Origin of the sequence: Pseudomonas sp. CFBP 8758 (assembly GCF_014841725.1) — a bacterium.
GTDB classification, from domain to species: domain Bacteria; phylum Pseudomonadota; class Gammaproteobacteria; order Pseudomonadales; family Pseudomonadaceae; genus Aquipseudomonas; species Aquipseudomonas baltica.
This window is the reverse complement of record NZ_JACYUK010000009.1, coordinates 1-115343: the sequence shown is the minus strand read 5'-3', so window position 1 is coordinate 115343 and position 115343 is coordinate 1. Positions and strand designations below refer to the sequence as shown.

Sequence of the window (115343 nt, the reverse complement as noted above, 5' to 3'; positions counted from 1 at the left end):
GCAGATGTCAGGCTCGAGCTTCCTGCGAGAGACCGGGCAATTTGAGAGAGGGCAATTCAATTGATGGCAAAATAACATCACCCTAAATACTTGCCAAGCGTCATCTGCCCGATAGCCGGTCCGCGAGCATCGGAACTGCCATCCGACACTGCTACACTGCGGCAAACCCTGGGATGGAATGGACGATTCATGCTCGAAGCCCTGCTGTTCGACCTCGATGGCACACTGACTGAAACCGACGCCTTGCACCTTCTCGCCGTGCAGCAATTGCTGGCCGAGGAAGGTCGCGAATTCACCCATGAAGAGTTCCAGTTGCATGCCAGCGGCCGGGCCAATGCCGACATGTGCCAGTACCTGTTTCCAGAGCGCTCGGTGGCGGAGCACGAAGCGTTCGCCGATCGCAAGGAAGCGCGCTTTCGCGAACTTGCACCGCAACTTGCGCCGATTGCCGGGCTGTTGCGTTTGCTCGACTATGCCGAGCAGGCGCAACTGGGCATGGTGGTAGTGACCAACGCACCGCGTGCCAATGCCGAACACATGCTCGATGCCCTGGGCCTGGCCGAGCGCCTGCCGACAGTGGTGGTTGCCGAAGAGCTGGCACGCGCCAAACCCGATCCGCTGCCCTACCTTACCGGCCTGCAACGCTTGGGCGCACGCGCCGAGGCAGGCATTGCCTTCGAAGATTCGGTACCTGGGGTAACTGCTGCGGTTGCGGCTGGGCTGTTCACCGTGGCGCTGTCGACCAGCCAATCGGCGCAGACCCTGCGGTCCGCCGGGGCTAACCTGGTGATCGAATCCTTCGAGGATGAAAACCTCTGGATTCATATCGAAAAGATGCGCAATCCCCTGTAACCGCGAAACCGCCGACGCGGCTCGCCATCCCCCGTAGCAGCGGCGCAAGCCGCGTCTGGGCTTACCGCGTTGGGCCAGATGCTCAGCGGATACCGCCGACGCGGCTCGCGCCGCTGCTACAGGGGGTTGTCGAGCAAGAAATTCCCCGGTCGCTGCGGGGCGTCGTTTTCGATTTCCGGTACCAACGCTTCATCCTTGAGGTGGACGCCCGACAGCTTGCGTTGCCAGGCCTCGCGCATCAGGTACTGCAACTTGTGCGCAGCGGTGGCGTAGCTCAGGCCCTGCTGGCGAACATTGGAAATGCAGTTGCGCGCGGCATCGTTCAACCCCACTCGCGGGGCATAGGTGAAATACAGCCCGAGGCTGTCGGGCGAACTCAGGCCCGGCCGCTCACCGATCAGCAGTACCACCATGCGCGCGCCCAGTGCCTGCGCTACCTCGTCGGCCACGGCCACCCGTCCTTGCTCGACCAGGCACACCGGCGCCAGGCTCCAACCCTCGTCACCCGCAATCTGCTCGATGCGTTGCAGCATGGGCAGCGCATGCCGGTGCACAGCCAGCGCGGAAAGACCGTCGGCGATCACCACCGCCAGGTCGAACCCTGCCGAACTCTCGCCGGCGTGAGTGAGCAGCTGCTGCAGCGAAGCCTCGTCCAGGCGCCGACCCAGGTCAGGACGCTGCAGATAGACATGCCGGTCAGTCGCCGCGCTGTGCAGGCTCAAACTACCGGGACAAGCCTCGGCGAGCGCTGCCTTGTCGAACGGCAGGTGCACGGCATCGCGGGCTTGCGCATGGGCGTACTGGAAGTCCAGCTGTGCGCTGCTGGGCAAGCTGGTGCCGGCCCGGCCCAGGGCTATGCGCGCCGGTGTCAGTGCACGCAGCGCGCTCCAGGGGTCGCCTCGGGTGGGAGTGTTGTCGTTCATGGCTCACCTTCGAGCAGATGGATAGCGTTAGCCAAACCTTGGCCCGTCAACCCAGACGGGCCAGGGCCCTGCCGAACAACGGCGGAACAGCCGTACCCAGGCGCAGCTGGCCGTCCTGCTGCTGCAGTATGTCCATGCGCGCCAGCCAATCTTCGAACTCCGGTGCCGGCCGCAGGCCCAGGGTCTTGCGCGCATACAAGGCATCGTGAAAAGAGGTGGTCTGGTAATTGAGCATGACGTCGTCCGACCCCGGAATGCCCATGATGAAATTGATACCGGCCACGCCCAGCAGGGTCAGCAGCATGTCCATGTCATCCTGGTCAGCCTCGGCATGATTGGTGTAGCAGATGTCGCAACCCATGGGCACACCCATCAGCTTGCCGCAGAAATGGTCCTCGAGCCCTGCGCGGATGATCTGCTTGCCGTTGTACAGGTATTCAGGGCCGATGAAGCCGACCACGGTATTGACCAGGAATGGGTCGAACCGCCGTGCTACCGCATAGGCCCGCGCCTCGCAGGTCTGCTGGTCGACCCCATGGTGGGCGTTGGCGGACAACGCACTGCCCTGCCCGGTTTCGAAGTACATCAGGTTGTTGCCCTGGGTGCCGCGCTTCAGGCTCAGGCCTGCTTCATGGCCTTCCTGCAACACCGCCAGGCTGACACCGAAGCTGCTGTTGGCCGCTTCGGTGCCGGCGATGGACTGGAACACCAGATCCAGCGGCACGCCGCGCTCGATGGCGGCTATCGAAGAGGTCACATGGGTCAGCACGCAGGATTGGGTCGGTATGCCGTAATGCTGGATCACGCCGTCGAGCATCTTCAACAGCTCGCTGATGGCGCTGAGGCTATCGCTGGCCGGATTGATGCCGATCATGGCATCGCCGTTGCCATACAGCAGGCCATCCAGAACACTGGCAGCGATACCGGCCGGATCGTCCGTGGGATGGTTCGGCTGCAGCCGGGTCGACATCCGCCCACGCAGCCCTACCGTGTTGCGAAAGCGCGTGACCACGCGAATCTTCTGCGCCACCAGGACCAAGTCCTGTACACGCATGATCTTCGACACGGCGGCGGCCATCTCCGGCGTGATACCGGGCGCAAGAGCACGCAGGCTGCTTTCGGTGGCGTCGTCGCCGAGCAGCCAGTCACGAAAGCCGCCCACGGTCAGATGGCCGACTGCGGCAAAGGCCTGGGCATCGTGGGTATCGACGATCAAGCGGGTGACTTCATCGTCCTCATAGGGGATCAGCGCCTCGTGCAGGAAACGCTTGAGCGGCACGTCTGCCAGCGCCATTTGCGCCGCCGCCCGCTCGGCATCGCTGCCGGCGGCGATCTCGGCCAAATAGTCCCCCGATCGCGCCGGACTGGCCTTGGCCAGTAATTGCCGGAGGCTGTCGAAGCGCCAGGTCTGCCCGGCGACGCTGTGCACGAAACTCATGCTGCCCTCCTCACTCGCTGGCCAGTACGGGGTGGCTGTCGCCGCGGCTGCGCACGAATACGCAGAACAGCGAGCCGAGGCACATCAGACCGATGAAGATCCCGCAGATCATCGCATTGAACCACACCATCGCCACCAGACACACCAGCGCCAGCACCAGCGCAATGGCCGGCACCAGCGGATAGCCGGGCGCGCGGAAGGAACGCTCGAGCTGAGGTTCGCTGTGGCGCAGCTTGAACAGGCTGAGCATGCTCATGATGTACATGACGATGGCACCGAACACAGCCATGGTGATCATTGCCGCGGTCAGGCTCAGCCCCTGCAGGTTGACCAGCCCATCGCTGAAGATCGCCGCGATGCCCACCACCCCACCGGCGAGGATGGCGCGGTGCGGGGTGTGGAAGCGCGATAGCTTGGCCAGGCCCTTGGGCAGGAAACCCGCCCGTGCCAGCGCGAAGAACTGCCGTGAATAGCCCAGGATGATTCCGTGAAAGCTGGCGACCAGCCCGAACAGACCGATCCATACCAGCATGTGCATCCAGTTGGAGTTATCGCCCACCACGCCTTTCATGGCTTGCGGCAGCGGGTCGTTGATGTTCGCCAGGGCGCGCCAGTCGCCGACGCCGCCGGCGAAGATCATCACGCTGATGGCCAAGGTGACCAGGGTCAGGATCCCGGCGATGTAGGCCCGGGGAATGGTGCGTTTGGGGTCCTTGGCCTCCTCGGCGGCCATGGCCGCACCCTCGATGGCCAGAAAGAACCAGATGGCGAAAGGAATCGCCGCGAACATGCCGCTCAATGCACCCAGGCTGAACGTGTCGGACCCGGCCCAACCGCCCAGGGCGAAGTTGCTGAAACTGAACGCCGGCGCCACCACGCCCATGAACACCAGCAGTTCGAACACCGCCAGGATGGTCACCACCAGTTCGAAGGTGGCCGCAATGCTCACGCCGACAATGTTGAGGCTCATGAACACGGCATAGGCACCGACCGCGGCCCATTTGGGATCGAGTCCGGGAAACTGCACGTTGAGGTAGGCGCCGATGGCCATGGCGATGGCCGGCGGGGCGAAGACGAATTCGATCAGGGTCGCCAGCCCGGCAATCATGCCGCCTGCAGGGCCGAATGCGCGCAGGCTGTAGGCAAATGGACCACCCGCATTGGGAATGGCCGTGGTCAGTTCGGTGAAGCTGAAGATGAAGCAGGTGTACATCACAGCGACCATCAGCGTGGTGCAGAGGAAACCCAGGGTGCCAGCACTGCCCCAGCCATAGCTCCAGCCAAAGTATTCACCGGAGATCACCAGGCCAACGGCGATACCCCAAAGGTGCAGCGTGCCCAGCGTAGGTTTGAGTTTCGAAACGGTCATGGGGTGTGCCCTCGAAGACGGATGTGCGCATAGGAGCGTTCCTGAAGGGTAACCATAGGCGCCAAGTGGCTACTTGACGCCTCGAAAGTGAAAGCAGCCCTACTCTCGATGGTCGAACCGCTGCGCCAGTCTGGGGCTTGCCGCGATTGACTGCCCCGATCCAACGCACCGATGCCCACACTTCCCGGACGGCGCAGGGCTGGGCCCTCAGGAACGCCATTTCCTTGAAACATCTGCACACATCAAGCCAGTCCAAGCCTCTGCCAGGCATATCCTGGTTCGCTCATCCCGCAGAATGGCGAACCCAGAGCCACACTCATGGTCGCACTGAGGGAGCGACGTGCTCGGTCCGGGAGTTACCCACTCATGTTTCGCTTATTGCGCAGTTGCTTGACCCTGGCACTTCTGGCCGGCATAGCGGGATGTTCGCTGTTGCCCTCCAGGGATCCGGTTTCCATCAGTGTGGTGGGCATCGAGCCCTTGCCTGCGCAAGAGCTGGAGCTGCGCTTCGCCATCAAGCTGCGGCTGCAGAACCCCAACGAAACCGCCATCGACTACGACGGCATAGCGGTGAACCTGGACGTCAACGGCCAGCCGTTGGCCAGTGGCGTCAGCAGCCAGCACGGTCGTATCGAACGTTATTCGGAGGAAGTGCTGGCCGTGCCTGTGAGCGTGTCTGCGTTTACGGCGTTGCGCCAGGCCGTGGGCCTCAATCCCGCCCAGAGCCTGAACGGCATGCCCTACCGATTGCATGGCAAGCTTGCCGGCGGACTGTTCGGAACGGTGCGCTTCAGCGACAGCGGTACCTTGAGCCTGCCGGCTGCAGCGGGCTATTGAAACCCGACGCTTGTGCAGGCGAATCCGGCAGCCCCTGGCTCAGCGTGCCGCAGCCATCAGCTTGTTCACTTCGGCACGCACCATGTTGGCGTACTCAGGGGGAGACATGCCGTCCAGCTCGGCGCGTACCCACTCGGCCCAACGACCCTTGCGTTTGGCCTTTTCCCCGATGAGTCGGGCAGCGTCGGCCTTGGCCTTGCCCAGGTTGGCTTGCCACAGCTCGTAGAGACGGGCCTTTTCATCCTCGATCATGGCGCGCTCGGCCAGCGAACGATTAGCGAGATTGAAGCTCATTGCGAGTACCTGCCAGCAGAAAAAACAGGCGACATCTTACACGTCTGGACATGAAAACCTGTAGGAGCAAACGCTGCGCCTGAGCGCTGCATGCAACTTTCCAGGGCGCCGGGACTCAATCTTGCACTGCCTTAAATAAACACCAGGAGTGAGTGAAATGGCCCGTAGATCAAGTGCTGAATCGGCCGAGGATCAAATCAAGGATCAAGTTTTCAGCGAGCTGCTGGCGTTGATCGAAGAATCGGAAAAAATGCTCAGGGACGGCGCCTCCCTGGTGGGTGATGACGCCAATAGCCTGCGCGCGCAAGTCAATTCCAAGCTGGAGCACGTTTCGTACTCCCTGGCCGGGCTGCGCGAGCGCGCCAAGCCAGTGGTCGAAGCCACGCAAACCTACATCGGTGGCCATCCTTGGCAGACCGTTGCTGCTTCGGCAACCTGCGGCCTGTTGCTGGGGCTGCTGCTGGGCCGTCGCGACTGATCAGTCCGCACTGCACCCACAGATTTCACCCGTGTTCTCGCATCGTTGTTCCGGGCCGTCGATCGCAGCGGCCCTTCCTGCATCATTCTCCAGCCAAAACCCGCAATCTTTCCAACTCTTCGACAGGCATCGAAATGCCCTGAGTCCTTGCCAGTGCGCGCTGGCGATAGCGCCTGTCGCCCGAGAGGCGCGATTGCCCGGCTTCATGCATGCGCTCGACCAGCTCGCGGCTACGTTCGGCAAAGTTCTGGCCAGCACGCTTGTCGGGGTCGATGACGATGATCAACTGCCCGGTCCAGGGTGTCTGCGCACCGGGATGACGTGTCCAATCGAACTCGAAGGAAAAATTTCCACCGGTGAGGGCCGCTGAAAGCAGCTCCACCATCATCGACAACGCCGAGCCTTTGTGGCCACCAAACGGCAGCAGCGCCCCGCCATCGAGAATTGCCGCCGGGTCGGTCGTCGGCTGCCCGTGCTTGTCGACACCGGCACCGACAGGCACGGGATGCCCGGCCCGTGCCGCGATCTGCACATCACCGTGGGCCAGTGCGCTGGTTGCCATGTCGAAGACCAGCGGATCCTTGCCTGCGCACGGCGCTGCGAATGCGATCGGATTGGTGCCGAACAGCGGCTTGGTGCCTCCATGGGGAACGACGCAGGTCATGCTGTTGACCACGCTCAGGGCCACCAGGCCTTCGGCAGCGAACGGTTCGACATCTGGCCAGAGCGCAGCAAAGTGATGGGAATTGCGAATCGCCAGCACGGCGATACCTGCCTCGCGCGCCTTGCTCACCAACAGCCCGCGCGCCGCGGCCAGTGCTGGCTGGGCAAAGCCACCGGCGGCATCCACTGCCACATAACCACTGGCAACGTCTTCGACCTGCGGACGCGCCTTGCCGTCCACCCAGCCGCTGGCCAGGGTGGAAAGGTAACCGGGAATGCGGAATGTGCCGTGGCTGTGGGCCCCGTCTCGTTGGGCAGTTGCACAGTTGTGAGCAAGAATGTCGGCCACCTCGGCAGAGGTGCCATGACGCAAGAAGATCTGACGCAGCAAGTGCGTCAGATCTTCGAAGGACAGCGATTGAACGGCGGGGTCGCTAGCAGGCATCGGGCATTTCCTGGCGTCAACGGAACGAAGCCCTAGTACGCCACACCCACCCGCCTCAGGACAAGCCCGCGGGCATCAGTCCTTCTGATCGCGCAGCACGTTGCCCGACTGGCCGTCGATACGGAACTCGTAGGCTACGCCGTCGGCTTTCTTGCCCTCACCTTCCCAGTAGCCGTTGTCGTCAGCTTCGATTTTCCACACTTCCGTGTAACCCTTGGACTTGGCGGTCTCGATGGCTTTCTCGATGGTGATCCAACCAGCGCCGGGCTTGTCGGCCAGCGCCAGGCCAGCGGTCATCAGGGCGGAAGTTGCAACGACGGCAGTCAAAGTCTTCTTGAACATGGGGCACTCCATAACAGTGATTGGTTTGTGCTGCACTGTCTTGGAGCGTCACCTCGAAAAATTAGTTCAAAGGCCGCCCGCTTACGGTCGCTTGACCTTGCGACGCAGCACACCGTTGATCACCACCACCAGTACGGCGATACCCATGGCAATGTACTGAAAGAGTTTTTCGGTGATGACGCCCTGGGTCTGCAGATAGGACAGCCCGAGCATGATCAGCAAGACCACCAGGGCAATCAGCAAGGAATATTTGATACGTTGAGCTTGAGTCATGTAGAGGTCCTGACAGTCGTGTTGGCCCGGATTCTGTTGCCGGAATGTATCTGTTTGCATGCCATGTTACATCGCCAGGGACCACCGAGGCACAGTGTTCGAGCACATCGCCACGGCCAATGTCATGCCAATCACGGTATGGATTTCCCACGCAGTTGCCGGAACCTGCCCACAGCCAGAGACCTCTTGACTCCTAGAGCCTCAGGGGCGCCTGGACAAGAATGACCTCCGGCCGGATTGGCCAAGTGCTGCCACAAGGAAGTCACCATGAACACCCAACAGCTCCAGCAGATCGACGTCGAGCAACTTCCCCATTCGCTGCAGGTATTGATCGAATGCATCGGTGTCGAACAGGCCTACCGCCTGACCCAGCTCTACGGCGGACGCCCGCGCTACATCCCCAAACACCCGCAACGCACCGCCTTGGCGGAACATCTGGAAGCCGCAACGGTAGTGGCGTTGATCCAGCGCTTCGCCGGCATGGCCCTGGAAATTCCCAAGGCCGACCATTTCCTGCGCCAATGGCGCAACCAGCAGATCCACCACGAGACGCGCAACGGCACATCTCGCAGCGAACTGGCACACAAGTACGGCCTGAGCCAGCGGCAGATCGGCAATATCCGCCGAACCCTGGCCCTTTGAGCCTTCCCCCAGGCCCGATTCGCGGGCCCGGGGTAGCCATCAGAAGTCGCGTTTGTAGAACAGATCCAGCGAGCTGGCGACGCCGCTGGCCACTTCCAGATACAAACGCTTGCTCAACAGGTAGCGCAAAGCGATGGTATTGGCCGGCTCGAACACACCTACGCCATAGCGCAGGCTGAGCTTCTCGGAAATGTTGCCGCTGGCGACCACACTGGTGTCATCGCCGCTGCCTTGGGTGTCGAGCTGGAAATCTTCGATGCCCAGGTCGGTGGCCAGTTTGCTGGTCACCCCCGAGCTGCCCATCAAACCCAGCCCGAGCGCCGCCTGGGCGAGCATGTTGTTGTCCTCGCCGCCGTTGCCCAATGGCCGGCCCAACACCAGATAGGAGAGCGCCTGTTCCTGGCTCATGGTCGGTTCCGAGAACACTTCGCTGGTGGGTTGCTCGGCATTGCCGGTCAAGCGGATCCCGGCGATCACATCACCGGTGGTGCGGATCGCCTCGATGTCCAGGTACGGCTGACTGATTGGCCCGGCAAACAGCAGGCGCGCGCGGCGTATGGTCAGACGTTGGCCATAGGCGTTGTAGCGCCCGTCATTGAGGGCCAGTTCACCCCGGGTGTCCAGGTTGTCGCCGATATGAACATGGCCTGCCAGGTTGGCGCTCAGGCCGAAGCCGTTGAACGTGAGTTTTTCCTGGCCCACTTCCACATCGATATCAATCGCCATGGGCAACGGCGTCTTGCCCTGCTCGGTCTGGTTGCCGACGATGACCACGTCATCGGACAGCTTCACGGTGGACGGCGGCAATTGCCGAACCACGATGGCACCCTTGGGAATGAACACCTTGCCGACCACGGCAAGACGCTCGCCATTCATCTGGATGCGCAGGTCGGGCGCCGCTTCCAGGGTTGCATAGGGTTCGACATTGATCGGCAGCCGCGAGCCCTTGAGCTGCACGTCTACATCCAGGGCATCGGCCCAGGCGACGGTGCCGCCCAGCGACCCTTGGCCGGTCTTGCCGCTTTTCCAGCTGCCCTGCAAACGCACGCTTTCACCGGCGATCTGCGCCTGCAACTGCAGGTCTTCAAGGGTGGTCGGCAGTTCCGGGCCGGCTATTTCGCCACCGCTGAGACGGACGTTGCCGTTGACCTGCGGTGCCATCAGAGAACCTGTGATCTGTCCGCTGCCGTCGAGCTGCCCCTTGAGGGTTTCGACCATGGGCACGAAGGGCCGAGCGATGGAAAGGTCGAGCCCGGCCAGGCGGAAACTGCCGGTGACAGGCTTGCTCTCCGGGATCGGATCGATCTGCGCAATCACCTGCAATTGCCCCAGGCGATCCCCGCGAAAATTGAGCTCGGTATCGATTCGCTTCGGGTTCAGACGGCTGGTCAGACGCAGGGTTTGATAGGGGAAGTCGACCCACTGCTGGTCGTTGCGCACCCGCAAGGTGCCGTTGCCGGCATCGACCGTGATCTCACCGGCCGGACCGCTGGCGGGCACATCCACCGCCACGTCGGCATTGAGCAGGCCCTGCCAGGCGAAATCCTTCGGCAACCACTGGGCCAGGCTGTCCAGCGGGAACTGCTTGAGGTGGTAGCGCAGGCGCGGCTCGGGCGCCAGGCGCTGGTCTTCGCCACACAGGCTGGCCTGTCCTGAGCGCCAACAATGGGCACCGAAGTTGACCTGCCCGCCAGCCAGGTATTCCAGTCGCGCTGGCGCCTGCAGACGCCAGTCCTGGCCACCGGCCTGCACCGAACCGCTGGCCAGTCGCCCGCGCCAGCTGCTTTGTGCGGTGAAGCCTTTGTCCAGCGCACCGTCCAGACTAGTCGCCAGGGCAAGCTGAGGTCCCTTGAGAGCCAGTTGCACTTGCTGTCGCTTGATATCGCCCGAGGCCTTGGCGCTCAAGGTGCCCAGGTCGGTTGCACCTGCGCGAATGCCCGCAGCGGTCAAATCCAGCGTGCCGCGCTGGGCCCCATCGAGGCCGGCGTCCAGGGTCAGGTTCTGCAGACGGTTACTGTCCATTGCCAACTGTTGGCCCACCAGCTTGAGCTTGCCTTGGGGTGCCTGCAGGGTACCTGCGGCATCCATCTGACCTTTCAACCGACCCTGCAGCCCCGGCCACAACTGCCCCAGGCGGGCCAGGTCGATGTCCAGCCGACCCTCGACTCCCTGCTGCAGGCTGCCTTGACCCTTGATGCGGTTATCACCCAGGCGAACGTCGAGGTTGCCCAGCGTCCAGCGTTCGCCAGCGCCTTGGGCCTTGGCCTGGAGCACGGCCGGTTGCCCGCGCAAGCGGCCCTTGAGGTCCAGGTCGGCATCGAGGCTGAGTCGTTCGTTCTTGAATTCACCCGTACTGCGCAGAGGGCCGGCGAGGCTGCCGGGCATCTGCGCGACCCAGTAGGCCGGATCGATGGCGCTCAAGGCGAGTGCCGTGTCCCAGGCGATGCCGTCGGCAAACTTCACGTTCAAGTGACCTGCCGCCTTGCCCTGCCCGGCCACCAGTTCCAGCTGGGGCAGGAAGACCTGCTGCAGGTCGCCGCTGAACGGCGTTACCAGGGTGAATGCACCGGCCGGGCCATCGAAGGCACCTTTCAGGTTGCCCAGGTACTTGCCGTCGCTGTAATCGATCTCGCCGTTGAAACGCCGCACCTTCACGGCTGGCTCGGCAATGACCGGGTACAGGCGGTGCCAGGGGAAGTCCAGCCAGTCGATCCTGGCCTTCGCCGCCAGGGCCTGTTGCCAATCCAGAGAGCCAGACAGCCGCAGGTGCTGTTGAGCGCTGGACGAGATGTCCAACGCCTGCACCACGGCACCCTTGGCATCCACCCGCGCGCCAAGCAACAGGGTCATCGGCGACTGCTCGGCCGGCAGACTGGCCCGGCCATCGATGGCATAGCCAGCCTGCAGGTCACCCTTGGCAAGGAGTTCCAGCTGATTGAAAGCCAGGGTGTCGGGCAGCCCGGCGCTGGGTTTGAACGCCTCGCTTTGAATGCGCAACTGCGCAGGCAAATGCTCGGCCAGCGGCTGCACCGTGCCGGTGATCAGCGCGGGCAGGTAGCCGCTGCTCTCCCCGTCCAGGGTCAGTGTGTCCAGCAGATCGCCCGTGGCGTTGAGGGTGACCTGCCAGGGCTTGTCGTCCACTGCGGGCAGTTGCACCTGGGCGTCGAGATCGAGCGGCCATTGACCGCCAGGACGCAGAGTGCCGTGCACATCCAGCACCAGTTCATCGCGCTGCAGGTGGGCTCGGTCGATCTTGAGGCCGTCGGCGGTCCAGTGCGCCGCCAGCTCCAGACCGCTCAGCTGTTGCACCCCATCCAGCTCCAAGCTATCGATACGCACATCGCCAAGCTCTATCGCGACGGGCAATTGCAGATCGGGCAGTACGATCGGACCGCTGCCGGCAGGCTCTTCGCTGGCAGGTAACTGCGCAAGGATGGCGCCGGTGTGCAAGGTGTCGATGCACAGGGTCATGCGCCACAGGCAAGCGGGTGACCAGGCCAGCTCAAGCGCCTGCACCTCGACTCGGGTCGCCTGCTGCTGCCATACCAGCCTGTCGGCCTGCCAATGCCCGCCCAGCCTGCCACTGAAGTTTTCCAGGGTCAGTCCGGGCACGCGAGCCAGCGCCCAGCGGCTGCCGGCTTGCGTGCCCAATACCAGCGACACGGCCACGATCACGGTCAGCAGCACGGCTGCGACCGCGCCTAAGGAGATCAGCAGACCTCGTTTCACTGCGGGCTTCATAGTTCCGGCCCCATGGAAAAGTGCAGGCGCACGCCACCGTCGTCATCCATGGCGTGGGCCAGGTCGAGACGAATCGGGCCTACCGGGGAGACCCAGCGTACGCCCACGCCGATGCCCGTCTTGAGGTCGGCGAACTTGAGGTCGTTGAACGAGTTGCCCTTGTCGATAAAGGTCGCCAGGCGCCATTTCTCGGCAATCGAGTACTGGTATTCCACGCTGCCGGCCACCATGTAGCGTCCACCGATGCGGTCGCCATCGGAGTTTTCCGGAGACAGGGTCTGGTAATCGTAGCCACGCACGCTCTGATCGCCACCGGCAAAGAAGCGCAGCGAAGGCGGAACGGATTTGTATCCGTTGGTGGCGTTGCCGCCCAACTGCACCCGGCCAAGCAAGCGGTGATTCTGCGCCACGGTGGTCAAGCCCTTGAGCATTACGTTGCCATGCAACAGGTTGGTGTCCGACATCAGCCCTTCCTTGGCCACTTGCGCATCGAACTGCACACGGTAGCCATTGTGCGGGTCGACCTTGTTGTCGCTCTTGAGGTAGGTGTAGCTGATGCCTGGCATCAACAGGGTACTCAGGCCGGTGTCGTCGCCCAACCGGTATTCTTCGCGTTGCCACTTCAGCGAGATGACTCGCTGCCAGCCGCTGGGTAGCTTGCTGTGCCATTCCGGGCCGAATGTCAGCAGTTTGCTCAGGCTGTCGGTGTCGGCCAGCTCTTCGTATTGGTAGCCACCAGCCCAGCGCAGTTTGTCGGTGAGGGGCGGATCCAGGGGGATGTCATACCAGAGCCCGACGTTCTGCCGAGGCGCGGAAAGCTCCATTTCCGCACCATAGCTGTGGCCCTGGGGATTGACCCAGTGGCGGGTCCAGTTGGCTTTGCCGCGCGGCCCCACATCGGTCGAATAACCCAGGCCCAACCCCATGGTCCGGGGCTTGCGTGTGGTCAGTTGCACGTCCACGGGAATGACCCGCTCGGTGGCTGCCGTCGGCGCCGCGTCGACCCGCACGCCTTCGAAATAGCCACTCGATTGCAGCGCCTGGTTAAGCTCGGCAATCAGTTCGGAATCGTAGGCGGTGTCTTCCTTGAAGGGCACCATGCGCTGCAGCAGTTCATCGTCGAAAGGCGTGTCGCCCTGGAAACTGACCTTGCCCAGCTTGAACCGCGGACCGCTGTTGTACACCAGTTCGATGTCGGCCAGGCCTGCCCGTGGGTCGACGGCCAGGCGCTGCTTGCTGAAGGTGCCACTGAAGAATCCATAGCGCGAGGCCTGGTTCTGGATCAGCTGCTTGGCATTCTCGTACTGACCGTGGTTGAGCACCGCGCCAGGAGCCAACTCGCGACTGTGCGGCACGCGGAAGGCCTTCATTTGCGCCGCCGGACCTTCGACACGTACGGTGACGTTGCGCAGATGTATAGGCTCTCCCGGCTCTATGTGCAGCAGCAGGCGGGGATTTTCTCCCGGCTGTACTTCGCTGCTCACTCGCGCCTGGTAATAGCCCAACGCCTGCGCCGCTTTCTGCGCCTGCTCCTCGGCCCCGCGACTGAAGCGCAACAGTGCCTCGCCGTCACGATCGCCCAGGCTGCCGATATAGCCTTCGACATTGCTCTTGAGCGCCGCATTGGCAGGGTTGATGCGCACATCGAGTACGCTTTGGGCCTGAGCCGCCATACATGCAACCAGTAGCGCCAGGCTGCCGGCCAATCGTCCTGAATAGTTCATAGGCGAATGCTATCACGACCTGTACGTCGATTTGGACCCTGCCAGGCGTCGTGGATGACTGGAGTTCAGCCTTGTGCGTAACCGACTGTTTCAGAACTGCGGACCGTTTCAGGGCTGGGATGGAAGAACACGTGCTCGACCACCGGGCCCAGTGCCACTTCGCCGATCTGGGTATAGCCTTGCCGTTCGAAGAACGCCAGATACCGCGGATTGCCGGTGTCCAACACCACGCCTTCGGACGTCGGGTCCTGGGCGCACCAGTTGTGTACCGCCGTCAGCAGTTGCTCTGCCAGTTCAGGGCCCTGGTAATCGGGATGCAGCCCCATCAGCGGCAGCACATGCACCGCATCCGAAGGCAGGCAATGCTGCACGGCGTGATGGTACTCAAGATAACGGCGGGTACCTTCCACGCCGGTGCCCAGCATCATCCGCCATTGCCAGGCCCAGCTCTCGGTGATGCCCAGGCGACGCTGGGGTGGCGCTACCAGCGCAACGCCGGCCAGACGGTCATCGAAGAACAGGCCCAGCGCCGGCAGGTCCTGGAGGAAGTGCTGATTGACCAGTTGCCGCACCGTGGAACGCACGCGGCGCTCGAACCCAGGACGATCGGCTTCGAACAGATAGGCAAAGGTCGGGTCAAGCAGGTAGGTCTGGTAGAGCAGCGCGCGGGTTTCCCGAGCGTAACCACCATCGAGCTGACGTACTTCTGCAGCGGTGGTCGAGGTCTGGAGCATGGAGGTCTGTCCTTGGCGAGTGCAACGAGTAGTCAATGGACGATGCGCGGCGGCAGGGGTTCCGTGCCCGGGGCAGGCAAATCACGCTGGATTGCACGCCGCCGCGCTGGTCGCTCGCGCCACACTCCGTTAGCATCGCGCATTTGCCAGGATCCGCGACCATGAAAATCGTCTCGTTCAACATCAACGGCTTGCGCGCCCGCCCGCATCAGCTGGCGGCCTTGATCGACAAGCACCAGCCCGATGTGATCGGGCTGCAGGAAACCAAGGTGTCGGACGAGCAGTTTCCGCAGGCCGAGGTCGAGGCGCTGGGCTATCACGTGCACTTTCATGGGCAGAAAGGGCACTACGGGGTTGCGCTGCTTTCTCGCGCCGCGCCGCTGAGTATCGACAAAGGCTTCGCCGGTGACGAAGACGACGCTCAACGCCGCTTCATCCGTGGCACATTCGCCGATGCCCAGGGCCAGGTCGTCACGGTGATGAACGGCTACTTCCCGCAAGGTGAAAGCCGCGATCACCCGACCAAGTTTCCTGCCAAACGACGCTTCTACAGCGACCTGCAGAGCTTGCTGGAAAGCGGCTTCAGCAACGATCAGCCATTGATCGTGATGGGCGATGTGAACATTTCGCCCCAGGATTGCGACATTGGTATCGGGGCGGACAACGCCAAGCGTTGGCTGAAGACGGGCAAGTGCAGCTTTTTGCCCGAAGAACGCGAATGGATGCAACGGTTGCAGGATTGGGGCTTGGTCGATAGCTTCCGCCATCTGCACCCGGAAGTGGCCGACCGGTTCAGCTGGTTCGATTATCGCAGCCGCGGCTTCGAAGACCAGCCCAAGCGCGGCCTGCGCATCGATGTGATTTTGGCATCCCGCGGGCTGCTGCCGCAGGTTCGGGCCGCCGGTATCGACTACGACCTGCGCGCCATGGAAAAACCTTCCGACCATGCCCCGATCTGGTTGGAATTGGGGCCCTTGTAACGACCGTACGCGGATTGGCGCTGCGCCCGGACGCGGCTTGCGCCGCTGCTACAGGGTTGCGTGCGTTTGCTGGGTTGCTGGGCGCTGGGGGTGTGGTGTTTGTAGCAGCGGCGCGAGCCGCGTCGGCGGTGCATGGGATTGGCCTGCAGCATCGCCGTACGGCTTTTGAGGTGGGGGTTATTGCGTCTTGGCCTGCTGATCGAGCTGGGCGCGAAGTTCCGGGGCCAGGTTCAGGGCGGCTGCCAGTTGGTCGAGCCAGGCCCGCTCGCCGGCATCCTGCTGCCCCATGAGCATCACGCTGGCGAGGTACATCTCTGCTGCCATCGCTGGGCCATCCGCGGCACTGGCCAGCTCTTGCGCGTCCAGCGGCCGCGCCAATTCTGCGTCCAGCCACTGCTGCAACTGCGCATCCTCGGCATGCTCGGTCAATTCGGCGCGAATCGCGGCTTCCTCTTGTGCATCCACCCGGCCATCGGCCTTGGCCGCGGCAATCAACGCCCGCAGAATCGCATGGCTGTGACCTTCCACCTCGGACTCGGACAGCTGATCGACCGTACGCAACGCTTGTTGGGGTGCGGCTGCCTGCTGTTGCTGCCAGGCCTGATAGGCCTTGAAAGCCATCATTCCCAACGACGCCAGGGCAGTGTACTTGCCCGAACCGGAACGACTGCCACCGCTTCCGCCCAGCATGCCACCCAGGCCACCCAGCAAACCGCCGAGCCCACCCAGCCCGGCGCCGCCCGATGCGCCGCCCGATGCGCCGCGGCCGCCACCGAGCAGTCCGCCCAGCAAACCGCCCAGTCCGCCCTGCCCTTTGGCAGCGCCAGGCTGGCCGGCAGAGGATTGTCCGCTGCGACCGCGCAGCAGTTGTTCAAGTAGATCACTGGTGTTCATGGCAAGGCTCTCTCTGTGTGGCGATAAGGAGTGCAACACCATAGATCATCGAGCGGGCGGGCGGGTTCAGCGCAACCTGTAGGCGCCGCCCTCAGAACCAGCGATCGTTACGCTTGCGACCACGCGTCATCATCGGCAGGATCAGCCCGGCCAGCAAACCAGCACCGGCAATGCTGCCGCCATAGACCATGTAGCTCATCATGACGTGCTTGTTTTCATCACCCAACTTCGCCTGGGTGCTGCGCAATTCGGACTGGGCATCGCTGAGCTCGGCGTTCAGCGCCTTGCTGCGCGCTTCCAGCTCGTCGATCAGCTTCTTGCGCGCATCCAGGGTTTCCTGCATGCCCTGGACTCGGTTCTTCCAGCTGTCATCGATGGACTGCAGCTTGCCGCTCAGATCGGCCACCTGCTGCGTCAGCAGCGGAACGTGTTCGGCAGGGCCGGGGGTGGGTTGCAGGTCGCTGCTGGGGATCCAGACACTGGAACCGCCCTCGCCGCGCACCTGGCTGTAGTCACCCTGAGTGGAAAGCAACTCGACTTTCTGACCGGACTTCAAGCTGCCGACGATGCGATAGCCATCGGTCGGGCCGCTGCGCACGAAGGTACTGAGGTTGTCGCTGACCCAGCGGCTGGTGTCGGGTGCTTCTTCGCCATGCGCAGGGCCGACAGTGAACAACAGCCCGGTGAACAGGCCGGTGGCAACCAGGCGGGTGCGGCTGAATACGGTAGAAAGACGTTGAGATGAGGGCATGGCGATCTTCACATGAATAAGAAAAAAGGCCCCGATGAACGGACCATTCGAAAGCGGGACAACAATGTCCCGCGGGCGGGGCCTGCACCGGTCGTGCCTGTCGCTACTACCGCTACGGGTGGCTACTACTTGCGAAGAGTGGCGATGAAAAGCCTCTCCTGGGCCTATTGCCCGGCATGCCGTCGGTTCAAGCCGCCAGCTGAAAGACCACAAAAAGGTGGCAAGGTTCACAAAAAGACTGTGACTGGGCGCACGGCTCGAGCGTGTTCCGGCGCTAGGCGTCGCCCAGTTGCACGGCAAAAAAACAGCCGTGCGGCTCGCGACTGCTCAGGCTCACGTGCCAGCCCTGGTTGACACAGATGCGCTGCACCAGGGACAAGCCCAGGCCCAGACCCTCGCCGCGCTGCTCGTCCCCGCGCACGAATGGCTGAAACATGGCGTTGCGCTTTTCCTCCGGAATGCCGATACCGCTGTCCTCCACGTGGAACCCGGTATCGGTCAGGGTCAGGCGCACGAACCCGGTGTCGGTGTAGTGCCATGCGTTGCGCAGCAGGTTGCCCATTACCGAATGCAGGAATGCATGGTTGTAGACCTCGCTCGAATGGTTGTCTGCCACATAGATGAATTCAAGGCCCTTGGCCTCTATCTGGCGCCCCCAGATCTCGACCAGTTCGTCGGCGGTCCGGCGCAAGGTGGCAGAAGGATTGCCATGGCTGGCCGCATCACGGTCGCGTGCCAGCAACAGGAACGTTTCGACCAGTTGGCTCATGCCGTCGGTGGCCCGTGCAATCCGCGCCACTTGACGGTGCGAGCGCTCATCCAGCTCGGTGGCCAGCAGCAGGTCGCAGGAACTGGCGAGAATCATCAACGGCGTGCGCAATTCGTGGCTCACATCGCTGGTGAACATCTGCTCGCGATTGAGCGCCGCGCGCAGCTTGCTCAGCGTTTCATCGAAGGAGCGCGCCAGTTCGCCGACTTCATCGTCGGTGTAATCGGGCGACAGCGGCGGAGCCAGGCCGAGCATCTTGTCGCGATGGCGCACCTGCCGGGCCAGACGCACGACCGGCGCCATCACCCGGCGGGCCAGGAGTCCGCCCAGCATGATCGCCAGGGCGATGCTCAGCAGAAAGCCAGCGCCTACCACGATGAACAGCACATTGGCACGCTGCTCCATCCCCTCCTGGTCACGCAGCAATACGTACTGGCGATTGTCGACGCGGGCGACCATGGCGTAGTAGGTGCGCGGCCCGAGCGTGAGCTTCTGGAAACCGATCGGCAGGGTCTTGAGCTCGTTGGGCATGCTCAGGTCGCCGTTGCCACCCTCGATGTAGAACAGCTCGTCTTTCTCGGGTCGGTGGCGCCAGTCGTCCGCATTGTCGACCAGCAGCAGGCGATGCATGTTGCCGCTCAAACTCATGGTCGTCAGCTTGCGCTCCACCAGATGCACGGTGGCCACGATGCCCACAGCGAATACGCCGGCGACGAAAGCGCTCATCAAGGCAAACACGATGACGATCCGTCGACTCAGACTCTGCTTGAACTCCATACGGCTCCACTGGGTACTTGCACAGGACGCACCTTCTGCGCTCGGGCCGAGCATGATTATGGGAGACGCTCGAACAATCAAGCCTTGCCGGGGCTTTCATGGGCCTGAGCGAGGGCAAGGCGCTGAGCTGCGTATTTCAAACACCGTGTAACGGGAACCACGGACGCCGGAGCAGGCCGGAATGCGTGACTTGCAGGTCATAAATAAAATATGTAGTGCTGACGGAAAAGTACTACATAACCATTGACGCGACTCGTTGCGACTTGCATGATGAGGCCGTCTCCCTGATCGGGAACAGAGCAGAGGCGTAACCAGCCCTGCTCGATGAGCCATCGAGTCACTCCGATGTGATCCGCGTACCCCGCGGGTAGGTGCATCCTGAACGCCATGGCTTTCATGTAGTGATGGTTTCAAGCACTACACATCGAGCTCGAGCCAGTACTGACCTAGACGGACAACACGTGAAGCGTACCTGCCGACCCGTGTTGGGGACCACAACCTGACAGATCACACAGAGCTCAAGGAGCGTACACATGAACCTGAACCAACAGCCCACCGTTGACCAGCTCGCCCGCATTCTGGCAGCCGGCCGTGACAGCCTCGACGACCACATTCTTTGGGTCTGCCAGCGGGGCGATGTACATATCGACGCCCTCGCCAATGACGCCGACGGCGAGGATTTCGAGCGCAGCCATCCCGAACTGCGCGCGCGCATGCCGATCTACCGCCGCGGCAAGGGCTACGTCGGAAAGAAAGCGGCGGCCGATCGGCAGTTCGTCAACGATGTGTTCCAGACCCTCAATCGCGAGTGGACCCTGGGCCAGGGACAGGGCCAGGTACGTCGGATTGCCAGCTATTGCTGATGCAGGTGTACAAGCGCATCAAGCCGGACGCGGCTCGCGCCGCTGCTACAGGAGATGAGGTTCTGTAGCAGCGGCGCAAGCCGCGTCGGCGGCAACACAGTAAGCCTGTACAACCGCATCAAGCCAGACGCGGCTTGCACCGCTGCTACAGGGGATGGTGTCATTCTTTAGCAGCGGCGCGAGCCGCGTCGGCGGCCACCGCTGTATACCTGTTCGCCGCATGGATTTGACGTTGGGGGTGGGTTTATCCAAAGTAGCCGCCTCTTATCGCTATCAGGATGCGTTGCGTGACCCATTTCCGTTTCCCCTGGCGACGCCTGCTCATCGGCGTCGTGCCGGCGCTGGCGCTGTTGTCCGCCTGCGACAACGACAACAAGCCCGTGCCCCCCACACAACCCGTCGCCACCTACGCACCGGCCACCTGGGATGATTTGCCCAAGGTCAGCGACAGCGACCTGCAGGCCGGCTTCACTGCCTGGCGCTCGGCTTGCCAGCGGCTGGCCAAGGATGCGATCTGGGGCGCCACCTGCGCCTCGGCGCAAGCGGTGGACACTGCTCCCACCGCGATCCGCACCTTCCTCCAGGCACAACTGCAGGTCTACGGCCTGCGCTCTGCGGAAAAAGGCGAACACGGCCTGATCACTGGCTACTACGAGCCTGTCTATCCCGGCAGTCTCAAGGCCGACGCAGGGCATCCGGTACCTGTCTACGGTGTACCGGCAGACATGATCAGCGTGCAGTTGGACAGCCTTTACCCCGAACTCAAAGGCAAGCGCCTGCGCGGGCGGCTCGACGGCCAGGTGCTGCGTCCCTATGACGACGCGGCCACCATCCAGCGTCAGGGCATCGACAACGCGCCCGTGGTGGCGTGGATGCGCGACCCCATGGACCTGCAGTTCCTGCAGATTCAAGGTTCGGGGCGCCTGCAGCTGGATAACGGTCGGCAACTGCGCGTCGGCTACGCTGACCAGAACGGCCACCCGTACCGTCCGGTCGGCCGCTGGCTGGTGGACCAGGGCCTGCTGAAGAAAGAAGAGGTGAGCATGGGCCGCATCCGTGACTGGGCCGTGGCCAACCCCCAGCGCGTGCCGGAACTGCTCGCCAGCAATCCGAGCTACGTGTTCTTCAGCCTTCGGCCGGACAGCAACGAAGGGCCGCGTGGCTCGCTCAACGTGCCCCTTACCGCAGGCTACAGCGTGGCGATCGATCGCAAGGTGATCCCGTTGGGTAGCCTGTTATGGCTCTCGACCACGCGCCCCGACGGCACCCCGGTCATTCGCCCAGTGGCCGCGCAAGACACCGGTGGCGCCATTGCCGGCGAAGTGCGTGCCGATCTGTTCTGGGGGACGGGAGCAGAAGCCGGCGAGCTGGCCGGCAACATGAAGCAGGAAGGTCAGGTGTGGTTGCTCTGGCCCAAAGGGGCCGCATTGCCAACCCCCTGAAGCAGACGGCGAATGCCTACAAACAAAATGCCTGCAAACAAACAGGGCACCTGACCGTCAGGCCAGGTGCCCTGCTCTTTCAGGCCAGCAGTTCCTGAATCTGCTCGTGCAGCGTATCCAGGTCGAACGGCTTGGCCAGGATCGGCGCCTTGCGCGCGATCGGGCTGTTGGTTTCGAGGATTTCCGCCGGATAGCCACTGATGAATATCACCTTCAGGTCCGGCCGCAGCAACACGGCGGGCTCGGCGATCTTCACCCCGGAAATGCCACCGGGCAGACGATAGTCGGTGACCATCAGGTCCAGGTGCGGCTTGGTCGACAGAATTTCCAGTGCCTGCTCGCCATTCTCGGCTTTCAGGACGCGATAGCCCAGGCCGGACAAGTAGTCTGCCAGGACCATCAATATCAACGGTTCGTCCTCTACGATGAGAACGACATCTTGTGCATCTTCACTCATGGGGAAGCCTATGTACTTATATGTTTCGCTGCCATTACGACCATGACCTGCGACAGAGGTTGCGTGTGAGTGCGCTTATTCCTAAAGCGGCAGGCTGACCCGGAACGTCGCGCCGTCGCCCAGAGCGCTGTCGACTTCGATGCGCCCGCCGTGGGCCGCCACGATCTGCTCGGAAATGAACAGGCCCAGGCCCAGGCCCGCTACCACGTTGCTGCCCGACACCCGCTCGAATTGCTGAAAGATGCGCAGCTGGTTTTCCTTGCTGATACCGATGCCATGGTCCCGCACTTCCACGCGCGCCCAGCCGTTGTGCCCGTACACCGTGACCTCCACCGGCCCCTTGCCGCCATAGCGCAAGGCATTTGAGATCAGGTTGCTGACCACTTGCTCGATGCGGAACTCGTCCCAGATGCCCAGCACCGGCTCATCCGCACGCAGGCTGATGGTGCAGTCGGCGGCAGCCACCTGAGGCGCAAAACTGTCGACCAGATTGCGCACCAGTTGCGCCAGATCGAACTGGGCAGGACGGATGGACAGCTTGCCGGTGCGGATGCGCGACACATCGAGCATGTCCTCGATCAAGCGGATCAGGCTCTTGATCTGGCGCTCGTCGCGTTCGACCATGGCGCGCATCTTGTCGAGGGTGAAGGCATCGGCGTTATCGCGCGCCAGGTGCAGTTTGCGCAGTTGCGTTTCCAGGATCAGCCCATTGAGCGGGGTGCGCACTTCGTGGGAAACGATCGACATGAAGTCGTCGCGCATGCGCACGGCGTGCTCCAGTTCGCTTTGGGTCACTTGCAGGCGCTTGAGCAGCACCTCTTGTTCCTGACGCGAGCGCTCCAGCGCATCGAGCTGTTCCTTGAGGGTCTTGCGCTGGCGGTACAGGTCGACGAACACGCTGACCTTGCTCTTCACCGCCTGCATGTCCAGCGGCTTGTGGAGGAAATCCACGGCGCCGCTTTCGTAGCCCTTGAAGGCATAGTTGAGCTCGCGCCCGGCGGCGCTGACGAACACGATCGGAATGTTCTTGGTCTTCTCGGTGCTGCGCATGAGCTCGGCCAGCTCGAAGCCGTTCATGCCGGGCATCTGCACATCGAGAATGGCCATGGCGAATTCGTGCTGCAACAGCAGCGACAAAGCTTCGTCGGCCGAGAGTGCCTTGTGCACCTCACGGCCGGGGCTGGCGATCAACGCCTCCAGGGCCAGCAGGTTCTCCGGCAGGTCATCGACGATCAACAGTTTTGCTTGGACGTTGCTTAGCATGTGCTTCGTTCCAGCTCGGCAAGCAGACAGCCAATGCCGTGGAGTGAAAGAATGTGATCAGGCGCCTGCAGGCGGATGGCCGCCTGCGGCATGACCGCGACCCGCGCCTCGGCGGGGTCCTGGACGATGGTCAAGCCACCTTTGTGTTTGATGCTGGCCAGACCTCGCGCGCCGTCTTCGTTGGCCCCCGTCAACAATACCCCGATCAACCCGCTGCCATAGGCATCGGCGGCCGAATCGAAGAGAAAGTCTATGGCTGGACGCGAATAGTGCACCCGCTCCTCCTGGCTCAACGACAGGCTGAAATCGCGCTCGACCGACAGGTGATAACTGGGGCCGGCAAAGTAGAACATACCGGGTTCGATGGGCTCCTTGTCACGGGCCTGGCGCACCGGCCGGTTCAAGCGCCTTTCGAACACTTCCGCCAACTGGCTGTGACGCTCGTCCGGCAGGTGCAGCACGGTCAGCACCGGTAGCTTGAAATCCATCGGCAACTGCCCGTACACCCCCAGCAGTGCCTCGACGCCACCGGCCGATGCGCCCACCACCACCGCTTGGAAACGACTCATGACTTGCGATAGATCCGTTCGGGGCGCGTCAGGGTTTCGAAGCGCGAACTGTAGGCCGAGAAATCCAGGGTTTCCTTGCTGCCGAGCATGAGAAAGCCGCGATGGCTCAGGGATTCGTGGAACAGCCCGAAGGCGCGGTCCTGCAGGCCTTTGTTGAAATAGATGAGCACATTGCGGCAGGACACCAACTGGGTCTCGGAGAACACGCTGTCGGTGGCCAGGCTGTGGTCGGCGAAGGTCACGTTCTCGCGCAGGCTGCTGTCGAAGATGGCGTTACCGTAGGCCGCGGTGTAGTAGTCGGCGAACGAGCGGGTGCCACCGGCGCGCTGGTAGCTCTGGGTATAGGCGCGCACGCTCTCCATGGAGTAGATGCCTTGCTTGGCCTTTTCCAGGGAGGTCGGGTTGATATCGGTGGCATAGATGATGGTGCGGTCGAGCAGACCTTCCTCGCGCAGCAGAATGGCCATGGAGTAGACCTCTTCGCCGGTGCTGCACCCGGCGATCCAGACCTTGAGCGATGGGTAGGTCTTGAGCAGCGGCACCACCTCACGGCGCAGCGCCAGGAAGTGCTCGGGGTCACGGAACATCTCGCTTACCGGAATCGTGAGGTACTGCAGCAGCTCCATGAACGCCGTAGGCTCGTGCAGCACCCGAGCCTGCAGCGACGAGACGCTGCTGCACTCCATCTGGCGCAGCGCGTGCAGGATGCGACGCTTCACCGACGCGCCCGAGTAATCGCGGAAATCGTAGCTGTAGGTGAGGTAGATCGCCTCGATCAGCAAACGGATCTCGATATCGATATTGCGCTCGGCAGCCGGCTGGGAGGGCTTGCCGGCCAGGGAATCACTCACTACATGCGCTCCAGTTGCGGCAACCACACGCGGATCAGCGAGAACAGACGATCCAGGTCGATGGGCTTGGCCAGGTAGTCGTTGGAACCGGCCTGCAGGCAGCGTTCCTGATCGTCTTTCATGGCCTTGGCGGTGACCGCGATGATCGGCAGCTTGCGCCAGCGCGGGTCCTTGCGGATCTCGCGGGTGGCCTCGTAGCCATCCATCTCGGGCATCATCACATCCATCAACACCAGATCGATGTCCTCGACCTGATTCAACTTGTCGATTGCCTCTCGGCCGTTACGGCCTACTTCAACGATGGCGCCCTTGTGTTCCAGGGCACTGGTCAGGGCAAAGATATTGCGCACGTCGTCGTCCACCACGAGGATCTTGCGGCCCTCGAAGACCTTGTCGCGACTGCGGGCGGTTTTCAACATCTTTTGCCGCTCATGGGACAACTGCGATTCGACTTTGTGCAGGAACAGCGTCACTTCGTCGAGCAGCCGCTCGGGCGAGCGCGCGCCCTTGATGATGATCGAACGGGAGTACTTGAGCAGCTCGGCTTCTTCGTCGCGGGTGAGGTTGCGCCCGGTGTAGACGATGACCGGCGGGAACGCACGGATCTCCTCGTTGGACATGCGCTTGAGCAGGTCGCCGCCGAGCATGTCGGGCAGCTTGAGGTCGATGATCATGCAGTCGTAGACGTTGTCGCGCAGCAGGTCGAGTGCCTCCTGGGCAAAGCCCACGGCAGTGATCTCGATGTCGTCGTCGCCGATCAGCAGGGAAATGCTCTCGCGCTGCAGGTCATCGTCTTCCACCAGCAGAATGCGCTTGAGCTTTTGCGTCAGCTTGGCTTCCAGGCGGCCGAAGACTTCCTTGAGTTCGTCGCGGGTGGTCGGCTTGACCGCATAGCCGATCGCGCCCATGTGCATGGCCGCCTCGACCCGGTCCTCGACCGAAATCACGTGCACGGGAATGTGCCGCGTGGTGGCCAGTTCCTTGAGGCGCTGCAGCACGGTCAGGCCCGAATGATCGGGCAGGCGCATGTCGAGCAGGATCGCATCGGGCACGAAGGTCGCCGCCAGGTCGAAGCCCTCATCGGCGGCGTGGGCCACCAGGCAGTGGTAGTCCAGCTCATGCGCCAGGTCGTAGAGGATACGCGCGAAGTTCGGCTCATCCTCGACCACCAGTATGCAGCGCTTGGTGAACGGGCCTTTATCACGGTCGTCGGCAAAGCGCGCCACGGTCAGCGGCGCTTCGAGCACGGCCGGGGTGTTGGACACCGGCTGCGCAGCGATCACCATGGGCTGGGGCGCATGCCGCGGCGCCTCGATGATTTCTTCGTAGCGTTGCGGCAATACCAAAGTAAAGGTGCTGCCCTTGCCCAGCTCGCTGCTGACGGTGATGTAGCCGCCGAGCATGTTGGCCAGGTCGCGGGAAATCGACAGGCCCAGGCCGGTGCCGCCGTAGCGGCGGTTGGTGGTGCCGTCCGCCTGGCGGAAGGCCTCGAAGATGGCCTGCTGCTGGTCGACGGCGATACCGATGCCGGTGTCGCGAATCTGGAAGGCGATGCCCTGGTTGGCGTGGCCGGACACCAACAGTTCGACACTGCCCTGCTCGGTGAACTTCAGCGCGTTAGCCAGCAGGTTCTTGAGAATCTGCTCCACGCGCTGGCGATCGGTGTACAACATCGCGGGTGCGTCGGGAAGGATCTGCACCGACAGTTCCAGGTGCTTCTGCCCGGCCAGCGGCTCGAAGGTCATGCGCAAGCTGTCGACCAGCCGCGGCACGCTGCTGTTCTCCGGTCGCAGGTCGAGCTTGCCTGCCTCGACCTTGGAGATGTCGAGGATGTCGTTGATCAGGTTGAGCAGATCGTTGCCCGCGGAGTAGATCGACTCGGCGAATTTGACCTGGTCGCTGGTCAGGTTTTCCTGAGGGTTTTCCGCCAGCAGCTTGGCCAGGATCAACGAGCTGTTGAGTGGCGTGCGCAACTCATGGGACATGTTGGCGAGGAATTCGGACTTGTAGCGGCTCGAACGCTGCAGCTCGTCGGCACGCTCTTCGAGCTGTACCTGGGCCTGGTTGAGCTCCAGGTTCTTGCGATCCAGCGCATCGCGCTGCTGGCCCAGTGCATCGGTGCGTTCGGCCAACTGCTCGTTGGTCTGCTCCAGTTCCGCCTGCTGGGTTTCCAGGTAAGCCTGGGACTCCTTGAGCACCCGCGACTGTTCTTCAAGCTCTTCGTTGGCGGTTTTCAGCTCTTCCTGCTGCACCTGCAGCTCTTCGTTGAGCTGCTGGGTTTCGGCGAGCACTTCCTGCAGGCGCTGACGGTAGCGGGCCGCTTCGATGGCGGTGCCGATGTTGTCGGCCAGCAGCTCGACGATTTCCAGGTCGCGGTCGGTCAGGGGTCGCAGGAAACCCAACTCGACCACGGCGTTGATCTGGTCGTTGTCGCTGGTCGGGATGACCAGCACGCTGCGGGCTGCGCCCTCGCCCAGGCCTGAGCTCAAACGCAGGTAATCGGCCGGCACGTCGTCCAGGCGGATGACCCGGTTGCGCTGCACGGCCTGGCCGGCAATACCCTCGCCATTGATCAGCAACTGGTCCGTCACCTCACGCTCGCGGGAGAACCCGTACGAGGCGATACGGCGCAGGTTGCCGTGCTCTTCGCGGATGTACACCGCAGCGACCACCGAACCCAGGTACTGGGCGAAGAACTGCAGCATGTTGCGGCCCAGCATCTGCAGGGTCTGCTGGCCCAGCAACTGCTCGGCCAGCTGAGTCTGGCCGGTGCGCAGCCAGGCTTGGTCCTGCAGGCGCTTGGCACCCTTTTGCAGGGCAGCCAGGTTGCCGCCATAGGAGGTCGACAGTTCGGTCATGTCGCGTCGGCCGAAATACGCCAGCAAGGCGCTGACCACCAGAACGAACAGTACATAAAGGCTGACCGATGCCCAGATGGTGCGCGACACGTTTTCGCTGCGCTCCACCCGCAGTTGCTGCTCCATGGCAATGAAGCCTTCGTATTCCTTGCGGATTGCGTCGGTCAGGCGCTTGCCGCGGCCGGTCTGGACCACGCTGGAATAGTCGCCGGTGGCGCGCTTGAGCGAAATCAGCTCCTCGCCGTACGAGAGCCAGTCCTTCTGCAGCGCCATGATGCGGGTCAGGCGATCGACCTGGCGCGGGTTGTCGGCCACCAAGCCCTGCAAGGCTGGCAACTCGGCGGCCAGGCGCGGCTTGGCCAGCTCATAGGGGTCCAGGTAGCCCTCGGCACCCGAGAGCAGGTACCCCCGCATCCCGGTTTCCATGTCGATCGACAGCTTGGTCGCTTCGTTGGCGTTGTTGATGACCCGGTCGGTGTGCTCGACCCAGTCGATCACCGACAGCAGGTAAACGATGATCGCAATGAACACGGCCACGCTGAGCACGCCCACGCCCAGCGGCAAGCCAACGTTGCGACTGAGCAGGCGACGGAAGCTCTGCTCGTCGATCGAAGAGGGTTTGTTCATGTCCTTGGGCCCGGATCCTGTATTCGAGGTCGGGGATTTTGCCGCAATTCAGTCAATTTGTTAGGTTTTTTCCTCATGCTTCGTAAGAATTTTCACATCTAAACGTGGGAATGGTCTCGTTTAATGCCTCCACAAGCATGGCCTGACCCCGACCCATGCTTTATGATTGGCGCCCTGCTTCCCGGGTGCTCGTTGCCCTCGGGGCGTAACGTTATCTGCGACATGACGGCTCGGCGCCGTCTGCGCCCCTTGCCGACCAGGATCCGAACGATGTCCGATACCGCCAAAACCATTCTTGTCGTCGAAGACGATGCGATCGTCCGCATGCTGATCGTGGACGTGCTGGAGGAATTCGAGTTCAAGGTACTGGAAGCCGAGGACGGTCCTCAGGCGCTGACCTTCCTCAACGATTCGGCCAAGACCATCGACCTGATGATGACCGACATGGGCCTGCCCGGCATGGACGGCAAGGAGCTGGCCGTCGAGGCGCGCGCCTTGCGTCCCGAACTGCCGGTGCTGTTCGCCAGCGGCTACGCCGAAGCGCTGGACGTTCCGGCGGGCATGGCCATGATCGGCAAGCCGTTCTCCATCGACCAGTTGCGCGACAAGGTCAAGACCATGCTGGCGGCCTGAAGCCGCGCCTGCCGCTACACCCCGACGCGTAATCATGGCCTAATGCGCGCCCGGTTTTTGCCCCCGAGTCTGCCCCATGTCTTTTCAGCGCGTCCTGGTCATTGGCTATGTCTGGCCCGAGCCCACCTCTTCCGCGGCCGGCGGGCACATGATGCAGTTGCTGCAGTGCTTCACGACCCAGGGCTGGCACGTGACCTTCGCCAGCCCCGCCAGGGTCGGCGAGCACAAGGCCGACCTCGCAGCGCTGGGCATCGCCGAACGAGCCATCGAGCTCAATGACGACAGTTTCGACCGCTTCGTGGCTGAGTTGCAGCCGGACATGGTCCTGTTCGATCGCTTCATGATGGAAGAGCAATTCGGTTGGCGGGTCGAGCAGCACTGCCCGCAGGCCGTGCGTGTGCTGGAAACCTGCGACCTGCAGAGCCTGCGCGATGCGCGTCAGGGTTTGCTCAAGCAGCGCCTGCACGCAAGTGACGACGAAAACGACTTTTCGGCATTGTTCGCCGAAGCACCGGACACGCTCTACGCGCACATGAGCGACGCCGATATCACCCAGCGTGAAGTGGCAGCCATCTTTCGTTGCGACTTGAGCTTGATGATCTCGCCGTTCGAGACGCAACTGCTGACCGAACGCTTCGGCGTGCCAGCCAGCCTGCTGCATGATTGTCCGCTGATGGTCGAGCCGCCAGCCACCGCAGCACTGACCTTCGAGCAGAGAGCCAACTTCGTCTGCATCGGCAATTTTCGCCACGCGCCCAACTGGGACGCCGTGCTGTGGCTCAAGCAGCAGGTCTGGCCACGCATTCGCAAGCAGTTGCCGCGCGCGCAATTGCACGTCCACGGCGCCTACACACCGCCCAAGGCCACGGCCCTGCACAACCCTGCCCAAGGTTTCCTGGTCAAGGGCTGGGCAATGGATGCTTTGCAGGTGGTGGGTCAGGCACGGGTGGCACTGGCGCCACTGCGTTTCGGCGCGGGCATCAAGGGCAAGTTGCTCGATGCCATGCTCTGCGGTACGCCCAGCGTGACGACCCCGACGGGCGCCGAAGGCATGCGTACCGGCGAGCGCTGGCCGGGCCGGATAGGCCGCAGCGCAGACGAGCTGGCGCGGGCGGCCGTCGAGCTGTACGAAAACGCGGATCAATGGCAAGCCGCCCATGAGCAGTGCCATGAGCATCTGGGCGTCCAGTATGCGACCGAGCCACACGCTCAGGCCCTGATCCTGCGTCTGCAACAGTTGAGCCAGAACCTCGCGCAGCATCGCCGGGCAAACTTCACCGGCAGCATGCTCCGGCATCATCTGCACAAGAGCACGAAATACTTCTCGCAATGGATCCAATCCAAGAACCAATCGGTCTAAGCGGCCGCTGGCACTTTGTGGCCCGCGAACTAATCTCTGGTGTCCAAGGTAGTTCCTATTGCCCATTCAGGACGAACGACGATGGCGCCTATCGACAGTACCAAAGTGTACGATTCCGAGCTGATGCGCGCATTGCGTGGCAAGCACGAAGAGCTGCGGCCCGCGCTGAAGAAAGTCTCCACCTTCCTGCAAGCCAACCCCTACCGCAGCGCAACGCTCAACATAGAAGAACTGGCCGGGGCCACCGGCACCTCCACCGCGGCCGTCAACCGCCTGGCCAATGCGATCGGTCTCAACGGTTTCACCGGCCTGCGCTTTGCCCTGATGGAAAACCTGCTGGCCGTGGTGTCTGCGGCCGACGTCATCGAAGGCCGGCTCAAGCAGGCACCGGAGACGGGGTTCGATCTGGAACAGCAGATCAGCCTCAGCAAGCACCATCTGGACAACGTCACCCGCATGAATGACAACCAGACCTTCGAGGAGATGGCCCTGCGCCTGGCCCGCTCGCAGAATGTGTTCGTGGTCGGTTTCGGCAACAGCTTTCACATCGCCGCCATGGCAGCCGCGGGGCTCAGCCCGTTCTGCGCCGGCGCGCACTGCGTGACCCTGGACGGCGGTCTTGAAGGGTCGGCCTATCGACTGTCCGGCATCACCCGCAACGACACCCTGCTGGCCATCGCCCTGCCCGCCTACACCCGCGACACCATTCGCCTGGCCGAATACGCCAAGTCCCGCGAAGCCTGTGTGCTGAGTGTGACCGACTGCCCGGCATCGCCGCTGGTGCAGGTGTCGACCCTGAGCCTGTTCATCCCACCTCACCACCCCGTGCTGCCCAATTCCAAGGTCGGGTTGATGGCCGCCATGGAAGCGCTGCTGGCTCAAGTACAGCTGCTCAAACCAGCAGCGAACGAGGGCCGGCCATCGCTTCCCGACTGGGAGCCGGACCGCGGCAGCCTGCCCCCCTCCTTGCCGGGCCTGCCGCGCTCGAACACGCCGCGCAAGAACGACGACGCCCGCTGAGCGAGGGCCGCTTCAACGCCGGGCTTCTCGACGCCGGACGTTTCAGCCTTGGACGCACAGGCCCGTCCACCGCTATGCTTGGGTGCGCATTTCCGATCGGCACAACTCCAAAAGCAGCCACGGCATGACTCGAGCAACGCGAATAACCGACCCTTCCTACGAGTTGATGGACGACCACGACGGTCGCTCGATCATCTATCGCCAGCACGGTTTCCCATGCCCGCTGGTGCGCTGGCATTTCCACAAGGAATACGAACTGCACCTGCTGGTCGCCACCTCCGGCAAAGTGTTCGTCGGCGACTACATCGGCAACTTCAATCCGGGCAGCCTGTTTCTCACCGGGCCCAATCTGCCGCACAACTGGATCAGCCAGCTGCAGAACGACGAGTCGGTGAGCAAGCGCGACATGCTGGTCAATTTCACCGACGAGCTGTTCGACCATGGCCACCAGGTATTCAGCGAACTCAAAAGTCTTGCGCCGCTGCTCGAACGAGCCCGTTACGGCATCGAGTTCCGCTGTGCCCGGACCATCGCCCAGGCCCGTGCCTCGATGCAGCGCATCGCCGACAGCCAGGGTATCAGCCGCCTCGGCCACTTCCTGATACTTATGGAATCGCTGGCAGCCTGCGAGGACTACCAACTGCTCTCGGGCACCGCCGCGGCGCAGGACGCCGACGAGCACGCTGTGGAGCGCACCAACCGCGCGGTCGACTACATTTTTGCCCACTATGCGCGCGAGCTGTCTCTGGAAGAGGTCGCCGCCTACCTGGGCATGAAACCGACCTATTTTTCCCGGGTGTTCAAACAGGCCACCGGCCGCTGCTTCGTCGAGTTCGTCAATCGCCTGCGCATCAGCAAGTCCTGCGAGCTGCTGGCTGACGGCGATCGGCCGGTGACGGACGTGTGCTTCGAGTCCGGCTTCAACAATATTTCCAACTTCAACCGCCGCTTCCAGCAGCTCAAGGGCATGACGCCGTCGCACTATCGTCGCCTGGCCGTGCAGCGGTCGAGCTCCTGAAACCTGTACGAAAGCTCACAACGACGCTGCGCACGCCTCTGGCGCGTCGCTGCGCCAGCCGGCTCAGTGCAAATAAGTATCAGCGTGGGTGTACTCAGGGATTTGTCAGAATGCCTGCGGGGGTCTGTAATCACAGGCAGTGCTTCACCTCTACGAAGACACAAGAATAATAACCAAGGCCGCCTCCCCGCGTGCCGAAGAGGAATGCGAGATGACGATAGACTACAAACGCCTGCTCGTTGCCAGCGGTCTGTGTGGCGCACTGGCTGTCAGTGGCTACAGCCATGCCGACACCACCCTGACCATCGCCACCGTCAACAACAGCGACATGATTCGCATGCAGCGCCTGGCCAAGACTTTCGAGTCCGAGCATCCCGACATCAAGCTCAATTGGGTGGTGCTGGAAGAAAACGTGCTGCGCCAGCGCCTGACCACCGATATCGCTACCCAGGGCGGCCAGTTCGACGTGTTGACCATCGGCATGTACGAAGCCTCGCTGTGGGGCGCCAAGGGTTGGCTGTCACCGATGAAGGACCTGCCCGCCAGCTACGACATCGACGATGTCTTCCCTTCGGTACGCGACGGCCTGTCGGTAAAGGGCCAGCTCTATGCCCTGCCGTTCTACGCCGAAAGCTCGATGACCTACTACCGCACCGACCTGTTCAAGGCGGCCGGTCTCGAGATGCCGGAAAAACCCACCTGGACCCAGATCGCCGAATTCGCCGGAAAACTCACCGACAAGAGCAAGGACCAATACGGCCTGTGCCTGCGCGGCAAGGCCGGCTGGGGCGAGAACATGGCGTTGATCACTACCGTGGCCAACAGCTTCGGCGGCAGCTGGTTCGATAGCCAGTGGAAGCCACAGTTCGACAGCGAAGCCTGGAAGAAAGCGCTGAACTTCTATGTCGACAACATGAAGAAGTCCGGCCCTCCAGGCGCTTCGAGCAATGGCTTCAACGAGAACCTGGCGCTGTTCAACAGTGGCAAGTGCGCCATCTGGGTCGACGCCAGCGTCGCCGGCTCGTTCACCATGGACAAGACCCAAAGCAAGGTCGCCGACAGTGTCGGCTTCACCTTCGCCCCTCATGAAACCACCGACAAGGGCTCGGCCTGGCTGTACTCCTGGGCCCTGGCCATCCCAGCCAGCTCGAAGAACCAGCAGGCCGCGCAGCAGTTTTCGGCCTGGGCAACGTCTAAGGAATATGCAGCGCTGGTCGCCAAGACCGACGGCGTGGCCAATGTGCCGCCTGGCACGCGCAAGTCGACCTACACCGACGAGTACCTGAAGGCGGCGCCGTTCGCCCACATCACGCTCGAATCGCTGAAGGTCGCCGATCCCAAGCAGACCGATGCCAAGCCATACGTCGGCATCCAACTGGTGACCATTCCCGAGTTCCAGGCCATCGGTACTGAAGTCGGCAAGGCATTCGCTGCCGCGCTGACCGGGCAGACCACTGCGGACCAGGCGTTGGTGGTTGCGCAGACGGCCACCGAGCGCGCCATGAAGCGCGCCGGCTACCCCAAGCAGTAACACGTCCGCCCTGCTGCCCGCCGACCGTGGCGGGCAGCCCTGCTCACCAGGTGCGCACTCATGAATACTACGACTGCCAAGCCCCAGCCCGACGCCGCTGAGGTGACGGGCAAGCGCCGCTTGTCCAACCCCGGCTGGTTTCTGGTCACGCCGTCGGTGGCCTTGCTGCTGCTATGGATGATCGTGCCACTGGGCATGACCGTCTACTTCTCGCTGATCCGCTACAACCTGCTGTACCCCGGCGAGAACGAATTCGTCGGGCTGGAGAATTTCAGCTTCTTCCTCACCGACGCCGGCTTCATGCCGGGCGCCACCAATACCTTGCTGCTGGTCGGCAGCGTGCTGTTGATCAGCGTGGTCTTCGGCGTACTGATCGCAGCCCTGCTGGAAGCCAGCGAGTTTCTGGGCCGAGGTATCGTGCGAGTGATGCTCATCTCGCCGTTCTTCATCATGCCCACGGTTGGCGCGCTGATCTTCAAGAACCTGATTTTCCATCCGGTGTCGGGGATCCTCGCTGCGGTGTGGAAATTCTTCGGTGCCGAACCGGTCGACTGGCTCGCCCATTACCCACTGTTCTCGATCATCGTCATCGTCAGTTGGCAATGGCTGCCGTTCGCCATCCTGCTGCTGATGACCGCCATGCAGTCGCTGGACCAGGAACAGAAAGAGGCCGCGCGGCTTGACGGCGCCGGCGCCCTGGCGATCTTCTGGCACCTGACGCTGCCGCATCTGGCGCGGCCCATCGCCGTGGTGGTGATGATCGAAACGATCTTCCTGCTCTCGGTGTTCGCGGAAATCTTCACCACCACCAACGGTGGTCCGGGTTTCGCCTCCACCAACCTTGCCTACCTGATCTACAACCAGGCGCTGGTGCAGTTCGACGTGGGCATGGCCTCCGCTGGTGGCTTGATCGCCGTGGTCATCGCCAACATCGCCGCCATCATCCTGGTGCGGATGATCGGCAAAAACCTCACCGACAAGAATTGAGGGCCTGCACCATGACACTTCAACAATCGCGTCGCCTGCAAAGCCTGGTCCTGGGCTGCCTGGCCTGGGCCGTGGCGATCCTGGTGTTCTTCCCGATCTTCTGGATGGTGCTGACCAGCTTCAAGACCGAGATCGACGCCTTCGCCACACCACCGCAGTTCATCTTCACGCCGACCCTGGAAAACTACCTGCACATTCAGGAGCGCAGCGACTACCTGCACTTCGCCTGGAACTCGGTGCTGATTTCCTTCAGTGCCACCGCCCTGTGCATGTTGATTGCAGTGCCGGCCGCCTACTCGATGGCGTTCTACGAAACCAAACGCACCAAGCAGACCTTGCTGTGGATGCTCTCCACCAAGATGCTGCCGCCGGTGGGTGTGCTGATGCCCATCTACCTGCTGGCCAAGGGTGCCGGCCTGCTGGATTCACGCATTGCCCTGATCGTCATCTACACCCTGATCAACCTGCCGATCGTGGTCTGGATGGTGTACACCTACTTCAAGGACATCCCCCGCGAAATCCTCGAAGCGGCACGCCTGGACGGTGCCACACTGGGCCAGGAAATGCTTCGGGTGCTGTTGCCGATCAGCAAGGGTGGCCTGGCCTCGACCGTGCTGCTGTCGTTGATCCTGTGCTGGAACGAAGCCTTCTGGTCGTTGAACCTGACCAGCTCCGGCGCCGCGCCGTTGACCGCCCTGATCGCCTCGTACTCGAGCCCGGAAGGCTTGTTCTGGGCCAAGCTGTCAGCCGTTTCGACCCTGGCCTGCGCGCCGATTCTGATCTTCGGCTGGATCAGCCAGAAGCAGCTGGTGCGCGGCCTGTCCTTCGGCGCGGTCAAATGACAGGTGGCGACTTTACGGACGCCTTCGCGGCCACTGGCCGCTCCTACAGGCACCGCACGATCCTTGTAGGAGCGGCCAGTGGCCGCGAAGAGGCCGGCACCGCTAACAATGTACTCACATCAGGATCACTCCCATGGCCACTCTGAAAATAAAAAACCTGAAAAAGGGCTTCGAAGGCCTGCAGATCATCAAGGGCATCGACCTGGAAGTGCACGACCGCGAGTTCGTGGTGTTCGTCGGCCCGTCAGGCTGCGGCAAGTCGACGCTGCTGCGTTTGATCGCCGGGCTCGAGGAAGTCAGCAGTGGCACCATCGAGCTGGACGGTCGCGACATCACCGAAGTGACCCCGGCCAAGCGCGACCTGGCCATGGTGTTCCAGACCTACGCCCTGTATCCGCACATGACGGTGCGCAAGAACCTGTCGTTCGCACTGGACCTGGCCGGCAAGCCCAAAGCGGAAGTCGAGAGCAAGGTAGCGGAAGCTGCACGCATTCTCGAACTGGGCGCCCTGCTCGACCGCAAGCCCAAGCAGTTGTCGGGCGGCCAGCGCCAACGCGTGGCGATCGGGCGCGCCATCGTCCGTCACCCCAAGATTTTCCTGTTCGACGAGCCACTGTCCAACCTCGACGCAGCCCTGCGCGTGCAGACCCGCCTGGAACTGTCGCGCCTGCACAAGGAACTGCAGGCCACCATGATCTACGTCACCCATGACCAGGTCGAAGCCATGACCCTGGCCGACAAGGTGGTGGTGCTCAACGGCGGCCGCGTCGAACAGGTAGGGGCGCCTTTGGAGCTGTACCATCATCCGGCCAACCTGTTCGTCGCCGGTTTTCTCGGTACGCCGAAGATGGGTTTCCTCAAAGGCACGCTCAGCCGGGTCGATGGCCAGGGCTGCGAAGTTGCCCTCGACGCCGGCACCCGGATCTACCTGCCCCGCGTCAGCCAGACGCTGAAAGTCGGCGATGCGGTGACCCTGGGCATCCGCCCCGAGCACCTCGACCTGGCGCAGCCGGGACAATGCCAGTTGGCGGTGACCGCCGATGTCAGCGAGCGACTGGGCAGCGATACCTTCTGCCACGTCGTCACCGACTCGCAGGAACCGCTGACCCTGCGAATCCGCGGCGATCTGCGCAGCCAGTACGGCGAACGCCTGAACCTGCTGCTGGACGCCGAGTACTGCCACCTTTTCGATGCCCAGGGCATTGCCGTGGCCAAACCGCTGCAGGCCGCTGCCTGATACAGGACCGAACATGAAACTCAATCGACAGAATCTGCATCAGCTCGCCGAGCACATCCAGTTGCCCGCCTACGACCCGACGACGCTCGCGCATGGCATCGTCCACATCGGCGTCGGTGGGTTCCACCGCGCGCACCAGGCGTTCTACACCGATGCCCTGATGAACCAGGGCGAAGCCCGGCAGTGGGCTATCTGCGGCGCCGGCTTGCGCAGCGAAGACCGCAAGGTCCGCGACGCCCTGGCCGAGCAGGATTTCTACTACACCCTGGTGGAACTGGGCGACACGCCGGATACCGAAGTGCGGGTGATCGGCGCGATCACCGACATGCTCCTGGCCGAAGAGAGCGCCGAGGCCCTGATCGTCAAGCTGGCCGAGCCCGCGGTGCGCATCGTTTCACTGACCATCACCGAAGGTGGCTATTGCATCGACGACAGCAATGGCGAGTTCATGGCTCACTTGCCGCAGATCCAGCACGACCTGGCTCACCCGCTGACGCCTACCACCGTCTTCGGCTTTCTCTGCGCGGCCTTGCAACGACGGCGCGACGCCGGCATCGACGCCTTCACCGTGATGTCCTGTGACAACCTGCCCCATAACGGCGCAGTCGCGCGCAAGGCGTTGCTGGCGTTCGCGGCGCTGCAGGACCCGGCGCTGCACGACTGGATCGCCAGCCATGTGCAGTTCCCCAATGCCATGGTCGACCGCATCACGCCGATGACCAGCGAGGCCCATCGCGCCCAACTGCGCGAACGGCATGGCGTAGAGGACAGCTGGCCGGTTGTCTGCGAGCCGTTCGTGCAATGGGTGGTAGAGGACAAGTTCGGCGCAGGCCGGCCCGCCTGGGAAAAGGTCGGCGTGCAGTTCACCGACGATGTCACGCCCTATGAAGAGATGAAGATCAAACTGCTCAACGGCAGCCACCTGGCCCTGACCTACCTGGGCTTCCTGAAAGGTTACCGCTTCGTTCACGAGACCATGAACGATCCGCTGTTCGTGCGCTACATCCGCGCCTACATGGACCTCGACGTCACGCCACAACTGGCTTCCGTGCCTGGCATCGACCTGGAAGGCTACAAGGACACGCTGATCGAGCGCTTCTCCAACCAGGCCATCGCCGACCAGTTGGAACGCGTGTGTTCGGACGGCTCCTCGAAGTTTCCCAAGTTCACCGTGCCGACCATCAACCGCCTGATCGCCGATCGGCAGGGCACCGAGCGTGCGGCGCTGGTGGTAGCGGCCTGGGCGCTTTATCTGGGCGGCGTCGACGAGAACGGCACGCACTACACCATTCCAGATCCACGCGCCGAGTTCTGCCAGACGCTGGTCGCCGACGAGGCGTTGCTCACGCAACGGCTGCTGGGGGTCGAGGAAATCTTCGGCACGCAGATCCCACGCTCGACGGAGTTCGTCGCGGCCTTCGAACGCAATCTCCACAGCCTGCGTACCCAGGGTGTGCATGCCACCTTGAAGCAGCTGCTGGACGGCGAGGAGTAAGCGGCCATGTTTCTCGGGATCGACTGCGGCACCCAAGGTACCAAGGCGCTGATCCTCGACGCTGACAGCGGTCAGGTACTGGGCCAGGGCTCGGCCGCTCATCATATGATCAGCGGCGAAAACGGACGGCGCGAGCAGCACACCAGTGACTGGCTGACCGCGTTCGAACAGGCCACCGCGCAGGCGCTGGCCCAGGCCGGTATCGATGGCCAGCAGATTCTGGGCGTCGGTGTGTCCGGCCAGCAGCATGGCTTGGTGTTGCTGGACGCAGACGGGCAACCGCTGCGCCCGGCCAAGCTCTGGTGCGACACCGAGAGCACGCCGCAGAACGAGCGCCTGCTGGCCGAACTGGGTGGTGACCAGGGCTCGCTCGACCGCCTGGGGCTGGTCATTGCGCCGGGGTATACCGTGTCGAAGCTGCTCTGGACCCGCGAGCATCATCCGCAGATATTCGAGCGCATCGCCCACGTGCTGTTGCCCCACGACTACCTGAACTTCTGGCTGACCGGGCTGGCGCGCGCCGAATACGGTGACGCTTCGGGCACCGGTTACTTCAACGTGCGCGAGCGCCAGTGGGACTTTGCCCTGCTGCGCCAGATCGACCCCAGCGGGCGGCTGGAAGCGGCAGTGCCGCCGCTGATCGAGTCGCATCAGCCTGTGGGCACGATTCGTCCGGGAATTGCCGCACGCCTGGGTATCAATCCGTTGGCTGTGGTCGCCAGCGGCGGCGGCGACAACATGATGGGCGCCATCGGCACCGATAACACCCACCCTGGAGTCATCACCATGAGCCTGGGGTCTTCCGGCACGGTGTACGCCTGCAGCGACCAGCCGACCGTGCTGGACGAACCGGCGGTGGCGACGTTCTGTTCGTCGTCGGGAGGGTGGTTGCCGCTGATCTGCACCATGAACCTGACCAATGTGACTACGGCCGTGCGCGAGTTGCTGCAGTTGGACATCAGCGGTTTCAACAAGGCCGTGGCGCAGGCACCGATTGGCGCCGCAGGTATCGTGATGCTGCCGTTCCTCAATGGCGAACGGGTACCCGCGCTGCCTCACGCCACCGGCTCGGTGCTGGGGCTGACCAGTGACAACCTGAGCGCGGCAAACCTGTGCCGCGCGGCAGTGGAAGGCACCACCTTCGGCCTGCGCTATGGCCTGGACCTGCTGCGCGCAGGCGGCCTGCAAACCCGCGTGATACGGCTGATCGGGGGCGGCTCGAAGAGCCCGGTGTGGCGGCAGATAGTAGCGGACATCATGGACGCCCCGGTGGTCTGCACCGAGCAGCCGGAGGCCGCGGCATTGGGCGCGGCAATCCAGGCGGCGTGGTGCGCCGGCCAGGATCCACAAGGCTTGGCCCTGTTATGCGAACGCTGCGTGCGCCTGGACGAAACCAGTCGCACCCAACCCATCCCCGCCAACGTCTCGGCCTATCACGGCGCCTACCAGCGTTACCGCCAGCATATCCCTGCGTAGCCCCGGTGCCACGCCCCCTCTGTAGGAGCGGTCAGCGGCCGCGAAGCAGCACCGCGGTATGACTGCCAGACCGCATCGCCCCTTCGCGGCCACGGACCGCTCCTACTGAGACTGGGATGACCCTGTAGGAGCGGTCAGCGGCCGCGAAGAAAGCGCCGCGGTGTGCGGGGCAGAAGGCTACAGGTCCGGCTGGATGATTTCGACCCAGTAGCCGTCAGGATCCTTGATGAAAGCGATGCTCTTCATGCGGCCATCGGTCAGACGCTTCTGGAAGTCCACGCCCAGGGTTTCGAAACGCTCACAGGCGGCGTGGATATCCGGCACCGATACGCAGATGTGACCGAAACCGCGTGGGTCGCTGTTGCCATCGTGGTAGGCAAAGTCCGCATCGTTCTCGGTGCCGTGGTTGTGGGTCAACTCGAGAACCCCGGGCATCGACTTCATCCAGGTGGTGCGCGCCTTGTCATCCGCGGGAATCGTCGACTTGTCCACCAGTGCCAGGAAATACAGGCTGAACTGGGCCTCGGCAAAGTCCCGCTTCTCCACCAGGCTGAAACCCAATACCCGGGTATAGAAGTCCAGCGACCGCTCGATGTTCTTGACCCGCAACATGGTGTGGTTGAAGACGAACTGAGACGTGGCGGCTTCAGGTTGCGCGGTTACACCGGGCACACTGTTCAAATGATCGAGGCTCATGAAAGCTCCCTTGAATGAATGGGCAGTAGCTGCGAGTCATGATACGGAACGCAATGGACGATGCCAAACGCGACGACGCTTTGAATGCGCGACAATGAGACGCGGAGAGTGTAACGCGGAAGATAATCTTGAATTTCAGGCAATAAGAAGCCCGCCGAAGCGGGCATTTGGGGCGCTGTTCCATCAGCGGATTTCATAATGGAACAGTGGCTGTGAAAAGGATGTGAAAACCTGAGCACTCACTCAGCGTTTTTGATCGAATTCACTCAGCGAAGCAACCAGCCGTCTACGGTGCTGACGCCATGCTCCTGTTTCCAGGCTTTGAGGCCGTGGTGATTGCCACCCTTGGTTTCGATGCGCTCGCCGGTGTGCGGGTTCTCGTACACCTTGACCACCCGTGCCCGCCGTTGCTGCTTGGGCGCAGGGGCTGGCGCCCTGGCGGAGGCAGTTTGCGGATCGAGAATGGCGACGATGTCGCGCAGGCCCTTTTCATAGGTTTTCATCAAACCCAGGAGCTTTTTCTCGAACTCGATTTCTTTCTTCAACCCCGCGTCGTTCTTCATTGTTTCGAGCTGGGCGAGTTGTTCTTGCAATGCCTTTTCGGCGGCACGGTATTCAGCGAGTCTTGACAATGTCTCTACTCCGGACAGAACCTGATGGCGCCCTGCCCTTTTTCGAGCCGGGCTCTCTTGCAGATGCCACGCTTGCTTGCACACGATAGTGCAACTTCGCAGAAACGTAAATGACGCAACAGTGGGGACGGCAACTTCTTTAGTTACTTGAAGTTTGTCTGGAAGATTGGGTGCGCAGCAGAAGTTGAAGCAGAGGGTTTGATATTGTCAAAAGCGACGCGGCTTGCGCCGCTGCTACAGGTGTCACCCCGTAGCAGCGGCGCAAGCCGCGTCAGTTGGCCAATCAGGCAGGCGCAGAAGTGCGAATCAGGTGATCGAAGGCTGCCAGCGAAGCCTTGGCGCCCTCGCCGACCGCGATCACGATCTGCTTGAACGGCACGGTGGTCACGTCACCGGCAGCGAAGATGCCCGGCAGATCGGTCTCGCCGCGTGCATCGACCATGATCTCGCCGCGGTTCGACAGCTCGATGGTGCCTTTGAGCCAGTCGGTGTTGGGCAGAAGGCCGATCTGCACGAAGATACCTTCCAGAGCGATTTCGTGATGCTCGCTGCTCTGCCGATCCTTGTAGCGCAGGCCGTTGACACGCTGGCCGTCACCGGTCACTTCGGTGGTCAGGGCACTGGTGATCACCTTGACGTTGGGCAGGCTGTGCAGCTTGCGCTGCAGCACGGCGTCGGCACGCAGCTGGGTGTCGAACTCGATCAGCGTGACATGGGCAACGATACCCGCCAGGTCGATGGCGGCTTCCACACCGGAGTTGCCACCACCGATCACCGCCACGCGCTTGCCCTTGAACAGCGGACCGTCGCAGTGCGGGCAGTAGGCCACGCCGCGGTTGCGGTACTCCTGCTCACCCGGCACGTTCATTTCACGCCAGCGCGCACCGGTCGCCAGAATCAGCGTCTTGGCTTTGAGGGACGCACCGCTGGCAAATATCACTTCGTGCGGCGCACCGTCCTTGCCAGGAATCAGTTTCTCGGCGCGCTGCAGATTCATGATGTCGACTTCGTACTGCTTGACGTGCTCTTCCAGCGCCACGGCCAACTTGGGACCTTCGGTTTCCTGCACGGAAATGAAGTTCTCGATGGCCATGGTGTCCAGCACCTGGCCGCCGAAACGTTCGGCGGCAACACCGGTACGGATGCCTTTGCGAGCAGCGTAGATGGCAGCTGCCGCACCGGCAGGCCCGCCGCCGATCACCAGCATGTCGAACGCCTGCTTGGCGTTGAGTTTTTCCGCCTGGCGATCAGTGGCGCTGGTGTCGATCTTCGCCAGAATCTCTTCGAGGCCCATGCGGCCCTGACCGAAGTTCTTGCCGTTGAGGTAGACGCTCGGCACGGCCATGACCTGCCGCTCTTCCACTTCAGCCTGGAACAACGCGCCGTCGATGGCCACGTGACGAATGTTGGGGTTGAGCACCGCCATCAGGTTCAGCGCCTGGACCACGTCCGGGCAGTTCTGGCATGACAGGGAAAAATAGCTTTCGAACAGAAACTCGCCCTTCAACGCAGCGATCTGTTCGATGACCTCGGCACTGGCCTTGGAAGGGTGGCCGCCAACCTGCAGCAACGCCAGTACCAGCGAGGTGAATTCGTGACCCATGGGGATACCGGCGAAACGCAGGCCGATGTCCGCGCCGGGACGGTTGATGGAGAACGATGGCTTGCGTGCATCGTTGCCATTGTCGAGCAGGGTGATCTTGTCCGACAGCGCGTCGATGTCGCGCAGCAGACCGAGCAATTCCTCGGATTTCGCGCCGTCATCAAGGGACGCGACGATCTCGATCGGTTGGGTGACCCGTTCCAGATAGGCTTTCAACTGGGCTTTAAGATTGGCGTCCAACATGAGGGCGATTTCCGTTTTGAATGTTTCGAAGACGACAGTTGCCCGCCGGGGTAATCGACCCCGAGTGAGCGATGATGCTTTTGGATAAGTTGACAACCGTAGGAGCGGTCGCTGGGTGCGAATCAGGCGATGCGTTCGGACAAACAAAACGCGGCGGACTTTCGCGGCCGATGACCGCTCCTACAGGGGTGATGCAGTCCTGCGGGGAGTGACCCGCAGGAGACAGCCTGGGAAGCTGCTTAGATCTTGCCAACCAGGTCCAGCGACGGAGCCAGGGTGGCTTCGCCTTCTTTCCACTTGGCTGGGCAGACTTCGCCTGGGTGAGCGGCGACGTACTGGGCCGCTTTGACCTTGCGCAGCAGTTCGGATGCATCACGGCCTACACCGCCGTCGTTCAGCTCGACGATCTTGATCTGGCCTTCCGGGTTGATCACGAAAGTGCCACGGTCAGCGATGCCGTTGGCCTCGATCAGCACGTCGAAGTTCTTCGAAATGGTGTGAGTCGGGTCACCGATCAGTGGGTACTGGATCTTGCCGATGGTGTCCGAAGTGTCGTGCCAGGCTTTGTGGGTGAAGTGGGTGTCGGTCGACACACCATAGATTTCCACGCCCAGTTGCTTGAAGGCTTCGTAGTTGTCGGCCAGGTCGCCCAGTTCGGTTGGGCAAACGAAGGTGAAGTCGGCTGGGTAGAAGAATACGACAGACCACTTGCCTTTCAGATCGGCGTCGCTGACCGGCACGAAAGCGCCATTGTGGTAAGCGGTAGCGTTGAATGGCTTGACTTGGCTGTTGATGATCGGCATCGGTGACTCTCCTTCAGGGGGTTGAAATCGTGTTTGAATTCGATAGGCAGCATCCTAGACACATGCTCGACCGATAGCTCATTGGCAAACTGGATGCTGTCGATTGGTTTTGCCTATCGAAGCTACCCATAATAAAGAAGAAATATGAATACAGGGCAATGACACTGCTTTTTGTCGCCTTTTCGCACAGTCGCACCCACGTACTCCCTACAGCCATGCCTGGGACCCGCCGGATAGCATGAGGCCCGCTTCCGCAGATGAGATCAACCAGGTGACTATCAAAACCATTGTGGCCGACGACCACTCGGCCGTTCGACTTGGGCTGCGCATTGCGCTGGAGCGCGCCCCGCGCGCGCGTTTCAGCGTGGTCGGCGAGGCCGAAAATGCCAACCGAGTGCTCGAATCGCTGCAGCAGCATGCCTGCGATCTGCTGATCACCGACTACCGCATGCCTCAGCTCGAGGGTGGCGACGGCCTGGCACTGCTGCGCCAGGTGCGTCTGCGCTACCCGCGCCTGCCGGTGCTGGTGCTGACCACGCTGGATAATCCCATGGTGCTGCGGGCTATCCTCGACAGCGGCGCCCGAGGGCTCTATGACAAGCAGGAGTGCCTGAGCCATCTGAGCACGGCGGCCCACAGCCTCATGCGCGGCAACCATTACCTCAGTGCACGCTTCACCCGACGCCTGGCCGAATATGAAGTGGAACACCGGGGGGCCCATGAACGCCTGTCGGCGCGCGAGCTGGAAGTACTGAGGTTACTGGTGGGAGGCATGAGCGGACGCGACGTCGCTGCACGTCTGCAGCGCAGCGAAAAAACCATCAGCCGGCAAAAGCGCTGCGCCATGGAAAAACTGGGTATCAGCCATGACGCCGCACTGCAGGAATACGCTGCCGTGGTCGGCCTGCCGGACTGACCGACAGGCCGCAGGCTCAGGCGTCCACTGGAGTGCGCATGGTGACGAATTCCTCGGCAGCGGTGGGATGCACGCCGATGGTTTCGTCGAAGACCTGCTTGGTCGCGCCCGCCTTGAGCGCAATTGCCAGGCCCTGGACGATCTCGCCGGCATCAGGGCCAACCATGTGGCAACCCAGCACCTTGTCGGTGTCGGCATCGACCACCAGCTTCATCAGGGTGCGCTCCTGGCTATGGGTCAGGCTCAGTTGCATGGGTCGGAAACGGCTCTCGAAGATCTGTACCGAATGCCCCTGCTCGCGCGCCTCTTCCTCGGTCAAGCCCACGGTGCCGATGTTCGGCAGGCTGAACACTGCAGTGGGGATGTGCTTGTAGTCCACCGGGCGATACTGCTCGGGCTTGAACAGGCGACGCGCCACGGCCATGCCCTCGGCCAACGCTACCGGGGTCAGCTGCACACGGCCAATAACATCGCCCAGCGCCAGGATCGAGGGCTCTGTGGTCTGGAACTGCTCGTCGACCTGGATGAACCCCTTGTCGTCCAACTGCACACCGGTATTTTCCAACCCCAGGTTATCCAGCATCGGCCGGCGCCCGGTGGCATAGAACACGCAGTCCGCCGCCAGCTCGCGACCGTCCTTGAGCGTGACCTTGAGGCTGCCGTCGTCGAGCTTGTCGATGCGGGCAATATCGGAATTGAATTGCAGGTTCATGCCGCGCTTGGTCAGCTCTTCGCTCAAGTGCTTGCGCACCGCTCCGTCGAAGCCACGCAGGAACATCTCGCCGCGGTAGAGCAAGGTGGTTTCGCTGCCAAGGCCATTGAAGATCCCGGCGAATTCGACGGCGATGTAACCGCCACCAACCACGATGACGCGCTTGGGCAGTTGCTCGAGGAAAAACGCCTCGTTCGAGGTGATGGCATGCTCACGACCCGGCACATCGGGAATCTGCGGCCAGCCACCGGTGGCAATCAGGATGTGCTCGGCGCTGAAGCGCTGGCCATCCACTTCGACCGTGTGCGCGTCCACCAGGCGTGCATGACCTTCCAGCAGTTTCACGCCGCTGTTGACCAGCAGGTTGCGATAGATGCCGTTGAGCCGTTCGATCTCCTTGTTCTTGTTGGCAATCAAGGTTGGCCAATCGAACGAAGGCTTCTCCAGGCTCCAGCCAAAACCGCTGGCGTGGTCGAAGTCGTCGGCGAAGTGGGCGCCATACACCAGCAACTTCTTCGGCACGCAGCCGACATTGACGCAGGTGCCGCCCAGGTAGCGGCTTTCAGCCACTGCCACTTTCGCGCCGAACCCTGCGGCGAAGCGCGCCGCGCGCACGCCGCCGGAACCGGCGCCAATCACGAATAAATCGAAGTCATAGCTCATGTTGCTCTCCTGGCACCTGCACGGCCCGCACGCGAGCCGTAGCCATAAACAAGAACGCCGCTGTCCAGAGGGCAGCGGCGTCGATCATGCTAACCGATTGGGCGTCAGATGAACGCTTTGCCGGTCTTGTAGAAATTTTCGAAGCAGAAGTTGGTGGCGTCGATGTAGCCTTCGGCGCCGCCGCAGTCGAAACGCTCGCCCTTGAACTTGTAGGCCAGCACGCAACCGTTCTGCGCCTGCTTCATCAGGGCATCGGTGATCTGGATCTCGCCACTCTTGCCTGGCTCGGTCTGTTCGATGAGGTCGAAGATGTCCGGTGTCAGGATGTAGCGGCCGATGATGGCCAGGTTCGACGGCGCATCTTCAGGCTTTGGCTTTTCGACCATGCTGGTCACGCGAAATATATCTTCACGGATCATGTCGCCGGCGATCACACCGTACTTGTGGGTTTCCTGCGGGTCGACTTCCTGAATGGCCACGATCGAGCAGCGGAACTGGTTGTACAGCTTGACCATCTGCTGCAGCACACCGTCGCCGTCCAGATTCACGCACATGTCGTCCGCCAGCACTACGGCGAACGCTTCGTCGCCGATCAGCGGGCGACCGCTGAGAATGGCGTGGCCCAGGCCTTTCATCTGCACCTGGCGGGTGTAGGAGAAGGTGCACTGGTCGATCAGCTTGCGAATGCCGACCAGGTACTTTTCCTTTTCGGTGCCCTTGATCTGGGTTTCCAGCTCGTAGCTGATGTCGAAGTGGTCTTCGATCGCGCGCTTGCCGCGCCCGGTGACGATGGAAATCTGGCTCAGGCCAGCTTCCAGAGCCTCTTCGACGCCGTACTGGATCAGCGGCTTGTTGACGATCGGCAGCATTTCCTTGGGCATTGCTTTGGTCGCAGGCAGGAAGCGAGTACCGTAGCCGGCCGCTGGAAACAAGCATTTCTTGATCATGTGAGTCCTTACAGAAGAGCAATGCTGACGAGTTACGGCACAGTCGGGTTCAGGCGTCGACTACCTAACAATGCCTGCCGCTGGCCAACCGATTGGTTGATAGAGAAATCCTGATGCAGATAGTTCCACTGCAAGGTAAATATTGCTACACCGGTCGAGCAACGGAAAATTTCCTTGCACAACTACCCTTGCCGCCTGGCAGTGTATAGCATTGCGCCACCGCATAGCGGCCCCCTTGTCTACCTGAAGAATCCCGCCCCATGAGCACCCTCCTGCGCACCACCCTGGCCTCCCTTGCCGTGCTTGCCGTTTCGGCCTGCGCAAGCACTTCGCCCACCATTCTCAAGAACGGCCAACAAGGCTTGAACATCGATTGCTCGGGTCAAGCCATGTCCTGGGACAAGTGCGACGAACAGGCCCGCCTGGAGTGCCCTGCCGGCTATCAGACGGTCGCCACGCAAGGTGTACCGCGGCGTACCGGCGAGGTCGGGCTGGCAGATGCCGACCTGGGCAACTACCAGACCCGCAGCCTGGTGGTGGTGTGCAAGTAGAGACGGCTCAGCCGGAAATGCATTTCTCGGCCGCCTGACGCACGTCGGCGGGGCGCAGCGGCACGTTGGACAGACGTTCGTGCACCTTGATGCTGCTGCCGCCGGAGCGATCGTCGACGATCAGCACGGCGGCTGGATCCTTGGAGAGTTTCTGCGGAACGATGATCCGATAGCCGTCATGTTTCTGCTCGATCACGGAGGGCCCGCGACTGTCGCTCAGCTGGGCGACCACGCAGGTGGAATACTCCTTGGGGGTCTTGCCGGAAATCACGCTCATGGTCTCGGGGCTTTTTTCGATGTCCGTCACGGTGGCACAACCACCGAGCAATACCACTGCCGTCAACCAGGCCCACTTCATGATGCATCTCCGTCATTAAATACCCTGTGACCGCAAGGTCATGAATTTGCTCCATGCATCGGTAGAATTTATCCGTGCCGCGGCGCGCATGATATCGTTGCGCTTTTGCGCGCACCTGTAACTCGCGCACCGGCAACCGTGGAGAGCCCATGAAATTCGTTCACCAGCGCGAGCACCTCAATGAAGATGACCTGGTCGTCATCGAGTGCTCCCAGCTCTGCAACATCCGCCTGATGAGCGATGCCAATTTCCGCAGCTTCAAGAACGGTGGACGACACACCTACCACGGGGGCGCGTTCGATACCTTCCCGGCCAAGATCAGCGCGCCGAGCACAGGCTTCTGGAACATCACCATCGACACTGCGGGCACCAAGCTGTCCAGCGTGGCGCGCAAGAGCAGCTTCACCCACAAGATCAAGATCGTGCGCCGCACGGCTTCGAAATTCACCTGATACAGGGGCGCCCATGATCAAGTATGTGATCCGCTACAACCTCGACGGCCAACGCCGCTGGGACTTCGCCCACCTGGCCACCGGCTCGCTGGAAGAGGCCCAGGCTGCCTTGGTCGCCTTGCACGGCGACGCTGCGGCGAGCATCAGCGACATTCACGTCAGCAAGGCCCTCTGAGTCCAATCCGCGGCGCGCCCTTCGCGGGCGATGACCGCTCCTACAGGGGTGACAGGTACCTCGGGGCATATGCATTCTGGTTCTGTGCATATACTCAAACATCACTTTTACGTCTATTTACAAACTGTTATCTTCCGTCGGCTCTGTCGAGAGCCCGCGACCGTGCGCGTGCTTTTCTGATGATGCGACAAGACAGCCTGAGAACAGGATCACCATGTACGTTTATGACGAGTACGATCAACGGATCATCGAGGACCGCGTCAAGCAGTTCCGAGATCAGACCCGCCGCTACCTGGCTGGCGAACTGAGCGAAGAAGAGTTTCGCCCGCTGCGCCTGCAGAACGGCCTCTACATCCAGCGTTTTGCCCCGATGCTGCGCGTCGCCGTGCCCTATGGCCAGCTGACATCGCGGCAGACGCGCATGATGGCCAAGATCGCTCGCGACTTCGACAAGGGCTACGCGCACATCAGCACGCGACAGAACGTGCAGTTCAACTGGCCGGCCGTGGAAGACATTCCCGACATCCTGGCCGAACTGGCCACCGTGCAGATGCATGCGATCCAGACCAGCGGCAACTGCCTGCGCAACGTCACCACCGACCAGTTCGCCGGCGTGGCCGCCGATGAAGTGATCGACCCGCGCCCGTGGTGCGAGATCGTCCGCCAGTGGACCACGTTCCACCCGGAATTCGCCTACCTGCCGCGCAAGTTCAAGATTGCCGTGAATGGTGCAAGCACCGACCGCGCCGCCATCGAAGTGCATGACATTGGCCTGGAGCCGGTGCACAACGACGCTGGCGAGCTGGGCTTCCGCGTACTGGTCGGTGGTGGCCTGGGCCGCACGCCGGTAGTGGGCGCGTTCATCAACGAGTTCCTGCCCTGGCAGGACCTGCTCAGCTACCTCGATGCCATCCTGCGCGTATACAACCGCTATGGCCGTCGCGACAACAAGTACAAGGCCCGGATCAAGATTCTGGTCAAGGCCCTGACGCCGGAAGTGTTCGCCCAGAAAGTCGATGCCGAGATGCAGCATCTGCGCGGCGGCAGTACCACACTGACCGAGGCCGAACTGCACCGCGTGGCCAAGCACTTCGTCGACCCGGAGTACAAGGCCCTGCCCGACTTCGCCGCCGACCTTGCGCAACTGGATGCCGAGCATCCGGGTTTCGCCCGCTGGCGCTCGCGCAATACCCTGGCCCACAAGAAGCCGGGCTATGTGGCCGTGACCCTGTCGCTCAAGCCCACCGGGGTGGCCCCCGGCGACCTGACCGACAAGCAGCTGGACGCCGTCGCCGATCTGGCCGACAAGTACAGCTTCGGCCAGCTGCGCACCTCTCACGAGCAGAACATCATTCTGGCCGACGTCGAACAGGCGCAGCTGTTCAGCCTGTGGAACGAGCTGCGCGAAGGCGGTTTCGCGACGCCGAACATCGGTTTGCTGACCGACATCATCTGCTGCCCGGGCGGTGATTTCTGCTCCCTGGCCAACGCCAAGTCGATTCCGATCGCCGAATCCATCCAGCGCCGTTTCGACGATCTGGACTACCTGTTCGACATCGGCGAACTGGACCTCAATATTTCCGGTTGCATGAACGCTTGCGGTCACCACCACGTCGGCCACATCGGCATCCTTGGCGTGGACAAGAAAGGTGAGGAGTTCTACCAGGTGTCCCTGGGTGGCAGCGCCAGCCGCGACGCCAGCCTGGGCAAGATCCTCGGCCCGTCATTCGCCCAGGACGCCATGCCCGATGTCATCTCCAAGCTGATCGACGTGTACGTGGAAAAACGCACCGAAGACGAGCGTTTCATCGATACCTACCAGCGGATCGGCATCGACCCCTTCAAGGAGCGCGTCTATGCAGCGAATCATTAAGAACAACGAAGTCGTCGACGAAACCTGGCACCTGCTGCCCAAGGACACCTCGTTCGACGGCATCAGCAACTGTGACGACCTGATCGTGCCCCTCTCGCTGTGGCGCGAGCACGGTCCGGCGCTCAAGGCTCGGGACGGTGGGCTGGGCGTCTGGCTGGACAGCGACGAAGAAGCCGAGGAAATCGGTGAACAGGCCAACGAGTTCCAGGTCATCGCTCTGAACTTCCCGGCCTTCACCGACGGCCGCAACTACTCCAATGCGCGCCTGCTGCGCGATCGCTATGGCTTCAAGGGCGAACTGCGCGCCATTGGCGACGTGCTCCGCGACCAATTGTTCTACCTGCACCGCTGCGGGTTCGATGCCTTCGCCTTGCGCGCCGACAAAGACCCGTACGAAGCCCTGGAAAGCCTCAAGGATTTCTCCGTGAGCTACCAGGCGGCCACCGACGAACCGCTGCCGCTGTTCCGTCGCCGCTGAACCCTGGTTGCAGGCCGTAGCCGCCGCGCCACTACTGGCGCGGCGGTCACAAACTTGCACGCCGCCGCTCGATCCTTCCTAAGAACCGACCAACGCTGCCTGGGTCAGCGCTCGATGGAGCGCGTCCAGCGCCTTTCGACGGGCCTGATCGATGGCCCCGTAGAGATCCAGCGTGGCTTGTTCGGTCAGCACCACTTTCGCCGCCTCCCCCTGCTCGCCCTGCCATACCACGCTGGGCGCCAAGGTTTTCAGCTGTTCAAGCAACGGCGGCAGCCCGGATACCTCTGTGGTGAATGCGGCGTTGGCATCCAGGGCTTCTTCGAAATGGTTGATCACCTCGGCCCAGAAGTCCGACAGCGCTGACACACGCTCCGGGTACACCTTGCGCAGGTACAGCTGCCAGAAAGGCTGATCCACCAGCCAGTCGGTCAATCCGCTGTCGGTAGCGCGCTCCAGCACGGCGCGTACCACATGCTCGACAGTGGCCGAAGCGATCTGCTCGGTGTAGAGCATCTCGGGTTGCGCGCGCAGCCCCAGGCGTGACTGCGCCAACCCGCGCAAGCGCAAGCGAATCTCCACCTCGTCCGGCACGGCGGCCTGCAGTTCCGCCTCGGTGATCTCGTCGAACGGCAATAGCGCCGGCGCAGGATCGCCAGCCAGCAACGCCTCGCGCCGTTTCAGGCGCGCCTGGGTGATGCCCACGGCGTATTCGTCCACCAACGCCGCCTTGTACAACTGGCGACTCAAGGCCAGCAACGGCTTGAACATCGCCGCCCCACCATCGATGGCGCTGGATGCCGCCTGCCAGGCCAGGACCCGGGTTTCGAAGTCGTCTATCACCACGCTGATGCCATCGCCGCAGGTGTTCTCGGTCAAGGTCGCCTGATCGAACAACTGCTGACGCAGGTCCACCACACCCAGCCCATCACCGGCGCCCCCCTGCACCGGCGGCACCAGGGCCTCCATGATCGCCCACATGCGCTGCTTGTAGGCCAGGGAGTGTCTGGCGTACCCCGCCGAGCGCGAGACCTGATCCATTACCCGATAGAAAGCCGCCGCCCCCTCACTGCTGCGATCCGCCGCGATGCGCTGGGCAAGGCTCACCTCGCAACCTTCCAGCCAGCGCTGGTCGAACACCGGGCGGCCTGCTGCGCCAACACCGCCCATCCAGCGTCGACGCGGGAACACACCGGCCCGACTCAGGCGCTGATAGCTGGGTTCCGACAAGGGGTTGTTGTCCAGATTGAGCACCGGACGGCCGTGGTTGACCAGGTTCAGGTTGATCTGCGCCATGGCGCTGTTTTCCAACACCGGCACGCGGACGATCTCGTTGCCGCTGAGGTTGGCAATTCTGATCACCTGAGGCACACGATTGAAAACCTGCGTCAGCCCGGGCGGCCAGGTGCCGATGCCAGTCCCGCTCAACCCCAGATAGCGCAACGACAGCAGTCTGTCGAGCGTGGGCGGCAGCAGCAGCGGGTTGCCGTTCAGATCCAGGGTCTGCAGTCCAGACAAGCCTGCCAGCGCCGTGCGTCGTGCCTCGCTCAAGCGAATATGGTTGCGCTGCAGACGCAAGGTTTCCAGTTCCCGCAATTGCCCCAGGGCGGTACAGGCGGCATTGTCGAGGGTCAGCGCATTGCTCGACAGATCCAGCTCGCGCAGGTGCGGAATTTGCCCCAGCGCCTGCAGTGCTTCAGCCGGTAGAGGGTTATCGACGATGCTGCCCTCGGCCAGGCGGATCGCGAAGCTGCGGCGCAGGCTGAGGTAGCGCAGCGCGGTCTGGGTGGGGTGGCTGATCAATGCATCGAACATCTGTGGCGCGGGAGCCAGCAGGTTTTCGTCGAAGTCCAGGGTCATCAGCCTGGCCATCGAGCGCACCTGCACCGGAATGGCTGTCAGCCGGTTGTTCGACAGGTTCAGGCTGAACAGATTGGGAAACACCGACAGGAAGAACGAGGGATCGCTTTGCAACCCCATGGCGCTCATGCGCAAGTGCCGCACATGGCTGAGGTCGGCCACCAGCAATGGCAGATCACCCAGGCGCTGCCCGCCAAGGTCCAGAATCGTGGTTTCCCTGCGCCAGGCGCTGATGATATCGCGAGCAGCGTTGTCCCTGTTCACGTCCACCGGCGCGCGCCGGCGCCAATCCTTGAGTTCCCGGCGCAATACCTGAAATTCCTGCTCCAGGCGCTGCAAGGCCATCTCGAACGACTCATCGGGCCGTACCATCGATTCACGCAGCACCTGCAGACTGGCTTGCGACAAACCCGGATACAGGTGCCGCAACCGGCGGTTCTGCCTCCAGCCTGGTTGGCCACGCCCGCTGAGCGCGTAGCCGATGCCCTGCGAATGGCGTTCCGGTGATTTGAACCAAGGCTGTACCTGACGTTGCCCGAGCAGTCGCGACACGCGGCTGCGGTCGGCGCGAACCAGGCCACTCAAGCGCTGGCGCAGTGCCTCCCCTGCGCTGGGATTGAGGTCCAGGGCGCTGCGTTCGGCGTCGGGCAAGGCGCGGCAGATGGCGCTGTACAGATCCATCCACCCGCCCAGTTCCTGGTCGCGCTGGTCATAGGCGCGGTAGCGGCCCTCACTGGCCACGATGTACTTGAGCTCGGTATCGACCCCGACGCCCGCTGCCGCGGTGACGTCGCCGGCCTGGCCGCCGTCGCGCAACTCCAGGCGCACCCGGCCCGTCCATCCCGGCAGGCTGGGCAACAGGCCGATCACCACCTTGTCGCGGTCCGCAGAGCCACCGGTGTCGAGGATCAGCGCGCTGCAGGCCTGGCTCGAACGCCACTGCGCCAACCGCGCGCGCGCCTGCTCGGCCACACGCAGCGGCAGCCGCCCAGCTTCGCGGATACGCGTACGCTCGGCAGCGCTGACCGACGCGCCGATCTCATTGGCGATTCGCACCGGCAGGCCCGGAAAATCGCGACGCAGTATTCCAGCCTCGCGGCTGGCAGCAGGCTGCTGGCGCTCGATCAGCGAGGCCAACAGCTGCTTGCCCTGCTCATCGAGCATACCCTGGCCGCTGGGCCCCATGCGCGTGGCCAGGTCCTGATGGGCCCGGTAGCGAATGACACCCTCGTGCAGGGCCGCCGGCAGTGGCTGCTGGTCGACGTGCAGGCGACGCAACCGGTCCAGGGGTACGCCATGGATCTCGGCCAGGGTCAGCAGGTCGTCGTCGCCGATGCGCTCGGTCATGGGACCGAAGCGGCGCATCAACCCGGCGCCGCGCCATTGCAACGGCTGCTCCAGAGAGTGCTGCCAGGCGCCTGCGCCATTGTGCTGGACGCTGGGGCGATAGGCCGTCGAGCCTGTGGGATGAATCACATGGCCCCGAGCCTGATCGGCAGTGAGTTGCACCTCGAAAAAGTGATCGTCGAGCCGGATGAAGGTCTTGCCCAGGTGGCGGTAGACGCCTTGGTCGTCGGCCGCGATAGCGACGGGCAAATCGACTGCCCGGTAGCCCTGCAGATCCGGGTGCAGCAGGCGTTGGCGACCGTCGGCCAGCCGCACCTGTTGCATCTCGTCGACCACACCGTCCGCGCGATAGGTCGTGCCGAAATCGGCGGCCACGCCGTGGGCAACGACGGCCAATGCCAGGTTGCCGACGATGTCCTTGAGGTGTCCGAACGCTTCGTCGGTGCGGCCATCCTCCCAGGCCTCGATGCCGTGGTAGACCTCACCGACCAGCTGTTGCGCGATCACCGGCACCATCACCTCACCCAGCGCCGGAATGCACAGTGCAGCCAGGTTCAACAGCGACACCCCCTCCTCCAGCCAACCGCTCCAGCGCGCCTGACGCTGATCGGCGTCGATCCGATCGGTAGGCACCGCCAGGCATCTGGCTTCGGCCTTGAGCCAGGCCACATGGCGCTCATGCAGATGGGCAAACAGCTCGCCGCGCACCGACACCTCGACGATATCCAGCTTGGGTCGCGCATTGACCACGGCGATCTTGCGCGCGTTGTCACCGTCCTCGGTGCGCCAGAGCCGACGTTGCAGGCGCGCCTGGAACTCGGCGCGTTCGGTCTGCGCCACCCGCGCAAGCAACCGGCGAACGGAGTCGGGCTTGAGTAGCTCCACAGCCAGCGCCTGGATGAACTCGGCCGTCGATGCGTATTGCTTCAGGGGTGCCCGAGCATCGCCCGGCATCCATACCAGACAAGGCATGGGCGCAGTCGCCTGGCCCACTCCGCGCGCCGGCCCGATCACCAGCACATCGTGCAGCGCCGACCCGAGCAGGCTCAGCCGAGAAAACTGTACCGTACCGGTACCCCAGCGCTCGACGCGGCCGGCGACCACACTTTCGACCACCTTGAAGCCCTGCTCGTCGATGTCCCCCTTCATCCGCGCGACATGGGCCAGCACCCGCAGCTGGGCTCTGCGTGTGGCGTTGACTGTGGCAGCGACCTGGGCACGGGTGGCGGTGGCTTCGAACACCTCGCTCAAGTGCGCCTGGTACAGACGCCCCAGGTCCAACTGGCGGACCAGGGTGGCGAACTGTCCGGGGTCGATCGGCAGTGGGTTGTCGATGCGGTATTCAAAGCGGCTGGTGAACGGACCGAGCGGGAACGGACCGCTCTTTTTCACGCTGCCCGAGGGTGCCAGCGTGGTGCGCGGATGAAAATCCGGGTCTGCCACGAAGTTGCCCAGCGCTGCCATGATCAGTGGTTCGGCTTGAGGCACATGGTCGTTATCCAGACCCAGCAGGTGCTCGCGCGTCTGGATACGGATGAAGTCCGTGGCGTGGACATTCAAGGTTGCGCCGAAGCGCATGCGCATGGCCTCGGCGAGGATCGGTTCGGCGAACGCGACCACGCTGCGAAACCCGGCCAGGGCCAGGCTCAGCTTCGAGCGGCAACGCTGGCGCTCGGCCTGGGCTGATATCAAAGCGTCACGATGCTCGCTCGAAGCGCGGGCGAACCAAGGCAGTGGGCCGGTCGAGCTGAATTGCTCGGACACCAGCGCTTGCTGCAACTGGTTCATCTGCGTCGTGCCGATGGCGGCGGCCCATGCGGGGGTGCGCTCACGAATGAACGCATCATGGCGACCTGGAAGGGGAATCTCGGTGCTGGACATGCTTGGCTTTCCTGGTTTCGAAGAACGCCCAGCAAAACAGAGCCCACAAGGGCGGCTGCGGTAGCCATGCACCACAGCCGCCGGGGCTTGCCTATTGCGCCATGGCCTCCTGCGTCAGCGCACGCAGGACTGTCATTTCCGCGGCCTGGCGCTCCACCTGCAAGCTGACCAGCTCCTGGTCAAAACCGTCGTCATAGTCACGCGCCTGCAACTGTGCCAGGCGCACCTGCCATGGTGCCTGGGCGGCGTCCAGGCGAACCCGGTGCTCGCGTCGCAGGTAATCGAGCCAGTAGTCCTGGCTCATGTGCCACTCCAACAGGGCTGCATCGCTCTCCTCTTGGAGCACCTGGCCGGCCACCGCATCGAGCTGGGCAGATGTCACCGGTTCGATGGCCCCGAACAGCATGCCATGGGGCTGGTTCAACAGACCCAGCCGCGTGGCCAGGCCAATCCGATAGGCCAGCAGTACCTCGACCTCTTCCATTTCGTCCGCGTCGATATCGCGGGCCGCCGCGCGCGCCCGCACATCGGCGCGGGCCAGGCTGTCGACGCGATCCAGGCGGTACAGGCTGCGCGACAACCCAAGCAGCTGAGCACTGCGTTGCGGCCCATCGAGCGTGGGGTCGGCGGCGCGGACGTACATCTGTTGTTGTTCCAGGTCGGCAAACAGTGCCATCACCTGATCACCGCAGGTGTCCGGGCGCTGGGCGATGGCGAACAATTGCTCGCGCAGCGAGCTCGACGCAGCTGCCGCGTCGATCACTTTCCAGGCCCGCTCGGCCAGGTTGGCGGGGACCAGACGGTAGTCTGCGGTATCGCTGAGCCTGCCCAGCAGCTGCATGAAGCGCCGGCTGCCCGGCATCGCACGCAGCCTGGCCAGTCGCGCCGCAGCCTCGCCGTCGGCCGCTTGCGCCAGTATCTGCAGGTAGTCGAAGACCACGCCCACGGCCTGCAGGCGGCTGACCGCAACGGCGCTCAAATGGGCGAAAGAAAGCCCCAGCGGGCGTGGCACTTGTGGCTCGCCTCGGAAGAACGCCAGCGTGTGCAGCTCGGGCACCTCGACGATGGGGTTGTCGTCCAGCTCGACCCAGCGCAGGCGCAGCGGTTGCCGGTCCATCAGGCCGGTCAAGCCGACAGGCCACTGCTGCAGCTGACAATCGCGCAGGCGCAGCCCGCCTATGGCCTGAAGCAGGCTCAGGTCCAGGTGCGGGCCCACCGGATTCCCCGACAGGTCCAGGTAGTCCAGCGTTTGCAGGCTGCCCAGCGCCTGCATGGCCTGGGGCGTCAGGGTCATGCCGTTGCGGCCCACCCACAGGCTTTCCAGGTTGGGCAGCCTGGCAAGAATGGGCAGGTGCTCGGCCATCGCCTGGCCATCGGTGTTGTCCAGGGCCAGGTAGCGCAACGAGGACAGGCTGGCCAGGCGCTGCACGGCGGTCGGGGGAATCTGCATGGGGTTGTCGCGCAGCACCAGTGCGTGCAGGCCAGGCAGTGTGGCCACCTCATCGAACATCGTTGGCGAGGCCTGCAGGCGGTTGTCGTCGAGCGCGATCATCTGCAGTTCGCTAAGCGCCGTGACACCGGGCGGGATCCGCGTCAGGTAATTGCTTTGCAACTCCAGGTGTTCCAGTTGGGTGAACATTTCCAGAAACCCGGGCGTCAGCTCGGTCAGGCCGCACTGTTCCAGCGACAGGTAGCGAACCCGGGAAAAGTCGCCTTCCAGCACCGGCAGCGCACCAATGCGCAACTCCGAGAGATCGAGCACTTGCGACATTTCACCGGCACCGTCCTCGGCCAGGGGTGCCTCGCCGCGCCAGGAAGCCATGATGCGCTGCCGCGCCAGCTCGCGATCTGCGCTGGCGACCGCAACGGGTTGCCCATCGGCACCTGGCGTGGTGGTGCTTTCCTGGGCCCAGTGGGCCAGGGAGGCATCCAGCCGCCGCCCTTCGTCGAAGCGTGCCTGCTGGCGAGCGGCGCTGAGGGGACGCACAGGTTGCGCCAGTTCGTCCTGGCTGCCACCACGACCGCTGAGACGATAACCCCAGCGGTGCCCCGCGATGCGCTCGGGCGCCGTGAAGGCCTTGGGCCGGCGCTGGCCAATGAGCCGGGCGGCCCGCGGGCGATCCCCGGCTGCCAGGGCCAAGAGTTTCTGCGGCGAAACAGTGCGCTGTTGTTGCTCGCTCATGGCCGCCGTCAGGCCCTGGCGCAGCCTGGCGGTGCGTGAATCGCCGGCGCCAGTGAGGCCGAGGATGGCTCGATTGAGCTGCGCCTCCCACAGGCTCCAGCGTGCCTGGGTGGCCAAGCGCAGCGGAACGCGGGCAGCGGCAATCAGCTGTGCCCGTTCGCGGTCGTTGGCGCCGGCCGCGATCTCTTCGGCGACCACCTGCGGCAGGCGGGGAAAATCGCGAAGCAAGGCTGCCGCCGGATGCCCGGCAGGCATCACGGGTGCTGCTTCGCGCAAACGCGCCAGAGCGGCCGTACGCTCACTCGCGGGAAGCGCCAGCACCGCCCGTTCGGCGCGCAGGTCATCGGCGCACGCCTTGACCAGCGCCGGGAGCTTGCCGCCGCGACGATGCAGATCGCGCAACTGACGCCCGCTGATTCCGCTGACCTGGCGCACCCGTTGCAGCGCGGCATCATCCAGCCCGTCCAGCGCAGGGCCGAATCGACGCAGCGCCTGCACGGCAGTCCATTGCCCTGGATCTTCGTGGGCCACGCGCCAGGCGCCTTCACCGTTGTGGGTCAAGGCCAGGCGATACTCGACGTCGGCCGCAGGATGTTCGATGTACCACCTTGCGCTACTGGCCTCGAAGCTTTGTCGGTAGAACAGTCCATCGTGCTTGATGTAGTGGCTGCCCCCGTGCGCGTACTGCCACTGCGCATCGGGCACCAGCGTCTGCGGAAGCTGCTCGCTGGCCGCGAACGCTTCCAGGGTGGTCGGCCACAGGCGGGTGCGCCCGGCTCGGTCGACGACCGGCAGCATGCCGGCCACGAACGGCGACCGCGCCAGGGCCACGCCGCCTGCGACCGTGGCGCCCACCACAGCGAGATTGACCGCGACGGCGAAAAAGTGAGCTGCCGCTTCTTCGGTCTGTCCGTGGGTCCAGTCGTCCATGCCGACGAATAGCTCGCCAAGCAGTTGAACGGTGCCGACGGCGGCCATCAATGCACCGAGGGCCGGCACCGACAAGGCGGCAACATTGAGCAGCGTCACGCCCTGCTGCAGGTAGTGCATCCAGCGCGCCTGCCGCTCGGCGGCGTCGATCTCGGCAGTCGGTACAACGAAGTAGCGCGCATCCGCCGCGCGTTTGGCCAGCATGGCCTCGTGCAGCAGCGGCACCAAAGCCTGGGCACTGGTGGTGCGGCGCAGACCGATATCGGCATCCGGATCATCCAGTGGACCCTGTGCAATGCCCCACTCGACACGTTGCGGACGCAACGTGTTGTTCAGCCTGAGAAAGAACTCGCGGCGGTCGGGCTCGGCCACGAACCCCGCAAACCAGCCCTGGAAGGCACCGTCACGCAACTTCGCACGCAGGTCGGCACTGAACGCGTCGAAGCTGGGGTACTGCTTGAAGGCACCATCGCCAGCACCAGGCATATAGACGATGCACGGTGCACTGGATTGCGTGCTGGTCTGGATGGACACCACACCGTGCAACGTCGTGCCGCTGTGCACCCAAGTGACCAAACCGCGCAGATCGCACAATATCACTGGCTGACCCTGCCACTTCACCTCACCCGGCGTATCTGCCAGCAGCTGCTGCACCACGCTGCAGGCTTGCGCATCGAGCTGGCCGCGCAGCAACGCCTGCTGCGCCTGCACGGCCAGTTCGCTGCGTATATTGGCGCGAAATGCACCCGTGACCCATTGGCTTCTGAGCGCCGTGGGCTTGAACACCTCATCGAAGCGTTGCTGGTAGGCACGACCCAGATCCAGGTCGCGGCACAGCCGGGCGAACTGGTGAGGTTGTACCGCGATCGTGTCCTTGGCCTGATAGTGCCAACCGTAGCTCCAGCGCAGGCCGTGCTCTTCGAGCCGCAATTGCAGGGCATCGGGTTGCAGCAGCAGCGTGCCGCCAGTGAAGTGGCCAGGGCTGGCTTCGTCTTCACTGAAATTGGCCATGGCCGCTTCCAGCAACGTACGCCGCCGCACACTGAGCGGTCGGCCGAGAATCGCCGAGCCACGGTCGAATTCGACCCATTCGGCGCGAGTGACATCGACAGCGCCCGCTGCACCGAAGGCAGCGTCGAAGGCCGATTGCAGACGGGAGCCGACGAACTCGGCCGGACCGACGAAATCTTTCGCCAGATACTGCGCAGTCGCCTGGCTCGCGCGGTTCTGGCGCAAGGCTTTTTCGTAGGCGTGAATGGCCGCTGGCTCGGCCTTTCGCAACCAGTCCGGGACATGCTTGGCGATGACAGGGTAATGGGCGGGGGTGTCGCTGACATGCAGCGCGGGTGCTGGGGTAACCAAGAGCAGGCTCCAATCCGGGTAATCCACGGCGACATGCCGCAGATGGCCCAGTGGAGCAAGGCGCCCGAAGCGCCCGGTGTTACATAACGCTGGACGTTACCAGAAACGCTGCTGGCTGAGCTTCTCCCAGGCCTTGCCGGCCAGGTGCTCGACCGAGCCGCTGGCTGCCAGCCCTACGCGCTCCTGCAGGCTCTTGGCCTTGGCGTAGTGAAGATGGAACACCTCGGCTTGCCTGGCGCGTTCGGCCAGGTATTCGTCGCTGGTCTTGAGCTCGTCGACCAGCTGCTTGTCGAGCGCCGCCACGCCGAGCCAGACCTCGCCGGTCGCCACATCGTCGATCGACAACTGCGGGCGATAGTGGGCAACGAAACTCTTGAACAGCTTGTGGGTGACGTCGAGGTCTTCCTGGAATTTCTCCCGGCCCTTCTCGGTGTTCTCGCCGAACACGGTCAAGGTGCGCTTGTACTCGCCGGCGGTGAGCACCTCGAAATCGATGTCGTGCTTCTTCAACAGCTTGTTGACGTTGGGCAACTGAGCGACCACGCCGATGGACCCGAGGATGGCGAACGGCGCGCTGATGATCTTCTCGCCGATGCAGGCCATCATGTAGCCGCCGCTGGCGGCAACCTTGTCGATGCACACGGTCAGCGGCACACCGGCCTGGCGGATGCGCGCCAGTTGCGAGGACGCCAGGCCGTAGCTGTGGACCATGCCGCCGCCGCTTTCCAGGCGCAGCACGACCTCGTCGTTGGGGGTGGCCAGGGTCAGCAGTGCAGTGATTTCATGACGCAGGTTTTCGGTGGCGGAAGCCTTGATGTCGCCATCGAAGTCCAGGACGAAGACCCGGTGCTTGCTGTCGGGCTTTTTCTTCTTGGCTTTCTTCTCGTTCTTCGCCTGTTCCTTGCGCAAGGCCTTGAGCTTGTCCTTGTCGAACAGACCGGCCTCGAGCCGCTCGCGCAAGCCCTTGTAGAAGTCATTGAGCTTGCTGACCTGCAACTGGCCGGCCGGTTTGCGCCGGCCCTTGGCGCGCAGCGACGCGATGGCGGCCAACACCACCAGGATGGCAACGACCAGGGTGACGGTGCGGATCAGAAACCCGGCGTAATCGGCGAAAAACTCCACGGTGACTCCTTACATGCATGACGCCCGCCAAGCCAGGAGGACGATGGAATGAGCCCAGCATACCGGGGGGCAAAGCCTTGGGCCAGCCGGGAAACGCTTGGCATCAAACGAGCCATTCAAACGCACGTATGATTATCCGTTGACAGGCGCCGATACCCCCCCTAACCTCGCAGGACTTTCACTGCCCTATCGAGCCAGGCCGCCCAGGCCCTCGCGATCATTGCACACCTCCAACAAAAGGACCGCACCATGACCTCCGTAGCCGACGCCGTACACGCCATGAAAGCCAAGTTCAATCCAGAGGCCGCCAAAGGCCTGGACCTGGTATTCGGATTCAACATCACCGACGAAGACAAGCAGTACGCCCTGCTGGTGAAAGACGGTACCTGCGAGCTGCAGGAAGGCGAAAACCCGGACGCCAACGTGACCCTGGTCATGGACAGCGAAACCCTCAAGGGTATCGTCAGCGGCGAAACCGACGGCATGCAGGCGTTCATGGGCGGCAAGCTGCGCGCCGAAGGCGACATGATGCTGGCCATGAAGCTGAGCGAACTGTTCCCGGTCTGATTGTTCCCGGTCCAGACCTGCGCTTCACCGCACCACCCCACCTGCCCCGACCACGCCTCGGGGCAGGTGCGTCTCAAGCCTCATCCGTATGTCTCCCCTCGCCACATATGTACAGCCATGGTACGCCTGCATCGCCCTAGCCTTGACCGCTCTCAGGCCGGCACCTGCCGCCTGTTCCTTCGATGGAGCGCATCATGGTCAATACCCTCCCCTGGTTTCACTCGCGTCAACTTGCCCAGTGCATGTCCCGCCACCTCACCCAGGCATTTGAAAGCGAACAACTGAGCATCATCGAGTACGACTGGCTGCGGGGCCTGCCAGATAGCCCCACCATTGCGCCGGACATGCAGGTCTGCCTGCTGGGCAATGCCGATCCCGGCGTGTTCTGCGGACTGCGCATCACGCGCACCGATCCGGACCTTGCGGCGGCCTACTATTACTCGCCACTCACAGGCATCCTGCCGTTCACCAGCAGCGCCGCCCTGCGCGATGCCCTGTTGGCACGGTTGCAGGCCGAAGCCGGTGCTCGGCTGACCAGCACGCGCGAGCCGAAATGGGTGTCAGTGACCCAATCACCGTTCAAGCGCTGGATGAAAGCGATCATTCTGGCGCAAGCGCGGCGCCTGAAAGCCATCGACCGTACCTGGCATCAGTTGCCGCTGCTTGGCGATATCCTCGACCGAGACCTCACCGCAGCGCTGCGCACTGCGATGCCTGCCAGTGACCCGATCATCCCGCGCAGCCACAAAGTGCATCGTGTCGACCGCCAGACTCAGGCAGTGGTCAACGTGCAGCGCTTGCTCGATACCGCTCTGGACCTGCTCGCCGACTCACCGCAACCCGACTGCGAACATCGTTTCCTCGGCGTCTATGGACAGACGTTGAGTGACGCCGATGCGCTTTGCTACCGCAGTACGCTGATGGCCACCAACTCACGATTGGCGAAAAACTACAGCGCTGCGCTGGCCGACTTCTGGCGCGCCAACCCCGACAACGAGCGCGGCAGCCTGCGCGATGGCCTGGGCCGGAGCCTGCAGACTGCCTACCTGAGTGCAGTGCTCGAGGCGCAAAGCCATCTGCATGCGAGCAACGCGCAACTGGAGCTGCTGAAATCGGTGGCGACATCGCCAGCGCCCGCCGGCCTGCGCCTGGAAACCCTTCGATTCAACGCCGACCAGGCGCTGAACGACGAGCCCGTGGCCTGGCCAGGCACGCTGATCATCAGCGACGCCGACCAGGCCAGCCTCGGCTACTACATTTTCAGCACGGACCAGGGTCTGTCGCATTGTGCCGACCTGCAGGCGCTGGGTGACTACCTGCAAGGGCTGGTCGCCGGGGCGAGCGACAGCCTGCGGCTGATCAAAGGCGATCGAGCATTGTTCAACGCGATGATTCGGCCTGTACCCCAACGCCTGGCACTGACCGGGCAAGCGTTCCAGACCCTGGCCGACGGCTTGATCGACTTGCAACGGCGCCGGGTGCAGGAGGTGTTCGGCAACACGTCAGCCCTGCGCCCTTCTCCGCTGCTGGCGGTCGCCGAAGCGTTGGATCTGCGCAAGCTGGTACACCCTCGGCTGCACTGGCTCAGTGGCGAGCGGCCGATCACCGCCCTGGCCCTGCAGGCAGTCGAGCCTTCCACGAATCAGGCCAAGAGCAACTGGCTGCTGCAGATCGAAACCCTGCGCAACTGGCAGCGATCGACCATGCACTGCGTCTCCCCGGTCAAAGACGGTGTGCGCCTGTTGTTCGCACCCGGCCTGCTGGCGATGCAGTCACCGCTACCGGCCGACGAGCTGCGCCTCCACATCGACGGAGCACCGGAGTTGGCGGCTATCGGCCTGGTCGACTACTTTCTGGAGCGGACCAGCGGCGCCATCATCGCGCCACTGACCTCGGCCGATCGAGTGCTGAACCTGGCAGGCATCGAGCTCAACTGGCCAGACGTCGAACATATAGAACAACTCGTGCTGGCCTGCAGTCCGGCACTGACGAAAACCTACCGCGGCCTGGTGCGCCGGCAGATGTCCGCACCGCAACCACCTTGCCTGGGTGCCTATGACTTGCCAGGTCAACGGCGGGCATTGCGTGAACTCGGCCTGCGTACCAGCCTGGCCGTCGCCCGGCGTGAGGGCAGCATCGACGAGACACTGCTGCAACTGCTCGCCACTTCACTCGACTATCCCACGGCCCGTTTGCGCAATGCTGCCGACACCGACGTGCATGCCATCTATTTGCGGGTGCCTTCAGAAACGAACACCATCCCGCTGGCCGACATGTTCGTGCTGCACTGCCATTCAAAGCCTGCAAGCCCGGTATTGATGTGGTCCGGCGACCACGGGCTGTTCGCCTTCGACTCGCTGCAGCAACTGAAGAAAACCGTGGCGGCTTCGGCCCGTCATCCGCACGCCCGTACCCGCTGGCTCAACGGCCTGGATCCGGCCTTGATCGCGACAGTCCTGGAACACTTCCAGGCCGCTCCCGTCTCCGGCATTCACGTGGAAACCCGTGCGCTGACCGGCGATTTCATTACCGAGCTCGATGCTCTGGAAAGCCATCGTCAGCTGACCGGTCTGGGCGTCAACATGGCGCTGGCCGTCCAATGCGGGTTTTCCGCCACGCTGTTCCAGCGCAATGCAGACTACAGCCGCGCCGACAACATGCTCACCGTTGGCCTGGACCGTCTGGCCGTCGATGCGGCGAACGTGCAGCTTGCCGAGCTGCTACCCCCCTGGATCCAGCGCGCTAGCGCCAGCCAACTCGCCCGCTACGCCGACATTCTCGGACGCTGCCTGGCAACCGCCAACAGGAAAAGCAATTATCTGGCGCAAATCCCCTTCATCGACGATTTCTCGCGAGACCGTCTGCGCGCCTCCATGGCCAAGGTCTGGCCAGGAGGCCCCAGTGATCCTGATCGGGTCGTGATCAAGCTGACCGACACCAGCGGCGGCGGGGTCAGCATTGGCGGCATGCTCGGTACCGGTACGCTCGTCAGCCGGACCAAAACCCTGACCGAATGGGCGATCAGCCAATTCTCCGGGTCGGTGTCGAGCGAGATGCACATCAGCCTCGACCCGCCCTCGTTGATCATGGATGTACCGACCACGCACCAGGTGCGCGAGGTGGTCAAGGATGCGGATGTGGGTGGCGAGTACCGCAAGCTGCTGGCCGCCAAGCTGTCCAGGCAGTCCGGAGACTACCCCTTGCGCCGTTTGCTGTTCGTCAAGGCATTGCCGGCGCAGATGGTGCGCAACGCGCTCGAACGAGAGATGCAGGGCAAGATCAGTGCGGCGGCCACCGACATGATCGCTCAGGTGGTAGAGATGCCAGACGGTGTGGCTCGCGAGCCCTTGAACGGTCAGCGGATCACCCTCGGACCGCTGGGCTTGATCCCGGACGTGGGCATGAGAGCCGATATTGCCTGTGGCATGTATCTGATTGCGCCGGTGCAACCCGACCGTGGGCCGGTCGTGCTCTACACCTGCTATGGCGAGTCGGAGACCATTCGCGAGTACGCATCGCGCGCACAGCTGCTGGAGCAGATCAAGACCAACACCGCGCTTCAGGCACAGATCCTGAGCCGACTGCCTGACGACGTTCATTCACGCTATGAGCACTCGGGATTCACCGAGCCCCATATCCCCTGGACCACCGAAGTCAACGACGGTCAGAGACTGGGCAAACCGCCAGCCATCGTCCTGCTCGATCAACCAGAACAGGGCAACGCTCTGTACTATCTGTTCGAAGACAATCTCCAGCTCATCCAACTGCTGGCACGCCAGCAGACCATGTCCTCGGGAGAAGCGAGCTGGAATGCTTTCTGTCACATCGTGAAACTGGGCATCGAGCAAGGTGCGATGATTCTACCCAGCGTCGTCGGGTCCCTGGTGGCGCTTTATCAGTCGCAACAGCTGCTCAACGATTCGGTCAAGGCGATGGGACGCAGGCGCTGGGGTGAGGCCCTGGCCGACTTCATTGCCGCCCTGGCTTCGGTGGTCGGCGCGCGCCGTGGCGCCGAGCATTTCAAGCGCGAGATCCAGGCCGCCGAAAATGCCGAACACGCACCCAGGGCGCTGGTGGCAGGCCGGCGCTTTGGCGGCCTGAGTGCGGCACTGGCCGCATTGGAAGCCAACGATGTGGCATTGAACAGGCTCAACTACGACGCCCTGCTCAACATGTATGAAACCGCCGACCTCGCGCACCGCTATGCCGTGGTCGATGGCCGGGTGATGGAGGTCAAGCGCGCCGAGCAAGGTTGGTACATCGTCAGCAAAGGACGTGAAGGGCCAACCATCACCCTGGATGGCCAGCAGAAGTGGCACGCCGATCTCGAGATCGCACGGATGGGGGCCGGGTATTCGTTGATGGACAACTACGACACCTGGATCACCGACATCAACATTCCCGACGTATTCATCACCTTGGCCGAAGGTACCGATCAGATCCGCCAGCGCTACCCTCGTCATCACCAGATGATCGTGCGCGCCCATGCCCATGCGGTCGATTGCCTGCGCAATGCGCTGCAAAATCTCAACCAGAAATCCCCCCACGTACCGCTGCCGGCACAGACCCTGGAGATTCTGACCGACGTGTTCGAAGTGGACGTCACGCCGGCCATGCTGCAACGTCTGCGCAGCAGCTGTGTGCAGTTGCTCGACGCACTGACCAGCGATGCACTGGACCCACACTCCTCGCCCCGCTATTGGGACGGGCTCAATGAGGAGGGCCACGAGGGCAACCACGCCTTTGTCTGGGAGGGCGATCCGCAGCAACGCATATTCCTGACGGAAAAATTCTTCGATCTGCCGATCGAGACCATGATGTATTCCAGTCATGAACGCACCCAGGCGCAGTTGTATGCGCACCATCAGGCCGCATCGCTGCTGCATGAGCTCAGCCATCAGGTGCTCAAGACCGTGGACCTGGCCTACCTCGACACCTTTCTGCCGCTGCACCAGCATTATGATGACCTGGGCGGCATGTATGGGCAGGCGCAGGTGTATGCGCGCAGCCTGCTCAAGATCCGCCAGGAAGGGTTGTCCTTGAGTACGCCGGTTGCAAAACTGTTCACTCGCCCGGGTTCCAGTGGTCGGCGCGATTTTCGTCCCAGCGACGGGCGTCAGCGCAAAACGGTCCTGCAACTGACAGGCAAGACCCACCTGGCCGATGCCCGCGTGGCCTTCCGGACCGACCCCGAGGTGCGTTCGAAGCTGATTCTGGCCAATGCCGATTCAGTCACGCTGCTGGTTTTCCGCCTGGGGCAGGAGGTGTTCACGCCGCCTTCTTCCTGAAGATTTGTTCAGCTTCCATTCGGCGCAAACATCAAGCACGCTGTTTAATAATGAGTATCATTATGTTACAAGTTAGCATCCTAATTACTCGTTGAACGGTGCGAAGTGCTGGTTCCATTCTTGATCATGCTGCGCGAAGGGATTGAAGCCGCGCTCATCGTTGGCATCATCGCCAGCTACCTGAAACAGACTGGTCGTGGTCAATGGATGCCAGCGGTCTGGATCGGCGTCTTCCTCGCAGCGGCCCTGGCCCTGCTGGTGGGCGGCGGCCTTGAGTTGATGAGCGCGGAATTCCCGCAGAAGCAACAGGAATTGTTCGAAGCGCTCATCGGCCTGGTGGCCGTGGTCATCCTTACCTCCATGGTGTTCTGGATGCGCAAGGTCGCCCGCTCGGTGAAGCACTCGCTGCAGGCAGCCCTGGACCAAGCCCTGACTGGCTCTCGCCACCAGGTCGCGGCGCTGATCGCCATGGTGTTCTTCGCAGTCGCCCGCGAAGGCCTGGAAACCGTATTTTTCCTGCTCGCCGTGTTCCAGCAGAGCGAAGGTCCCGGTGCGCCCATCGGCGCCCTGCTCGGCCTGCTGCTGGCAGTGGCCATCGGCTTTGCCATCTATTCGGGCAGCATGCGCCTGAACCTGTCGCTGTTCTTTCGCTGGACCGGCTTGTTCATTCTGGTGGTCGCGGCGGGCATTCTCGCCAACTCGGTCATGGCCCTGCATGAAGCAGGGGTCTGGAACAGCTTGCAGAGCGTGGTCTTCGACATCAGCGCCACACTGCCCATGGACGGTCCGATCGGATCGGTACTGGCCGGCATGTTCGGCTATCAGGACGCACCAACGATCAGCACCCTGGGTGCATACCTGATCTATCTGGTGGTGGCCCTGGTGGCGTTCTTCATGCCCCATGCCGCGCCGGCGCAGGTCAACTCCTCCCCCGCCACTCATCAGTAAGGCTTCCATGTCCAACCCAGTCAATGGCGCCCCGCCGCGCCTGATGCGTGTGGCGCTCGCCGCGTCGGTGGTCGTGATGATCGCCGCCGGCGGCCTGTTCTACTATGCGTCGCAAGTCGCTTCGAGCAAACGTCAGGCCAGCGCCCAGAACGAGATCGTGGTGAACATCCATCCGCACAACTGCGAGCCGGCCGCGCTCACCGTGGCCGCGGGGCGCAACAGCTTTCGCATCGTCAACCGCTCCGAGCGGGCGGTGGAATGGGAAATCCTCGATGGCGTGCTGGTGGTCGAAGAGCGCGAGAACATCGCACCCGGCCTGAGCCAGGTGATCAACGCCAACCTGCAGCCGGGGGATTATCAGATCACCTGCGGCCTGCTCAGCAATCCGCGCGGCACCTTGAAGGTCACGCCCACGGCCGAGTCCGATGCTGCAGCCAAGGCGCGGCCGTCGATGGTGGCCTTCGTCGGCCCTCTATCGGAATACCGGGTGTACCTGGCAACCCAGGGCAGCGCCCTGATTCGCGCCGTAGACGCCTTGAACCAGGCCATTGTCGCCGGTGATCTGGCGCAGGCACGCAGCTTGTACGCCCCGGCACGAGCCGCCTATCAACGTATCGCGCCCGCCGCGCAACGCCTGGCCGAACTGGACAATGCCATCAATGCCCGCGCCGACTACTACGAGAAGCGCGAACAGGATACGGCTTTCGGTGGCTTCCACCGCCTGGAGTACGGCCTGTTCCAGCAGAACAGCGTGGAGGGTCTGGTGCCGGTGGCGCAGAAGCTGGCCAGCGATGTCACTGAATTGAGGCGCCAGCTGCTGGCGCAGCCATTGCCTCCCGAACAACTGGTAAGCATCGTTGCGCGCAACCTGCACGGGCTGGCGGACATTCGTAGCCAGGGTGAAGAAGAGCGCTACAGCCACACCGACCTGAATGGCTTCGCGGCCAATCTGGAGGGTGCGCGCAAGGTGGTCGAGCTGCTGCGTCCACTGTTGACGAAGTCCGCGTCCGAGCTGCTGCCGCGGATCGACGAGGCGGCGGATGAGTTGGCCATGCAGTTGGCGAGCCTGCGCAGCGGCGACGGCTATCAGAGCTACGAGACGGTCAGCACCGAGCAACGCCAGCAGATCGCTGCCCAGGCCAAGGCCCTGGCCGATGCCCTCGACGGCATCGACCCTGCGCTGGGCCTCTCCACCCTGTAGGCCCGTCGGCGGCACCTGCGGTGTAACTGGCTGACCGCGCTGAGCCCAGACGCGGCTTGCGCCGCTGCTACAGGGATTACGACAAGCCGCATTGGCAGTGCGCTCTCTGTAGCAGCGGCGCGAGCCGCGTCGGCGGTACCTGCGGTGCGAAAGACGTTGAAGTGAATGAAACAGCGACGAGATAAACGATCATGAGCAACACCGACAATCCGAATCCGACCATCGACGCCCAGCGCCGTCGCGTACTGCTGGGCCTGGGCGCCGCCGGTGCGGCACTGGCCGGTGCCGGCCTGAGCTGCCCGGCGATGGCCGCACCCGCCGCCAAGGTCACCGAAGCGCCAAAAAGCGAAAAGACCCAGGACCGCCATGACTACCAGGGCCTGCACCAGACCGGGATCGTCACACCGCGGCCAGCCGCAGGCATGCTGGTGGCATTCGATGTACTGGCCAGTGATCGCGAAGACCTGGAGCGCCTGTTCCGCACCCTGGACGAGCGCATCCGCTTCCTGATGGCTGGCGGCCCCGTGGCGCAGGTCGACCCCAAGCTGCCGCCGGTGGATTCGGGCATCCTTGGCCCGGTGGTGGTGCCAGACAACCTGACCATCACCGTGTCGGTGGGCGAGTCACTGTTCGACGAGCGCTTCGGCCTCGCCGCTGCCAAGCCCAAACGCCTGTCGCGGATGGTCGGTTTCCCCAACGATGCGTTGGAGGCGGATCAATGCCACGGTGACCTGACCCTGCAGTTCTGTGCCAATACCCCGGACAGCAACATCCACGCCCTGCGCGACATCGTCAAGAACCTGCCCGACCTGCTTTTCGTGCGCTGGAAACAGGAAGGTACGGTGCCGCCGCAGGCGCCTGCCAAACCTGGCGAGCCTGAACAGAGCGCGCGCAACTTCCTCGGCTTTCGTGACGGCTCGGCCAACCCGGACTCCGACGACACCCGGCTGATGGATGCGCTGGTATGGGTACAGCCTGGCAGCGACGAGCCAGCCTGGGCCGAGCATGGCAGTTATCAGGCGGTGCGCATCATCCGCAACTTCGTCGAACGCTGGGACCGCACGCCGCTGCAAGAGCAGGAGAATATCTTCGGCCGGGTGAAAACCACCGGTGCGCCCATGGACGGCCGGTTCGAAAGCGATGTGCCGGACTACGGCAAAGATCCCGAAGGCAAGCTGACCAAGCTGGACGCGCACATTCGCCTGGCCAATCCGCGCACCCCCGAGTCGCAGCAGAACCTCATCCTGCGTCGACCCTTCAACTATTCAAACGGGGTGAACAAGAACGGCCAGCTGGACATGGGCTTGCTGTTCATCTGCTACCAGGCGGATCTGGAAAAAGGCTTCATCACCGTGCAGACCCGCCTCAACGGCGAACCGCTGGAGGAATACCTAAAGCCCGTGGGCGGCGGTTATTTCTTCACCCTGCCAGGGGTGACCAGCGCCCAGGATTTCATCGGCCGCAGACTGCTCGCTGCGAGCAAGAACCTCACCACCACTGCATGACCACTTGATTCAACCGGGGAACCACTCATGACAAAGACGCCACTCGCTCTGCTGCTGACCCTTGGCCTGTTCAACGCTCCGCTGTCGGCCTTTGCCGCGATCCAGTCGCCGTTGGACCTGGTAGGGCCGGTTTCTGACTACAAGATCTACGTGACCGAGAAGGTCGATCAACTGGCCGTGGAAACCGCCAGGTTTACCGACGCGATCAAGAAAGGCGACCTGGCCACCGCCAAGAAGCTGTATGCGCCGACCCGCGTGCACTACGAGGCCATCGAGCCGATCGCCGAGCTGTTCAGCGACCTGGATGCGTCGATCGATTCGCGTGTCGATGACCATGAAGCCGGTGTGAAGGCGGAAGATTTCACCGGTTTTCACCGCCTGGAATACAGCCTGTACTCGGAAAATACCACGAAGGGCCTGGATGCATTGGCCGACGGTCTGCTCAAGGATGTGAAGGACTTGCAGAACCGTATCGCCGAGCTGACCTTCCCGCCGGAGAAAGTGGTCGGCGGTGCCGCCGCACTGCTCGAAGAGGTGGCCGCGACCAAGGTGTCCGGTGAGGAAGACCGTTACAGCCATACCGACCTGTATGATTTCCAGGGCAACATCGACGGCGCGAAGAAGATCGTCGACCTGTTCCGTCCGCAGATCGAAGGCCAGGACAAGGCGTTCGCAGCCAAGGTAGACAAGAACTTCGCCACCGTCGACAAGATCCTGGCCAAGTACCGCACTGCCGATGGCGGCTTCCAAACCTACGACAAGGTCAAGGAAAACGACCGCAAGGCACTGATCGGCCCGGTCAACACCCTCGCCGAAGACCTCTCCACCCTGCGCGGCAAACTCGGCCTGAACTGAGCCGTCTGCTGGTGATAAGGGCCCTTCCAAGGGCCCTTTTTTGTGGGCGCCGTTTTTGTCAGGGGCGTTTTTTTTGCAGGGGTTGTTTTTGTAGGGTTTTTTTTTGCAGGGGCTGTTTTTGTGGGAGCGGGCTCTGCCCGCGAAGCCCGCAACCCGGTACATCAGAAACACCGCAAGGCCCCTTCGCGGCCGATGACCGCTCCTACGGCGCCCTCGAACCCTGCGTAGGAGCGGTCCGTGGCCGCGAACGCAGCGCTGCGGTCTCCCAGACACACCGCGGCGCCCCCTTCGCGGCCGATGACCGCTCCTGTGGCGCCCTCAAACCCTGCGTAGGAGCGGTCCGTGGCCGCGAACGCAGCGCTGCGGTCTCCCAGACACACCGCGGCGCCCCCTTCGCGGCCGATGACCGCTCCTACGGCGCCCTCGAACCCTGCGTAGGAGCGGTCCGTGGCCGCGAAAAAACCGACGCAATACCCCTGATCCCCCGCAGCATCTCATCCGCGGCTACACGCCGCTCCTTCAAGCTTCTGGCACTGTGCAAACCTGGCACTCATCACCGGTCATTTCGATCTCCGTAGCGGACACACACAGACATCAATCCGCCCCACTCACCTGCTCACTGCCCGCTACATTCAAACCTCCGCCATGGATGGAGGCTCTCATGCCACTCTACAAAAATTGCAGGTTACGCACGGGCCGCTTTTCTCAGCGTGGCGGCATCTATCTTTTGACTGCCGTTGTGAAACATAGAACGCCCCTGTTCCGGGATTTCGAACTGGGACGGTGCGTAGTCAGGGAGATGATGAATGCCCAGCACTGGAACCAGGCACAATCGCTGGCTTGGGTTGTCATGCCCGATCACCTCCACTGGCTGATGCAACTTGAGGACGCATCGCTGGAAAGCCTGATGCGTCAGGTCAAATCGCGCTCGAGCAAGGCAATCAATGAACGGTGCGCAAGAACAGGCCAATTGTGGCAGGCAGGCTTCCACGACCGAGCGCTGCGTCAGGAGGAGGATTTACTCGCCAGTGCCAGATACATTGTCGCCAACCCGCTGCGCGCAGGATTGGTCAAAAGGGTCGGCGATTACCCTTTGTGGGATGCTATTTGGCTGCAGGGTTACCAGCCATCCAGCTCAACCCCACGCCCGTAGGAGCGGTCCGTGGCCGCGAACGCAGCGCTGCGGTCTCCCAGACACACCGCGGCGCCCCCTTCGCGGCCGATGACCGCTCCTACGGCGCCCTCAAACCCTGCGTAGGAGCGGTCCGTGGCCGCGAAAAGGCGCTGCGGTCTCCCAGACACACCGCAGCGCCCCCTTCGCGGCCGATGACCGCTCCTACGGCGCCCTCAAACCCTGCGTAGGAGCGGTCCGTGGCCGCGAAAAGGCGCTGCGGTCTCCCAGACACACCGCAGCGCCCCCTTCGCGGCCGATGACCGCTCCTACGGCGCCCTCAAACCCTGCGTAGGAGCGGTCCGTGGCCGCGAAAAGGCGCTGCGGTCTCCCAGACACACCGCAGCGCCCCCTTCGCGGCCGATGACCGCTCCTACGGCGCCCTCAAACCCTGCGTAGGAGCGGTCCGTGGCCGCGAAAAGGCGCTGCGGTCTCCCAGACACACCGCAGCGCCCCCTTCGCGGCCGATGACCGCTCCTACGGCGCCCTCAAACCCTGCGTAGGAGCGGTCCGTGGCCGCGAAAAGGCGCTGCGGTCTCCCAGACACACCGCAGCGCCCCCTTCGCGGCCGATGACCGCTCCTACGGCGCCCTCAAACCCTGCGTAGGAGCGGTCCGTGGCCGCGAAAAGGCGCTGCGGTCTCCCAGACACACCGCAGCGCCCCCTTCGCGGCCGATGACCGCTCCTACGGCGCCCTCAAACCCTGCGTAGGAGCGGTCCGTGGCCGCGAAAAGGCGCTGCGGTCTCCCAGACACACCGCAGCGCCCCCTTCGCGGCCGATGACCGCTGCTACGGCGCCCTCAAACCCTGCGTAGGAGCGGTCCGTGGCCGCGAAAAGGCGCTGCGGTCTCCCAGACACACCGCAGCGCCCCCTTCGCGGCCGATGACCGCTCCTACGGCACCCTCAAACCCTGCGTAGGAGCGGTCCGTGGCCGCGAAAAGGCGCTGCGGTCTCCCAGACACACCGCAGCGCCCCCTTCGCGGCCGATGACCGCTCCAACGGCGCCCTCAAACCCTGCGTAGGAGCGGTCCGTGGCCGCGAAAAGGCGCTGCAGTCTTCCAGACACACCGCGGCGCCCCTTTCGCGGCCGATGACCGCTGCTACGGCGCCCTCAAACCCTGCGTAGGAGCGGTCCGTGGCCGCGAAAAGAACGCTGCAGTCTCCCAGACACACCGCAGCGCCCCCTTCGCGGCCGATGACCGCACCTACGGCGCCCTCAAACCCTGCGCAGGAGCGGTCCGTGGCCGCGAAAAGAGCGCTGCGGTGTCTGGGGTTACACCCTAGCGCCGAGTTCTGCGGAGATGGCGTGAGCGGCTTTCTGGACCACAGGAACCAGGGATTCCATCTTCTCCACAGGCATGTAAGGCAGCGTGCTGGCGACACTGATCGCGGCCACGATTTGTCCGCTTGCATCGCGGATGGGTGCAGCCACGCAGCGGATCGACGGTTCGTTGTCTTCCAGGTCGAACGCATAGCGACCCGTTACATAGGTTTGCATACGGGCCTGGAACTGGGGCCAGGTGAGTTGCGGGTGGTCGGGCCACAGGGCGGATTCCGCCGCAACGGCCTCCCCCCGTTCGAACAGCCTCTGCCATTCGGCCGCCTCGGCGTCGAGCATCAGCGCTTTGCCGATGCCGGTGCGCGCCAGCGGCATGCGATGACCGACCCGCGAACGCATCTCCGGGCCATTGCGACCTGGGGTCTTGTGCAGGTATAGCACCTCGTCACCGTCGCGAATCGCCAGGTGAATGGTATCGCCGGTTCGCGCCGACAGTTCATCCAGCCAAGGGCTGGCCAACATCACCAGTGGCACTTCGTCCCGTGCCTGGAAGCCCAGCTCGATCAGCCGCGGCCCGAGCAGATAGCCCACCTGGGGCAGCACCCGCAAGTAGCGCTCGTCCACCAGGCAACTGACCAGCCGGTGGGTGGTGCTGCGCGTGGTGCCGATGCGCCGTGCGATCTCTTTCAGATCACGGGCGCCGCCGGCCACGGCCTGGATCACTGCCAGCCCGCGGAGCAGAGTCTGGGTGCCGGTCGGTGCGGCGGGGGGCATGTCGTCCTGCATGGTCAACCTTCGCGTCAGGTAAAAGCAGGCGCATTATGTTCGCCTGCTCGCAATCGGGTCAAAGCTCGATCCGCTCGACCTTGCCCACCAGCAGAATGTAGGACAACGCCCCGACCAGCGCCGTGACCGCAATGTAAGTGATCGCGGGCGCGAACGAGTCGCCGGTCGCCAGGAAGCCGATGGCGATCGGTGTGGTGATCGCCGACAGGTTGCCGATGAAGTTGAACACTCCGCCCGTCAGCCCCAGTAACCGCGCAGGGGCCAGGGTCGAAACCAGCGACCAGGTGATCGACGCCAGGCCGTTGCCGAAAAAGGCCAGCGCCAGGCAAGCGATGACCAGCGGGGTAGAATCGACGTAGTTGGCGCCGATGATGCACGTCGAGATCAACAGGCCGCCGATGATCGGCAGCTTGCGCGCCAGGCCGATGCTGGCGCCGCGACGGATCAGCCAGTCGGAAAAGAACCCCGAGCACAGCACGCCGACAAAAGCGGCCAGGAACGGCAGCGAGGCGAGCATGCCCGATTTGATGAAATCCATGCCGCGGTATTTCACCAGGTAAGTCGGGAACCAGGTCAGGAAGAACCACAAGGTCGAGTTGAGGCAATACTGGCCCAGGTAGATACCCCAGAGTTTGCGCTTGCTCAACACGATGCCCAGGTCGGTCCAGCTGAAACCGGCCTTGGCCTGGCGCGCTGATTTCTGCATGTCGACCAAGCCGCCGCCGTCGCTGATGAGCTGGATTTCGGCCGCGTTGGCGCCTTTGAAATCGCGCGGCTCGCGATACACCGCGTACCAGATCACTGCCCAGACAATGCCCACCAGACCGGTGCTGACGAACACCATGTGCCAGCCGAATTCGTGTTGCAGCCAGGCCAGTACCGGGGTGAGGAAGGCCAGGCCGACGAATTGGCCCGAGGTGTAGAAGCCGATGGCGGTGGCACGTTCGCGCTCGGGGAACCAGGTCGTCACCACGCGGCTGTTGATCGGATACGCCGGCGCTTCCAGCGCGCCCACGGCCATGCGCAGCACGAACAGGGCGATGAAACTGCCGGCAAAGCCGAGCATGACGGTGGCAATGGACCACAACGCCAGGGCCACGCTGTAGAGGATGCGTGGCGGAACGCGGTCGACCAGCCAGCCGCCGGGGATCTGCATGGCGGCGTAGGTCCAGCCGAATGCCGAGAAAATCAGGCCGACGTGCACCGGATCGATGCCCAGGTCGCTGGTCAGCGCCGGCGCGGCGATGGACAGGTTGCTGCGGTCCAGGTAGTTGATCACCACGGTGATGAACAACAGCACCATGATGAAAAAGCGCTTGCGGCTGGGCGTCGCCAGCGCCGGCGCGGCGGTAGTGGATTGGGTATGCATGGGGTGCCTCTTATTGTATTTGTAGAGGGGTGCTGCGGCGACAGGGCGGACGCCTTCGCGAGTAGAAATCTCTCCGCCCGTGTGGGAGCGGGGCGAGCGGCGAGCTTTCTACCCGCGAAGGCCGCGCCGCGGTATTAGCAGTGAATCACCACTCGGCGAAGCTGCCGTCGGCATGGCGCCAGATCGGGTTGCGCCAGCGATGACCGATCTCTGCGCGCTCCCGCACGTACTCCTCGTTGATCTCGATTCCCAGCCCCGGCCCGTTCGGAATCTTCACGAACCCATTGTCGTAATCGAACACCTCGGGGTGGGTGACATAGTCGAGCAGATCGTTGCTTTCGTTGTAGTGGATGCCCAGGCTCTGCTCCTGGATGAAGGCGTTGTAGCAAACCGCATCCAGCTGCAGGCACGCCGCCAGCGCGATCGGCCCCAACGGGCAATGCAAGGCCAGCGCTACGTCATAGGCCTCGGCCATGTTGGCGATCTTGCGGGTCTCGGTGATGCCCCCGGCATGCGAGGCATCGGGCTGGATGATGTCCACATAGCCTTCACTGAGAATCCGCTTGAAGTCCCAACGCGAGTACAAACGCTCACCGAGTGCGATCGGCGTACTGGTCAACGGCGCCAGCTCCTTGAGCGCTTCGTAGTTCTCGCTCAACACCGGCTCTTCGATGAACATCAGCTTGAACTGGTCCAGCTCCTTCATCAGCACCTTGGCCATGGGCTTGTGCACCCGGCCATGGAAGTCGACGCCAATGCCCACGTTCGGCCCTACCGCATCACGCACGGCCGCAACGCTGGCCAGGGCGCGATCGACCTTGTCGAACGTGTCGAGAAACTGCAGTTCCTCGGTGCCGTTCATCTTCACCGCAGTGAAACCACGAGCCACCGCCTCGCTCGCCGCGCGCGCCGTGTCGGCCGGGCGGTCGCCGCCAATCCACGAGTACACCCGGATCCGATCGCGTACCTGCCCGCCAAGCAGGTCGCTGACCGAAACGCCCAGGGCCTTGCCCTTGATATCCCACAGCGCCTGATCGATACCGGCCAGGGCGCTCATGTGGATGGCGCCGCCACGGTAGAAACCGCCGCGGTACAGCACGGTCCAGATGTCTTCGATATTGCGTGGGTCCTTGCCGATCAGGTAGTCGGACAATTCGTCAACTGCGGCAGCCACGGTGTGCGCGCGGCCTTCGACCACGGGCTCGCCCCAGCCGACCACACCCTCGTCGGTCTCGACCTTGAGGAAGCACCAGCGCGGTGGAACGATGAAGGTCGTGAGTTTGGTGATTTTCATCTGTTGTCTCTCTTGTTCGATGGACGCTCGAGCGTCTGTAAATGTTGCCGTTACCGCCCGTATGGATCTCTGTAGGAGCGGTCCGTGGCCGCGAACCGGGCGACGCGGTGCATCAGTCACTGCGCTGTGCCCCTTCGCGGCCGATGACCGCTCCTACAGGGGAATGCCATCTCTGTAGGAGCGGTCCGTGGCCGCGAACCGGGCGACGCGGTGCATCAGTCACTGCGCGGCGCCCTCTTCGCGGCCGATGACCGCTCCTACAGGGGCGCACAGCGTGTCAACCTTTCAATGACCGCCAGGCCTGGACGTACGCCTTCGCGTTATCCGCCACCTGTTGCACCGTCATGCCTGGCTTGAACAGGCCCGAACCCAGGCCAAACCCGGCAACGCCGGCGTCGAGAAACGGCTGCATGTTGTCCGGGCTGATGCCTCCCACCGGTACCAGCGCCGTCCCTTTGGGCAGCACCGCCAATAGCGCCTTGACCACGGCCGGCGTCAGCGACTCGGCCGGGAACAGTTTCAACACGTCGGCACCGGCAGCCAGCGCGGCGAACGCTTCGGTCGGTGTCAGCACGCCCGGCGCCAGGAACATCTCGGCCTCCTTGGCCGCCTTGAGCACTGAAGGATCGCTGTGCGGCATGACGATCAGTTGCCCTCCCGCTGCCTTGACCTGAAGTACCTGCTCGGCCGACAGCACCGTTCCGGCACCGATCAGGCAATCGGCAGGCAAACTGTTGCGCAACAGCCGAATGCTGTCGAAAGGCTGCGGAGAGTTGAGCGGCACCTCGATGATGCGAAATCCGGCGCTGTAAAGCACCTCGCCGATGGCCACCGACTCTTCGGGGCGCAGGCCGCGCAAAATGGCGATCAGCCCGTTCTGGGCCATTGCTTGCTTGAGCATGTCAAACCTCTTGGAACTGTTGAGCGACGAGCCCGGCGGCCAGCGCCAGGCTCCAGAGACCGCGTTCGGTGGCCTGTTCGGCCAGGCTGACGCTGTTGAAGCCACACAAGGCCAATGCCTGCCGATAGCGCTGGCACAACGCACTGCTGCCGATCAGGACCACAGCCGGCAGCGATTCCTGCCCGCTGCGCTGGCGCAGCATTTCGGCCAGGGCGCGCAGCTCGTGGCCAATCATCAGGCCGGACAGATAGTCCGCTTGCTCACTGCTCGCCAATTGGCCGGTGAGGCCAAGGCTGCGCGCGCTGAACATGGTCGACAGCACGCCGATGCTGCCCTCGCGCGACATCGCCACGGCTACACCGCGCTCGAACGCCGCGCTGTCGAACGACGCACTGCGCTTCTGCGTGCGACCGAGAATGGTGTGGGCACTGGCTGCGGCGAACAGCTCGCCGGTCATGAAGGTGTCGAAATGCTCGATGCGCTGCTCGACCACCCTCGCCCACTTCGAATGGCTGCCAGGCAGGCCGATCAGCAAGGTCTGGTCGCGCTCGCCCGAAGGCAACGACTGCAGCAGACCGAAGATCTGGGTTTCCTCGCCGCGCATGACGTTGGGCAGTGCCGAACGTTGCAGCACGCCGGGCACCAGATGCACGCAGATACCCCTGAGGGTACGCACGCGAGCCATGCCGGCGGCGACATCGGCGGCCTGCGCCGGGCTCTGGCAATACGGCACCTCGTGCCAACCCTGGGCGCTGCCGACCATGCCGCAGGCGATCACGGCAACGTCAGGAAAAGCATCGAGCCAGTCGCCGCAGGCTTCATCGAAGGTCAGCTCGAAACCATCGCTGGTCTGTTCGCCGCAAATGCTACGGGGGGTGTTGGACAACTGCATGATGCCCCGATCCAGCGAACGCTGGTCGAGTACGTGGCCATCAGGGCCGAGCAGATAGGCTCGCAGGGAACTGGTTCCCCAATCGAGTGCAACGAGTTGCGGCTGCATCGCTTCACCTTGTTTGTTTTTGGTAGTGAGTGGCGGTGTGTGATGGCCGACTATAAATCCATTTGAACGATAATCTCAATATATAATTATCAATCCCATATATAGGGATTTTATAGGCACAAATCCCCCGTAGGAGCGGTCATCGGCCGCGAAAAGAGCGCCGCGGTGTGTCAGCTGAATCGCGGTGAATCTTTCGCGGCCACGGACCGCTCCCACACCAGCACCGCAGCATTCTTGGGATCGAGGCATAAAAAAACCGGCCTGGTGGCCGGTTCGTTTGAGGTCAGGCGTAGGCCTGAAGAGGTCGGCGTCTGCCGAAGAGCCAGGCGGTGCCGACACCGACCGCACCCATCACCACGCAGTAGCCCACACAGACCCACGGGCTCCACGGCATCAAGGCGATCAGCAGCAGCGGCGTGGTACTCGCCCACAGCGCATACGCGATGTTGTAGGTAAACGAAATGCCCGATACACGCACCTTGGCGGGAAACAGGCCGACCATCAGCGACGGCACCACACCCACCACTCCACACCCCAGACCAGCCAGCGCATAGGCCACGGCAAGACTGCCGACCCCGGCAACCAGGCTGGCATAGAGCGCGGTGATGCCCAGCGGCAGCAGCACGCTATAAAGGACCAGCGCACGCCAGGCGCCGATGCGATCGACCAGCAGGCCAGCCAACACGCAGCCAACGTTGAGGAAGACGATACCCAGGCTACTCAGCGCAAAGGTGTGCCGTGCATCCAGGCCAAAGCGCTGCTGCATCACCGTCGGCGTGATCACCACCAGCACCACTACCGCCGAAGTCAGCACACACGTCAGCAACACCGCCGGGATCAACGAGGCGCGGTGCTCACGCAGCACGGTACGCAGGGAGAATTCGCTGACCTGCTCACTGCGCGCACGCATGGCCAGAAACACCGGTGTTTCGCTGAGCAGTCGGCGCAGCCACACACCGACCACGCCGAATACGCCGCCCAGCAGGAAGGGCAAACGCCACGCCCAATCGAGGATTTCCTGCGGGGTGTACACCCGCGCCAGCACGGTGGCGGTCAATGCGCCGAGCAGATAGCCAAAGGTCAGCCCCGCCTGGAGAAACCCCAAGGCATAGCCGCGTCTTCTCAGCGGCACGTGCTCGGCCACGAACACCCAGGCGCTGGGCACCTCGCCCCCCACGGCAGCGCCCTGCAGAATGCGCAGGGCCAGCAGCAGCAGCGGCGCGAAGTAACCGATCTGCGCATAGGTGGGCATCATGCCGATCAGCAGGCAGGGCACCGCCATCATCAGGATGCTCAGGCTGAACACACGCTTGCGCCCCAGACGATCGGCGAAATGCGCCATCAGGATGCCGCCCAACGGGCGGGCCAGATAGCCGGTCACGAAGATGCCGAAGCTCTGCAACAGGCGCAGCCACTCGGGCATCTGCGGCGGGAAGAACAGCTGGCTGAGGGTCAGGGCGAAGAATACGAAGATGATGAAATCGTAGATTTCCAGCGCGCCACCGAGGGCCGCCAGACCGAGGGTCTTGTGGTCGCTGCGGTTGAGCAGCAATGGCTGGGCAGAGCTATCGGCAGGCATGGGCAAGTCCGCTGGTGGCCGACGGCGCGTATCCTCGCGCCTGTCAAAGGCGCGCAGGATAGCAAAAACCGTCAGGCGTGGCAGGCGCTATGAGGTGCCTATCCCGTAGGAGCGGTCATCGGCCGCGAAAGGAACGCCGCAGACTGGCAGATACACCGCAATGCCCGGTTGGCGGACCCCGAGGGCTCCTACAGCGGCGGTGAGCTGAGCGACTTGCGTACGCGGATGCCATCGCCGATCACGCGAACGCGATGCTCCGGCGGCGCCTTGGGCGATTCGACAATGGCCATGAAGGTCTGCAGCGCGTCGCGGTCCGGCAGCTGCGTGACGCTGGTGCTCAACCGCTCACCGCCAGGGTCGGCCAGTTCGGTTTCGATCCGCTTCTGGCTTTCATACAGCAACGCATGGCGAACGTGCTCACTGTTCTTGCAGAACCGCGGCAGATCGACACCCGACCGCACAGCCATGTCAGTGTTGGCAATCAACAGATCGAAAGGCTCGTAAGCGCTTTGCACCATGGTCAGCAGTTCGTCGAGCGAACCCACCGGCACCACCCTGAAGTAGCCCAGGTTGTTGAGCGTTCGTTCGATCTGCACTGCCTGCTGGTCCAACTCGTCGGCAATCAGAATCCGCAATCTCTTGTCAGCCATCATCCACTTCCCAGGCGTCGGCGCAGGACGATCCCTTACCCGCCTCGCCAAGCCACTACAGCGGGTGCAATTCAACCCGCGGCTTCCAATGATTATCACCCCCAGGGGGTGGCCCGCCGGCAAGCTTACTCTCCCAAACGACAGTTCGAAACGGAAAACGTCGAGCGTTTGACGATAAATCACAAACTACATTTGAGATTGTCTGCAAGCCGATGTTTTATAATGGTTTAATTCTTTATTACTTAAAGTTAACCCAGCACATTTCCGACGGTTAGCGCCGTTTCCAGATACATTTACAGTGCGAACACGGAACGAGCGGCAAGGACCTGCGCTCATAGCTTCGAACCCTCCCCTGATTCACGCTAGCTGCATCAGCGTACGGCAGGCCCCGCTTGCCGTTGAGAGAGGACCTAACGCATTGTGTTCACCTGAACGCGCGGGAGTCGACAATGATCCGCTTTGCCATCATCGCTCCACCCCTGCCGAGCCACTTTCAACCGCTTGAAAACCTGGCAATGGAGCTGATCGACCGCGGACACAGCGTCACATTCTTCCACCAACCCGACGCACGTCATCTATTGCATTGCAACAGGGTAAAATTCCGCAGCGTCGGCCAGGAACGCTTTCCTGCCGGAAGCCTGGCAAAAAGCCTTGCACTGGCAGCCAATGTCGACAATTTGCTTGGCCAGCGGCGTACCTACGCCGATATGGCGCAAGTCACGCAGATGCTCTGTGAAGAGTTGCCCAACGCTCTGCGCGAAGAACGCATCGATGCCGTGCTGTGCGACCAGATGGAAGCAGCGGGCGGGCTGGTGGCAGAGTCGCTTGGCCTGCCGTTCGTGTCCGTGGCCTGCGCATTGCCAGTCAACCGCGAGGACATAACCATACCGTTGGCCGTATTGCCCTACCCGTACGAGCGCGGCGAAGAAGCCATCGAGCGGTATGCGCGCGCCGAGCGCCGGCATGACTGGGTCATGAAGCCATTGCGCAAAGCCATTGCCCGTCAGTCCGCCGCACTTGGGCTGAGCGTCCGCGAGGGCCTGCATCAATGCCTGTCGCCGCTCGCGCAAATCAGCCAAACGGTGCTGGAGTTCGATTTTCCGCGGCCCAATCTGCCGCCATGGTTCCATGAGGTCGGCCCCCTGCGCCGGGTGTCCGATGAGACCAACCACCTGCCCTACACGTTGGACAATGCTCGGCCTTTCGTCTTCGCAACCTTGGGCCGGCTCCATGGCAACCGCATGAGCCTGTTCAAACGCATTGCCCAGGCCTGCAAGTTGCTCGATGCCCAACTGCTGGTCATGCATTGCGGCGGGTTGAGTCATCGGCAAAGCGATCAGCTGCTGCGGCACGGCGCAACCTGGGTCACGGATTTTGCCGACCAGCCCATGCTGTTGCAGTATGCCGACGTACTGGTGACCCACGGCGACCTCGACATCGTGCTCGAAGCCGTCGTGGCAGAAACGCCGATCCTGGCCTTGCCCATCGCCGCCGACCAGCCAGGCGTTGCGGCGCGGGTGGCCTACAGCGGTTCCGGCGTCCACGCCAGCCGGCATTGCAGCATTCGGGAGTTGGCGGAACACATGCGTCATCTGCTGGAGAACCAATGGCCCGACCTGGAGAATCTGGCCGATGCCATCCACCTGATGGGCGGCACCCAGCGGGCTGCCGATATCGTCGAGGCGGTGATTCCCGACCGGTTCAAACTGCGTCTGGTCAGCTCCAGCTGAGCCTGCGACCGATCGTCAATTGACGACCAGCTTGTCGCGGTTGCGATCCAGCAAAGCCTTGCCGATACCCGTAACCTCCAGCAGTTCTTCGACCGAGTCGAATGGCCCGTAGGTCTGTCGGTGCTTGACGATGGCGGTCGCTTTGGTCAGGCCGACCCCGGAGAGTTCCTTCTTGAGGGTTTCAGCGTCGGCCGTATTGAGGTTGACCCTGCCCGGCAGCCCCGGATGGGCAACCGATACCGAGGCGGCAGGCGCGGCCATAACTGGCGAGCTTAGAATGGGCACCGCGGTGCTGGCGAAGAATGCCAGCGCCAGTGCAGGAAGGAGGATCTTGCGCATTGCTTATGCTCCATGACTTGAATGAGAAGTGCGGCATTCCCGAGCCGCCTGCCAACCCTAGCCCCGCATCGCAGATGTTCCAGTGCCACCCTGTTGCACGACGTGTCGCACTGGCCCTGCCCCGGGCTGCGCGGGCGCCTGACGGATTGAGGGCATGTGTAAGTAGGTATGTGAGCTGCACCAGCCCGTAGGATTTTTCGGCGTTCGGACCTTCTGTGTTGATGCAAAGTCACATCCACGTACAATCCACCCGCCCCCAAACACTTCACTGCCAAGGCCTATGGACAGACAACCTCTCATGCAATCCCAGAGTACTTCCGTGCGCGAGCGTACGGTGCACGTGCTGAACGCCTATGTGCTCCCCATCGGCTGGTTGGTCATCATGACCGGCATGTTCTGGGCATGGGATCGCTCTCTGTATCACAAGCTGTTCTACATCTTCCTGGCGGTGCCCACCCTGCTCGCCCTGGCATTGCAGCCGGGTCCGTTCAAGGCGCTGGTGCGCAACCCGATGTTCCTTGCCTTCGTGGCCTTCAGCGCCTACATCCTGCTCAGTGTCAGTTGGGCCGCAGACGGCGAAGACTTCGGCTCGCTGTTCAAGCGGCCGCTCTACATCGCCATGGTGCTGCTCTCGGCTGGCCTGATCGCGCTGAAGGTGCCCGCGCGACTGGCGCAACTCACCCGTGCAGCGGCAGTGATCGCCACGGCAGCGGCGGGTTTGTCGTTGATCTATTTCTATGGCGTGCAAGGCGCGTCCCTGGGCAGCCGTCTGGATGGGTATGGCGCGCTCTACAACCCTCTGCTCAGCGCCCATGTGTTCGGCGCCTTTGCCAGTGTCTGGCTGGCCACCTGGTACATCGGACGCAATCCGTGGAATCCGTTGGCGCTGGGGTGCCTGGCGGTACTGGGGGTAACCTTGATCGCCACGGGTTCGCGGACGCCGATCATCGGCATGGCGGCGGCATTGCTGTGGCTGATGGCGGCGGGAAACAAGAAACGCGGCGGGCTGGCAATTGCCATTGCACTGCTGGGGATCGCAGCGCTGTACGTGGTAATGCCCGATGTGCTGACCTCGCGCGGGGCGTCGTACCGGCCGGAAATCTGGATGGAGTCACTGCGTCAGATCGGCGAGAACCCGTGGTTGGGGCGCGGCTACGATTCGGAGATGACCATCGTCATACCTGGCCTGCCGTACACCTTGGCCGACCCGCATAATATCGAACTGGGCGTGCTGTACATCGGCGGCGTTGCAGGGCTCAGCCTGTGGATGGTGCTGTATGGTCTGGCCATGCGCTTCTGCTGGATGAATCGGCGGGAACCGCAGGTGGTGTTGGCCGCAACCTGGCTGGTGTTCGGGTTTGCGTCGGGGCTGACCGAAGGCAGTGCCTTCATGTCCCGCCCCAAGGAGCACTGGTTCCTGATCTGGATTCCGATGGCGCTGGTGTACGCGCAATGGCTATGCCACTGGGGCAACCGCCTCAGCCGCCCTGCCAAGGCCGTTTGAATGACATTGCTGATTGCCTGATGCAACGCAGCGCGCCCTTCGCGGCCACGGACCGCTCCTACGGAGAATCCGACGCCCCGTAGGAGCGGTCATCAGCCGCGAAAACGTCTACGCGGATTGCCTGATGCAACGCAGCGCGCCCTTCGCGGCCACGGACCGCTCCTACGGAGAATCCGACGTCCCGTAGGAGCGGTCATCGGCCGCGAAAACGTCTACGCGGATTGCCTGCTGTAACGCAGCGCGCCCTTCGCGGCCACGGGCCGCTCCTACGGAGAATCCGACGCCCCGTAGGAGCGGTCATCGGCCGCGAAAAGGGTTACGCGTATTGCCTGATGCACTGCGGTGCGCCTTTCGCGGCCACGGGCCGCTCCTACGCAGAATCCGACGCCCCGTAGGAGCGGTCATCGGCCGCGAAAAAGGCTACGCGGATTTCAGCTGAACACCATACGGAGCATGCCGCGCAGGGTCTTCCTGTTCCAGGCCCTGAGCGGAATCATGCCCAGCAGCTCTCTGCTCAGACCCTTGTCCTTGCGCGCGTACTTCAAGAACATCGAATTGAGAAAACGCCAGCGCACCTGCTCGTACGCCGGGTGCTCGCGGTACACGGCGTAGGTCTTGAGCACGTTCTCGACCATGAAGCGGCCATTCTTGTAGGTGTTGGTCGCATGCTTGCGGTACTGCGCCAGAGGCTCACCCAGTACATCGATGAAATAACCCGCGCGGGTCACCGCCAACTCGATATAGACATCCTCAAGGCGAATCTCCGGATCGAACCCACCCACCTTCTCCAGCGCCTCGCGACGGAACATCAGCGTGGCGGCAGTCGGCCCCGGCTTGCGGTCCATGAACATGTCGTCGAAATCCAGCCGGCGGAACGGCTCGTTGCGCTTGCGCTGTTCACGCTCGCACATCACCTTGCCGGTCGCATCGATGATCTCGGTATTGGCCGAGCAGATACCCACCTCGGGCTTGCCTTCCATGTACGCCACCTGGGTGGCGATACGATGGGCGAACATCACGTCATCCGACCCGAACGGCACCACCAGGCTGCCCCGGCAACGGGCCACCGACTCGTTCAGCGTCCGCGACAGCCCCTTGTTCTCCTGCACGCGCAGATCGAAACCATGCTCGGCACTGAGCTTGCGCAGCAGCTCGACGCTGCCATCGGTCGAGCCATCGTCCACCACCAGCAACTCGATGTTGGCGTAGGTCTGCGCCAGCACGCTGCCGATCGAGGCCTCGATGTACGGCGCATGGTTGTACGAGGCGATGATCACCGACACCAGGGGCTGCTTTCGATTGTCTGAGGTGGACGTGTTCATATTCACTGCTCTGAAAAAGTGATGCCGTGCCTACGCGAGGGTAGGCACTCTAGGTACGACGAGCGGCCGAGCCAATCGCCAGGGCCATTCGCATTGTAACAATGCATGACCTCAATGGATGTGGGGCCTTGCTTGCAACGCTGGCAAGCTGATGACACTTTCAACTACTTCATCCAGCCACGGCTGTTGGCTGGCGGTTGCGGGCATAGGTCAAAAACGCCTCGAGGTCGTCGCTGCACAGCAGGTGGGCCACGGCTTTGACTTCGGCAACAGGCCAGTCCCACCACGCCGACGCCAGCAAGGCGTCCCGCACGCGTTCTTCGAAACGCCACTTGATGAACCGGCACGGGTTACCGCCCACCACGGCATAGGGCGGTATGTCCTTGGTCACGACTGCACCAGCTGCAACTACCGCGCCATGGCCAACTGTCACGCCGGACAGAATCAACACATTGGCGCACAGCCAGCAGTCGCTGCCGATCACTACGTCGCCTTTGGTAGGCGCTGCGCCCGGCACGTCCTTGACCTCGTCGATGATCAACGGAAACGGAAAGCACGACACCCAGTCGGTGCGATGGCCACCCCCGAGCAGGATCTTCACCCCCTCGGCGATCGAGGTGTAGTTGCCGACCTTCAAGGTGGTGTCGTCACCGAACTCCTGCACGTCGGGAATGCCGTAGGTGCCCACCCCGATTGCATACTGGGGGTAGCGCATGCGGATTCGCTCGGGCCCGCGAAACAGCTTCTCGAACTGCCCGAGGTGCTTGCGAACCTTCCTTTTCTTCAACCGGTCCCACCACTTCATCGACGCACTTCCTTACTTACCAATGCAGCACCAGACGCTTGAGACGGCGAAACGTGGTGCGATCCCATAGCTTGAGCGGGATGGAGCGCAGCAGTCGCAGCGCATCCTTCTTGTCTTCCACCACCGCGTATTTCAACGCCTTGTTGACCAGTTTGGCGCGGCCGCGCTCATAGCCGGGGTGCCCGCGATAGGGCTCGATGGCGCGCATGTCGGCTTCGAACAAGGTCTTGTAGCGGCGCGACAGGTTGTGCGGATGGCGCCGGTAGCGGGTCACGATCACCGGCAGCATATGGATCTCGACGCCCTGTTCGGCAATGCGCAGGGTGATCTGGAAATCCTGGACCTTGATCGCCGGGTCGTAGAACTTGGCCTTGCGCAGCACGTCCATGCGGTACAACGACACCGGCGCGCCGCAGACCCGGGCATTGGCGAGGATATCGGCGAAATCCATGCGGCGGATGCGCGTGTGCGTCTGGTCCTTGAGGGCGTTGCCCTGGGTGTCCATGTAGGTGATCAATGCACCTACCGCGCCGACTTCAGGGTTCTGCTCCAGGTAATCGACACGTACGCGCAGAGAGTGGGCGAGCATGATGTCGTCCAGATCCGGCGTGGATACGTATTTGCCGCGGGCGTGCTGCAGGCCGAAATTCAGCGCGGCGCTGACACCCTGGTTGGTTTGCCGCAGCAACTGGAAGTCGTAGGTCGCCTGCAGCGCGGTGAGCATCTCGATGCTGCGGTCACTGGAACCGTCGTCGACGATGATCACTTCGAAATTCGGATAGTCCTGGGCGAAGATGCTGGCCAACGCTTCTTCGAGGAAATTTTCAGCGTTGTAGCACGGCGCCACGATCGAAACGAGGGGCAAATCCGCTACGTCGGCTCGAACGGCAGGTTCGGAAAGTATGTCGGTCATTTTATGGGCAACGACTAATTCGGGTATGTACGGCCTGATATCGGCAGCGCTGCATGATGGGCGATCCGTACCCGATTGTCGACCAATCCATGCCCCCCCACCGTAGGAGCGGTCATTGGCCGCGAAAAGGTCCGCGTGGTGGGTCAGGCGAAATGCGGGGCGGCCTTCGCGGCCACTGGCCGCTCCTACGGGGTGTCGGCAGATCGGGCAACCCTCCGTAGGAGCGGTCATTGGCCGCGAAAAGGTCCGCGCGGTGGGTCAGGCGAAATGCGGGGCGGTCTTCGCGGCCACTGGCCGCTCCTACGGGGTGTCGGCAGATCGGGCAACCCTCCGTAGGAGCGGTCACCGGCCGCGAAAAGGTCCGCGCGGTGGGTCAGGCGAAATGCGGGGCGGCCTTCGCGGCCACTGGCCGCTCCTACGGGGGAGCGGGTTTGCAAGACGCAGGATCAGTCGGGGGTGCCGCGGTGCTGTTGGATGTGCAGCCAATCGACGATCTCGCCTTCGGGGGCATAGCCGCTCACGGCTTCCTGCAATATCTCGCGGACCCGGTCGAAATCCGTGTCATCCAGTGCCCGCAGCAATGCGGTCAACTCGCTCTTCAGCCCTTCCCACGACAAATGATCCTCATGGGCGCTCATGATCATCGGATGACGGGTAGCCACCACGTTGTTGCCGATCAGCAATTCCTCATACAGCTTCTCACCCGGCCGCAGCCCAGTGAACTCGATGCCGATATCCCCTTGGGGATTCTGCTCGGACCGAATGCTCAAGCCCGACAGATGAATCATCTTCTGCGCCAGGTCGATGATCTTCACCGGCTCGCCCATGTCCAGCACGAACACCTCACCACCACGCCCCATCGACCCAGCCTGGATCACCAACTGCGCAGCCTCTGGAATGGTCATGAAATAGCGCGTGATGTTCGGATGGGTCACCGTCACCGGCCCGCCCGACTTGATCTGCTTGTGAAACAACGGAATCACCGACCCCGACGAGCCCAGCACATTGCCGAAGCGCACCATGGTGAAGCGCGTCTTGTTCACCCGCGCCACGTTGGCCGGGTCGCCGAACAACACCGGCGCCACTTCACGGCTCAGCGCCTGCAGGGTCATCTCGGCCAGGCGCTTGGTGCTGCCCATCACATTGGTAGGCCGCACCGCCTTGTCGGTGGAGATCAACACGAAGTTGGCCACCCCCGCCTGCAACGCCGCCTGGGCGCAGTTCAGCGTACCCAGCACGTTGTTGCGTACACCCTCGGCAATGTTGTGTTCCACCATCGGCACATGCTTGTAGGCCGCCGCGTGGTACACCGTATCCACCTTCCAGGTGGTCATCACCTCGAGCAGCTTGGCCTGGTCGCGCACCGTGCCCAGGGTCGGCAGCATCTGCACGTGCAACCCTTCACGGGCAGCACGCTGCTCCAGCTCGCCGCTGATGGTGTACAGATTGAATTCGCCATGATCCAGCAGAATCAGCAGCGCCGGCTCAAGGCCAAGAATCTGCCGACACAGCTCGGAGCCGATCGACCCCCCTGCCCCGGTCACCAGCACCGACTTGCCAGCAATGCAGTGCTCCAGCAGGTCATCCTGCGCAGGCACCGAATCACGCCCGAGCAAGTCGGCAATGTCGACTTCCTGAATGTCGTCGACCTTCACCTCACCACTGGCCAGCGCGGTGAAGTTGGGCACACTGCGCACGTGCAGCGGAAAGCCTTCGAGGAAACTGAGAATCTCGCGACGCCGCGAGCGCGACGTCGACGGCAACGCCAGCAGCAGCTCCTCGGCGCCGGTCAGATCGATCATTCGCTGGATATGCTTGGGCTTGAACACCTGAATGCCGGCAATCACCCGGTCGGATATGCTCGGGTCGTCGTCGATGAACGCCACCGGACGCATCACGCGGCCCATGCGCAGTGCGGCAACCAGCTGGTTGCCTGCAACACCGGCGCCGTACACCGCCACCTTGGTCAGACGGTCGTCACGCCCGGCGAACGGCACGTTGTGCACGGCGTTGAACCAGTCGCCCATGAAGTATTGGCGCATGGCCAGGCGCAGGCCGCCGATGATGACCAGGCTGATCCACCAATAATTGAAGATGATCGAGCGCGGCACCACCGTCTGGTGGTTGCTGTACCAATACACCACCACCGCCAGGATCAGCGCCGACAGGCTGACCGCCTTGACGATGGCCACCAGTGCATCGTTGCCGAAGTAGCGCATCACCGCGCGATACATGCCGAAACGAATGAACAGCGGTATGGCCACGAACGGCGCGGCCACGAACAACCATTCGTGCTCGCGGATCGGGTTGTACATGTCCTCGATGCCCAGGCGCACCAGAAAGGCCATCCACAGCGCGACCCAGACCAGCACGATGTCCGCGACCACTTGCAACATACGCTTCTGGCGACGTGGCAAACCCAGCAAGCGTGTACGTATTCTATCCATCAGTATTCGACCCGAATGGCCCCAGACCGTGACGGTCGGTTGTAGCAACTACGTAACCTTAAGTGCGATCAGCCGATTGCACCAGTGCGCGAACGCAATTTCATGCGCGTTCCGATTCCCCCGCATGATAACGAAAAGCCAGCCACAACAAAGGGATGTACGCAATAAAGGTGCCTAGAACGGGGCTCAGACCGAAAACCGTCACGGCAATGGCCCACGGCAACAGCCAGCCCAGCGTGATCGACGCCGTCGCCAGGGTCACCGGCAGATGACGTCCACAGACCCGCGAGGCGTACTGATAGGCGTGGCTTCGATGAGCCTGATACACCTTGTCACCGCGCAGCAAACGGCGCAGCAAGGTGAACGTGGCGTCGACGATGAACACACCCAGAAGGATCACCCACCCCCAGAAGTAAGCCGGCTCGATCCACGCTGCCTGAACCGACAGCACCGCCAGCACCAGCCCAAGAAAACCGCTGCCCGCATCGCCCATGAAGATCTTCGCCGGCGGCCAGTTCCACAGCAGAAAGCCCGACACCGCCGCCGCCAGCACGGCCGGCAGCCACATCAGCTGCGCATTCCCGCCCAACGCATAGATCAAACAGGCCCCGGCGCACACGCAGATGGCCTCGACGCTGGCGATACCGTCGATGCCGTCCATGAAGTTGTAGAGGTTGAGCATCCACACCAGGTACAACAGGCCGAATACCCACCACAACGTGGCAAGCCCGTCGACCGCACCGATCACACCTGGCATGCCACCCAGGCACAGCAGGGCCCAGCCGCCCGCTGCGAAATGCCCGAGCAGGCGCCAACGTGCAGCGATGTGATTGTGGTCATCGAGAAAACCCACCACGGCCACCAGCGCCCCACTGCCGAACAGGGCCAGCCAGACACGGCCTTCGAGCATTCCCCAAAGCGCCAGCCCGCTGATGGCGGCCAGGAACACCAGTACGATCGCCACGCCACCGCCGCGCGGGGTCGGCACCGTGTGGGAACTGCGCGCGTTGGGCACGTCCATCAGGCTGCGCGCCAGCGCATAGCGACGCAGAGCGAACGTCAGCCCGTAGGCAAGCACCAGCACGACCAGCAGCCATAGCAGCAAGCTCATCGACGGCGCGCTGCCACGTAGGGCCGCGCCGTGGCGGCCAGCGCGTCGGCCATGGAGGTGGGCGGCTGCCAGCCCAGCAATTGGCGATTCTTGTCGATGTCGACTTCCAGGGAATCAAACAGCCGTTGCGTCACTGCACCCTGCCCCAAGGCATTGGCCACGCGGCTCATCCACGGCAATGGCACATCGAGCAGCCGCGGCTGCTTGCCCATCGCCGCGGCCATGGCGCGCATCAGGTTCGCAGTGGACACCGGCTCGCCATCACTGACCAGAAAGGTTTGATTCGACGCAGCCGGATGTTCCAGGCAGGTGCACACCAGATCCGCCAGATTGTCCAGCGCCACCAGGCTGCGACGGTTGTTGGTCTTGCCGAAAGGCAGCGGCACACCACTGCTCACCAGACGCAGCAGCGTCTGGAAATTCGCGCGCACGCCTGGCCCGTACACCAGCACCGGGCGAATGATCACCACCTCCATGCCGGTGCTTGCTGCCAATGCTCGCAAGCCCACTTCCGCTTCAAGCTTAGAAATGCCGTAGGCATCACGCGGAGACGGCTCGTCGTCGGCACGAAACGGCTGCCCCGGCTCGGTGGCCTCGCCATTGACCTTGATCGAACTGATGAAAACAAAGCGCCGCACCCCGGCCTGCGCCGCCTGGCGGGCAAGGTTCAGCGTGCCTTCGACATTCACCCGGCGAAATTCGGCCAAGGGATCGGCGTGCGACTCGCGCATCACGTGCACACGCGCAGCGGCGTGCACCACACTGTCAATGCCGGCGAGCGCGCTGGTCCAGTCGGTGTCGGCGGCCAGCGTGGGCACCACGCAGCCTTCCACCCCAATGGGCAGTTTTGTGTAGGCGCGGCGCACGGCGGCGCGGGTGATCGGGCAGCCCAGCCGCACCAGCCGAGCGGCGACGGCGGCACCGACAAAACCCGACGCGCCAGTTACCAAAACAGCTTTCGAGATCATGGGCGAGCACCTTGGTCGAATGGATTAACGCTGCAATACGTCGTGATACAACTGCACATAACTGTCCGCCATTCCCTGCGCGGTAAACACCTGCTGGAAGCGACGCGCCGCGGCGGCGCCCATGGCACTGGCCAGGGCTTCATCGTTCCACAGTGTCTGCATGGCCGCCGCCAGCGCCTGGGGATCACGCGGGGGAATCACCAGCCCGGTTTCACCGGCCCGGTTGATGTAGCTCATGCCGCTGCCGATGTCGCACGAAATCATCGGTTTGCCATACATGGCGCCTTCCAGCAGCGAAATGCCGAACGACTCGGAACGCAGGTGCGACGGAAACACGAAGGCGTGGCACAGGGTCAGCAGCGCCGCCTTGTCTTCATCCGGCAAGCCGCCGAGAAAATGCACGTTGCTCACTTCAAGCTGCCGGGCATAGGCCTTGAGCTCAGCCTCCAGATGGCCACCCCCAAGAATCACCACCGGCAAGCCGGTCGCCTTGGCAGCATCGAGCAAGTAGTTCAGACCCTTGTAATAGCGCAGCGCACCGACGAAGAGAAAGAACTTGCCGGGAAAGCGCGCCTGCCAGTGCGCCAGGCGGTCGGCAGACGGCATTGGGTATGTGGCGGGGTCGAGGCCGTACGGAATGACCGACAGCTTGTCGGGGAAACGCTGCAGCACTGAACTGCTGGCTGCGTAGTCAGCCGAGGACGCAACGATCCGGTCCATGCTACCAAGAAAACGGTTCATCAACGGCTGATACAACTTGAGCAGGGTCTTCTGCTTGATGATGTCGGAGTGATAACTGACCACCGACGGCTTGCCGGTGCGGCTGGCAAAATGCACCAGGTCCATGAACGGCCAGGGGAAGTGGTAGTGAATCAGATCCGCCTGGCTGGCCAACTCCTTGAAATCGCCCAGCGCCGACCAGGAAAACCCGGTCGAGGCCACGTGCAAATCGAGCTTGGCACGGTGCGCCACATGGTGCCCTACCCGTTCGCCACGCGCCGCGCCGCGCTCGCTGAGGTACAACACTTCGGATTGCACACCGCCCGCGGCACATCCCTCTGCCAGCTGAAAGATGACCTGCTCGATACCGCCCATGGAATCGGGGAAGTACGTCTTGAAGAAGTGCAGCACCTTGATCATCGGCTTTCCAACGTGCGGCGATAGGATATCAACGTCTGCGCCGCACAACGGTCCCAGGAAAATCCGTCGGCGTGGGCCAGACCACGTTGCCGAGCCTCGGCGCGCCATGGGTCGTCTTCCAGCGCCTTGGCCATGTGCTGCGCCAGGGTTTCGATATCCATCGCCTCGCACATCAGCGCCGCCTCGCCCGCCACTTCCAACAGGGACGAGTTATTGGCACAGACCACCGGCACGCCCGAACTCATCGACTCCAGCACCGGCAGGCCAAACCCCTCGTACAACGACGGAAAGGCAAACAACCGCGCGCCCGCGAACAGCACCGGCAAGTCCTCGGCCGGCACGAAGCCCAGATAGCGCGCCCAGCCCTGGCGCTGCGCCGACTCGATGCGCGCAAAGATCGCCTCGTTCTGCCAGCCCCGGTAGCCGCCCAGAATCAACGGCCAGCGTTGGCGCGTGGCCAGCGGCAGCGTTTCGTAGGCCGTAAGCAACGTCTCGATGTTCTTGCGCGGCTCGATGGTGCCGGCGAACAGGCTGTAGCCTTCGTGGCTCAAGCCGTAGCGCCCGAGCACTTCAGCGGTTTGCGCCGCGCTGCGCGGATGAAACTCCGGCGAACTGGCCAGCGGCACGGTATCGATCCGCTCGAGCGGCCAATCGAAATACTCGGCCAGTTCGCGCCGGGTGAATTCGGAATCGGTGATCAGGCGGTCCGCACGCTTCAAGGTCAGCCGCAGCTCTTTCTGCAGGTAGCGCGCCAGCTGCGGCGCGTGGCACTGGGACCAGGTAAACGGCGACAGGTCGTGAAAGGTCGCAATTCGCGGGCCCTTAAACAGCGGCAGGTAGTAATTGGGGCTGTGGTAGAGATAATCACCATGCCCTTTCAAGGCATGCGCCTTGAGCAGCGGCATCAGCAGCCGATAGGCCTCGACGGCAAGGAAGTTCTTCTGCACAGCGCGCTTGAGACCATAGCCACTGCCGGATGCGTCCGCTGCACTGGGGAGTGCGCTCAGGAAGCTGCGTCCGGCAAAAAACTGCAGGTCAGTTATTTCCGGACTGCTCTGCAGGCGTCGCGCCAGCTCATAGGTATAGCGCCCGATGCCTGTCAGCGGAAAGCGCACAGGCTCGACGGAAAGGACGACCTTCATTTATTGGGCAGCCAACATCCATTGCAGGGTGTCGCGTAAAGGCGGGGTCTGCCAGTCGCCCACCAGCGAACGCAGGCGGGTATTGTCCCCGCACAGCGTCTTCACTTCGTTGGCGCGTACGAATGCGGGGTTCACTTCCACACGGATGGAATGGCCGGTGATGCTTTCGCACAACTCGATCACTTCACGCAGCGAATGGGTGACACCCGAGCTGACATTGACGGTCTGCCCCAAGGGCTTGTTTTCCAACAGCCCGCGGTATGCGGCGACCAGCGCGCGTACGTCGCTGAAATCGCGCCACACGTCGAGGTTGCCCAGCTCGATCACTTCAGCCTTGCGGCGGAAGTGCGAGACGATCTTGGGCAACAGAAAATTGTCCGCCTGCCCCACCCCGGTGTAGTTGAACGGCCGGGTGACGACAATGGGCAAGCGGTTTTGCCACAAGCTGGCCATGTATTCCATGGCCAGCTTGCTGACGGCGTAATCGTTGGCCGGCGCGGGGGCCGTGCCTTCGTCCAGCATGCCTTCGGATGCATTGCCATACACATTGGCGCTACTGGCCAGCAATACACATTCAGGCGCCTTGCCCGAAGCGGCAACCGCTTCGAGCAGGTTGCGCGAACCAATCAGGTTCACCTGATAGAACGCATCAGCCACGCCATGGCCCACGAACGCCAGTGCGGCGAGGTGAACCACGTAATCGGGCTGCAGCTCTGCCAGCAACGCACTGAGCCTGGGCGCATCGTTCAGATCGGCCTGGTAGTAACCTGGCTCCTCCGACGGCTGACTGCCCAAGCCGATGACTTCATACCCATGGGCCTGCAACTCGGCGGCCATGTAGCGGCCGGTGAAACCCTGGATACCAGTGATCAATGCGCGTTTGCCGACATTAGCCATCAGAACGAAAACCCTTTCTCGTTGCGGCGCAGGTCAGCCTCGACCATCATCCGGCACAGCTCTTCCAGCGAGGTCTTCGGTTCCCAGCCCAATACGGCCTTGGCCTTGGCCGGGTTACCGATCAGCAGGTCAACTTCGGTTGGGCGGTAGAACTTCGGATTGACCGAAACCAGCACCTTGCCAGTCTTGGCGCACAGGCCCTGCTCGGATTCAGCTTCGCCCTGCCACTTGATCTCGATGTCCACGGCCTTGAAGGCCATGGTGACGAAGTCACGCACGGTTTCGGTACGGTTGGTGGCCAACACGAAAGTGTCCGGCTCGTCGGCCTGCAGCATGCGCCACATACCTTCGACGTACTCCTTGGCGAAACCCCAATCGCGCTTGGCGTCGATGTTGCCCAGCTCCAGGGTTTCCTGCAGGCCCAGCTTGATCTTGGCGACGGTGTCGGTGATCTTGCGGGTCACAAACTCACGGCCGCGCAGAGGCGACTCGTGGTTGAACAGGATGCCGCTGGTAGCGAAGATGCCGTACGACTCGCGATAGTTGATGGTCATCCAGTGAGCGTACAGCTTGGCCACGCCGTAAGGGCTGCGCGGGTAGAACGGGGTTTCCTCGATCTGAGGAATGGCCTGCACCTTGCCGAACATCTCGGAAGTCGAAGCCTGGTAGAAGCGCGCCTTCGGGTTGACGATGCGAATGGCTTCCAGCAGGTTCACAGCGCCCAAGCCGGTGATTTCGGCCGTGGTCAGCGGCTGCTCGAACGAGACACCGACGAAGCTCTGCGCAGCGAGGTTGTAGACCTCGGTAGCTTCAGTGGTCTGCAGCAAACGGATGCTGGCGGACAGGTCGGTCAGGTCGTACTCGACCAGGTGCAGGTTAGGGTTGTTCTGGATACCCAGCTCTTCGATACGCCAGAAGTTGACGGAGCTGGTACGGCGGTAAGTGCCGTATACGGTGTAGCCCTTTTCCAGCAGCAGTTCCGCCAGGTAGGCGCCATCTTGACCAGTGATACCAGTGACAATAGCTTTCATGCGTGTTACCAACTCCTTGACTGCCAATACCGGCATTATGAGTGATCAATCCGAATCCAGACCCAGCCAGACGCGGACCGCTGTGGACAGAGGGCCGCAGTATACAATGCAGAGTCGTCGTGATTCGACAAAAATTCTCCGCTGCGAAGAAAAAATACGAGGTTAATCGGGGTAGATGAGTTCGTATAGGTTAAGCCTAGAAACTCATGCTAGATAGCAGAAGCGCTAATGCTCATCGCACTCACTGGGTTTTCAAGAACGCTGTAACAAATGAGGACAGTCCGACAAGCCTAAGAATCTGTAGAAGTAGATGAGAGTGACAGAGCATAAAAATGCGCGATTTTTCAATTGTAACGGCAAGAGCTCGACAATTGCCAAACCCCTCACCCGCTCCAACTCTGACGAGGAGCGGGTCGTCATTTCATCGAAAGTGTGTGTCAACGTAGGCCTGATGCGTAGAACACCAACATCATCACCACATTGACACAGCCTGGCCAGATGAACCCAAACCGATAATCTGCCATAAGGACATAGAATGATTTATTTACTCAGCACATCACCATGCCAGCGACCACGTCTTAGCATTTAGATCCAACTTACAAACCTGAGTTAGCGCATAGCTATCACTATATGCTTTTACTCTCTGATCGTAATCTGCGTTGTTTGGAAATCCGAAATTCCAGTCTTTGGGATTAAACGACGCAACACCGTTAAGCGTAGGCATATGAATCAGCTCGGCAATCAGCATCGCCGATACATTATGACCATAGTAATTATTTATCCAAATCGCCATGGGAGTCATAGAGTCTTGACCGACCCACCCACTCACATAGAATGCAGTGCACTGGCTCGGAGGACTCTGCAGCCCATCCACTTTGGCATATTCACTTTTACGGACGAGCTGCGTATAGCCGGTATTTATTTCCTCCGTGACTAGCAACACTGTTAAAATAAAAATGACAGCGGTAGGCAATCTTTTACCACAAGCGCAAAGATACTTAAGAGCGATCAGTATGATCGGAACACTCAAAAATAATTGATATGCATTAATGACATTTAGCGCTTTTGCACCCGGAAAAAGATGGTACACAATGTACCACGCACTCACAGGGCCGAAACGCATAACTCCGAGCCAAGTTATGATAGTTGCCAATACTAGAGCCTGCCAGAGAGGTATTCCTTTCAAAACGCCGGCCGACCTAAAAACGCACACTGCACCAGCGGCAGCCAGTACAAACAGAATAGGCGCGATTCCGGTGTTATAATATTCACCAGAAGGCACGTAGTTAGGGCTAACCACTCCGAGAAATTTAGCATACAGCTCGCCAAACATTAGATTTTCTCGGCCAACCTGAAGAACCCCCTCTATAGTCGCAGCATTACTAAACGAATCTGAAAAAGCACGCATTCCAGTTTCGGACGCTTTAACCAAATATACCGAAAGCAATGGGACAAGTGATGCTATACAAACAGCCAAGCAGAACAAGACCCCCACCCGATGAAATTTAATTCTCGACCAAAACTCTAATATCTGTGCCCGAGTACAGGAAATCGCCAAGCAAAAAACAAAGACGACGAAGAAATAGATAAAAAACCATGTGATGTAAAAACAAGTGATACTCCACGCACCCAAAAACATTCCAGCGATCGATGCGATTAGTGCGAACCCCGACTTGCTATCTGAATACAGCCTTTGAAATGCCCAGTACAACAACATAGCCATAACCGGAACGAACGAAACGGTCGCCAACTGTAGACGCTGGCCATGAGCGGTCAGGTTGTTACTAAGCACAAATAATACCGCACCCAATACGGCATACCAAAAAGATATACCGCAGGCTTTCCTTGCAAAAAGGAAAAAAAAGCAAAAACCAATAGCCCGAATCACTACATTAGTTAACTCAGAGGTAAAAAAAGGATCCAACCCAACAACCTTGAGAATCGTGTATATGATACCAGCAAGAAAGTAGCCATCTGTTTGACCAAGGGTTTTTGCGTGCGGGTAAAAGTAATTAAGAGTATGCCAACTAGAGGAACCGCTAAAGACATTCGACCAGTGCTCTAATATTGTTGCGACAATTGTCGCATCAAAGCTATCACCATAAAGGAGATTAAAACCAGTGGAGAGCTGCACCCTGAATTGTATTGCAAGCGCAAACGCCATAACAGCGAACACTGTCAAAGCTCTCAGCAGCTCACGCATAGAAATAACTCTAATGATCATACCACCTCCTTGATAAAAATCCTAAGATCGCACTGCAACTACAATTCCGCACATAATCAACACAACCCCAAACAGATACTGGTAGGTGATTTTTTCATCTAAAAATAAATAGCCACCTATGGGGACAAGCACAAACGCCAGGGCCATCAACGGATAAGCTCTATTTAATTCGATTTTCTGAAGCACCCATATCCATGCGATTGTAGTAACCCCATACAAGGCCAGCGCGGAAAAAAGTAGCACCAGCGTGCGCAGTTCAAAAAAAGTACCCGACCTCGCCAGCGACGAAGCACATATCTTAAATAGTATTTGTCCGCAGGCGATCCCAAAAACGCATATTAACGCGGTTACATAAATAGCCATTATGGATCCTGCCGTAAAGATCTAGCGGGATGAACGCGTCTTGCCACGTGCAGGGGCCGTTTGGGCGACGAAGCTATATCGTAGCCAATGAAAGCAAGTACAAGTTGTGTACCTAAAATTATAGGTAACGCTGAGAGCATTACAGTCCCAGCTGCAGCAGGAACGCCTGACTGAACCGAGTCAAACCAGTGGGAAAAACCGATACAACCACCTGCAAATATCAGACTCAACCCGATTGGAAGCTCTATGGATGCTAAGGACATGTCACGAAGATAGTAATTATAGAATATTCTCTTCGACATATTACGCATGTGCTTCAAGAAAAACTCACCCACGATTTTAGAAATTTTGAGATTACTAACTTCGTCACCGTATTTTGCATCCATAGGAACATCAACTACTACCGCGCGGAGTGTATTCAAACGAAACAAGATATCAGTCTCAAAGAAATAACGACTGCTTATTTTTTCAAACGGTAACTGCTTGGCTGCATCCCTGTGAATCGCTGTATACCCGTTGGTAGGATCAAAGAGCTCCCAATAGCCAGACGATAGCTTCGTCATGAACGACAGCGCTGCGTTGCCGAACAGTCTAACCTTCGGCATTGCACGTATTTTTTCCAAATTAAAAAATCTATTCCCTTTAGTATAATCCGCGGCTCCGGATATAATTGGAGAAACGAAATCCATGATAAGCGAGGGGTCCATCTGATCGTCGCCATCAATCTTGATAAAAATGTCCATGCCATCAGAAATTGCTTTCCGATAACCGGCCATTACAGCTCCACCGACTCCCGTGTTGACAATATTGTATACAACCTCAACCCTGTCATCCGTGCATACTTCCTCTACGAAGCGGCCTGATTTCTCTGGACAACAGTCATCCACCACGTAAATTCTTTCTACTTCCGGACCAATTGATGCGAGTACGTTGAGGATATGATTTTTCACCTTGTAACAAGGAATAACAACCGCTAGCCTAAACCCCGTCGCCGGCCTTAATAGCTCACTCATTTACGACTCCATTGCAATATACCATTCATCTTGATTCCTAAAATTTATCCGACGCGCTGAGTCGAAGCGATAGACTCGTACCGATCGCTAATACCTGAGACAATCTGGCTCGCCGCTTCACTCCAAGTTGTTTGCTGATAGTCACGCGAAATTCTCGCTTGGAATTCTTCGACGAGGTCGGGCCTTTCGATATATTCTTGTAATTTTGATGCCCAAGACTCAACGTTCCAAGGATCAAGGTACTCGATATAGTCTTCGCCGGCCTCGGGAATAGAAGCGGCACTCGATGCCAAACAAAACTTTCCTGCCGCCAAGCTTTCAACAACTGGCAGGCCCCAGCCTTCATAAAGTGATGGAAACGCAGTGAACCAGCAATTTTTATAAAGCCAAGCTAGGCTATCATCATTAACGTTATTTAATATTGTAATCTTACCCTGAACGCGAGGGTCTAGTTTCAAATCACTTAGGAGATCTGACACGCCCCACCCAGGCATGCCAACGAAAACCAGCTGTGGGATATTACTAACACCCCGATCAATCAACCGTGTATACGCTCTATAGAGCACCTCGTGATTCTTTCGACGCTCGATTGTCGAAACAAACAGAATGAATCTCTGTTGCTTTAAAACGTTAACAGCTGGATCTACGGGCTCAACGCAATCGCTGCTTTTTTGACTTCCTAACTTGATCACCTTCATATCAGGAACAGGTGTACCGAGCTCTAATAACAAACGACTCAGGTCAGTTTTGGAGCATTCGGATATACACAATACTGTATCTGCACACCAGGCGACTTTTGAGAAATAATTAGCAAATTTAGCAGATACATCACCAACGCACAAATGTGGGTGGGTAACAGGTATGACATCATAGCAAAAAAGAATCACTTTCAGTGAAACCAGCTTTTTAATTCGATACAGAGTAGTTAGATCTTTCTGATCCCAATCCAAACCCATTGACAAGTACGTATCACCGACTTGGAACGGATGTGACAGGACGTTGTTGTTTGGAGCTACCTGCTGATCTAACACTGTGGGAGCAGTCCCCGCAGGACGCAGGAATTCCTTCAGCGACCGTTTCAGTGCTACCGATGCATGGTAACCCTCGGCAATGGACTTGCGTCTCCGTCGAAGGTATAGATAAAGATGACTGCGGATACCCTGAGGCAACTTGTCCAAAAGTTTCAAGCCTGTATCCCGCATGCTGGTGCGGGCAATTGCGTTGAGAACAGGCGACACGCTAGGCGCAGTCTCGTTTTTTCCAGAAATCCGATTTAGTGCGGACTCTACATTTGCCGCTGAAACTTCAACATAACCAGACTGCATATCGAATGCACAAAATCTTAGGTTTTTGTCGGAGGCTTGAAGGCTTAAAATGTAAGCTGCGCACTCAGCTTCTGTCCTGATAATCCCCACTGCTGGGCGGTTCCAAGTCAGGATTGTAGTCACGTCCATCCACGCATTATTCATACACCTGCCCCGACACTTATAACCTGGTTGACCGATTGTGGAATTATTGAAAGAGTTTTTTGCCAAGTAACTGACTCTCTGTGATCAGCAGAAACGGCACTAAGGCGGGGAAGCTCTGGCTGTGTTAAAACGTGACGTATTGCCTGATGAAACTCGTTCGGGGTACGCGCAACGGTTATACCTTCCTCTTCTGCATACCTTTCAAAACCACGAAACGCCGGATCGCTGCCGATGACATATTTTCCGGAGTATATAGCTTCTGCGGTTTTTATATTTGAACCGCCTCCATGTGGGATCGGCAATAAGAAAGCGTGGGCTAGCGTCTTAACAGCTGAAAGATCTTCGTCGGGTAATATATAGAGAAGCTCTAACCGCGAACAGTTCAGAGATCCCCACCGAGTATTCGAAAGTACGCGAGCCAAATGCTCTCCGACACTCCCTGCCACTACCAACCTGCTATCAGGCGGAATGCAAGCTAAAGAACCGCCCAAAGACTCATTGAACCCCTGAAAATTTGGGGGGTGGGCACTTGCTACGTATAGAATCCACGGTGCTTGAGGAAGCCGAGCACTCCAATAATCAAGCTTTTCCGTAGATGCGTGCCAAGGTGAAATACCATTCGCAGCAAGTACAAGGGATTTGCACCCCCAAGTTGATAATACATCGAAGTCTGCTTTAGTAACTGCAACAGCTATGTCTGCTTCAGCTGCAGCCGAACGCTCAAGCAAATTTATCTCTTCGATAACATCATCTGCATCTTTAATACCATAGCTATCAAGGATTTCTTTCTTTAGCGGAGCTTCAATATTTTGTGACCCGTACACTAAGCATGCATGACTGTAAGGTTTTATAGCCTTAATCTTTCTCGCAAGAGGCCAAAGCCACGGCTGCTCAACATGGATCACATCTATCTGTTTAGGCAATCTACCCATAATTAGGGAAAGCCCACCATCTTCAGCTGTGGCGTAATGCCCTGTCAGCAAGTCCGTCACAAGTGGCACATTGCGCCCGCGAAATCGGCGATATGGCGATGAAGGAGGAAACTCAACATCTGACCTATCGTAGGCGTCAGGCCCATAAGATTCCGTCTCGAAAACGGAAATACTAGAGACTGCATATCCATCATCCGTGTAGGCTTTCGCAATCGCTGCAGTTCTGACCTGCCCCCCGTGCCTAGGCTGTTTAAAAGGGTATGTGCTCAACATAAGAACCGTTTTCAAATCTAAATCTCCAGATTACACAACTACTGGCTAACCAGCTTGATCTTCCTTAAAAAACTTATTGCCCGATTTCTCAAGCGCCAAGTTTTGCTGGATTCGATGATATGAAGCCTTGACTCAACCGCGCTCAGCTCATTAAGTTTGGCGCTCAAATCAAGTTTAAGTAACTCGATATCATGAGCCAGTATTTTTTTTTCATCTTGGACTTTTTTTATCTCTATTCCCTGTTCCGCGATGGTGCAATTTGCTACTTCTAGCATGCCACTATACACAGCGTTTTCACTAATTTTATCTGTTAGTTCTTTTCTTACGCTAAATTCTCCATACAACTTAAACTCATCGAACACATTCGGAGGCAGTTCGAAGGCAGTATTGAGTTCGGGATGTTCGGATGCTACATAAAATCGATTTAGACCATCGAAGTAGCGGAATTCATATCGAGCATCAAGCAGTATGTTCTCCCATTCCTCATGGGACTGCTCCCTAGAATTAGGCAGAGTCGATTCTACTATAACGATCCATGGTCTAAATACTTCAAAATCGGCACCCTTAAGAACACTAGTCTCTAACCCTTCTACATCGACCTTCAAGAAGTGAATTTCGGCTGGAGCATATGCAAGACAAATGTCTTTCAAGGTGGTTACGGGAACTACCTGGCTTATACCTGCGTGTCCATTGAGGTTATGGTTGTCTGCGACACTGGAGTCGGCTGTCCCCCATCCTCGTACGTCAAAGTCCCATAGAGTGAGTTCGCCTGGGTGGTCCCCAACAGCCACGCATAGATTAATGTCATTCGGACGATCAATACAAAGATCCGTCCAATGTTTTTCTAAAGGTTCAACATTAATGCCACGCCAGCCATTGTCATAAAAGTACTTGGTAATCGAATCTACCACTGGATCGTTTGCGCCTACATCTATGTAGAAACCATTGGAAACTTTTTCTCCCAATGCACGCCACAACATTAGATCCTCAAAATTCTGGGCATAAGAGAGAAATTTCATTGTGGGCATATCTCGATTATCGGATCCATCCACGCACAGCCCGCAAAGTGCGTTTTATTAATATTTATCACATGAAAAACCATCGCAAGATCACGCCATTCATAGTTATTCACCAAATGGCTATCTGTACTGACCAGCGCGGTCTGAATTGAGTAGCTTCCCGGACCTAAATTAGCTACAAAACTAATATCAAAAACATAACGAGATCCAGCCTTCACATCTTCAATTGGTTGTTTTTTCAGATCGGTGTTTGTCCCATACACTACTTGCCCGAGTCTATCTTTGATACCGTAACCAAAGATTAGCCTTGGTATGTCCTTTTTGACCAACACACTTACACGCAACGTCACTGATTGCCCTACATCTACCGCCTCTATTGGCTTTCCCTCTTTATTGTATACACCAATACGCTCGACGGTAGCTTCGCCCGTTCCAGAAATGGTTTGAGTAATACCTTCACTGCTAACTTCCTGCTTGACCTCTTGATTCTGATGGTCCGCTAACAGGGCATTATAGAAGTCCATTACTTCTTCGGGCTTCCCCTCAATGGCGATCGCGCCTTTGCTGAGCAGAATAGCTCGATCGCAGATTGACTGTATTGCGGATTTGTCATGCGAAACAATCAGCAAGGTTGTGCCTTGGCGCCGGAATTCACGAATCCGTTCAAAACTTTTATGCTGAAAGTACGCATCCCCAACAGACAGTGCTTCATCGACTATCAGAACATCTGGACGAATGGCCGTAGCAACGCTGAAAGCAAGCCGCATTTGCATACCGCTCGAATACATTCGTACCGGTTGGTCCATGTAGTCGCCAATCTCAGCGAAACTTTCAATCTCAGGCATTAGCGTTGATACTTCGGCCAGAGTTAGACCAAGCAACTGCCCGGCCATTATCGCATTCTGCCTACCAGTAAAATCCCCATGAAAGCCCATCCCTAGCTCGAGCAATGCCGCTACCCGGCCATTCATCTGGACCTCGCCAATAGTAGGCTGAGTGGTTCCAGTGATCATTTTTAATAGCGTGCTTTTGCCGGCCCCGTTCACTCCGATAATGCCAACGGCCTCGCCCGGACGAACAGAAAAGCTAAGGTTCTGGAGCACCCACTTAAGCTTGTGACGTTTTTTTGAGTAAGGTACCAGCCACTCAATCAACCTATCCCATCGATTTGGATATTGTTTGTAAGCTTTACCTAGGTCCTTAACGACTATAGCGTCCATTATAGTTCATCCACCAATTCGCCAGAGTGCTTCTGAAACAGGCGCAAGCCCCACACACACAACAGCCCGCCTAGTAGCAAGGTTGGCCATAAGGTTATCCAGCTAGGAGATTGCCCATGCACCATAATGTTTTGGAACGCTCCAATGACTGAAGACATAGGATTGTACTTCATTAACTCTTGAATTGAAGGAGGAAGGATATTAGCAGGGTAAACAATGGGTGTTAACCAAAACCAGAACTGCAATACAACACCAAATAACTGCCCCACGTCCCGAAAAAAAACATTCAGAACTCCCAGTGTAATCCCTAGACCAACGGCGAGGATTATTTGAACTGCAATTACTGGTATGAGATAGAAAATAGCCCATCCGGGGAAATTATCTGTTATAACTAGAAAAAAGGTGAAAAGCCCGAATATGATCAAAAAGTTTAGCGCTGAACTTAAAACCAAAATGACAGGCAGGCACAGCCTCGGAAAGCTCAATTTTTTGAGAAGATTAGCATTATCCAGAAACACATTCTGGGCACGACCAACCACCTCAGCAAAAAAACCCCAGGCTATAATACCTGCACACAGATATATGCTATAACCAAAAACGCTATCAACACCCGGCAACTTAGATCGCATGATTTGCGAGAAGATTACGGTGTATACAATTATCATTGCCAGCGGCTGCAGTACAGTCCAAGCGATGCCAAGCATCGAGTTTGTGTATTTTGCCTGGAATTCTCTTTTTACACTTCCGAGTATAAAGCCTCGGTAGTTCCATACGGCCTTAACTGCCATCGGAGTCATGTCAAACTCCTCGCGCGACTTACAATCATAAACTGCTCCAAAAATATCTCCTTTTGACCCCTCGAATTCACAGCTCTGCAGCAATATTCGGCTCATCAAAAAACTGTACTGGCTGCTATCTAAAGGGCCTGCTATTCGGACGATAATTATCCTTTGATCAAACGCTCTATCTCAGCGACACGCTGAGCCACCAATCCTTCGCTGCCGCGGCTTTCCACGTTCAGGCGCAGCAGTGGCTCGGTGTTCGAACCTCGCAGGCTGAAGCGCCAGTCGGCGAACTCGACGCTGATGCCGTCGGTGCGGTCGACGCTGGGGTTCTGTGCGGTGTAGAACGCGAGGATCTTCTCGATCGAGCCTTTGACGTCGGCGACTTCGTAGTTGATCTCGCCGCTGCACGGGAACGCCTGGATGCGCTCGTCCACCAGTTGGGCCAGGGTCTTGCCGGTGACGCTCATCAGCTCGGCGACCAGCAGCCACGGGATATTGCCGCTGTCGCAGTAGGCGAAGTCGCGGAAATAGTGGTGGGCGCTCATCTCGCCGCCGTAGACGGCGTCTTCGGCGCGCATGCGCTCCTTGATGAAGGCGTGGCCGGTCTTGCTCTGGATGGCGACGCCACCGGCGGCTTCGACCTGTTCGATGGTGTTCCAGGTCAGGCGCGGGTCGTGGATGATCTTGCTGCCGGGGTGCTTCTTCAGCAGCATTTCAGCCAGCAGGCCGACCAGGTAGTAGCCCTCGATGAAGCGACCCTTGTCGTCGAAGAAGAAGCAGCGGTCGAAGTCGCCATCCCAGGCGATACCCATGTCGGCGCCGTTTTCCAGCAAGGCCTTGCGGGTCAGCTCGCGGTTTTCCGGGAGCAGCGGGTTGGGCACGCCGTTGGGGAAGTTGCCGTCTGGCTCGCCGTTGATGACGATCAGTTCCAGCGGCAGCTTGGCCTTGAGCAGTTCGATGGTCGGGCCGACGGCGCCGTTGCCGGGGTCGGCCAGCACCTTGAGGGGCTTGAGCGACTTGACGTCGATGTAGGTCAACAGGTGCTCGATGTAGGCGCTCTTGTCGAACACTTCGCGCACGTGGCCAGCGGTGGCGGCCTTGTCGTCGAAGGTGCCGGCTTCAACGCGGGCACGAATGGCGTCGAGGCCGGTGTCGCCGCTGATCGGCTTGGAATGCTCGCGCACCAGCTTCATGCCGTTGTAACCCTTGGGGTTATGGCTGGCAGTGATCATGATGCCGCCATCGGCCTTGAGGTGGCTGGTGGCGAAGTAGACTTCTTCGGTGCCGCACAGGCCCAGGTCGAGCACGTCGGCGCCGGCCTCGGTCAGGCCCTGGATGAGGGCGGCGGCCAGGCCTGGGCTTTCCAGGCGCATGTCGCGCCCGACGACATAGGCTTTGCCGTGCAGTTCGGACACCAGCGCGCGACCGATACGGTAGGCGATGTCGTCATTGAGGTCGGCAGGGACTTGGCCACGAATGTCGTAGGCCTTGAAGCAACGGGTCTGGAGAGGGGGATACATGGCAATCGCTCGCTCTATGTGGCCGACGCGCGATGAGCGCGGACGTCGGTAGATTGGACGGTCGCTGACGAACGACCAGCGCAGTTCGGCCCCTGCGCATGCATTGGAGGCACGCGCAGAGGCCGAAGCGGGGTTTATCGGTCAGGCCTTGTCAACGCGGCCGTAGACGTCTTCGAAACGGACGATGTCGTCCTCACCGAGGTAGTCGCCGCTTTGCACTTCGATAAGCACCAGGTCGATCACGCCCGGGTTCTTCAGGCGATGCTGGTGGCCGGCACGAATGAAGGTCGACTCGTTGGTGTTGAGCATCAGCTCGCGGTCGTCGTTGACCACCACGGCCATGCCGCTGACCACGATCCAGTGTTCGCTGCGGTGATGGTGCATCTGCAGCGACAGCGACGCCTGGGGCTTGACCACGATGCGCTTGATCTTGAAGCGCTCACCCTCTTCCAGGGTGGTGTAGGTGCCCCACGGACGGTGCACGGTGCGGTGCAGCTTGTGCAGGTGGTGGCCGCTGGCCTTGAGCTGGCCGACGATGTGCTTGACGTCCTGGCCGTGATCCTTGTGGCTGATCATCAAGGCATCCGGGGTGTCGATGACCAGCAGGTCTTCGACACCGACCAGTGCGGTCAGGCGGTCTTCGCTGTGAACGAAGTTGTTGCGGGCATTGTGCGAGAGCACTTCACCTTCGAAACGGTTGCCGTTTTCGTCGGCGCCGGTCAGTTCACTGACGGCGTTCCACGAACCGATGTCGCTCCAGCCGATGTCGCACGGCACGGTGGCGACTTTGTCCGAGCGCTCCATCAGGGCATAGTCGACCGAAATATCCGGGACCTGGGCGAACGCGTCGGCGTCCAGTGCCAGGCAGCGGTAGTTCGGTGCTTCGGTCAGGCGCGAGGCTTCCTTGACGGCAACGGCGGCGGCAAGAACGTCCGGCGCGTGTTTTTTCAGTTCTTCGAGGACGCTGCGGACCTGGAAGCAGAACATGCCCGAGTTCCAGAAGTAGTTGCCGGCGGCAACGTAGCCCTTGGCGGTTTCCAGGTCTGGCTTCTCGACGAAGCGGGCGACTTTCAGGGTGCCTTCCAGGCCGGTGCCGACGCCGGCCTCGATGTAGCCAAAGCCGGTTTCAGGGTACTGCGGCTGAATGCCGAACGTGACCAGCCAGCCTTCGGCCGACAGCTTGACGGCTTTGGCGACGGCGGCGGAGAACGCGGCTTCGTTCTGGATCAGGTGGTCGGCCGCCAGCACCAGCATGTGGGCGTCGGGACCGTGGGAGTCATTGAGCTGCAGCGCGGCCATGGCGACGGCGGCGGCGGTGTTGCGGCCGAACGGCTCGAGGATGAAGCCCTGGGCGTGGCCGGTCTTGTTGACGGTGCGGTATTCGTCTTCGGTCTTGAACAGCAGTTCGCGGTTGGTGACGGTCAGCACTTCGGATACGCCTTCGAGCTTGGAGGCGCGCAGGAAGGTCTTCTGGATCAGGTTCTGGCCGTCAGGCAGTGCCATGAATGGCTTGGGATGGGCCTCGCGCGAAACGGGCCACAACCGGCTGCCAACGCCGCCGGAAAGAATAACGGGGATCAGGTTCATGCGTATTGGATCCTTTGTTTGCCGGTGTAGCGGCACTGTGAAAATCGATCTGTAGACCAGCTGTACATGGGGTGGAAACCACCGCTGCGCATCGAAGATCTGGCGGCTCCCTGCGCCGCAGACAACATATACGTCAAACCCTGAAGCCGCTCGCTGCTGATGAGTCAAGGAAGTGGCGGCTAGAATATCAGGAAATCCGGGGCCAAGCGCAAATCGTTCGCGCTTGGACACCCGGCCTGGCCCAGTAGTTCAGCGATCATTGCTTGGTGCTGATCTCGGCCAGCATTCGCTTCACGCCCACTTCCCAATGCGGCAGGGTCAGGCCGAAACGCTCGGTCAGTTTGGTGGTGTCCAGGCGCGAATTCAGCGGGCGCAGGGCGGGTGTCGGGTAGGCGCTGGTGGGGATGGCTTCAATGGTTTCCACGGCCAGCTTGGTGCCTTGGCGGCGGGCGTTTTCGATGACCAGCTTGGCAAAGGCGTGCCAGGACGTTTCGCCCGTAGCGGCGAGGTGGTAGGTACCGGCCAGGTCAGGGTTCGCCACGGCCATGGGAATGGCATGGGCGACGACGTCGGCCAGCAGCTCGGCGCCGGTGGGTGCGCCGATCTGATCGCTGATGACGCTCAGGCTCTTGCGGTCCTTGGCCAGGCGCAGCATGGTCTTGGCAAAATTGTTGCCACGGGCTGCGTAGACCCAGCTGGTGCGGAAAATCAGATGCTTGCAGCCGGACTTGCGAATGGCTTCTTCGCCGGCCAGCTTGCTCGCGCCGTAGTAGTTGACGGGGACCGTGGTGTCGCTCTCCTGCCAGGGCTTCTCGCCCGTGCCGTCGAACACGTAGTCGGTGGAGTAATGCACCAGCCAGGCGTCCAGATCGAGCGCTTCACGGGCGAGCACGGCGCTGGCCCGGTGATTGATCAGGTCGGCGGTGTCCTTTTCGCTCTCGGCCTTGTCCACGGCGGTATAGGCGGCAGCGTTGACGATAACGTTCGGCGCGATGCGCCGCACCGTTTCGGCCAGCCCTTGAAGCGATGCCAGGTCTCCGCAGAGACCGGCTTCATCGATGTTCCTGCCCAGTGCGACTACCTTGCCCAGCGGCGCCAAGGCACGCTGCAGCTCCCAACCCACCTGACCGTTCTTGCCCAGGAGCAATATTTTCACAGTTCACGCCCTTGATAATTCGTATCGATCCATTGCTGGTAGGCGCCGCTCTTCACGCGGTTGACCCATTCGGGATTATCCAGATACCACTGCACGGTCTTGCGAATACCGGACTCGAACGTTTCTACCGGCGTCCAGCCCAGCTCGCGCTGGATCTTGCTGGCGTCGATGGCGTAGCGAACGTCATGGCCGGGGCGATCTTGTACGTGGGTAATCAAATGCGCATGAGGACGATGGGGTGACTGCGGGCAGAGCTCGTCGAGCAAGGCGCAGACCGTGTGCACGACTTCGATGTTCTGTTTCTCGTTGTGGCCGCCAATATTGTAGGTCTCCCCTACCTCACCTTCGGTCACCACTTGATACAGCGCACGTGCATGGTCTTCGACATACAGCCAGTCGCGAATTTGATTACCTTTGCCATAAATGGGCAAAGCCTTGCCTTCCAGGGCATTGAGGATGATCAACGGAATGAGTTTTTCCGGGAAATGGCACGGCCCATAGTTGTTCGAACAGTTGGTGATCAACGTCGGCAGCCCGTAGGTGCGCTGCCAGGCGCGGACCAGGTGATCGGAGCTGGCCTTGCTCGCTGAATACGGCGAGCTGGGCTGGTAAGGCGTGGTTTCGGTGAAGAGGTCTTCCGGGCCTTCGAGGTCGCCATACACTTCATCGGTGGAGATGTGGTGGAAGCGGAAGGCGGCCTGGGCCTCGGCGTCGAGTTGCGACCAGTATTGGCGCGCGGCTTCGAGCAAGGTGTAGGTACCGATCACGTTGGTTTCGACGAACGCGGCAGGCCCGGTGATCGAGCGATCGACATGGGATTCGGCAGCCAGGTGCATGACCAGATCCGGCCGGTGCTCGGCGAACACTCGATCCATTTGCGCGCGGTCGCAGATGTCGACGTGCTCGAAGGCGTAGCGCGGCGTGCGCTCGCTGCCCATGAGCGAATCCAGATTACCGGCGTAGGTCAATTTGTCGACATTGACCACGGCGTCGTCGGTATTTGCCAGGATATGGCGAATGACTGCCGAGCCAATGAAGCCTGCACCACCGGTTACGAGGATTTTCACGTTAAACGACACCATCAAGTTAAAAATGAGACGCGCTGGATCGATTCAGGGCGCGTCTGACGCATGCATGATTTTCAAAGGCCGGATGATACCAAACCACCCAAGGCCTGTCCCCACGGCACATACGGGCCGACAGCGAGGTTTGTAACACCGGTTGAACACACTGCCAAAAAAGTTGTTACGAGAGGTAACCGATCTTTCACATCTGGCGTATGGATACCGGGCCTGTTCGATTTGCGAGGCAATGGACAACGCATTTCGTCTTTTCGTAAATGACAGTTCCCTTCATCTGACGAAAGGCGCAACACGACCCTGGCGAAACCGGTTGATGGAAACGGTTATAGTGCCGATCTCACACAAGGAGTGGCAGGAATGAAAGCGTTGATAGGCGTGGTTGTCGCGGGACTGCTGACGGGTTGCGGCACGATCAATACGGTGTTTCGCGATGATGTGGTGACCAGCGACAACTTGAAGGAAGCCGAGTCGTTCTGCGGTGCTGTGCCTCGGGTGTACAGCGGCGTGGTCTATGACTTCTGCCTGCTGCATGGCCAGGCGCCCAAGCCCGGCCACTCGCGCAGCGGACCGCAGATGAGTTTCGTCGCGCTGGACATCGGCGTCTCGGCAATCCTCGACACGCTGATGCTGCCCTATACGCTGTATCGGCAACACAACGATGGCGGCATCGAGGTGGTGGGTCGCTGACCGCTGCCCTGGGGAAGCCTAGGGATTGAGGAAGCCGTCGAGGCAGGTGACAGAGGCACCGGTGACCTTGATCGACTGGTCGGTGATCGACAGCTGCATCTTGCCAGCGCGACCCAACGCAGCGCCCTGGGCGACTCGCAGCTGGAAGCCCAGCGAGGCAGTCTGCCCGGTGGCACGAATGAACGCGGCGACCGCCCCGCCGCCGCTGCCGCAGGCTGCATCTTCTGTGATGCCGCAGGTGGGCGCGAAGGTGCGGACTTCTATGTGCTCGTTGCTGCCTTCGGGGTGCGGGCCGAAGATCACCACGCCGGTGGTGCTGGTGCGGTGGTCGTTGATGGCCATGCGCGCCAGGTCAGGGATGACCGCCAGCACGGTTTGTGCGTCGCGCAGTTGCACCACCAGCCAGCGTGGGCCAACGGTCACGAAGCACGGCCTGCGGTCGCGCACCACGCTTACCCCCAGCACGGCCTGCAGCTCGCGATGATCGCTGTCGTTGACCGGCTGGATCGTTGCGGGCGGTAATTCGAAGGTGATCAGTTGTGAACCATCGGGCTGGCGGACGACGTCGAGTTCGATCAGGCCCGAGGGGCACTCCTGCACCAGTCGGCCGTTGCGCGGCTCGATCAGGCCGGCTTCCATCAGGGCGTGGGCGCTGCCGAGGGTGGCGTGGCCGGCGAAGGGTAGCTCGGAATTCGGGGTAAAGATACGTACGCGGTAGTCCGCTTCAGGGCGAGTGGCGGGCAGCACGAAGGTGGTTTCAGAGAGGTTGTTCCAGTGGGCGATTTCTTGCATCTGTTCGCGCGTCAGGCTTTCGGCCTGCAGGATGACCGCCAGCGGGTTGCCCTTGAAGCGCTGGGTGGTGAAGACATCGACTTGCTTGAACGCTAGACGGTGCATGGTCGGCCCTGGAAATGGAGGTGTGGAGACGTAGCACAGGTTCGCATGTTTTCTGTAGCAGCGGCGCGAGCCGCGTCTGGCAGCACCGCGATTTTTCCGACCTACCGTGGGTACCGCCGACGCGGCTTGCGCCGCTGCTACAGGGGTGTGGGTTGGTTAGAGGGTGATGGGTCTGCGGCCGGCGAAGGAATGGGCCAAGGTGCCGCCGTCGACCAGTTCCAACTCGCCACCCAAGGGCACACCGTGGGCGATGCGTGAAGCCACCAGGCCTTTCTTCGCCAACAGCTGGGCGATGTAATGAGCAGTGGCTTCGCCTTCGACAGTCGGGTTGGTGGCCAGAATGACTTCGGCGAAGGTGCCCTGCTCGTCTATACGGCTCATCAGTTGGGGGATGCCGATCGCCTCCGGGCCCAGACCATCGAGGGGCGACAGGTGCCCCTTGAGCACGAAATAGCGGCCGCGGTAGCCGGTCTGCTCAACAGCATAGACGTCCATCGGCCCTTCCACCACGCACAGCAGCGTATCGTCGCGACGTGGATCACCGCATTGCGGGCAAAGTTCTTCTTCGGTGAGGGTGCGGCACTGGCGGCAATGGCCTACGCCTTCCATGGCCTGGCTCAACGCCTGGGCCAGGCGACTGCCGCCGCTGCGGTCGCGTTCGAGCAGCTGCAGGGCCATGCGCTGGGCGGATTTCTGGCCAACGCCGGGCAAGGTGCGCAGGCTGTCGATCAGTTGACGGATCAGTGGGCTGAAGCTCATGGAAGGCGGCCTGACGTAACGACGAGACGCGGTTTATACCCGCGCCTCCGGGTCACGTCAAATGCTCAGGCGTCGGAAACCTTGACCACCAGCTTGCCGAAGTTATGCCCTTGCAGCAGGCCAATGAACGCCTCCGGCGCTCGCTCCAGACCGTCGACCACGTCCTCGCGGAACTTGATCTTACCGTCACGAACCCACGGCACCATGGCAGAGAAGAATTCTGCATGGCGATCGCCAAAGTCGTCGAACACGATGAAGCCCTGCATGCGGATGCGCTTGGTGAGCAGGGTGCGCGGCAACAGCGCGAAGCGGTCCGGACCCTCTGGCAGGTCGGTGGCGTTGTAGCCGGCGATGAGGCCGCACACCGGAATGCGCGCGCGAGCATTGAGCAACGGCATGACGGCGTCGAAGACTTTGCCGCCAACGTTTTCGAAGTAGATGTCGATGCCCTGATCGCAGGCTTTGGCCAGGTCGTCGGCGAAGGTTTCGCTTTTGTGGTCGACACAGGCATCGAAGCCCAGCTCTTCAACGACGTAGCGGCATTTTTCCGGCCCGCCGGCAATGCCGACGACTTTGAGGCCCTTGATCTTGCCCACCTGCCCCACTACCGATCCGACTGCGCCGGAGGCAGCTGCGACGACCAGGGTTTCGCCTTCCTTGGGCTGGCCGATGTGGGTCAGGCCCATGTAGGCGGTCATGCCGGGCATGCCCAGAACGCCAAGTGCCATTGAGGGGCTGGGGATGCCGGCGGGCAGCGGCGTGAGATTGCTGCCGTCGGAGATACAGTGGGTCTGCCAGCCGGTCATGCCGACGACCAGGTCACCTTCGCGGAACTTGGGGTGCTTGGAAGTTTCCACGCGGCTGACGGTGCCGCCGGTCATGACTTCGTCGATTTCCACCGGTGCGGCGTAGGACGGTGCGTCGCTCATGCGGCCGCGCATGTAGGGGTCCAGGGACAGGTACAGGGTGCGCAGCAGGACTTGGCCGTCTTCGAGATCCGGCAAGGCTTCGCGCTCCAGACGGAAATTCTCCGGCGTCGGCGCCCCGGTTGGACGGGAAGCGAGAACGAAGCGCTGGTTGAGGGTCAGGTCTTGGGACATTGCGGGGTATTCCTTCAGCAAGTGGCTATAGGAAAAGGACAGCATGGGGTGGCGGGATGTTCAACTGGGTGCTTGGCAAACAGCCAGCGGCGTGGCTTTCGCGGCCGATGACCGCTCCTACGGGGGGATTGGATTACGCGCGTATCCTGTAGGAGCGGTCTGTGGCCGCGAAGGGGGCACATGATGTGTCTGGTGGACCGCGGTGTAGCTTTCGCGGCCGATGACCGCTCCTACGGGGGGATTGGATTGCGCGCGTATCCTGTAGGAGCGGTCTGT

General features: G+C 61.4%; 94 protein-coding genes. 33 read left to right on the top strand and 61 right to left on the bottom strand.

Annotated features, from left to right (window positions below; all coding sequences use genetic code 11):
- Positions 1–189 precede the first annotated feature (189 nt).
- On the top strand, positions 190–852 hold the full coding sequence (locus IFT75_RS19150; RefSeq protein WP_185793438.1) for an HAD family hydrolase: 663 nt from the start codon (positions 190–192) through the stop codon (positions 850–852).
- 116 nt (positions 853–968) lie between these two features.
- On the opposite strand, the gene eutC is transcribed toward IFT75_RS19150, so the two are convergent.
- From eutC to eat, 3 genes are read right to left on the bottom strand one after another with little or no spacing between them, the layout of a single operon-like run.
- Complete coding sequence (gene eutC, locus IFT75_RS19145; RefSeq protein WP_122476953.1) at positions 969–1775, bottom strand: ethanolamine ammonia-lyase subunit EutC; 807 nt, start codon at positions 1773–1775, stop codon at positions 969–971.
- A 46-nt stretch (positions 1776–1821) separates the two neighbouring features.
- Positions 1822–3213: an ethanolamine ammonia-lyase subunit EutB gene (locus IFT75_RS19140; protein ID WP_192056265.1), complete on the bottom strand. Its 1392-nt coding sequence runs from the start codon at positions 3211–3213 to the stop codon at positions 1822–1824.
- A gap of 10 nt (positions 3214–3223) precedes the next feature.
- Positions 3224–4582: an ethanolamine permease gene (gene eat / locus IFT75_RS19135; protein ID WP_192056263.1), complete on the bottom strand. Its 1359-nt coding sequence runs from the start codon at positions 4580–4582 to the stop codon at positions 3224–3226.
- 366 nt (positions 4583–4948) lie between these two features.
- Here eat and IFT75_RS19130 point away from each other — a divergent pair, with 366 nt between their 5' ends.
- Positions 4949–5419 carry an LEA type 2 family protein gene (locus IFT75_RS19130; RefSeq protein WP_122476948.1) on the top strand — a complete coding sequence of 157 codons (471 nt, stop codon included), beginning with the start codon at positions 4949–4951 and terminating at the stop codon, positions 5417–5419.
- Positions 5420–5458: 39 nt separating this feature from the next.
- Here IFT75_RS19130 and IFT75_RS19125 read toward each other — a convergent pair whose 3' ends face one another.
- Positions 5459–5713, bottom strand: a complete 255-nt coding sequence (locus IFT75_RS19125) for a hypothetical protein (RefSeq protein WP_122476946.1) — start codon at positions 5711–5713, stop codon at positions 5459–5461.
- A gap of 157 nt (positions 5714–5870) precedes the next feature.
- Between IFT75_RS19125 and IFT75_RS19120 the strand changes: the two genes are divergently transcribed.
- Entirely contained in the window at positions 5871–6191 is a 321-nt protein-coding gene (locus tag IFT75_RS19120) for a DUF883 family protein (RefSeq protein ID WP_122476944.1), read from the top strand.
- Positions 6192–6273: 82 nt separating this feature from the next.
- Here the strand turns inward: IFT75_RS19120 and IFT75_RS19115 are convergent, their stop codons facing one another.
- The 3 genes from IFT75_RS19115 to IFT75_RS19105 all read right to left on the bottom strand — a co-directional run bounded on the left by IFT75_RS19115 (position 6274) and on the right by IFT75_RS19105 (position 7914).
- Entirely contained in the window at positions 6274–7299 is a 1026-nt protein-coding gene (locus IFT75_RS19115) for an Ldh family oxidoreductase (RefSeq protein WP_192056261.1), read from the bottom strand.
- A gap of 75 nt (positions 7300–7374) precedes the next feature.
- Complete coding sequence (locus IFT75_RS19110) at positions 7375–7641, bottom strand: PepSY domain-containing protein (RefSeq protein WP_122476941.1); 267 nt, start codon at positions 7639–7641, stop codon at positions 7375–7377.
- An 81-nt stretch (positions 7642–7722) separates the two neighbouring features.
- Positions 7723–7914: a hypothetical protein gene (locus IFT75_RS19105; RefSeq protein WP_185793444.1), complete on the bottom strand. Its 192-nt coding sequence runs from the start codon at positions 7912–7914 to the stop codon at positions 7723–7725.
- Positions 7915–8181: 267 nt separating this feature from the next.
- Here IFT75_RS19105 and IFT75_RS19100 point away from each other — a divergent pair, with 267 nt between their 5' ends.
- On the top strand, positions 8182–8556 hold the full coding sequence (locus IFT75_RS19100; protein ID WP_185793445.1) for a Mor transcription activator family protein: 375 nt from the start codon (positions 8182–8184) through the stop codon (positions 8554–8556).
- A gap of 39 nt (positions 8557–8595) precedes the next feature.
- Here IFT75_RS19100 and IFT75_RS19095 read toward each other — a convergent pair whose 3' ends face one another.
- The 3 genes from IFT75_RS19095 to IFT75_RS19085 form a co-directional block, all read right to left on the bottom strand.
- Positions 8596–12285, bottom strand: coding sequence for a translocation/assembly module TamB domain-containing protein (locus IFT75_RS19095; RefSeq protein ID WP_192056259.1), 3690 nt, complete (start codon positions 12283–12285; stop codon positions 8596–8598).
- An 8-nt stretch (positions 12286–12293) separates the two neighbouring features.
- Positions 12294–14021 (bottom strand): autotransporter assembly complex protein TamA, encoded by a 1728-nt coding sequence (locus IFT75_RS19090; RefSeq protein ID WP_192056257.1) that lies wholly within the window; start codon positions 14019–14021, stop codon positions 12294–12296.
- A 65-nt stretch (positions 14022–14086) separates the two neighbouring features.
- Positions 14087–14755, bottom strand: coding sequence for a GNAT family N-acetyltransferase (locus IFT75_RS19085; protein WP_122476934.1), 669 nt, complete (start codon positions 14753–14755; stop codon positions 14087–14089).
- A 161-nt stretch (positions 14756–14916) separates the two neighbouring features.
- Between IFT75_RS19085 and xthA the strand changes: the two genes are divergently transcribed.
- Positions 14917–15735, top strand: coding sequence for an exodeoxyribonuclease III (gene xthA / locus IFT75_RS19080; RefSeq protein WP_192056255.1), 819 nt, complete (start codon positions 14917–14919; stop codon positions 15733–15735).
- A gap of 177 nt (positions 15736–15912) precedes the next feature.
- Here the strand turns inward: xthA and IFT75_RS19075 are convergent, their stop codons facing one another.
- From IFT75_RS19075 to IFT75_RS19065, 3 genes are all read right to left on the bottom strand, one after another.
- On the bottom strand, positions 15913–16629 hold the full coding sequence (locus tag IFT75_RS19075) for a DUF533 domain-containing protein (protein WP_192056253.1): 717 nt from the start codon (positions 16627–16629) through the stop codon (positions 15913–15915).
- Positions 16630–16720: 91 nt separating this feature from the next.
- Positions 16721–17380: a TIGR04211 family SH3 domain-containing protein gene (locus tag IFT75_RS19070; RefSeq protein ID WP_122476930.1), complete on the bottom strand. Its 660-nt coding sequence runs from the start codon at positions 17378–17380 to the stop codon at positions 16721–16723.
- Between the two features lie 274 nt (positions 17381–17654).
- Positions 17655–18926 carry a sensor histidine kinase gene (locus tag IFT75_RS19065; RefSeq protein WP_192056251.1) on the bottom strand — a complete coding sequence of 424 codons (1272 nt, stop codon included), beginning with the start codon at positions 18924–18926 and terminating at the stop codon, positions 17655–17657.
- A gap of 533 nt (positions 18927–19459) precedes the next feature.
- Here IFT75_RS19065 and IFT75_RS19060 point away from each other — a divergent pair.
- Together IFT75_RS19060 and mltA are read left to right on the top strand one after the other, a co-directional pair.
- Entirely contained in the window at positions 19460–19789 is a 330-nt protein-coding gene (locus IFT75_RS19060) for a hypothetical protein (protein ID WP_122476924.1), read from the top strand.
- Positions 19790–20076: 287 nt separating this feature from the next.
- Positions 20077–21231 (top strand): murein transglycosylase A, encoded by a 1155-nt coding sequence (mltA, locus tag IFT75_RS19055; protein ID WP_446731085.1) that lies wholly within the window; start codon positions 20077–20079, stop codon positions 21229–21231.
- A gap of 79 nt (positions 21232–21310) precedes the next feature.
- Here the strand turns inward: mltA and IFT75_RS19050 are convergent, their stop codons facing one another.
- From IFT75_RS19050 to IFT75_RS19030, 5 genes are all read right to left on the bottom strand, one after another.
- Positions 21311–21688, bottom strand: a complete 378-nt coding sequence (locus tag IFT75_RS19050) for a response regulator (RefSeq protein WP_122476920.1) — start codon at positions 21686–21688, stop codon at positions 21311–21313.
- Positions 21689–21769: 81 nt separating this feature from the next.
- Positions 21770–22951 (bottom strand): hybrid sensor histidine kinase/response regulator, encoded by a 1182-nt coding sequence (locus IFT75_RS19045; protein ID WP_122476919.1) that lies wholly within the window; start codon positions 22949–22951, stop codon positions 21770–21772.
- Positions 22945–23520: a chemotaxis protein CheB gene (locus IFT75_RS19040; protein WP_192056247.1), complete on the bottom strand. Its 576-nt coding sequence runs from the start codon at positions 23518–23520 to the stop codon at positions 22945–22947. Before IFT75_RS19040 ends, IFT75_RS19045 begins: the two co-directional genes overlap by 7 nt.
- Positions 23517–24371, bottom strand: coding sequence for a CheR family methyltransferase (locus tag IFT75_RS19035; protein ID WP_240998718.1), 855 nt, complete (start codon positions 24369–24371; stop codon positions 23517–23519). The genes IFT75_RS19040 and IFT75_RS19035 overlap by 4 nt, the downstream gene beginning before the upstream one ends.
- A complete protein-coding gene (locus IFT75_RS19030; RefSeq protein ID WP_192056245.1) occupies positions 24371–27856 on the bottom strand; it encodes a response regulator in 3486 nt (1161 codons plus the stop codon). Before IFT75_RS19030 ends, IFT75_RS19035 begins: the two co-directional genes overlap by 1 nt.
- A 270-nt stretch (positions 27857–28126) precedes the next feature.
- On the opposite strand from IFT75_RS19030, the gene IFT75_RS19025 reads away from it, so the two are divergent.
- The 10 genes from IFT75_RS19025 to xylB all read left to right on the top strand — a co-directional run bounded on the left by IFT75_RS19025 (position 28127) and on the right by xylB (position 39455).
- On the top strand, positions 28127–28489 hold the full coding sequence (locus IFT75_RS19025; RefSeq protein ID WP_192056243.1) for a response regulator: 363 nt from the start codon (positions 28127–28129) through the stop codon (positions 28487–28489).
- Between the two features lie 76 nt (positions 28490–28565).
- Positions 28566–29849 carry a glycosyltransferase gene (locus tag IFT75_RS19020; RefSeq protein WP_192056241.1) on the top strand — a complete coding sequence of 428 codons (1284 nt, stop codon included), beginning with the start codon at positions 28566–28568 and terminating at the stop codon, positions 29847–29849.
- Between the two features lie 81 nt (positions 29850–29930).
- A complete protein-coding gene (locus IFT75_RS19015) occupies positions 29931–30869 on the top strand; it encodes a MurR/RpiR family transcriptional regulator (RefSeq protein WP_122476911.1) in 939 nt (312 codons plus the stop codon).
- Positions 30870–30993: 124 nt separating this feature from the next.
- Positions 30994–31887, top strand: a complete 894-nt coding sequence (locus IFT75_RS19010; RefSeq protein WP_192056239.1) for an AraC family transcriptional regulator — start codon at positions 30994–30996, stop codon at positions 31885–31887.
- A gap of 211 nt (positions 31888–32098) precedes the next feature.
- Entirely contained in the window at positions 32099–33418 is a 1320-nt protein-coding gene (locus IFT75_RS19005) for an ABC transporter substrate-binding protein (RefSeq protein ID WP_185793459.1), read from the top strand.
- A gap of 60 nt (positions 33419–33478) precedes the next feature.
- The gene (locus IFT75_RS19000; protein WP_122476905.1) at positions 33479–34405 is read left to right on the top strand and encodes a carbohydrate ABC transporter permease; all 927 of its coding nucleotides are present in this window, start codon (positions 33479–33481) and stop codon (positions 34403–34405) included.
- 11 nt (positions 34406–34416) lie between these two features.
- The gene (locus IFT75_RS18995) at positions 34417–35247 is read left to right on the top strand and encodes a carbohydrate ABC transporter permease (RefSeq protein ID WP_122715221.1); all 831 of its coding nucleotides are present in this window, start codon (positions 34417–34419) and stop codon (positions 35245–35247) included.
- Positions 35248–35380: 133 nt separating this feature from the next.
- Positions 35381–36484, top strand: a complete 1104-nt coding sequence (locus IFT75_RS18990; RefSeq protein ID WP_122476901.1) for an ABC transporter ATP-binding protein — start codon at positions 35381–35383, stop codon at positions 36482–36484.
- Positions 36485–36497: 13 nt separating this feature from the next.
- Complete coding sequence (locus IFT75_RS18985; RefSeq protein ID WP_192056237.1) at positions 36498–37979, top strand: mannitol dehydrogenase family protein; 1482 nt, start codon at positions 36498–36500, stop codon at positions 37977–37979.
- A gap of 6 nt (positions 37980–37985) precedes the next feature.
- Complete coding sequence (gene xylB, locus IFT75_RS18980; RefSeq protein ID WP_192056235.1) at positions 37986–39455, top strand: xylulokinase; 1470 nt, start codon at positions 37986–37988, stop codon at positions 39453–39455.
- 177 nt (positions 39456–39632) lie between these two features.
- On the opposite strand, the gene gloA is transcribed toward xylB, so the two are convergent.
- The 4 genes from gloA to ahpC all read right to left on the bottom strand — a co-directional run bounded on the left by gloA (position 39633) and on the right by ahpC (position 43432).
- Complete coding sequence (gloA, locus tag IFT75_RS18975; RefSeq protein WP_122476895.1) at positions 39633–40151, bottom strand: lactoylglutathione lyase; 519 nt, start codon at positions 40149–40151, stop codon at positions 39633–39635.
- Between the two features lie 266 nt (positions 40152–40417).
- Positions 40418–40783, bottom strand: a complete 366-nt coding sequence (locus IFT75_RS18970; RefSeq protein WP_122476894.1) for a histone-like nucleoid-structuring protein, MvaT/MvaU family — start codon at positions 40781–40783, stop codon at positions 40418–40420.
- 283 nt (positions 40784–41066) lie between these two features.
- Positions 41067–42629, bottom strand: a complete 1563-nt coding sequence (ahpF, locus tag IFT75_RS18965; protein ID WP_122476892.1) for an alkyl hydroperoxide reductase subunit F — start codon at positions 42627–42629, stop codon at positions 41067–41069.
- Between the two features lie 239 nt (positions 42630–42868).
- Complete coding sequence (gene ahpC / locus IFT75_RS18960) at positions 42869–43432, bottom strand: alkyl hydroperoxide reductase subunit C (RefSeq protein WP_192056233.1); 564 nt, start codon at positions 43430–43432, stop codon at positions 42869–42871.
- 271 nt (positions 43433–43703) lie between these two features.
- Here ahpC and IFT75_RS18955 point away from each other — a divergent pair, with 271 nt between their 5' ends.
- A complete protein-coding gene (locus IFT75_RS18955) occupies positions 43704–44348 on the top strand; it encodes a response regulator (protein ID WP_163007478.1) in 645 nt (214 codons plus the stop codon).
- 16 nt (positions 44349–44364) lie between these two features.
- On the opposite strand, the gene gorA is transcribed toward IFT75_RS18955, so the two are convergent.
- Positions 44365–45723 carry a glutathione-disulfide reductase gene (gene gorA, locus IFT75_RS18950; RefSeq protein WP_122476886.1) on the bottom strand — a complete coding sequence of 453 codons (1359 nt, stop codon included), beginning with the start codon at positions 45721–45723 and terminating at the stop codon, positions 44365–44367.
- A 104-nt stretch (positions 45724–45827) separates the two neighbouring features.
- Complete coding sequence (gene galU / locus IFT75_RS18945; protein WP_122476885.1) at positions 45828–46670, bottom strand: UTP--glucose-1-phosphate uridylyltransferase GalU; 843 nt, start codon at positions 46668–46670, stop codon at positions 45828–45830.
- Between the two features lie 260 nt (positions 46671–46930).
- On the opposite strand from galU, the gene IFT75_RS18940 reads away from it, so the two are divergent.
- The gene (locus IFT75_RS18940; protein ID WP_240998717.1) at positions 46931–47221 is read left to right on the top strand and encodes a hypothetical protein; all 291 of its coding nucleotides are present in this window, start codon (positions 46931–46933) and stop codon (positions 47219–47221) included.
- 7 nt (positions 47222–47228) lie between these two features.
- On the opposite strand, the gene IFT75_RS18935 is transcribed toward IFT75_RS18940, so the two are convergent.
- Entirely contained in the window at positions 47229–47579 is a 351-nt protein-coding gene (locus IFT75_RS18935) for a hypothetical protein (protein ID WP_122476883.1), read from the bottom strand.
- Between the two features lie 149 nt (positions 47580–47728).
- On the opposite strand from IFT75_RS18935, the gene IFT75_RS18930 reads away from it, so the two are divergent.
- From IFT75_RS18930 to IFT75_RS18915, 4 genes are all read left to right on the top strand, one after another.
- Positions 47729–48031 (top strand): DUF1883 domain-containing protein, encoded by a 303-nt coding sequence (locus tag IFT75_RS18930; RefSeq protein WP_122476881.1) that lies wholly within the window; start codon positions 47729–47731, stop codon positions 48029–48031.
- 13 nt (positions 48032–48044) lie between these two features.
- Positions 48045–48206 (top strand): hypothetical protein, encoded by a 162-nt coding sequence (locus IFT75_RS18925; protein WP_185793466.1) that lies wholly within the window; start codon positions 48045–48047, stop codon positions 48204–48206.
- A 214-nt stretch (positions 48207–48420) separates the two neighbouring features.
- Positions 48421–50079: a nitrite/sulfite reductase gene (locus tag IFT75_RS18920; protein WP_122476878.1), complete on the top strand. Its 1659-nt coding sequence runs from the start codon at positions 48421–48423 to the stop codon at positions 50077–50079.
- Positions 50063–50557: a DUF934 domain-containing protein gene (locus IFT75_RS18915; RefSeq protein ID WP_122476876.1), complete on the top strand. Its 495-nt coding sequence runs from the start codon at positions 50063–50065 to the stop codon at positions 50555–50557. Before IFT75_RS18920 ends, IFT75_RS18915 begins: the two co-directional genes overlap by 17 nt.
- Before the next feature lie 78 nt (positions 50558–50635).
- Here the strand turns inward: IFT75_RS18915 and IFT75_RS18910 are convergent, their stop codons facing one another.
- The 3 genes from IFT75_RS18910 to sohB all read right to left on the bottom strand — a co-directional run bounded on the left by IFT75_RS18910 (position 50636) and on the right by sohB (position 61238).
- On the bottom strand, positions 50636–55642 hold the full coding sequence (locus IFT75_RS18910; RefSeq protein WP_192056231.1) for a dermonecrotic toxin domain-containing protein: 5007 nt from the start codon (positions 55640–55642) through the stop codon (positions 50636–50638).
- A gap of 91 nt (positions 55643–55733) precedes the next feature.
- Positions 55734–60116 (bottom strand): NEL-type E3 ubiquitin ligase domain-containing protein, encoded by a 4383-nt coding sequence (locus IFT75_RS18905; RefSeq protein WP_192056229.1) that lies wholly within the window; start codon positions 60114–60116, stop codon positions 55734–55736.
- Between the two features lie 96 nt (positions 60117–60212).
- Positions 60213–61238 (bottom strand): protease SohB, encoded by a 1026-nt coding sequence (sohB, locus tag IFT75_RS18900; RefSeq protein WP_122476871.1) that lies wholly within the window; start codon positions 61236–61238, stop codon positions 60213–60215.
- A 249-nt stretch (positions 61239–61487) separates the two neighbouring features.
- On the opposite strand from sohB, the gene IFT75_RS18895 reads away from it, so the two are divergent.
- From IFT75_RS18895 to IFT75_RS18865, 7 genes are all read left to right on the top strand, one after another.
- Positions 61488–61805 (top strand): SCP2 sterol-binding domain-containing protein, encoded by a 318-nt coding sequence (locus IFT75_RS18895; RefSeq protein WP_185793470.1) that lies wholly within the window; start codon positions 61488–61490, stop codon positions 61803–61805.
- Positions 61806–61999: 194 nt separating this feature from the next.
- Entirely contained in the window at positions 62000–67093 is a 5094-nt protein-coding gene (locus IFT75_RS18890; RefSeq protein WP_192056227.1) for a dermonecrotic toxin domain-containing protein, read from the top strand.
- A gap of 105 nt (positions 67094–67198) precedes the next feature.
- The gene (gene efeU, locus IFT75_RS18885; protein WP_122476866.1) at positions 67199–68041 is read left to right on the top strand and encodes an iron uptake transporter permease EfeU; all 843 of its coding nucleotides are present in this window, start codon (positions 67199–67201) and stop codon (positions 68039–68041) included.
- 7 nt (positions 68042–68048) lie between these two features.
- The gene (gene efeO, locus IFT75_RS18880) at positions 68049–69242 is read left to right on the top strand and encodes an iron uptake system protein EfeO (RefSeq protein WP_192056225.1); all 1194 of its coding nucleotides are present in this window, start codon (positions 68049–68051) and stop codon (positions 69240–69242) included.
- A gap of 191 nt (positions 69243–69433) precedes the next feature.
- The gene (gene efeB, locus IFT75_RS18875) at positions 69434–70747 is read left to right on the top strand and encodes an iron uptake transporter deferrochelatase/peroxidase subunit (RefSeq protein WP_192056223.1); all 1314 of its coding nucleotides are present in this window, start codon (positions 69434–69436) and stop codon (positions 70745–70747) included.
- 27 nt (positions 70748–70774) lie between these two features.
- Positions 70775–71602 (top strand): iron uptake system protein EfeO, encoded by an 828-nt coding sequence (efeO, locus tag IFT75_RS18870; protein WP_192056221.1) that lies wholly within the window; start codon positions 70775–70777, stop codon positions 71600–71602.
- Between the two features lie 661 nt (positions 71603–72263).
- A complete protein-coding gene (locus IFT75_RS18865; protein ID WP_192056219.1) occupies positions 72264–72755 on the top strand; it encodes an REP-associated tyrosine transposase in 492 nt (163 codons plus the stop codon).
- A gap of 1292 nt (positions 72756–74047) precedes the next feature.
- On the opposite strand, the gene IFT75_RS18860 is transcribed toward IFT75_RS18865, so the two are convergent.
- The 7 genes from IFT75_RS18860 to IFT75_RS18830 form a co-directional block, all read right to left on the bottom strand.
- Positions 74048–74839: an IclR family transcriptional regulator gene (locus IFT75_RS18860; RefSeq protein WP_192056218.1), complete on the bottom strand. Its 792-nt coding sequence runs from the start codon at positions 74837–74839 to the stop codon at positions 74048–74050.
- A gap of 58 nt (positions 74840–74897) precedes the next feature.
- Complete coding sequence (locus tag IFT75_RS18855; protein WP_122478321.1) at positions 74898–76208, bottom strand: MFS transporter; 1311 nt, start codon at positions 76206–76208, stop codon at positions 74898–74900.
- 145 nt (positions 76209–76353) lie between these two features.
- Complete coding sequence (gene dgoD / locus IFT75_RS18850) at positions 76354–77502, bottom strand: galactonate dehydratase (RefSeq protein ID WP_122478323.1); 1149 nt, start codon at positions 77500–77502, stop codon at positions 76354–76356.
- A gap of 277 nt (positions 77503–77779) precedes the next feature.
- On the bottom strand, positions 77780–78403 hold the full coding sequence (locus tag IFT75_RS18845) for a 2-dehydro-3-deoxy-6-phosphogalactonate aldolase (RefSeq protein ID WP_192056216.1): 624 nt from the start codon (positions 78401–78403) through the stop codon (positions 77780–77782).
- A gap of 1 nt (position 78404) precedes the next feature.
- The gene (locus tag IFT75_RS18840) at positions 78405–79403 is read right to left on the bottom strand and encodes a 2-dehydro-3-deoxygalactonokinase (protein WP_122478327.1); all 999 of its coding nucleotides are present in this window, start codon (positions 79401–79403) and stop codon (positions 78405–78407) included.
- 283 nt (positions 79404–79686) lie between these two features.
- On the bottom strand, positions 79687–80982 hold the full coding sequence (locus IFT75_RS18835; RefSeq protein ID WP_122478330.1) for an MFS transporter: 1296 nt from the start codon (positions 80980–80982) through the stop codon (positions 79687–79689).
- Positions 80983–81170: 188 nt separating this feature from the next.
- Positions 81171–81632 carry a histidine kinase gene (locus tag IFT75_RS18830; protein WP_192056215.1) on the bottom strand — a complete coding sequence of 154 codons (462 nt, stop codon included), beginning with the start codon at positions 81630–81632 and terminating at the stop codon, positions 81171–81173.
- Between the two features lie 449 nt (positions 81633–82081).
- Between IFT75_RS18830 and IFT75_RS18825 the strand changes: the two genes are divergently transcribed.
- On the top strand, positions 82082–83362 hold the full coding sequence (locus IFT75_RS18825; protein ID WP_192056213.1) for a glycosyltransferase: 1281 nt from the start codon (positions 82082–82084) through the stop codon (positions 83360–83362).
- Positions 83363–83377: 15 nt separating this feature from the next.
- Here the strand turns inward: IFT75_RS18825 and IFT75_RS18820 are convergent, their stop codons facing one another.
- Complete coding sequence (locus IFT75_RS18820) at positions 83378–83701, bottom strand: ComEA family DNA-binding protein (protein ID WP_122478336.1); 324 nt, start codon at positions 83699–83701, stop codon at positions 83378–83380.
- Positions 83702–83999: 298 nt separating this feature from the next.
- Here IFT75_RS18820 and IFT75_RS18815 point away from each other — a divergent pair, with 298 nt between their 5' ends.
- Entirely contained in the window at positions 84000–85205 is a 1206-nt protein-coding gene (locus IFT75_RS18815) for an O-antigen ligase family protein (RefSeq protein ID WP_192047217.1), read from the top strand.
- 431 nt (positions 85206–85636) lie between these two features.
- Here the strand turns inward: IFT75_RS18815 and IFT75_RS18810 are convergent, their stop codons facing one another.
- The 22 genes from IFT75_RS18810 to rfbB form a co-directional block, all read right to left on the bottom strand.
- Positions 85637–86527 (bottom strand): glycosyltransferase, encoded by an 891-nt coding sequence (locus IFT75_RS18810; protein ID WP_192056211.1) that lies wholly within the window; start codon positions 86525–86527, stop codon positions 85637–85639.
- A gap of 169 nt (positions 86528–86696) precedes the next feature.
- Entirely contained in the window at positions 86697–87332 is a 636-nt protein-coding gene (locus IFT75_RS18805; RefSeq protein ID WP_192056210.1) for a CatB-related O-acetyltransferase, read from the bottom strand.
- 16 nt (positions 87333–87348) lie between these two features.
- Positions 87349–88245, bottom strand: coding sequence for a glycosyltransferase family 2 protein (locus tag IFT75_RS18800; RefSeq protein ID WP_192056208.1), 897 nt, complete (start codon positions 88243–88245; stop codon positions 87349–87351).
- A gap of 446 nt (positions 88246–88691) precedes the next feature.
- Positions 88692–90692: a polysaccharide biosynthesis protein gene (locus IFT75_RS18795; protein ID WP_192056207.1), complete on the bottom strand. Its 2001-nt coding sequence runs from the start codon at positions 90690–90692 to the stop codon at positions 88692–88694.
- 100 nt (positions 90693–90792) lie between these two features.
- The gene (locus IFT75_RS18790) at positions 90793–91803 is read right to left on the bottom strand and encodes an MraY family glycosyltransferase (RefSeq protein WP_192056205.1); all 1011 of its coding nucleotides are present in this window, start codon (positions 91801–91803) and stop codon (positions 90793–90795) included.
- A complete protein-coding gene (locus IFT75_RS18785) occupies positions 91800–92771 on the bottom strand; it encodes a UDP-glucose 4-epimerase family protein (RefSeq protein ID WP_192056203.1) in 972 nt (323 codons plus the stop codon). Before IFT75_RS18785 ends, IFT75_RS18790 begins: the two co-directional genes overlap by 4 nt.
- Before the next feature lie 24 nt (positions 92772–92795).
- Positions 92796–93911, bottom strand: a complete 1116-nt coding sequence (locus tag IFT75_RS18780) for a glycosyltransferase (RefSeq protein ID WP_192056201.1) — start codon at positions 93909–93911, stop codon at positions 92796–92798.
- Positions 93908–95053, bottom strand: coding sequence for a glycosyltransferase family 4 protein (locus IFT75_RS18775; protein WP_192056200.1), 1146 nt, complete (start codon positions 95051–95053; stop codon positions 93908–93910). Before IFT75_RS18775 ends, IFT75_RS18780 begins: the two co-directional genes overlap by 4 nt.
- Positions 95054–95950, bottom strand: a complete 897-nt coding sequence (locus IFT75_RS18770; RefSeq protein ID WP_192056198.1) for a GDP-mannose 4,6-dehydratase — start codon at positions 95948–95950, stop codon at positions 95054–95056. It abuts the gene before it with no gap.
- Positions 95950–96981, bottom strand: a complete 1032-nt coding sequence (gene gmd / locus IFT75_RS18765; RefSeq protein ID WP_122714154.1) for a GDP-mannose 4,6-dehydratase — start codon at positions 96979–96981, stop codon at positions 95950–95952. Before gmd ends, IFT75_RS18770 begins: the two co-directional genes overlap by 1 nt.
- 556 nt (positions 96982–97537) lie before the next feature.
- Complete coding sequence (locus IFT75_RS18760; RefSeq protein ID WP_192056197.1) at positions 97538–99205, bottom strand: hypothetical protein; 1668 nt, start codon at positions 99203–99205, stop codon at positions 97538–97540.
- A 21-nt stretch (positions 99206–99226) separates the two neighbouring features.
- Complete coding sequence (locus tag IFT75_RS18755; RefSeq protein WP_192056195.1) at positions 99227–99568, bottom strand: EamA family transporter; 342 nt, start codon at positions 99566–99568, stop codon at positions 99227–99229.
- Positions 99568–100581, bottom strand: a complete 1014-nt coding sequence (locus IFT75_RS18750) for a glycosyltransferase family 2 protein (protein ID WP_192056193.1) — start codon at positions 100579–100581, stop codon at positions 99568–99570. The genes IFT75_RS18755 and IFT75_RS18750 overlap by 1 nt, the downstream gene beginning before the upstream one ends.
- 44 nt (positions 100582–100625) lie before the next feature.
- Positions 100626–102029, bottom strand: coding sequence for a glycosyltransferase (locus IFT75_RS21535; RefSeq protein ID WP_192056191.1), 1404 nt, complete (start codon positions 102027–102029; stop codon positions 100626–100628).
- Positions 102030–102046: 17 nt separating this feature from the next.
- Positions 102047–103270: a hypothetical protein gene (locus IFT75_RS18740; RefSeq protein ID WP_207186131.1), complete on the bottom strand. Its 1224-nt coding sequence runs from the start codon at positions 103268–103270 to the stop codon at positions 102047–102049.
- A gap of 23 nt (positions 103271–103293) precedes the next feature.
- Positions 103294–104274 carry an FkbM family methyltransferase gene (locus IFT75_RS18735; RefSeq protein WP_192056187.1) on the bottom strand — a complete coding sequence of 327 codons (981 nt, stop codon included), beginning with the start codon at positions 104272–104274 and terminating at the stop codon, positions 103294–103296.
- Positions 104271–105494, bottom strand: coding sequence for an ABC transporter ATP-binding protein (locus tag IFT75_RS18730; RefSeq protein WP_192056185.1), 1224 nt, complete (start codon positions 105492–105494; stop codon positions 104271–104273). The genes IFT75_RS18735 and IFT75_RS18730 overlap by 4 nt, the downstream gene beginning before the upstream one ends.
- Positions 105494–106291 carry an ABC transporter permease gene (locus tag IFT75_RS18725; protein WP_274605375.1) on the bottom strand — a complete coding sequence of 266 codons (798 nt, stop codon included), beginning with the start codon at positions 106289–106291 and terminating at the stop codon, positions 105494–105496. The genes IFT75_RS18730 and IFT75_RS18725 overlap by 1 nt, the downstream gene beginning before the upstream one ends.
- 146 nt (positions 106292–106437) lie before the next feature.
- Positions 106438–107799 (bottom strand): phosphomannomutase, encoded by a 1362-nt coding sequence (locus IFT75_RS18720; RefSeq protein WP_192056183.1) that lies wholly within the window; start codon positions 107797–107799, stop codon positions 106438–106440.
- A gap of 141 nt (positions 107800–107940) precedes the next feature.
- Entirely contained in the window at positions 107941–109386 is a 1446-nt protein-coding gene (locus IFT75_RS18715; protein WP_122478398.1) for a mannose-1-phosphate guanylyltransferase/mannose-6-phosphate isomerase, read from the bottom strand.
- Positions 109387–109642: 256 nt separating this feature from the next.
- Positions 109643–110542, bottom strand: coding sequence for a dTDP-4-dehydrorhamnose reductase (gene rfbD, locus IFT75_RS18710; protein ID WP_192056181.1), 900 nt, complete (start codon positions 110540–110542; stop codon positions 109643–109645).
- Positions 110539–111609 (bottom strand): dTDP-glucose 4,6-dehydratase, encoded by a 1071-nt coding sequence (rfbB, locus tag IFT75_RS18705; RefSeq protein WP_192056179.1) that lies wholly within the window; start codon positions 111607–111609, stop codon positions 110539–110541. The genes rfbD and rfbB overlap by 4 nt, the downstream gene beginning before the upstream one ends.
- 372 nt (positions 111610–111981) lie before the next feature.
- Here rfbB and IFT75_RS18700 point away from each other — a divergent pair, with 372 nt between their 5' ends.
- Complete coding sequence (locus tag IFT75_RS18700; RefSeq protein WP_192056177.1) at positions 111982–112311, top strand: YceK/YidQ family lipoprotein; 330 nt, start codon at positions 111982–111984, stop codon at positions 112309–112311.
- Positions 112312–112329: 18 nt separating this feature from the next.
- On the opposite strand, the gene IFT75_RS18695 is transcribed toward IFT75_RS18700, so the two are convergent.
- From IFT75_RS18695 to IFT75_RS18685, 3 genes are all read right to left on the bottom strand, one after another.
- Positions 112330–113208: a PhzF family phenazine biosynthesis protein gene (locus tag IFT75_RS18695; RefSeq protein WP_192056175.1), complete on the bottom strand. Its 879-nt coding sequence runs from the start codon at positions 113206–113208 to the stop codon at positions 112330–112332.
- A 156-nt stretch (positions 113209–113364) separates the two neighbouring features.
- On the bottom strand, positions 113365–113967 hold the full coding sequence (gene recR, locus IFT75_RS18690; protein WP_185793511.1) for a recombination mediator RecR: 603 nt from the start codon (positions 113965–113967) through the stop codon (positions 113365–113367).
- A gap of 65 nt (positions 113968–114032) precedes the next feature.
- Positions 114033–115067: an NADP-dependent oxidoreductase gene (locus IFT75_RS18685; protein ID WP_122800126.1), complete on the bottom strand. Its 1035-nt coding sequence runs from the start codon at positions 115065–115067 to the stop codon at positions 114033–114035.
- Positions 115068–115343 lie beyond the last annotated feature (276 nt).

Bases quoted from the DNA above. Each gene is read 5' to 3' on its own strand.
- IFT75_RS19150 (WP_185793438.1), top strand. From the start codon at position 190: ATGCTCGAAGCCCTGCTGTTCGACCTCGATGGCACACTGACTGAAACC.
- eutC (WP_122476953.1), bottom strand. From the start codon at position 1,775: ATGAACGACAACACTCCCACCCGAGGCGACCCCTGGAGCGCGCTGCGT.
- IFT75_RS19140 (WP_192056265.1), bottom strand. From the start codon at position 3,213: ATGAGTTTCGTGCACAGCGTCGCCGGGCAGACCTGGCGCTTCGACAGC.
- eat (WP_192056263.1), bottom strand. From the start codon at position 4,582: ATGACCGTTTCGAAACTCAAACCTACGCTGGGCACGCTGCACCTTTGG.
- IFT75_RS19130 (WP_122476948.1), top strand. From the start codon at position 4,949: ATGTTTCGCTTATTGCGCAGTTGCTTGACCCTGGCACTTCTGGCCGGC.
- IFT75_RS19125 (WP_122476946.1), bottom strand. From the start codon at position 5,713: ATGAGCTTCAATCTCGCTAATCGTTCGCTGGCCGAGCGCGCCATGATC.
- IFT75_RS19120 (WP_122476944.1), top strand. From the start codon at position 5,871: ATGGCCCGTAGATCAAGTGCTGAATCGGCCGAGGATCAAATCAAGGAT.
- IFT75_RS19115 (WP_192056261.1), bottom strand. From the start codon at position 7,299: ATGCCTGCTAGCGACCCCGCCGTTCAATCGCTGTCCTTCGAAGATCTG.
- IFT75_RS19110 (WP_122476941.1), bottom strand. From the start codon at position 7,641: ATGTTCAAGAAGACTTTGACTGCCGTCGTTGCAACTTCCGCCCTGATG.
- IFT75_RS19105 (WP_185793444.1), bottom strand. From the start codon at position 7,914: ATGACTCAAGCTCAACGTATCAAATATTCCTTGCTGATTGCCCTGGTG.
- IFT75_RS19100 (WP_185793445.1), top strand. From the start codon at position 8,182: ATGAACACCCAACAGCTCCAGCAGATCGACGTCGAGCAACTTCCCCAT.
- IFT75_RS19090 (WP_192056257.1), bottom strand. From the start codon at position 14,021: ATGAACTATTCAGGACGATTGGCCGGCAGCCTGGCGCTACTGGTTGCA.
- IFT75_RS19085 (WP_122476934.1), bottom strand. From the start codon at position 14,755: ATGCTCCAGACCTCGACCACCGCTGCAGAAGTACGTCAGCTCGATGGT.
- xthA (WP_192056255.1), top strand. From the start codon at position 14,917: ATGAAAATCGTCTCGTTCAACATCAACGGCTTGCGCGCCCGCCCGCAT.
- IFT75_RS19075 (WP_192056253.1), bottom strand. From the start codon at position 16,629: ATGAACACCAGTGATCTACTTGAACAACTGCTGCGCGGTCGCAGCGGA.
- IFT75_RS19070 (WP_122476930.1), bottom strand. From the start codon at position 17,380: ATGCCCTCATCTCAACGTCTTTCTACCGTATTCAGCCGCACCCGCCTG.
- IFT75_RS19065 (WP_192056251.1), bottom strand. From the start codon at position 18,926: ATGGAGTTCAAGCAGAGTCTGAGTCGACGGATCGTCATCGTGTTTGCC.
- IFT75_RS19060 (WP_122476924.1), top strand. From the start codon at position 19,460: ATGAACCTGAACCAACAGCCCACCGTTGACCAGCTCGCCCGCATTCTG.
- IFT75_RS19050 (WP_122476920.1), bottom strand. From the start codon at position 21,688: ATGAGTGAAGATGCACAAGATGTCGTTCTCATCGTAGAGGACGAACCG.
- IFT75_RS19045 (WP_122476919.1), bottom strand. From the start codon at position 22,951: ATGCTAAGCAACGTCCAAGCAAAACTGTTGATCGTCGATGACCTGCCG.
- IFT75_RS19040 (WP_192056247.1), bottom strand. From the start codon at position 23,520: ATGAGTCGTTTCCAAGCGGTGGTGGTGGGCGCATCGGCCGGTGGCGTC.
- IFT75_RS19030 (WP_192056245.1), bottom strand. From the start codon at position 27,856: ATGAACAAACCCTCTTCGATCGACGAGCAGAGCTTCCGTCGCCTGCTC.
- IFT75_RS19025 (WP_192056243.1), top strand. From the start codon at position 28,127: ATGTCCGATACCGCCAAAACCATTCTTGTCGTCGAAGACGATGCGATC.
- IFT75_RS19020 (WP_192056241.1), top strand. From the start codon at position 28,566: ATGTCTTTTCAGCGCGTCCTGGTCATTGGCTATGTCTGGCCCGAGCCC.
- IFT75_RS19015 (WP_122476911.1), top strand. From the start codon at position 29,931: ATGGCGCCTATCGACAGTACCAAAGTGTACGATTCCGAGCTGATGCGC.
- IFT75_RS19010 (WP_192056239.1), top strand. From the start codon at position 30,994: ATGACTCGAGCAACGCGAATAACCGACCCTTCCTACGAGTTGATGGAC.
- IFT75_RS19005 (WP_185793459.1), top strand. From the start codon at position 32,099: ATGACGATAGACTACAAACGCCTGCTCGTTGCCAGCGGTCTGTGTGGC.
- IFT75_RS19000 (WP_122476905.1), top strand. From the start codon at position 33,479: ATGAATACTACGACTGCCAAGCCCCAGCCCGACGCCGCTGAGGTGACG.
- IFT75_RS18995 (WP_122715221.1), top strand. From the start codon at position 34,417: ATGACACTTCAACAATCGCGTCGCCTGCAAAGCCTGGTCCTGGGCTGC.
- IFT75_RS18990 (WP_122476901.1), top strand. From the start codon at position 35,381: ATGGCCACTCTGAAAATAAAAAACCTGAAAAAGGGCTTCGAAGGCCTG.
- IFT75_RS18985 (WP_192056237.1), top strand. From the start codon at position 36,498: ATGAAACTCAATCGACAGAATCTGCATCAGCTCGCCGAGCACATCCAG.
- xylB (WP_192056235.1), top strand. From the start codon at position 37,986: ATGTTTCTCGGGATCGACTGCGGCACCCAAGGTACCAAGGCGCTGATC.
- gloA (WP_122476895.1), bottom strand. From the start codon at position 40,151: ATGAGCCTCGATCATTTGAACAGTGTGCCCGGTGTAACCGCGCAACCT.
- ahpF (WP_122476892.1), bottom strand. From the start codon at position 42,629: ATGTTGGACGCCAATCTTAAAGCCCAGTTGAAAGCCTATCTGGAACGG.
- ahpC (WP_192056233.1), bottom strand. From the start codon at position 43,432: ATGCCGATCATCAACAGCCAAGTCAAGCCATTCAACGCTACCGCTTAC.
- gorA (WP_122476886.1), bottom strand. From the start codon at position 45,723: ATGAGCTATGACTTCGATTTATTCGTGATTGGCGCCGGTTCCGGCGGC.
- galU (WP_122476885.1), bottom strand. From the start codon at position 46,670: ATGATCAAGAAATGCTTGTTTCCAGCGGCCGGCTACGGTACTCGCTTC.
- IFT75_RS18940 (WP_240998717.1), top strand. From the start codon at position 46,931: ATGAGCACCCTCCTGCGCACCACCCTGGCCTCCCTTGCCGTGCTTGCC.
- IFT75_RS18935 (WP_122476883.1), bottom strand. From the start codon at position 47,579: ATGAAGTGGGCCTGGTTGACGGCAGTGGTATTGCTCGGTGGTTGTGCC.
- IFT75_RS18930 (WP_122476881.1), top strand. From the start codon at position 47,729: ATGAAATTCGTTCACCAGCGCGAGCACCTCAATGAAGATGACCTGGTC.
- IFT75_RS18925 (WP_185793466.1), top strand. From the start codon at position 48,045: ATGATCAAGTATGTGATCCGCTACAACCTCGACGGCCAACGCCGCTGG.
- IFT75_RS18920 (WP_122476878.1), top strand. From the start codon at position 48,421: ATGTACGTTTATGACGAGTACGATCAACGGATCATCGAGGACCGCGTC.
- IFT75_RS18915 (WP_122476876.1), top strand. From the start codon at position 50,063: ATGCAGCGAATCATTAAGAACAACGAAGTCGTCGACGAAACCTGGCAC.
- IFT75_RS18910 (WP_192056231.1), bottom strand. From the start codon at position 55,642: ATGTCCAGCACCGAGATTCCCCTTCCAGGTCGCCATGATGCGTTCATT.
- IFT75_RS18895 (WP_185793470.1), top strand. From the start codon at position 61,488: ATGACCTCCGTAGCCGACGCCGTACACGCCATGAAAGCCAAGTTCAAT.
- IFT75_RS18890 (WP_192056227.1), top strand. From the start codon at position 62,000: ATGGTCAATACCCTCCCCTGGTTTCACTCGCGTCAACTTGCCCAGTGC.
- efeO (WP_192056225.1), top strand. From the start codon at position 68,049: ATGTCCAACCCAGTCAATGGCGCCCCGCCGCGCCTGATGCGTGTGGCG.
- efeB (WP_192056223.1), top strand. From the start codon at position 69,434: ATGAGCAACACCGACAATCCGAATCCGACCATCGACGCCCAGCGCCGT.
- efeO (WP_192056221.1), top strand. From the start codon at position 70,775: ATGACAAAGACGCCACTCGCTCTGCTGCTGACCCTTGGCCTGTTCAAC.
- IFT75_RS18865 (WP_192056219.1), top strand. From the start codon at position 72,264: ATGCCACTCTACAAAAATTGCAGGTTACGCACGGGCCGCTTTTCTCAG.
- IFT75_RS18860 (WP_192056218.1), bottom strand. From the start codon at position 74,839: ATGCAGGACGACATGCCCCCCGCCGCACCGACCGGCACCCAGACTCTG.
- IFT75_RS18855 (WP_122478321.1), bottom strand. From the start codon at position 76,208: ATGCATACCCAATCCACTACCGCCGCGCCGGCGCTGGCGACGCCCAGC.
- dgoD (WP_122478323.1), bottom strand. From the start codon at position 77,502: ATGAAAATCACCAAACTCACGACCTTCATCGTTCCACCGCGCTGGTGC.
- IFT75_RS18845 (WP_192056216.1), bottom strand. From the start codon at position 78,403: ATGCTCAAGCAAGCAATGGCCCAGAACGGGCTGATCGCCATTTTGCGC.
- IFT75_RS18840 (WP_122478327.1), bottom strand. From the start codon at position 79,403: ATGCAGCCGCAACTCGTTGCACTCGATTGGGGAACCAGTTCCCTGCGA.
- IFT75_RS18835 (WP_122478330.1), bottom strand. From the start codon at position 80,982: ATGCCTGCCGATAGCTCTGCCCAGCCATTGCTGCTCAACCGCAGCGAC.
- IFT75_RS18830 (WP_192056215.1), bottom strand. From the start codon at position 81,632: ATGGCTGACAAGAGATTGCGGATTCTGATTGCCGACGAGTTGGACCAG.
- IFT75_RS18825 (WP_192056213.1), top strand. From the start codon at position 82,082: ATGATCCGCTTTGCCATCATCGCTCCACCCCTGCCGAGCCACTTTCAA.
- IFT75_RS18820 (WP_122478336.1), bottom strand. From the start codon at position 83,701: ATGCGCAAGATCCTCCTTCCTGCACTGGCGCTGGCATTCTTCGCCAGC.
- IFT75_RS18815 (WP_192047217.1), top strand. From the start codon at position 84,000: ATGCAATCCCAGAGTACTTCCGTGCGCGAGCGTACGGTGCACGTGCTG.
- IFT75_RS18810 (WP_192056211.1), bottom strand. From the start codon at position 86,527: ATGAACACGTCCACCTCAGACAATCGAAAGCAGCCCCTGGTGTCGGTG.
- IFT75_RS18805 (WP_192056210.1), bottom strand. From the start codon at position 87,332: ATGAAGTGGTGGGACCGGTTGAAGAAAAGGAAGGTTCGCAAGCACCTC.
- IFT75_RS18800 (WP_192056208.1), bottom strand. From the start codon at position 88,245: ATGACCGACATACTTTCCGAACCTGCCGTTCGAGCCGACGTAGCGGAT.
- IFT75_RS18795 (WP_192056207.1), bottom strand. From the start codon at position 90,692: ATGGATAGAATACGTACACGCTTGCTGGGTTTGCCACGTCGCCAGAAG.
- IFT75_RS18790 (WP_192056205.1), bottom strand. From the start codon at position 91,803: ATGAGCTTGCTGCTATGGCTGCTGGTCGTGCTGGTGCTTGCCTACGGG.
- IFT75_RS18785 (WP_192056203.1), bottom strand. From the start codon at position 92,771: ATGATCTCGAAAGCTGTTTTGGTAACTGGCGCGTCGGGTTTTGTCGGT.
- IFT75_RS18780 (WP_192056201.1), bottom strand. From the start codon at position 93,911: ATGATCAAGGTGCTGCACTTCTTCAAGACGTACTTCCCCGATTCCATG.
- IFT75_RS18775 (WP_192056200.1), bottom strand. From the start codon at position 95,053: ATGAAGGTCGTCCTTTCCGTCGAGCCTGTGCGCTTTCCGCTGACAGGC.
- IFT75_RS18770 (WP_192056198.1), bottom strand. From the start codon at position 95,950: ATGGCTAATGTCGGCAAACGCGCATTGATCACTGGTATCCAGGGTTTC.
- gmd (WP_122714154.1), bottom strand. From the start codon at position 96,981: ATGAAAGCTATTGTCACTGGTATCACTGGTCAAGATGGCGCCTACCTG.
- IFT75_RS18760 (WP_192056197.1), bottom strand. From the start codon at position 99,205: ATGATCATTAGAGTTATTTCTATGCGTGAGCTGCTGAGAGCTTTGACA.
- IFT75_RS18755 (WP_192056195.1), bottom strand. From the start codon at position 99,568: ATGGCTATTTATGTAACCGCGTTAATATGCGTTTTTGGGATCGCCTGC.
- IFT75_RS18750 (WP_192056193.1), bottom strand. From the start codon at position 100,581: ATGAGTGAGCTATTAAGGCCGGCGACGGGGTTTAGGCTAGCGGTTGTT.
- IFT75_RS18735 (WP_192056187.1), bottom strand. From the start codon at position 104,274: ATGAAATTTCTCTCTTATGCCCAGAATTTTGAGGATCTAATGTTGTGG.
- IFT75_RS18730 (WP_192056185.1), bottom strand. From the start codon at position 105,494: ATGGACGCTATAGTCGTTAAGGACCTAGGTAAAGCTTACAAACAATAT.
- IFT75_RS18725 (WP_274605375.1), bottom strand. From the start codon at position 106,291: ATGACTCCGATGGCAGTTAAGGCCGTATGGAACTACCGAGGCTTTATA.
- IFT75_RS18720 (WP_192056183.1), bottom strand. From the start codon at position 107,799: ATGTATCCCCCTCTCCAGACCCGTTGCTTCAAGGCCTACGACATTCGT.
- IFT75_RS18715 (WP_122478398.1), bottom strand. From the start codon at position 109,386: ATGAACCTGATCCCCGTTATTCTTTCCGGCGGCGTTGGCAGCCGGTTG.
- IFT75_RS18700 (WP_192056177.1), top strand. From the start codon at position 111,982: ATGAAAGCGTTGATAGGCGTGGTTGTCGCGGGACTGCTGACGGGTTGC.
- IFT75_RS18695 (WP_192056175.1), bottom strand. From the start codon at position 113,208: ATGCACCGTCTAGCGTTCAAGCAAGTCGATGTCTTCACCACCCAGCGC.
- recR (WP_185793511.1), bottom strand. From the start codon at position 113,967: ATGAGCTTCAGCCCACTGATCCGTCAACTGATCGACAGCCTGCGCACC.
- IFT75_RS18685 (WP_122800126.1), bottom strand. From the start codon at position 115,067: ATGTCCCAAGACCTGACCCTCAACCAGCGCTTCGTTCTCGCTTCCCGT.